This window comes from Thiovibrio sp. Mzg5, assembly GCF_055379285.1.
The window spans coordinates 1,427,809-1,543,151 of the sequence record NZ_AP022872.1 but is presented as its reverse complement, the minus strand read 5'-3'; the positions used below and the strand labels follow the sequence as shown (position 1 = coordinate 1,543,151).

The following is a 115,343-nucleotide window of genomic DNA, read 5'->3' as shown; positions in this document are numbered from 1 at the left end:
CGGCAAGACCTCCATCGCCATGTATGCGGCTTTGTTGAAGAACTGTCAGTTTTTTATAGGGGTCGACAGCGCTGGGCTTCATATTGCCGCAGCGGTGGGAACCCCCACGATCGGGATATTTGGCCCGTCGTCTCCGGTGTCCTGGGCGCCGGTGGGCAGGCAACACCTTGTCGTTCAGAAAAAAATGTCGTGTGTTCCATGCCGAGAAAAGGGATGCAAAAATGGCGAAAAGAGTAGCTGCTTGGATGAATTGACCCTTGAAGAGGTTCGGGCACAGATTGAGACCCATCTGTGGAGTAACTCTGCGATAACGTTAAGTTGATGGGCGCCGGTCATTTGCTGGGATTGGTCATAAACTCAAGATCTGGGATGTGTTAGAAGGGGATAATGTGAATGGAGCTGAATGTGACAACGAAAGATAATCGCAGTACATTTTTTTCTTTCCTGGCTGCAAGTATTCCGGTAGTCCTCGGGATTTTTGTTTTTCTGATTCCTTTTCCACACACAACCACGCTCAAGGAGATTTGTTATTATTTGTCGGTGTCCTTGGTTGTTGGTTTATTTCTGTTCAGGAAGATGAAATTTTCTTTTCAGACCCCCCTGGCATTGTCAGGAATTCTTTTTGTGGCCTGGTGCTTTGTGGGCCTTTTTTATGCGTTGAACACAGGAAATAGTATTCATGATTTCTATACGCATTTGTTGAAATATATTCTTTTGTATTTCATTCTGGTTAATGTTTTTGACTCAACGAAAAAATTATTTGTTCTCTCCTGGATAATAATCTGTTCAGCCTCAAGTCTTTTTCTTTGGCGGTTGTACTATGACTATGTGGTGATTGGAACCCCCCTTACCCAGAGATTTGGTGCATGTTTCACCGAGGTGACAACCAATTTGATAGGAATCATCGCCGTAATTTCAATTATCTTCAGTATCCTCAATATTTCCCAGGCCAAAGGGTGGCCTTGGAAGATATTTTTCTCTGGCTGCGCTCTGTCGGCTTTTACTGTAATTTTGCTGACCCAAACCAGGGGTGCATTCCTGGCTTTGTTTGTTTCGTTGGTAATTCTTCTTTCCGCGCGGAAGATGATTTTGGTCGGACTCGTATTGTTGCTTGGCGGAATCCTGCTTGTAAGTCCTGCCGGAGGGAGATTTACAAATAATATGACCGATAACGTAAGAATTAAACAGGCACTGCTTGTTTGGGAAGTGGTGAAGGACCACCCCATAACCGGGATAGGGTTTGGCATGCAAACCTTTGGTGGCAATCTGGATTTACAAAGCTACAATGCCAAGTTGTCGGAAAAATTCCAGACGCAAGAAATTTTATTAAATCCCCACAATATGTACACCGATATTGCAGTGCGGACAGGCATTCCCGGTATTCTCTTATTTTTTGGGGTCATGTTTTCGTTTTTTCGCATGCTGTGGCTACTCAAGCAAAATGGCGAAAACGATTCGATAAGGTCGTGGGCCGCCGCTGTTTTCGCCGCAGGGCTGCCATTCTTCGTAATTGGATTTTTTGACCCTGTTTTCAGTCATTATCCCGAGTCGGTTCTGTGCGTGATTTTTGCCATGGGAACAATATTGTGGCGAGTCAACGAAGACAGCAAAGCATCCATGGCGGCATAGGGTTGTGATGGGACAGGCTGGATTGAAGAAAAAGATAGCGGTTGTCATCCCGAAATATGGTCTGGTTGGCGGAGGAGAGCAATTTGCCTTGCAATTGACGGAAAAAATTGCCCAAAATCCCCGCTATGATATCCACGTTTTTGCCAACAAATGGAAGGCTGTTTCAGGCAATATCTCTTTTCATTTTGTTCCCATGCTCCGATTTCCACGATTCCTGACTACGGTAAGTTTTGCTTATTTTGCCAATGCCGCCATTGCCCGCCAGGATTTCGATCTCATCCACACCCATGACCGGATATTTCACGCAGATATCTTTACCATGCATGGGGTACCGCACCGTTTTTGGGTCCGGGAGGTTCGAAAAAAAAGGATGAGCCTTTTTGATCGTGTAACCGCATGGGTGGAGCAGCGGTTGATCGCCGATCATCGATGCAAGTTTCTGTTGCCGGTTTCCAGTCTGGCCTTGGAGAAATTCAGCCGTGAATTTACCGTTGCACCAAGCCGGGTGAAGGTGATCCATCCCGGGATCGAGTTTGCGCGATTTAACCTGCCGGATCGGGCGGAAAAACGAAAGCAGATACGAAAAAATTTTGGGGTAGGTGCCGATGATTTCCTGGTGTTGTTTGTGGGCATGAACTTTGAGCTCAAGGGCTTACAGGCCGTGATTTCCGCGCTCGCCAAGGCAAAGATTAAGCTGCCGGGTAAGGGCATGAAATTACTTGTTGTGGGCAAGGGCAATCAGGGCAAATATCTAAAGATCGCGGCTGACCTCGGTGTTAGCGGGGATATTGTTTTTGCCGGAGTGCAGACCAAAGGCATTGAGGAAATATATGCGGCCTCGGATGTGTGTGCGTTGCTGTCCGGGTTTGACACCTTTGGCATGACCGTTCTGGAGGCCATGGCTGCCTCGCTCCCCGTCATCATCAGCACACAAGTAGGAGCCAGAGATATAGTAACTAATGGCGAGCATGGTTTTATCGTTGCCAAGGATGATACAGAAACGGTGAGTGTCCACCTGGTGTCGTTGTGCGATGAGCAACGGAGGGCGAGGATGGGCAGGGCTGCCATGCAGCGGGCGGCACAGTATTCCTGGGATGAGGTTGCAGGAAAGGTTATCACGATTTACGAGAAGATACTGTCCGCAGGCCTCTGAGGCAATAATCCCACAAAGTTCCTGAAGTTTCCGGCACCAGGTGGATTTTGGTGCGTTTTCCCCTACCGTACCCTTGCCGACCCAACCTTTCAAGGTGCGAGGTGATCATTGGGAAGAGATTGTACCGGTTCAACACGGCGTCTCGGGCTTCCTGGATTTATTGCTGGGACTGCTCGTAGCGCTTGTGTGCGAGACAGTCTTCGATGATGGAGATCGCCTTTTCCGGATGCTGGAGATCGATCCTGGTGAGGGCATTTTTGGGAAAATATTTTTCGATGTTGGGGCAACCGGCGTAGATGGGATAGCAGCCGGCCAGAAATGGATCGGAGATCTTTTCCGTCCAATAATCGTCGACCGCGCAATTTTCAATGGCGATGTGATATTTGTACGGGGCAAGGGCGTCCCATTTGTCCTCTATCTCTCTTATTCCCCGACCGAAGACGTCAATCCTGTCGCCAAAGTGATTTTGTAGGGTGTTGACAAAGGCAAGGCGAAGCCGATGCCCGTCGCTGAAGGCTTTGGTGGAAGAGATAACAGACAGTTCATTTGTCTTATCGTAATGGGTAATTGCCGACAACTCGTCGTAATCCTTTGACCAAGACAGATTCATATGGTTTTTTTGTCGTCTGCCGACGTGCCAAGGTAGCCCTGGTTGGTCGATGATTGTCTGGGGATGCTTGAGGTCAGTCCGGCAGGTGATAACAATGGCGAATTGCTTGAGGAATTCCGGACGGTATTGTTTCAGGGTAGGCGGTTCGGCTGTGATGAGTATTGTATTTTCACGCGGACAATAGGCAGATTCGCCTTTCGGAAGTCCCTCGAAAACCACCCAATAGTCGCATTCTTTTTTATTCTGGTCAAAAAGGAAGGTGTAATCGCCCCAAACTCCTTGCTGGAGCGGAGTTTGTCGTGCTATTGGCCAGTCAGGGCATGTAAGTTTTACTGTGATCATGGTTTTGTAATCCAAAATGTTATGTTTCTAGTCATTTTTTCCCAGGCTGTCCCCGTCAAATTCGTAGTGCCAGGGTTTACGCCTTCTGCCGTTGTGCTGGGGGAGAGGGTGCGCACTGCATTTTTTATCGGGTCCGTCGGATGTGTGTTTTCAGAGAGTGGTTCAGATACGGTTCCATGCTTCAGGAAGAAGATCTTTCGTATTAAACGAGGGAGAATTGAACCAGCGTTTCGGCGCGTAGACACTCGTATTCGGATGCTGACCTAGCCAAGCTCCCCACCAGGAAAAACTGCTGTTAGCAATGATATGGTGCCTGCACTGACTCATCAGGCGCAAATCTTCGTAATTTTTTTCAGGGCCGTTATGGGCGACGAAGGTAGCTGGGTGTGTGATTTTTAAATTTTTCTCCGCCCACTCAGGATCATCACTGAAGATGAAAAAACAAGGGTGATGAACTTGTTGGCTAAGGCGCTCAATGCACTGTGCATAATAGTCAAGATTGCATGTTCCATGGATCGTATTGGTCTTCGCATCTGTCACATAATCCCCGCGGCGAACATGTAAGCTCACTGATTCACAGGAGGTTATTTGTTGTGCTAACTGCCTGTTCTTGTCTGCCTGGGGCAATTTTACCGTAAATTCATTCCTGATAATATCCGCTATGTTGAGAAAATATTTTTCACTCTGCCAATATCCGTCCAAATATACGGAATCAGGCAAAGTGAGTATTTCCGGGTCGAAGTGATATTGCTTTTCGCGGATATGGGTTGTTTTTACTCTGCTTGGGCACCGCAGAAGTTTTTTAATTTTTTTCTTGAAAGAGCCTGATTCTGGCTCTTTCAAGAGTTGTATCTCTTCCGGAGTTGCAAGGAGTTCTTTTATATTAAAAACGGATAAACCATAGTCGTGCAGACTGTAATCTTGGAAGTCCGATATATCCAGTTTCAAAACAGTATGATGTGTTGCCGCAAGTTGCCTACCTGCCGCATACTGAAACATCTGGTTCCCAAGTCCACCCATTATTCTGACGAGGATCATTTTGAAAGAGCAACCATTGGTTTGAGTTTTTTTGCTACAGTTCTGCAGAATCTGTCCAGGAGACGAGGCCCGGCACGATAGAAATCCCTTTCAGCCCGACAGAGATCTGCATAGTGTTTTTTCTCTGGAGCGGCAAGAGGACTGGGAGAGTCAGGCGGACCTTGCAGGGCAGCGGAATAGATGTCTGCTCTGAGTTGGTACTTTGTTTTGCGGTCCATTTTTTTCGCATAGTAAGTGGGAGCAGTTTCTCGATAGATCAACAAAGGATTCGCCAACATCCAGGTTTCGCCCAGGGCTCCAAGGCGAAGCCATAATTCGTAATCCTCCCCTACCGGGGGAGTAAGGCTTTCATTGAATGGTCCCGCCTGGATGAGACTTTCCCGTCTGGCTAGAACCGAGGAGATAATGAACACATTCTCCTGCACAAGCTTCTCATAGGGGATCAGGCCAAAGGAGATTTTCTGATGGTATGCGGGAGCGTCGTCTTTGGCGCCGATTCCATCCCAACGGAAGGCGTTGGTGCCGAGGAGAACGCACGCCTTGTTGCGCACAAGAAATTCCACTTGTCTTTCCAGCTTTTCAGGAAGCCAGAGGTCATCATCATCGAGAAAGGCGACAAACTGGGCAGAGCCTTGGCGAATTGCGCGATTTCTGGGGGCAGCAGGGTAGCCGATGTGCCTGCCCGGTAAATAAATAAAACGTTTGTCTGTCAAAAAAGGCCTGACAGCATCTCTGATTTCAAGGCTGTCTCCATCTTCCGCAATCCAACAGAGCCAGTCTTCATAGGTCTGGGATTGGACACTTTTCAGTGCTTCAGACAGGAGAGAGGCTCGATTATAGGTGGGGAGGATAATATCGACGGTCATTGTTCAACAAACTGCATGGTGTACAGCATGTGGTACACGCCATTTTTTGCCAGCAACGCATCGTGGGTGCCTTCTTCCGCGATTAGGCCATCCTTGATGACAATGATTCGGTCCGCATTTTTAATGGTGGAGAGTCGATGCGCTATTATGAAGGTGGTTCTTCCTTTCATAAGATTTTCTAAGGCGTTTTGTACCTCGCGTTCAGATTCTGTATCAAGGGCTGAGGTCGCTTCATCCAAGATGAGGATGGGAGCATCCTTTGCCAGCGCCCTGGCGATGGAGATGCGTTGCTGCTGGCCCCCGGAAAGTCTTGCGCCGGACTCGCCGATTATCGTGTCAAATCCATCGGGCAGCTCGTTGATGAAATCGAGGGCATGTGCCGCTCTGGCAACGGCAACCAGTTCTTCTTCGGATTTTTCCAGATCTCCGTAAGCGATATTGTTGCGTATCGTGTCGTTAAAAAGAATGGTCTGCTGGGTGACTATGGCAATTTGGTTACGCAGGGATTTCATGGTCACATTGCGAAGGTCATGGCCATCAATGGAAATTTCTCCTTTGGTAACATCAAGGAAGCGGGGGATGAGATTGGCAAGGGTTGTCTTGCCTCCGCCACTTGTGCCAACCAGGGCAATGACCTCGCCAGGGGTTACGGTAAGGTTTATCCCTTTGAGTATTTCGGTGGTGCCGTCGTAGCTGAAATGGACATCTTTGAAAATAATTTCTTTTCGGATCGGCGGCAGGTCAATGGCTCCTGTTTTATCGGCGATGTCCGGTTTGATGTCGAGTATGTTGAACACGCGGCTGGCTGCGGCAAGACCATGCTGGATGGGATTGTTGACTTTGCTTATATTTTTGATCGGCTCATAGACCATGATCAGCGCCGTGAGAAACGAAAAAAAGGTGCCCGGCGTCGAGTGCCCGTTGAGAACTTGGTTGCCGCCATACCACATGATCAGGGCGATACCGATTCCGCCCAACAGTTCCATCAGCGGGTGATTGATGCTTTTTAACTGCACGTCTTTCATGGCGATGCGGAAGAGTTTCCCCGCCCTTTCTGAAAATCGTTTGTACTCATATGTTTCCATGCCGAAGGCTTTAACGATCCGGTTGCCCTGGATGGTTTCCTGGAGAATGTTGGCGATGGCGGCGGTGGTGCGTTGGCTGCTGAAGCTGAGTTCGCGGAATTTTTTACCGAATCGATAAATCGGCAGGCTGGCAAGAGGAAGAAAAACAAGGGACATCAGGGCAAGTTTCCAGTCCTGGTAAAAAAGAACGGTCAGCAACCCAAGAGCTTGGAAAAGATCCTTCAGGGTTCCGACAAGGGCTGAAGACACAGCGCCCTGCATGAGTGTAACATCCGAAATAATCCTTGAGATAAGCTCTCCGGTCGGGGTTTTGGAGAAGAAGGAGAGGGGAAGATTTTGGATATGGTCATATATTTTTTTGCGCAGATCAAGGATGACGCCCTGGCCAACTCGTTCCATGAAGTATGAATAGCAATAATAGAAAACCCCCTTGACCAGAAAGAGCAGCATAAGGGCAAGCGGCAGCAGGTTGAGCATTAAACGGTCTTTTTTGAAAAAGATTTCGTCGAGAAGAGGCTTGACCATGTAGGCCTGCAACGCGCTTAAGCTGGCAACGGCGACCATGCTGATCATGGCCAGGATAAGCCGGTTCCGATACGGTTTGATGATCGGGATGATCCGAAAAATAATAGATTTATCAGGCATAGGTGTGTCGTTCTATTGTTACTATTATGTTCAGTTTTTGTGGGGGTAATGCTTTTCCCAGAGAAAGGCGGTGGTGCAAATAGTCTCCAGGTCCTGGTAGGTCGGTTTCCATGGCAAGAGCTTCGTGATTTTTTCGGTGTTGGCGACCAGGGCGGGAGGATCTCCGTCCCTGCGTCCTGCGGAAACAATTTCGAAATCAATCTTGCTTACCCGGCGCACGGTTTCAAGAACTTCTCTGACGCTGAAGCCGTATCCGTATCCACAGTTCAGCGTCTCGGAGAAGCCCCCCTCAAGGAGATACGCCAGGGCAAGGAGGTGGGCGGTGGCCAAATCCTCGACGTGGATATAATCGCGGACGCAGGTGCCGTCCTGGGTTGGGTAATCGGTTCCGTAGATGGCGACTTTTTCTCTTTTCCCGCAGGCAGCCTGACAGGCCACATGGATGAGATGCGTTGCTTCAGGGGTGGCTTCTCCCAACGCCCCATCCAGACTTGCTCCGGCGACATTAAAATAGCGTAGAGCGACATAACGGAAGGCGTCTTGAGGAGAGGATGCAGCCGAGCTGTTCGCCGCATCCTCCAGCATCCATTCGGTCATCAATTTTGATCGGCCATAAGGATTTATGGGCGAGACGCGGGTTGTTTCCCGAATTTGGGCATCCTCAGGCACGCCATATACCGCGGCGGATGAGGAAAAGACGAAATGTTTTACCCCTGTCCGCAGGCAGGCGGCGATAAGGCTTCTTGAGCCGCTGGTGTTGTTGCCATAATATTTCAAGGGGTCGGCCACTGATTCTGAAACAACTATATGCCCGGCAAAATGGATGACGGCATCAATTTTGTGTTCGAGCATCACCCTAGACATTAGCTCGAAATCCCCGGCATCGCCTTCCACCAGATGTGCCTGCGCGGGGACAGCCCAACGGTTTCCAGAGTAAAAATTGTCGACGATAACCACATTGCAGCCGGCATTGACAAGTTGTCGGCTCGTATGGGAACCGATATAACCGGCTCCTCCGGTGACGAGGACATTCCGGCAGGTTAAGAGATTCAGGGTGTTCATGGAGATTTTTTCACTGGGGGGAGGCGGCCTTCCTGCTCGTTGTCTCAGGGAAGATATTGGCTTATCGGCCATCTCCTGGGCATTGTGGGGAGGAGTAGAACAGTATTAAAAATAATCGCAATTACTATATGATCCTCTGCGGTTTGTCAAACAAATGTTGGTAAATGTCGGCAGGCTGGGAGATCAAAGAGTTTTTATCAGCTCTGTGCTCAAATATCTCTCCCCCGTGTCGCAAAGCGGAAAGACGATCTGTTTGCCCCGGTTTTCCGGGCGAGAAGCGATATGCATGGCGGCCCAGGCGTTGGCGCCCGAGGAGATCCCGCAGAGAATCCCTTCTTCTTTGGCAATCCTGCGGGCGGTTTCCATGGCCTGCTCGTTGGTCACCGTGATGATTTCATCGATGATCTCCCGGTTGAGAATCTTAGGGACAAAGCCTGCGCCGATGCCCTGAATTTTGTGGGGGCCTGGTTTTCCTCCGGATAAAACCGGAGAGTCGGCTGGTTCCACCGCCACCACGTACAGCGATGGTTTTTTCTCCTTGATCATCTCGCCAACCCCGGTGATGGTGCCGCCGGTGCCCACTCCGGCCACAAAAATATCGATGGTGCCGTCCGTGTCCTCCCATATTTCTCGGGCCGTGGTCCGGCGATGAATCTCCGGATTTGCCGGGTTGGTGAACTGATTGGGCATGAAGCTGTTCGGGGTTTTGGCGAGAAGCTCTTCCGCTCTGGCTATAGAGCCTTTCATTCCTTCGCTGCCCGGGGTAAGCACCAGTTCGGCGCCCAGGTGTTTGAGGAGGGTTCGTCGTTCCAAGCTCATGGTTTCCGGCATGGTTAGGACCAGCCGGTATTTTCTGGCCGCGCAGACAAAAGCCAGGGCGATACCGGTATTACCGCTGGTGGGTTCGATGATGGTGGTTGTCTGCTTAAGAAGTCCCTGCTCCTCGGCGGCATTGATCATGGCCAGGCCGATACGGTCCTTGACGCTTCCCAGCGGATTTTGGAATTCCAGCTTGGCAAGTAGCTGAGCCTCTAGCCCCGTCCCGAGCCGAGATAGTCTGAGTATGGGAGTGTTGCCTATGATTGCGGTGATGTCAGGGGAAATGCGTGGCATGGTGGAGTTCTCCTGCGATGAATGGGCAAAGAGCGTTTACTTTGACTTGGTTGGTGAAAAAGTCGGGAGAGGCGTTTTCCCGTCCTGATAGGGGGGAATCAGAGAAATGGGGTGAGCACTTCACAATCCCGGCAGATATTCATTTTCCCCTTCCAGTTTTTTTGGGCCTTGCACTCGCAAATGGTACCGTTGATGAACCAGCATAATTCTCCGGCCTGAAATTCCCAGGCCGGGCATTGCTCCCGCCTCTCCGGTGGGCATTTTTTAACCTCCCAGCAGGGAGAAGGTCCGCATTTGTCTTTTTGTTGTTGGCGGGAAAGCAGGAAGAAAACTTGCCGTTCTACGTGGGGGGGGACGGAGCGCCAGCCTTGTTCGTAGCCTTGGATGGCCTTTATCGACGAACCGAGGAGTTCGGCAAGTTGTTTCTGGGTTTTGCCAAGTTTCTTGCGCGCCAACAAAAAATTCAGTTTGTCCATTGACTGCTCCTGGCAGAAGAAACAATAAGGGTGTGTTTGCTATTATGGTATTAGTACCACAGGGTGGCAGTGGATTGTCAAGGGGAGAATGCTCAGTTCGTTGCAGATGCGGACGTTGGGATTGTCCCGTATCTGCGGCAATAACCGCTCTGCGGAGAGGATTCTGTGGGTGGGAGAGGGCGTGCTTTCAACTCAGCCGGACCCAACGCCCGGAAGGGTCTTTGGATACGGTGATTTGGCTGGAGCGGCCTTTCTGGATTTTTTCCAGTCCGTCGCGCATGGCTTTTGAGTAGTTTTCACAGACGCAGATGCTTCTGTCCACGAGGGAAAGTGCCTCCTCCTGGCCGATTCCGAGGATGCCGCCAAATTTGTAGATGAGGTCGGTAAGCTCAAGTTTGGTTCCGTTGAAAAAAGTGGAGGTCAGCTCGTTGCTGAAAACAACAAGGTTCTGGAGAAAAAGAAAAGAGTCTCGGTTTTTGTCGGGCTTTGGAGGCTCTGTATCCATGCAATCGATAATTTTTTTGGAGAAATTCCAGAAGGTCGAAATCTCCCGGCCAATTTGGCTGTAGGTCAGACCTTTCAGCACGAGGCGGCTCGAATGCTCCTCTGAGTAGCCCTTTTGCATGTGCAGCTCAATGGCCTGATATTGGGCAGGCAGATAGACCAGGACCACAAGTTTTCCCAGTTTATGCAGCAGGCTGCAAACGTATGCCTCTTCCGCAGAGATGCGGGTCTTGTTGAGTTCACAGTAGATTCTGCTCTGGGTGGCGCTGATGAGGGACAGGGTAAAGGCTCCGGCGATTTCATCCTTTTCGGTGCCGGTCCGCATGAATTCTTCAAACAGCGCCATGGTGGCGGCCAGCTGGCGCAGGGTGTCAAACCCAACCACGGTTATGGCCCGCGAGATGGTGCTGACCGGGGTTCCCCGCGAATAGTAGGCGGAGTTAACCACCTGCAGAATCCTGGTGGTGAGGGAGTAATCCTTGAGAATGGTGTTGGCCACTTCCTGAGCAGTGGCGCGGTTGCTGCCCAGCAACGAGATGAGTTCCGTTACATGTCCGGACATGGCTGGCAGGAAGTCCATGTTGACCATGGCAAAGATTTCCAGCAGCCGTTGGCGGATCTGATTGTCTTGTGTCTCTGTCATCTGAATTCAGTGCTGGATTGAAGAATGTGTATTTTTTTCATCCTAAATCTATCCTGCCCACCCTAAAATGTTTTCTTGGCTTTCGCAAGTTTATAGAAGGTTATCCCTTGCGGCACGGCGAGGCTGTCCGTGTGGTTGCCTTGGGATTACTGGTTTGGCAAGCGTCGGTATTGGATGGCCTCGGCAAGGTGGCTTGACAGGATGCTCGGGCTTTCTTCCAGGTCGGCAATGGTTCTGGCGATCTTCAGGATGCGGTGATACGCCCTTGCGGAAAGGCCAAGCCGGGTGGTGGCTTGAACCAGGAGCGTCTGTCCCTGGGTGTCAAGGGAGCAATGACGTTTGAGATCTCTTGGGCCCATCTGGCTGTTGAAGTACACTGCGGGTCTCTCGACAAACCGCGCCTGTTGAAGCCCTTGGGCCTTGCTTACCCTGGCCTTGATTGCCGCCGAGGTTTCACCGGCCTGTGAGTCTGTGAGTTCATGCACCTTCACGGCAGGCACCTCAAGATGGATATCAATTCGGTCCAGCAGGGGGCCGGAGAGTTTGCTGCGGTATCGCTGGATTTGTTGGGGTGTGCAGAGGCAGTCCTTGTCCGAACCCAGGAAGCTGCAGGGGCAGGGGTTCATCGCCGAAACCAGCATGAAATCAGCGGGGAAGCGGAGTGATTGCGAGGCCCTGGCAATGGTGACCTGGCCGTCTTCCAGGGGCTGCCGCAGAACCTCCAGAACATTGCGTTTGAATTCCGGCAGTTCATCCAGAAAGAGCACGCCGTTGTGGGCCAGAGAGACCTCTCCGGGCCGGGGAATTTGCCCGCTGTGACTTCCAGCAATATTTGCGATATATAAGGATGGGAGTGAATTGCGATACAGGGGCTTTTTCATAACGAAATAACGCCTCATTGAGAGGTCGAAGTGGCAGGTAATATGTAACACATTGTTTTTTGCAACTATGCTATATTAAAAACAAAATGTTATGGTTGACATCGAGAGGCTCAGGATATGAAAGCCATTATAGAAAAGACTAGCTGTCTGACAGGCAAAGCGCAAGACGAAACTGAAATTCCAATAATTAATGCGCCTAAAATAACAGGAATAGCTGCGACGGTGTCAGGATTTAACAGGAATAGCTGCGACAAGGTTCAAGGGCCGTGCCAAACACGAAAAATCCGGCCGACCCGGAGAAGCGTCTCCGGCGTCTTTTCTTTCCGCGGCGAGGAAAGCATTCCCTTCGAGTCAACCCTTGAGAGGGATTTTTTGATCAGAAAGGAATTCAGCCCGGTCGTGCTGAAGGTCATTCCCCAACCGGTAAGGATCCCATTCAAGGCGTTAACCGGTGGAACCTACACTTATACTCCGGATTTTCTCGTCTATTACCGGTCCGGTGATTACCCGTGGGGGGAAGGACTGAATCCCTTGCTGGTGGAGGTGAAGCCGCGCTCCGAGGTGCGATCGCACTGGCCTGAGATGAAGCCGAAATATCGCGCAGCGCTGCATTACGCACGCGAACAGGGTTGGGATTTTAGGATTCATGACGAGTCGCGGATCCGGGACCAGGTATTCCAGAACATCATGTTCCTTCAGCGATATAGGCGTATGTGTTTTGCACCGGAAGAAACGAAATGGATTCTTGATAATCTAGGGGAAATGAAGCAGGCCCCGTTTCATTATCTGGTCGGCCGGCATTTTTGCGGACGGGCCGACACGGCCGTGGGCATTTCACATGTCTGGCACATGTTGGCCACCGGCCTGCTGGATTGCGACATGACCAGTCTCCTTACCAACAACACTGTTCTATGGATACGCCAAAATGACTGACAATGATGAAAGTCGGGAACCCGGCATCGGGTTGGATCGTCTGAAGCTCGATCTGACTCCAGGGGCGTTCGTGTCTCGGGATGGGGTGGTTCATCGCATCGCACAGATATTGGATTTCGACACCCTCATTGGAATTGAGGCTGAGACCGGTAGATATTGCCCCCTACGTATAAGGGAACTGAAACCGGTTAAAGAAATCAGCCAAGACATCCGCGCAAGGGCTTCCCTGGATTTGGAGGATATCAACGATGCAGATTGGAAAATCGCTGAGCAACGCTATATGGCGATCAAGCCTCTGCTCTCCGCCGTGGGAGGAGGCAGGAAAGCTATCGAAGAAAGGGCGAAAGAGGTTGGTGTGGACACGGCTACCTTGTACCGGTGGTTGCGGCTCTACCAAGGCCTCGGAGTTGTTTCTGCTCTAATTCCCAAAAAGCGAGGGGCGAAGGCTGGTGGGGTGCGGATATCCAAGCATACCGAAAATATTATCCAGGAGGTCATTAAGGACACCTATTTGACCGGTCAACGGTCTTACTCGCAAAAGATTGTCCTGGAAATCCATCGCCGGTGTCATCAGCGCGGGGTGGCTCCGCCTCACGGCAACACCGTGCGGTCCCGTTTGAATGCTCTCAGCGAAAAGCAGGTTCTTCGCGGCCGCGGCTTCAAGGAAAAGGCGAAAAATAAGTTTCTTCCGACAGCCGGGAGATTCCCCAATGCCGATTACCCCTTGGCCGTCATCCAGATAGACCATACGCCTGTGGATATCATTTTGGTGGATGACATCCATCGGAAACCAATCGGACGCCCATGGATTACCTTGGCGATCGATGTGTTCAGCCGTATGGTCGCCGGCTACTATTTGTCGTTCGATCCGCCGAGCGAAACATCCGTCGCCATGTGCGTCGCCCACGCCATTCTTCCCAAAGAGGAATGGTTGGCCCTGCACGGTGTTGATGCGCGCTGGGATGTTTGGGGGATAATGAATACCATCCACACCGATAACGGCGCCGAGTTTCGTTCGGATAATTTCAGGCAGTCCTGCCTTATGCACGGCATAAACCTGGAGTTTCGGCCGGTCAAGCAGCCCAGATATGGAGGGCATATCGAAAGGATGTTGGGAACACTGCTGAAAGAGATTCACGACTTGCCTGGCACTACATTCTCATCCATCAAGGAAAGAGAAGGGTACGACTCGGAAAAGAATGCGGCGATGACCAAGTCGGAGTTCGAGTCCTGGCTGGTTACTCTGATCTGCAAGGTCTATCATCAACGCATGCATTCAACCATTGGCATGTCCCCGGCTAAAAAATGGGAGATAGGGATGTTCGGGAATGCCGAGGTCGCGGGAAGAGGGCTGCCGCCCCGTCCTACGGAAAGGCAAGCCCTACTTTTTGACTTCCTGCCGTCATTTCATCGCACCATTCAAACCTACGGTGTCTCCATTGACGGGCTGGACTACTATGCCGATGTCTTGCGGTCATGGATCAACGCCTCTGATCCAAAAAAACAGGGCAAGAAACGAAATTTTATTTTTCGTCGTGACCCACGCGATATCAGCGCCGTTTGGTTCTATGATCCGGATAGCAAGGAATACTTCAAGATTCCTTTTGCCAACCAGGCACTGCCCACCATGAGTGTCTGGGAGTATCAGCAGGCCCGCAGTGCGGCGCGTCGGGAGGGGATGAAGTCGGTCAACGAACCACAGATCCTGCAGGCGCTTACCGACCTCAGGAGTCGAGTGGAAGAATCCAAGGAAAAAAGCAAGAAAGCCAGGCGCATGAGCCAGCGGAGACGCGAGCATGAGAAGAACATCAGCCCAGGCAACTTGGCGGGGGTGATGCCGCCATCATCACAAGAGAAACAAGTTCCTCCATCCTTCAGCGAATTGCTGGATGATGATGTGGAAGCTTTCAACGATATCGCATGAGGCGCCGGATGTCAGAATACACCCATCTTCATCCAGACTTTGTCGCTGTAATGGTACTTTCCTCCGAGGATCGGATCGCCTCTATGGATCATCCCCGTTGGATAGGCTACACCCGTGCCACCGAAATCCTTGATGTCCTGCAGGGACTCCTGACCAAGCCGCAGCGGCCGAGAATGCCGAACTTGTTGGTGGTGGGAGACTCAAACAACGGGAAAACAACGCTGGTAAGGCGTTTCGGCGAGCTTTGTGGTCAATCTTACGTTGATGAAAACGGAGATCCGGTCCGGCCGATCATCATCGCTGAGGCTCCCACGAGCGCCGATGAAAAAGCACTCTATATCTCCATCCTTGAACGGTTCTGGACTCCCTATCGTGCGACGGATCCGGTTTCCAAGCTTCGCTACCAACTGATCCACCTAATGCGCGCTTGCCATGTGCGCATGCTGATTATCGACGAACTGCACTCGCTGCTCACCGGGACCGCGGCGAAGCAGCGGGAGATAATGAACGCCCTCAAGCTGCTTTGTAATGAGCTTTGCATCCCAATTGTCGGCGTGGGCACCCGGGAGGCCGTGCGTGTTCTCCACACCGACCCGCAGCATGCCAGCCGGTTCGATGTCGCGTCCATGCCGGCCTGGTCGCTGAATAAAGATTTCCAGCGACTGCTTGCGAGTTTTGAGAAAGTGTTGCCACTCAAAAAACCGTCACGGTTGCATGTCCCGGAACTGGCCAGTCGGTTGCATGCCATATCAGAAGGCAATATCGGCAATCTTCACCGACTGTTGGCCGAATGTGCGAAAGAAGCCATAATTTCCGGGAAAGAGCAGATAGACGAGAAAATCATTGAGAGCAAGCAGTGGATTCGGCCTACTCGTGGCATCCGGGAACTGTTCGGGTAGCCTCTCGTTGGGCTGTCCCGGTGGGTCTGCTGCCGGATGAGATTTTTTCATCCTGGCTGGTCCGGGCGGCGTTGGCTAACGGCTGTGATCCCATGGTCCTGACCGGCGTCATCTGGCCACGCTGGCGTGTCTGGATTGGTGACCTCGATCGGAACATTCCAGATGAACGCCTGGCTGTTCTGGCGAAGGAAAGTGGTATCCGGCCGGAGGCTTTCAAGGGGGCGTTGTTGCGGCCAGTTTTCCTGGCCGTAATGGATGAGGAACCGCCCCTTAAAAGCGGTTGGCCATGGCTGATTCCGACCGGCTCTCGCAACCGAAAGCGCTCAGACGGTCTGCAATACTGCCCCCGGTGTCTGGCCGAGGACCGCACTCCTTATTACCGGCTGCAGTGGAGGTTCTCTTGGCACACGGTTTGTGCCAAGCACGGATGCGGGCTGCTCGATCGCTGCCCTCATTGCGGCGCGGTTCTCGAACCGCACCGACTGGTTCTGGGAACGCCGTATATCGGGGTTTGCTTCACCTGCCGAGGAGCATTGGCCGACGCCTCCACCGAGATCCCGAAAGAGCGTTACGCCCTCCGGATCCAGGAGGCTACCGACAATGCGATAAGGAATGGCGGCGGAGAGAGGTGCGGCGAGAAGGTCACGGTTCGAGGCTGGTTCACTACGCTTTGGTTTTGGAACGAGCTTATCAGGATGAGCATGCGGTCCGAAACGGTGGCCATGAGCGCTTTGGCGCAACAATGGCCCTCTGGGGTGGACAGGGTGGTTGGCAAGGTTTGTTTCGGCGGGCAGAGCGTCTCCCAAAGGAGGGCTGCTCTCGACAATATCGGTTGGCTCATGTCGATGTCCTACGGAGAATTGTTGTCGCTGACAAGCTCCGTCGGACTGAGCCGGCAGAACCTGTTGCTCGCCGGGAAACCACCTTTGCTGGCCATAGCCCGGTTGGCGGACGAGCTTCCGTCCCGGAGGGGAATTGTCGGAGTATACGATGAAAGGTGTAAGGACAGGTGTAGTGGGCCTCCTCCTCCCAAATCGCGGAGACAGGTGGAATGGCAAATGACATTGCTGCGACGAAAGATGGTCGGCGAATGAAGTCGGCCGGCGGCAAAGTCCGCGAGGGCCGTGAGCCTTGTGTTCGCTGCCGCCGAACGACTTACGCCATCGGGAAAGTCACCCCCTACGGCCCGGTGTGCAACGCCTGCTCACCCTATTTTCGCAAGGCCGGAATATGCCCCCGTTGCGGCAAGGAGTCCCGGTGGCTCAGCAAAGTTCTTCGCCTCGGCATCGATCAACCGATCTGCCCAGCCTGTCAGCGGCTTGATCATGGCAACTGCGCTCTTTGCCGCAGGAATCGTTTGCTGTATGACGACGGCGCCGGCCAGCTTCTCTGTAAACCCTGCTTGAAAAATGGGACGGTAGCATGCCGAACTTGCGGCAAGCCGTCGCCGGCGGGCAAGGGAGGAGAATGCGACGACTGCTACTGGAACCGGCTTCTTTCCAAACGCATCGATATTGCAGCCGTGGTGTTCGGCAGGAAAGATAACTCAGAGATATTTCGCGCTTTCGGCGAATGGCTACGAGAGGATGCCGGAGCCCATCTGGCCGCGGTCAAGATCAATCGGTATTTCGAGTTTTTCTTGGAAATGTGGTCCCTGGACGAGAACATTCCGGATGCGATCACACTTCTGGAACACTTTTCGCCCGGCGTAATGCGTAGGAATTTTCAGCCGCTGCGCTTTCTTGAGGAAAAGGGCATGGTCAAGATCATGACCGAGGATAGGGAAGAAGTGACTGAGCGTAAGCGCATTAAGGAGATAATGGCCAAAAGCGCCGAAACCGGCAGAGCCCACATATTCATGATCAGGTATCACGACCGCCTTACGCAGCGGATGCGGGAAGGGGTCACCGGGCTGTCATCCGTCAGGTTGGCCTTGAGCCCGGCCTTGGCGTTGCTCAAGACGGCGATCGAGAACGGCCGGGAGTTGCCATGCCAAGAGGATCTGCTAGAATATCTCGGGAAGGCGCCCGGGCAGCGGGCGGCAGTAAGCGGGTTTGTTTGCATGCTGCGCGATGAATTCGGGGCGGAACTGGCGTTGCCGTCCGCAAAGTTGCTACGATACAAAAATGTGAGGCGACGGCCCGAGAATCGTTTGGCGCTTGAGCGGGAACTGATTGAGTTGCTGCGCTCTGAGAAGAAGAGCGAAGGTATCAGCCGTAAGCTGGTCGAGTTGTCTCTGCGGTACTTTCATCGGGTTCCGGCTAGTATGGCGAGGAAGATGTCCATTGGAGATCAGTTGGTGAAAATCGATGGTGGCGATATGGCTATTTTAAGTAGGAAGAAACATTATTGGCTGCCGAAGGAATTGGGTGTGAATGTGAAATGTTAGTCCGTCCTCCAACAGAGGAGCTTCTTTTTATCTCAGGACTATATCCTGCAAGAAGTTTAAAATTGTCGGTCTACTGCACGAGTTGAGCGGAGTTAGACCGGTCCGCGCACTCACCGGAACGCAAGCATGTGTGTCGTTCGACAGGGTTGTTGTTAGGAATATAAGTGATTGTGGCACATACCGACTAAACTCAACTATCATGATTTGGGTCGTTCGGCAAACATTTTCAATACTTTGGCGGAAGGATATGTTGAGAGAGATGCAACACCGTTAGCCATCTCGACAGGCATTAGTGCACCTTCGTAACGATTGCTCAGGATGGTTGGGAGTGTCGCGAGGATGCGGTCAAAGCCGATGAGGTCTGCGGCTGTGGGGTTTGGATGATGAAAGCCGGTTGGAACATTGATCACCATTGAATGGTATTGGTTTAATTTAACAAAAACTTTGGCCCCATAATTGGTGTCAAGTCCGTAGGGGGCGCCCTGGTTAGGGCGATTTTGTACGCGTTGCTTAATATACAAATCGTCCGGGATGAAACATGAAGGGTGGGGGGCGTGATTGCGGATTAACGTGAGGTGATCATAGAAAGTTCCACTTTTTTCTTGTCCAATGATGTGGACTGGACATCCTGATTGAACCGAGTGTTCCATGAAAGTTCTGATTGGAGCGACAAGTTTCGAGTATTGTGCACGAATAGAGAGAGGCCCATCCTTGATGAATAGGCAATCTTTCAAAGTTTCCCTCTTCCCTTCCCAAAAGTAACGGATGCCTGTAAAGAGCATGAGAGTTTCGTGAATCGCCATATATGACGATGCGATTGTGTCAGGTGCGGAATCTTCCGACATTTCCTGATGGAATCCCAACATGTCGGTAATAAGTATGGTCTTGCGGCATTTGTGGCAGGGGCCAGTGTCAGCATCGTATGGAAGTGTCGCCTTCGTTTGGCGGCAGTGCGGACATTCAAACTCGGGCAGGCTGCGTTGGGCCGCTGGGTTCCATTTGTGATAGACAAGCCATTTAAGAGTTTCGTATGGCTCTGAGTCAAGGACTGCGTCTTCCGTGAAGGATGTATAAATAATTTCACGTACAGCATCGTAGAGGGTTTTGCCAGCTACTTCAACGTGGCGTAATGGAAAAACGGTCGCGTGATGCATGGCACTGTCTTTTAAAATGTCACGAAGCGCGAAGGGGTGGGGTGTATCTTTGTCTATACGGTTAAGAGCATACTGGTCGAGGCGAAGTAAGGCTGTCTTGATGAAAGCTCGGGCGCAATACGGCGGTGTTTCCTTGGTGATAATCTGATAAGAACCGTCGGCGCTGAAGACGATGGAAAGTGGTTCTTTTTTATGTGTAATCGGTGACCACAGGCCATTTGCTTCCTCTGTGTTAGGCGCTACGTCTGTCAATTGCTGGCATAGTTTCTGGACCAAAGGATTGTCCAGGACTTCAAGGTGCCCGAGTTTACTTGCCCGTTCTGCGGGTAATCGCCTACCACCCTGGAATGGCATTACACAGGTCCTCCTGTAGCGAGTGCAGATGTTGAAGTTGTTGTCGTTGCCGGAGGGGGCGTAAATAGTCGAACCTGGACCGGCACAACAAAACGATGCGAGCGAGTTAGCATTCGGATGTACCCTGGTGTTTTGGCCGACAAAATATCATTTTGGAGGCTGTCGTAGGCAACGTTCAATTTGCCGAGGGCGGAAACTTCATCCCGCGATGAAAGGTGTGCGATAAAGAAGTTCTCAGTCTGGGCAAGAAGATCCCGGTTGATTGTGGTTGGTGATTGCGTGGAGTAAACCATTCCAATGTGATATTTGGCGCCTTCCTTTGCGAATCGGCTGTAGATTGTAGTGACATCTTCCGTTCGCGGAAACAGATTGTGCGCCTCTTCGAAGTATATCTGGACGAAGTGATCACCGAGATTGTTGTTGCTGAATTTGTCGACCTGGTGGTTAAAAACGGCTTTCGAGAGTTCCATTGAGAAATATTCCATAATCTGTGGGTTTGCATTTCCCAAGTCGAGAATAACGGTTTTCCCATCATCGATCAGTTTCAATATCTCTGTGATAAAATGACCTGCATTTGCGTCGTGGTATGTGCGAAAAGGTAAGAGAAGAGAGATGCCGGACCTTCCAGGGGGGGGTTCAAGAAATTCAAGAAGAGCTGTTTCGGTTGCCCCAAACAGAGGACCGCTCTTAGATTGGAGTTCCGGGTCATTAGGGGAAGAACGACGGTATAAGTTTACTTTCTCAAGCTCACTGACAAGATCGGCAAGGGAATTTGGTGGTCCTGGTGTCTTATTTTTGAAAATCGCATCGCGTAATCCTTTGGAGAAACCGGGATTGAAATGCTGAGCAATACTGGATGTCAATCCTAGTTGTCGTAGTCCCTTTTCGTCTGAGGTGAAACCCGCTTTATGTAATATTGCCCAGTAAATCTGGATTTGGCGGATTACTCGGACTTTATCGCCATTCATTTGCATGGCTATTACGTCAGCGATAGCTGGTAATTCAATACTGGCAAATGCTTTGATGTAGTCCGAGTCGCGGTTTGCTTGACGAAGCAGGCTGGCAAGCACAGGAAGAGAACTGTCTGGATTATTAAAGAAATTTAGTTTTAGGGGGCGCGAGGTAGTCCCAGTTTTTGGAGTCAAAGCGTAGACTGTGCATTTAGATGAATTACCGCTAGCCAGAGAACGATTGTTGTCCTGCGGGTTGTCGTTTGCATACTCCCCGTTGATGTCAAAGATAAGTTGACCTACGTTGGGTTGCGTTTCGATTAAACTTTGGGCGATGAGTTTTACCACGTTACTTTTTCCCAAACGGGTCTTTCCGAACATGGCGGTCCGGCCTCCCATGAAGTCGGTTGTGGAAACGTTCACGTCAACATTTGGGGCGGGTTTCCCGGGCAGCGGAAGTCTGCACTCAGTCATTCGCAGTTTGCCCATAGTGAAGCGGCCATCAGGTCGTACCAATGTGTTGATGATTAGATCCAGAAGGTCATCGCATGGTGCATAAACCCGATATTTGTGAGCGCTTACAAAGTTGTTGATGTCGCCGGAAAATTCTACTTCGTTGGATTTTTCCGGATGGGGATAGAACATGCCGAGGACGCTTGTTTTGAGGGCGCCCCACTGCAATTCGCTTTGAGTAAAGACATCCAATTCTGGCATGGACTTCTTCTGGAGTTCAAAATAAGTCTGTTGTACATCTTTCGACAATGGCGTTGGGGCCGATTCTAAAACCCGGAGTAATGTGAAGTGTGGAGGCAGGGAATTAAGGTTGTTTGGGGCCATTATAAGAAGAGAATTACGCGGAACGCCGCCAACGGCGATTTTGAAGGGGTCTGAGGTAATTATCGTGAGGGTGTCATAGCCAATGTCGAGGATGTATCCGACAAAACGCATGTCGTTGTATCTCTTGGCTTTCTCATTTGCTTCTTCGCGTTCCATAAACTGCTGCAAGACACGCAGTTTATGGTTTTGTATTGCCGCATCTTCGAAGAATTCCTTCATGTTGCCTCCTCAATGGTTCAATACGAGAATTTCTCCCGCCTCTTTGGTGACGAGTCCTGGCGAGAGTCCAACTCCAGCCTTGAACTGAATCAGCGAACACTTTGGGTATAGCGCCCTAATGTCGTCATGTGATGATGTTGTCATTGCCCATCGTACACCACGTTCTGTTGCTCGATCAAGGGATGCAGCGAGACGCACATGAGAGGAAAATGTGAATTGGGCAAACATATAATGTTCGACTCGTGATTCTCTGCGCCCTGGGTGGTATGGAGGATCTAAAAAGAGAAAATCGTTTTTTTGCGCGGCATCAACAATAGATTCAAAATCAGAACAGATTAGTTTCGTCCCCCTAAGGGCCTTGGCCACATGGACGAGGTCTTCTTCGGTTATGGCCCAGCGACGGTCCTGTCCTCCGTATCCGACGTTGAACCGGCCTCGTGAATTCTGGCGCCACATGCCTTTGAAGCAGGTTCGATTCAGATAAAGCGTGCGGGCAGCTTTTGAGATAACGTCCCATCCGGTGGTATCTTGGCTGCGAACCCTATAGTATTCGTGTTTTCCCTCTTTGTAAGCAAGATATTTTCCCCAAACAACATGTGGTGCTCGACGGATTCCTTTGTATAAATCAATAAGTTCTGGGTTTTTATCGCTTAGGATTGCCGGTTTCGCCTGAATAGCAAGGAATACAGCCCCTCCGCCAAGAAATGGCTCTACAAAGTGCCCTTTAATTTCATTAATACGGGGCAGATGCGTGACAATTTGACCGAGAAATCGTTGTTTGCCACCAGGGTATCGAATTGGAGTTTTAGCGTGCAGGCCTGCCATAAGTTTCCTTCTGTTTGGTTGAGTAGATTCTATATATGCGGGGCAAAAATAATAGTCCTCTTCCTCTATTTTCTTTCGAACTTATATGCGACAAAGATGTTCCCGAAAATTTGGTATAAGCGGGTACCCGAGAATATTTTTGATCGTCCTGGTCGGCTCGCCATGTTTGGAGCGCAGGCCTCGCCCGGAGCTTTGTCCAATTAGTATCCAGTTGGCGGCTCGGTATGCTGTCCCGGTGAAACGTGAAGTGTCCACCATAGTCTCAGCCCAATGAACTGGGTGCCGGTAGAGGGCGAACCAGTCTGCTGGTAAGCGACGACATATCGCTCCGAGAAGGTGCGAAGCCAAATGTGGCACACGTACCCAAGTCGGGATCAAAAAACGGGTGTTGTATGCCAACAGTGGAAGATTCTTCTTTCTCGCTTCATCGCTCCAGCCGATGTAAGCGTCACGAGGAGCTAAACGGTAAGCTACCGACGAGAAGGCTAAACAGGCGATGGGCCTGTTGCGGGAGATGGCAAGATATTTGAGGTGTTCGCCTACCGGCTGGCGGTAGCCTAGATAGTGTTGATGTTCGATGAGGCCGTTGAAGATGGCTTCTTGGGGGGTGCGGCGTACTTGCCGTAACTCAATGGGGCCGAGGTCGGCCAGCGAGCAAACGAGTGGCGATTCATCCACGCAAGGTGGCGGTGGCAATTGTTGGTGTCTGTTTTGTGGGGTATGTTTCGATCGTGGCGGAGGTAGGGCGACAAGCCCCTGCTCATGGAGACGGAGAAGAAGTCCGCGGCAGATCATTTCTTTAGGTTTGCCATTGGGTTGTGCCCAGTTCCACGCTTCACACAGTCGGCGGGAAAGCTCCTGTCGGCTTGTCTTAGGGTTGGCGGTGATGATCTTGTGGATAAAGTCAATGTCGGCCGGGTAAACATCTCGACCCCGGTGGGTCATAATTGGTGCCATGGAATATGTTTATCAAAAGGCACGAAAGAACGCACGGAAAAAAATCATTTATATAATAATTTGTACGAAGAGGTGTCCGAGGATAGGTAGGGCGGGCACGAAAACCTCATATTCGCTTATAATGTGGCGCGTTTGTTTTCTTAATACTATATATTGTGCTATTTATAATGATGGGTTAATTTGTCGGATAGGAAGAGCAAGGTGAGGGAATTATTTCATGGATGATGAAGAGATAGGATACATGTCAGAACGTTTACCTCAGGTCCGATTTAGCGTGAACTCACGATGCGGGCGTGCCTGTTTTTTCTGCCGACAATCTGGTGAATCGTTATCCACGCAAGCTTCGGCGGCCATGAGTCTTGACGATATTTTCATCCTTGGGACGGCGTTTAAGGCTGTTGGTCTTACATCGATCAAGTTGACTGGCGGTGATCCCGCGCTGTGGGATCCGCTTGTAGATGCAGTCCGTATATTGAAAAAAACGTTAGGGATGAAACCTGTTGAAGTCATCTCTCGTCACCCCTCAATAGGGAATCGAGCGGAGGCATTGTCATCAGTTGACACCGACGTCCTAAATATAAGCCTTGATACCTTACGTCCAGAATGCCACAAGGGCATCACCGGTAGGGATGATCATTCCGAGATACTCAGCGCCATTGACTGTTGCGTGCAGGCCGGGTTGGACGTTAAGCTCAATATGGTGGTTATGCGCGATGTCAATGTCCACGAAGTTATGGATATAGTGCGATACTCAGAACGTACCGGCGTGCGCACACTGAAACTTTTAGATGTCATTCAAGACCTTGACGACGATGATGAGTCCTTCGTGGGTAGAATTAGCGAAACGGCTCGTCTTGCCGATCTGTATACCCCTTTACATATTATCTCTGATATGCTCGCGAAGTATGTCGGAAACGACGGTGAGTTAGCCTTGCAGGGTGGCCTCGGCCATCCAATGCGCAAGTTTCAGTTACCATCTGGCCTTTGTGTCTTAGTTAAGGATCATAAAGCGGGTGCTTGGTATGGTTCTATCTGTCAGAGCTGTCCGAGTTTTCCCTGTCACGATGCTCTCATGGCTTTGCGGGTGACCGCAGACCTCCGGCTTCAATATTGCTTGCTTCGAGAAGATGTCGCTATCGACCTTCGCCCCTTATTCCAAGATGCAGAGGCACTAAATACAGCTCTTCGAAACGCTATCAGTGTCTTTAGCGAGGCCACGTTTATGGAAAATCGTGAGGTGACGCTTTGATGAGACCGGTCGTTCTCCTTGCATATCCAAAAATCGACCACGAAAAAAACTATGTTTATTTTTGGATGCCGACTCCTCTGCTGATAATCGCGAAATCTTTATTGGAACAAGGGCTGGCCGAGCCAATAATCTTCGATGGTAACAATCGGTCAATTGCCGACTGGAGAGCTTTGCTATCGGAGTACGCCAGTAGAACCATTTGCATTGCGGTTAGCGTGATGACCGGTGGAGGGCAGATCGGGCATGCCATTGAGTTGCTTCGGGTCGCCAAGGAGCTCCCGGACTGTCCTCTTATTGTTTTGGGCGGGCCGCACGTAAATGTCTTGCCTGAGCAGACGCTAGCCCATGAAGTTGTGGATGTTGTGCTTCAAGGCCCAGGAAATGTCTCAATGCCAGTTCTCGTAAAAGCACTCCTCGGTGACGGTGTTTTGAAAGACGTTCCTGGTTTGCTCGCCAAGGTAGGTTGTTCTTTAATATGCGGCCCTAAAAACCAACTCCAGTCTCAGCTTCTTACCGGATACCCGTGGCAGCTCCTTAATCTTGTTGAGTACTTTCGTGATGATCCAACAGTGGCGCAAAAAACACTAAACTATGTGTCTTCAATCGGTTGTGTCTATAAATGTAGATTTTGCTACGAAACCACATACAAATATCGATGGAGTCATATCGAGGCCATCGATTTGCTCAATGACATCGAAAACCTTGTCCTCACCTATGGAATTAATGGGATCAAGTTCTACGATGCGGATTGGTTCATTAGTCTCCGTCGCGCCAAGGCATTTGTCGATGGTTTGTCGGAACGGGCGATTAACATTCGATGGGCAGCCTCTATCAACCCGAACGACGTGCTCCGTGCGCGACGGCAAGTTCCTAAATTGCTCGACGGATTGGCTGCAAGTGGATGCTCACGTCTCCTGATGGGGGTTGAGTCTGGTTCAGACCGCGTACTTGCTGATATCGTGAAGAAGGAGGTCACACGTAACCAAATTGTTGATGTTGCTCGGGAAATTGCAGCAGCAGGAATTCTTGGATCATATACATTTATCGTTGGATTTCCCGGGGAGACGACACAGGAGCAAGATGCTACATACTCCCTAATTGACGAATTGGACAATTTAAGTCCGCGTCCAGAGAGCAGGGTACATCTGTTCGCGCCATATCCGGGGACACCACTTTTTGATGTTTCACTTGAGCACGGCTTCCGACCGCCAAATTCTTTTGAAGAATGGTCTAACTTTGACTACTACGCATCGCAGACGCCATGGACGGATGACACGTTCGTTGAACGGGCACGAAGAGCCACTCGTATGACGTTGATGCCCACTCCCATTACAGGAGGTATGGAATCGTGAAGGCAAGAGGGATTTTCATTCGCGAAAGTTTGATCGATTGCCGGCTTCCAGCAGGTCTTGAAGAGATGGTTATCGATCAACACTCTCACATGCTAGGGGCGATTGAACCCGTTCAAATTATTGTGACCTCGTCTCCATTGGATCGCTTGCCAGAAATGGCAATGGCGGTATCCTTCTCGCTTATCCCCAAACGGTTCTATGCTCACTTTATTGATGGGAAGCTCCTGTGGGTCGTTTTCCCTAAGATGATATGTTTTGTTCCGCAGGGGGACTCTGTGGCGGCAGATCGAGTTCGTACGGTGGGCAGGATGTTCGCTATTCAAGATAAACAAATGCCCTTTGAAGAACTGTTTGAACATGACCATCCAAATATTATGCGTGAAGAAGTTAGGTGAGACTAGACTTGATGATGGAGAACGAGATTAATGGTCGGGAATGTTCTTTGGTCGATGAGCTTACATTCGATGTTTGTCCGCCTTTCTCCTGGAAGCTCACACTTTGGAAACCTTCACATTTTCCAACTCAGTTGGAGATGCACTCGCGGAACGTATCCTGGCGTACCTTCCGTGTGCAGGGGCTCCCGTGCGGTGTGCGGTTCACCGCCATAAAGGACCAGCTTTTCGCTCAGGTGTTCTCGATTCCTGCTTGGACGCGCAAGCACTCGTCGTCTCTTGAATCTCGGATTCGGCGCTCCTATGGCCTCAATGATGACTTGTCTGTATTTTATACGATGGCCTCGCAAGACCCTGTGCTGGCACCGGCTGTCCGGCGTTTATTTGGTATGAGAAGTAGTTGCCCGGAAAGTGTTTTCGAGATGGCAATTTTGTGTGTTGTGCTCCAAAATACGACCTTACAACGAAGCCGTCAGATGTTATCCGCTCTTCTGCGCTTATATGGAGAAAGTATTGTTTTTGACGATGTAACACTGCTGGTATTTTTTGGCGCTAAAAGACTTTCAGCAGTTCCTCCGGCCGAATTGAGAGAGCGGGCGAGAGTCGGGTATCGGGACAAAATACTTTCGGCTATCGCAGAATGGTTTTCACGAATGGAGATTGAAGACGAAATTACTGGTTCGACTCTGTCCGAGGTGGTTTCAGCCCTTTGCCAAATACGAGGAGTGGGCCCCTATACGGCTAAGACCATTGCCGCTTCGGCTCTCCGTGACCCTTCCGCTTTTGGCCTCGACGTTTGGAATCGAAAAATCCTAGGTCGTCTCCTCCTTGGCGACGAGGGGGCCACCGCCGAGGCTGTAGATGCAGAGTGTCGTAGTCGTTTCGGTGATCTTGCTGGACGTGCCGTTGAGTACCTGATCGAGTCCGAGCAGCTCGCGGACTCAGTTTGTCCCATTTATGCCACGGACGAGGAGGCGAGAGATGCAACTCGAATCTGGCCCCGTCCACCACATTTGAATACTGTAAATTTGGAGGAATACAACCAATGAAAAACTACAAATGGCCTACGCCTGTCGGTTCCGGCGCTACAGTAGGCATTGTGAGTCTCGGCGCTCCAGATGCTGGGGACAATCCCCTGTTTTTTGAGAGAGGACTTGAGTGGCTCAAATCAAGAGGGATCCAGGCTAAGGTCGGGTCAAGCACACTCGGCAACAATGGATTCTTAGCCGCTACACCTGCAAATCTCGTGAGTGACCTCAACGATTTTCTGCGCGACCCGGAGGTCTCACTTATTATGGCAGCCGGGGGCGGAGCGAATTGTAACCAGTTATTGCGTCTTCTCGACTTAGATCTCTTCGCGAAAGAGGGAAAGGGATTGATCGGGCTAAGCAACCCGACTGTGCTTTTGAATGCGCTGACAGCGCATTCAGGTGTTATCTCCTTTCATGGCCCGGCAGTCGTGTGGAATTTGGGGGGCGAGGAGCCCCTTGATGACTATTCTGAGCGGCACATGTGGAAGGCTCTTCGGCAGGATAGGCCGATGACAATTGACTCCGAGGAGACTTGGTCCTGGCTGCGCCCGGGAATATGTGATGGAGTACTGTTTGGCGGTAACCTTTGGTCGCTTCAGCAATTAATCGGAACGCCATGGGAACCTGACTGGACAAATGCCATTCTTTTCATCGAAGACTGCTTCACACAGCTCCATCAGATTGATGCTATACTGACGCACTTCGATGACGCTGGGGTATTCAATCAGATCGCGGGGTTAGTGGTAGGCGTGTTCGAGAGCTGTTCAGAAGAGGATTATTCTCCTGCGCCGACAACAGAGCAGATAGTAATGAGAATTGTGGACCGTTACAACTTTCCGGTGTTGGCGGGAGTACACTTGGGACACACTTCAAGAAAAATCACGGTTCCGATTGGCGCATCGGCACGACTCGACAGTACTCAAAATTCTTTTGTTGTTCGATAGCCTATAACTGATGAGCCGAATTAACGCACAAATTGCACAAAAGCGCGATAACCTTTGTCGTCGCCTGCGGGCGTTCCTGCACGAACGGGATTTTGTTGAAGTCCATTCGCCTATTCTTTTGCGATCAATGCCAGGCACTGAAGGGGTTTTTATGGACATTCGGGGTGAGGCTTACAACCTACGCCGCTGCATGGAATTGAAATTGAGATCGGCGCTTGCCGAAGGGCTTCGGTCGGTATTTGAGCTAGGTCCCTGCTTTCGTCCAGAAGATTCTCCTGATAACGTCCATCATCCTGAGTTTCACATGCTTGAACTGTTTGAATGTGAACTCGAATATGAAGGCCTTTTGGATCTAACACGTAAGTTGTTATGTGTTGCGGCCGAAAATCCTGCTCTCGAGTTCGAAGTTGTTGATGTCTCAGATTGGCTAGCGCGTAACTACGACATCGATGTTGAGCAAGGGGGCGATTCGATTAGAATGCAACTGGTCGAGCGAGGTGCCGTTCCTTTTAAATTTGCAGACAAACCAGCGTTCGAAGCGATTAATTATGTGGTCGGAGAGTATTTGGAGAAAGGGTGTGGGACTAAAATGCGCCCAGCTCTTCTGCATCGTTATCCGGCATGCACGGTGTGTTTGGCCCGGCGAGACGCGGATCGACCTTCAATTATCGAGCGATTCGAGGTCTTCGTTGAAGGCTTGGAGGTGGCCAACGGATTTGTCGACGAAATATGCGCAGATAATGTATCTGTTAGGATGATTGAGAACGGGCCGTGCTTTACGGATGAACCATTCATTAAACTCCTTCGGTCTGGTGGCCTCCCCCCAAGTGCTGGGGTAGGATTCGGAATCGAACGATTATTGATGGCCTTTGGTGGAGTAGGGCCGATGTCACATCTGTTTCACGAAAACCAATTCGGGAGGCTATAGGTTTGCGGTTTGGAGTTGTTGGAATCGGCAGAGCGGGTGAAGTGTTCCTTCATGCAGTAGCGAGGTTACGTGATGCGACTGTAGTTGCGGTTGCATCACGTAATGCCGAGAATGCATCGGCATTCGCTAAGCACTGGAGAGTGCCTTATAGTTACGGGGAATTAAGCGCATTCATGCTGCAGAAGGATATGGATGCCGTTTACATCGCCACTCCGCCAGACTCACATGAAATGATTGCCCTTGCGGCAGCCACTCAGGGTAAACATGTTTTGGTTGAAAAGCCGATGGCGCGGACACTAGAGGAGGCCGACTCCATTATCAATGCTTGTAGGCGAGCGGGGGTGGTGCTCGCGAGTGTCTACCCCCATCGATTCCTCCCCGCGGTTGCAAAAGTGAGAGAGGCCGTTGTTCGTGGTTCGTTGGGAAGCCTTACGGCCGTTGCATGCGAGGGACGTTTTTGGCGAAACCCTTCTTATTATCAAAGTCCCGACTGGCGTGCAACCTGGGCCAATGAAGGTGGAGGAGCGCTGACCAGTCAACTCATTCATACTCTTGATCTTCTGCTTTGGATAGGTGGTGATATCAGCTCTGTTGTTGGCTACTGCGATACCCGTGTTCACAAGATAGAAACCGAAGATACGGTCGCCACAGCATTGCGATTTAAAAACGGTGCTCTTGGATCTTTCATAGGAGGCACTAGCTTTTTTCCTGGATACGCGAGGCGTGTTGACTTCCATTGCCAAAAGGGTACTGTGGGCTTGCTCGACGATGAAGTGGGGCGATGGGATGTAGAGGGGCATCTGTCAAGCGAACATGTTTCAGATCTTCACGACGACTCTGGCAATGCTACAGGTATCCGGCCCCATGGAATCGATCCGTCTCTGCATGTTGCAGTTATCCATGATTTTATTGCTGCTTGCTGCGGCAAGAAAAGAGTTATGGTCGATGGCATGGCCGCTCGAAAGTCGTTGGAGTTGGTTTGTGCGATACATCGCACGAACTCCGAACGAAGGGAGGTCCAGCTTCCACTATAATAACAAACAGGACGACCTTCTCCTTTTTATTGCCACAATGCCGACTCCTTGGTTGACTCGAAAGAGTCCTGGGTCTCTTTGCTGAGAACGGTAAAGAAGTCCAACCCCGTTTCTTTCTCCACCTCTTTTACGCTCACGATATATTGGGACATATTTTCCGTGTTGAGACTTCTGTTCGGCATGATGAAAGCGATGGCTTTCTGGTTCTCCGGGGAGAAGACGATCTTGAAAAGAGCGGAAGGGACTGCGACTTTGTTTTTTCCAATAACTTTCAGTTCTTCTTTCCCATCATATACCGGTCCGGTGTAGATATAAATTTCTCCTCGGGATATGGCCCAATCCCTGACCTTATCCTCTAGTATCCTCCATATCCCTCGATTCATTCCTTTGCCGACCTGCGGAACCATGTTTGATAGGTAGAAGCACTCGGCCATGGCCTGCGCGTCCCATTTCATGTCAGCAGCTGGCGCCATGTGCCCCCTGTCATAAGGGGAGCCTTTATAATCGTTGAGTTCCGCGCGCCGGCCTTTAGCCAGATCAGGATCTGGCTTGAAAGCGTCCTTGCGGGCAAGGGTCCCAACAGCCTTTTCTTTGGTGAGATGCTCAATTACCCAGATCGGGGTTTTCCGTTCTGAATCATGGGCAAGGAGGAAACCTTTATGGCAAAGAACCTCGCCATTGTTCCCTGGAATGCCATAGGTGGTGAGTTCTTGGCAGTCATCCAGAGGGCCAGCGGCAACTTGAGAGGCGGAGAGGCTGAAAAGGACAAATGAAAATATCAGAAAACGAAATCGCAGGTCGAATAGCCGAGATAACCTCAAGGGAATTGCCTCAATATATGTTTTTCGTTCTGTTTGAGTAATTTTGTTTGTGGCTTTAGCACCCACATGACGGGCTTAATGTCCCATCGCAACATTCTACTCTGCCAGTGCTGCTGCATCCGCAGACCCCGCCATGATGAGAGCAGCATCCGCGTTGATTCATTTCGGTTTTATCATTTGGTTCATTTAAGCAGGGAGAGTCGGTCACAGTGTCAATGGATACCTTTATGTCTTCCTGGTCGAAATTGGAAGCGGCATAATTGGTTCCAGGGAAGGCAAACATGACCATCATTGCCGCCGTCACAATTAATATCTTCTTCATTTTCAGACTCCTTTTTGAATGGAATTCTACGGTTCAAGACCGAAAAAACAAAGAGCCAATTCCTATTGTGATCAGGAAGAATGGGACAAGTATAATCATGCACCCTGTGGTTGTTCTGTTGTATACACGGTTGTAGGCGGCTTTTTTGGGGTTTGTGAGCCAGCCGAGCCCTCGAGGCGCTTTTATACCGAGACTGTGCCGCACGACCCTTTTCAGTGAAGTTCTAGCCGCGAGTCGCTTGCTGAAAGAAGGCTTTCTGATTCCGAATTTCATTTTTTGTATTGCACCGATGGTAGCGGTCAGCGGTCATTGGCTGAATTCACAAACTCATTTTATGCATTTGTAATGTTAGGCCTATTGGCTCCAGAATTCAATACGGGGAAAATACTGATATGGGGCTATTGGGCATAGGCTTTTTTCGGATTGATCTGTAGCCGCTCAGCATCTTTCTCTTTCCTTCTTTCGCAAGCGATTTTAAAAGCCTTTTCCTTCCCGTGTTTCAAGATGGAGACCGTAGTTTTCCCGTGTTTGCCTTGAAGGGTAACCCAGCTCACCTCATATCTGTTCAATTTTTCGTTGAGCCGCACCCCTACAACCCCTTCGTTCGTCTTGCTTATGGTGACGATGTTTCTGTCTGTTCTGGGTTTGCCAATCTCCTTTTCCGTGGAGTCTCGCCAGGCGATGGCTGCAAGCAGGCTGGCGGCTCGACCGCCATGCTTTAGATCGGAAAAAAGTTTTGAATGAGTTTTCCCGTTGAATCGCACTCGCACATACCAGCCATAGGTATGCTTGGAAGATTGGTCAATTCTGGCAATATCCTTGTGTTTTTCTTCCGGATTTTTCACACAGCACTCCCTATCTTTTTCATATACCAATAGCCTGTTAGCCTAACAATATCACGCGATATTTGTGCGGGGAGCACTCACCACCGGCAGTTCCTTCCAAGAGGTCGTGTAGGATGGCGACCTCCTTCCTTGTTTATTTTTCCAAGGCCGCAGGAGTCCTGCTGCAGCACTATGCAGGGTATCTCTGCCCCATCTTCGGTTAATCTTGTCTACGGCGCTCATGAGCGATTCCTGCCCCTTTGGCGGGGCATAGAAAAGATGGCCCTGCGCGTGGCTGGCTGAAACCAGATCCATAAATACCACCCCGACCTTCTGGTAGGCGTAGCCGGGACGGAAGAGCTGCTGCAGCACCTCTGCAGCATAGTGGATCAGCTCCAGCGTTGAGGAGGTGTGGATTGGTAGGGTAACGGTCTTGCTGTTAGCATACTGCGGCTCACCTTCCCGGAATCGGTTGGTGGTGAGGTAGACCTGGACACAACCGGTCTTCATCTTCTCTGCCCGCAGCTTTTCGGCGGCAATGGCGATATAGGAGGAAAGCGCCTCCTTTAGCCAGGCAAGGTCGGTGACAGGCTGGCCAAATGATCGGGAGCTGGTGATGGACTTCCTGGGCGGGGGTATATCCTCCAGCGGCAGACAGGAAATCCCGCGCAGTTCCATGGCGGTGCGCAGGCCTGTCACGGTCAGGTGTTTGCGCAACCAGGTGTCATTGCCGTTCTTCAGGTCAAGAGCGGTGCGGATACCGCAGGCAAAGAGCTTCTGGCTCTGGCGTGGGCCAATGCCCCAAACATCCCCCACCTCAATGGTGGCCAACAGGGCATCGAGCCCCTGATCAGGTAGAACAAACACTCCGCCATGCTCCGGACGCTTCTTGGCGATCCGGTTGGCGATCTTGGCCAGAGTCTTGGTGGGGCCAAAGCCGATGGACACCGGGATGCCGACCTGTTTCTTAACCGTGGCCCGGAGATGGCGGCCGTTCTCAAGCAGCGCCACTTCGTTGGCCTGCGGAAGGCGGATAAAGGCCTCGTCGATGGAATAGACCTCCACCTCGGGCTCAAGCTGGCAGAGCACATCCATGACCCGTTGGGAAAGATCTCCATACAGGGGATAGTTGGAGGAAAAAACTTGGACCTGGTGGGCCGCGATCAGACCGCGGCATTTGAAGAAGGGTTCGCCCATCTTGATGCCCAGGGTCTTGGCCTCGTTGGACCGGGCGATGATGCAGCCGTCGTTGTTGGAAAGCACCACCACCGGCCGACCTTCGAGCCTGGGATTGAACAACCGTTCGCAGGAGACGTAGAAATTGTTACAGTCGAGCAGGGCAAAGATAGATGGCATGGGCAAGCCTACAGGGCGTGGATCACGAAGGCGACCACACCCCAGATTTCGCAGGCGGTCTCCTCCGTGAGTTCTATGGGCTGATAATCCGGATTCTCGGGCAGCAACCGCACGACGTCATTCTGCTTGAAGAGTCTCTTCACCGTGAGATCGCCGTTGACCACTGCGATGACCACCTTGTCGCTAGCTGGCTCCAGGGAGCGGTCCACTACCAGAATGTCGTCATGGTGGATGCCGGCGCCGATCATGGAGTCCCCTGCCACCCGCACAAAGAAGGTAGCGGCCGGGTGCTGGATCATGAGTTCGTTGAGATCGAGACGGCCCTGGATATAATCGTCGGCCGGAGACGGAAAGCCTGCGGACACCCCGCAGGCAAACAGGGGCCGCTTGAGGTCGATCTTCCGGTCAAAGCCGTAGATGGCAGAAATGGTGGGGGCTGTTTTCATGGCGATATGTTCTTTTTTTGACCGGTTTGATTTCATGTCCATTCCCTCACTGAGGTTCTAGACCGAAATCACTCGCTTCGCAATAGTTCAGTTTTTAGGAAGAAGATCAGGAGGCATTCGAAGAATTGGGCTCATTTTTATTATGCTTACGAGCATAATAAATTCACGATTTGAAGCGTTACGCTTCGAGGCGTAACGATAAGCCAGAAAATGACATTTTTTGTGCCTTTTCCTCGTATTTTTTCTGTATTGTGATCGGAGATCAGGTTTGATAGGGTGACCTGAACCGTTTTCGGCCAAGTGATGCAGGAAGGAATGGTAGAGCTGCGCTGGAATCGGTTCCTCGGTCAAGCGGGCGTCGAAGCGCAAACGTATCTCGCGAGAATATCGATCAAGGTGAAATCCGGTTATAAGATTTCTTGATAACACGTATTTTGTGGTGTTATCAGGTTAGCAAACAGCCTGCCTGAACGGGTTATTGTGCCAATATTTATTTAAGCCCCGGAGTTATCGGGAAAACCATATAATTACTTGTTAGAATTGAAATCTGATGAAACTTTGGCAAATAAGTAGCAGGCTCATTAAGTAAATTTATCGGGGTCCTCAAAATGCTGTTACAACATCTCTCCGTAGATCGTATTATCATCCATCAAATTTATAGACGCGATAGTGAGGGGAATAAAGTCCCTCCCTTACAAAGTCACGAGTATACAATTTTTGCTGAAGACGCCATGTTAACCTTCAAGAGTCGCGTCACAAGTGCACTTGGTCATGACTCAAAAGCGGTCCAACTGGAAATAGTGAACCAAGACCCCAACTATCTTCCAAGCCTGATTGATGGCATGGTTACTCAAGACAAACAGGCTTTTGCTGTATCCTCGTTTGACATTGCTAAAAAATTAACTGATTCACAGCACAACAGATCCATGCCAGGCGGAATAATTGTTGTCTTTAGTGGTACACAAGGACTTCAGTCAAAAAAATTCCTTGGTATTATTAAAGCAGAAGTTCATAGTGGTTATGAAAAAGAAATAAATCCAGAAACAAATGAAATTTCATTGAAATTTGTTGAAGAAATTTTACTAACTCCTGGCTCCCGTCTTTATAAGACTGCAGGCTTTTTTGAAAATAGTAATTATCAGGAGTCCACCTCTGATCTCAATAAAAAGTGGACTGTAATGGTTTCTGATTACCAAATAAACAAAACCGATGGAAAGGCAGCGGCAAAATATTTTTATTCTGACTTTCTTGGTTGCGGGTATCCACAAACCAGTGCTAGAACTACAAAACAATTTTACGAAGCTGCGAAATCTTTCATAACTAACCTGGATGTTACTCCGGCAAAAAAGAGTGATCTTTTAAATGCATTAACAACTTATTTGAAAGTCGATGCATCTTCCACGGTCAGTGCGTCAGATTTCGCTACAAGATATTTTGAGGATGTAGATATCCAAGATTTATTTTCAGAGCACATAGAAGGTGCCGGTTTACCTACTACCGCATTCACCAAGGATATTGAGCATATTAAGAGCAAACTTAAATTCAGGAGAGTAAGCTTTAAAAGTAATGTTCGCATAACAGCACCTTCAGATGTTTTCAAAAAATTAATCACCATTGAAACAATAGAAGGTGAGGTGGATGAATCTGGAAATCCTACTGAGTGGACACAAGTTCTAATAAAAGACAGGATAACCCAACAAGAATGAATGAGTCTGAATTTAGGGAAAAGTGGGAATCAGAGAAGTCTATCTACGGTGCTTGGGGGGAGTACGTCGTAAATACAATTACTCAATCACTTATTGAAAAAGGTAAAGATCTTGATATTTTCTTTAAAACACCAGCAAAATATCGCCTTAAAGATGACAAATCTCTTGTAGATAAAGCATTCTATCGCCCTGACAAGAATTACACTGATCCTTATAATCAAATTGAGGATAAAGTTGGTGCCAGATTTATTGTCCTTCTCTTAAATGATATAAAAGAAATTTGTGATGTCATAGAAGGAAACAAAGAATGGTGTTGTACAAACTGCAGGCATTTTGAGCAGGACAGAGAGAAAGATCCTCTTCTCTTCACCTACCAATCAGTCCATTATATAATTCACCCTAATAAAGAAATAGATTTAGGTGGAATTATTATCCCAATAACAACACCATGTGAAGTTCAAATAAGAACACTATTGCAACATGCACACGCAGAATTGACGCATGATGCAATATATAAAAGCAAAAGAACTGTTAAGCCAAAAGTTCATCGAACAGTTGCCAAAAGCATGGCATTGATTGAAACAACTGATGACTTCTTCTCAGAAGTAACTCAATTGCTGAATTATGGACCACTTGAAGAGTACAATGTACTAGATAAACTAGATGGCATATATTTTAGTAATACAGGAATTAAATCTCATACTCAAAAATCTTCTATTATCCTTTGGGATGTATTTGAAACTTTCATAAACGACAATCTAGTTGATAATATTCAAGAATTTCTAGTCCAAAACGACTTCCTGTCAGATCTCATTAAAAAGAAATATAGCGACAACTCTCTCTATCAACAAAGTACAATCTTGTTTGTTTACTGGATGCTACGAAAAAAGAAGAGAAGGTTGCTCCAGGATTGGCCCTTTTCAAGGGAAATACTTGAAGCATTAGCTGTTGATTTAGGGGTTAGTATTTGTGACTATTAACCTCAAACTCATTACTAGGTGGTCATCTTGCCTCATGTAAAATGAATAAAAAAAAGGCTGAACCGCTGTTTCAGGATTTCAGGTAATAGCCATCCTTTGGGCAGGATGATCTGCGGATCTGCTGCAAGGAGTAGAGCTTGATCAGGACTGGCAGAATTTGAGAAGTCAGATCACTTTTGTGAATCGACTATTTTGGAATCCTCGCTATTGAGACAAACCTCAGTTCCATTTACGTTTTGACCTAAGAGCTTAATTTTTGACAATGCATTCAGAACGGCACTCTTGAGGCTTCCTTGTTTGTCATGAACATGTTTATAGGCGTATGCGATTTTGGGCCGAAATTCCAGAGCATTGTCAAAAATACCTTTGGCTCTTGCCAGCGAATCCAAAAAGGATGGTAGCCAAACCGTCAAGTCGCAATCGTTTTCCAAGCGAAATGCAAATCCTTTGAATTTATCTGTATCTTCAAGCAGTCCTTCCGTGGAAATTTTTGCCCGTCTTTGGATTTCCAAGAGATAGCCAATTCCAAGTTCTGTTTCGACACGAGCAAGTAGCATACAACGAGATTTTCGCTTTTCTATGGGCCGGGTCGGATCTAGAAAAAGCCATTTTCGTTTTCTGAGATTCAGCCCTTTCTCTATGTTAAAATCGGAAAAAGTGAATGTGATTGGCTCAGAAGAATTACTAATGCTGCAATCACATGAGACAGACGCCACGGATTTAATCCCGTAGTTGGAATCCGTCGCCAAATTAACCAAGGCATTCCATGCATCTTTCAATGTGCCTTGGGATTCAACTTTTTCTGGAGCATGGATCGTAGCCTGATCCACATCTTCTTTTTTTCCGTGCGCTTCCCCGCCGGAACATTGATCCGCAAGATCCCGTAGAAGTGTGGAGCCCTTTTCGCGGTCACCCTGCTGATTGCGTACTATTTTGGTCACTTTTCGTCTTTTGCCCAGCCCCCCGTAAGGTGCGTCCAAGATTTCCCTGGCGTTCAACCCAGTGCCTGGCTCCTCGGAATATCTCAGAAATAGCTCTTTTTGCTCTTTGGGACGCCTTTTGACGACGCGAGGCCATGTGGTTTTGTCTCTCAATTTTTTCAGTGGGCCGGTCACCAAATTGGTATTTTGGCGGTCCAGGTATATTTCGACTCCTCCTGGATCACTCCATCTCAATATTTGCAAAGCGAGAAACCGAGTTTTGTCCTTGTCGAGCCACAGCCCCTTTACATGCAGTTGAACGGCGCCGTCATGCCATGGGCCTATTTCGGGAAATATCTGTGTGGTTCCTCTTGTATCCTGAGCACCTTCGAGTTGTCCCCAAATCGATCGTACCCGTTTTTCGGTGACAGGGTCATGACGGATATGGGCTAGGAAAATGCCATCACCGTCATAACAATGCTTGTCCATAGTGACCTGCCAGGTATCAGGTGGTGCCTCCTCCACATCTGGAACGATCAACTTGTCTATCGCAACGTCAAAGGGATTTGTGAGTAAGACTCTTTTGACATATTGCGACCGTCCATAAAGGCGCGAGAACATCACAAGGCAAGGAATGATCAGTCCAAAAGGGGTTGAGGTAAGGTGAAATGATGCGATTTTGGTGGGTAAATGGCGACTCCTATCCGGCAAAGAATAGGAAAAAGGGGGGATGATCCAAGATTTTTCACTTATTTTCCCCCATGAGGTTGCAAATTCCCATGCGTTTTCATCGAAATCGAGTTGGAATATTTCTTCTACGATATTGTTCCTATCAATTTTGTCGAGTTGACCAATTTTATTGTGGCCGCGAAATATCGTCCCCAGTGGGACTTGACCGAGATTGGTGATTCCGGCGGGATAATAAAAAAATTCGTCACCAAGGTTATTGTCGTCATGAAATTTACGGCAACAGACTTTGACTTTGGGTTCGGACTGGGCGGATTCGTTTTTTTCTAGATCACAGTACCACCAAACGACGCGGCGAATGTTGTCATCGGGGAGGCCTTCAAGGATTACTTTGGGGGAAGAACTCATAATGGATATCTCCGCAAAAGGTTGCCGGAAACACGAACGCCCCGCTGAACCAGCAGGGCGTCGCATTTATTCCTAGAATGTCGCATTAATTGATGGAAGTCACACCCGCCGCCGATCAGGCCGGCATCGGAAATAGTATGGTGCGGGGCGCGAAATGGTCTGGTGGTAATCAGGCTTCTGTCCTGAGGGATGAGCCCCATGGTGGAATAGATTTTCGTGGTTTCCAGGGCCTCGGCAAAGGAAAGATCGGGCAGGATTGAGGGGAGTCTTCGGGCCAGCATGGTTTTCCCCGAACCGGGGGGGCCGGAAAGCAGGATGTTGTGCCGTCCTGCTGCGGCAACCTCCAGCGCTCGTTTCACATGGGCGTGTCCCTTGATCTCGGAAAAATCGTTTTCCGGGGTGTCTGTCTGGCGGAACAGGTCGGCGTGGCATATGGTTATCGGGGAGAGCGGAGTCTTTCCTGCCAGGAGTTCCACCGCCTCATGCAGGGCGGCCACACTCACCGTGTCGATCCCATCCACCACGGCCCCTTCCGCGCCGTTGGCCTCGGGGACCAGGTAATAGGTCAAGCCAGCGTTCCGGGCGGCCAGGGCAATGGGCAGGATGCCCGGAGTAGGGCGCAGGCCGCCATCCAGGGAAAGCTCCCCGGTGACGCAGGTCCGGGCGAGAATTTCCGTGTTGATCAGTCCTGCGGCGGCCAAGATGCCGAGGGCGATGGGCAGGTCAAAGCCGGTGCCTGATTTCTTGAGATCGGCTGGGGCGAGGTTTACGGTGATGCGCCGATTGGGGAAATCATAGCCGCTGTTCTTGATGGCCGCCTTGACTCGGTCCTTGCTTTCCCGCACCGCGCCTTCGGCAAGACCGACAATGGTGAAGGTCGGCAGACCCATGGCGATATCAACCTCCACGTCAACGAGATGTCCGTCAACGCCCAACACTGTTCCGCTGATAACCTTGGCAAGCATGGTTGGCTCCGGGCAGGCTTCTATGTGTGGGGGCATGTGCGCCCGGGTTTTCATTGCATACGCTGGCAGATTGCAAAAAAGAGCTTACAGATAAGAGTACACAATCGGTCAGGGTTTTCCAAGGCCATGTTTTTGCATGTCCTTGGCGGCTACCCTTCGTAAAAGATGTGGCTGGTGGTGCTGGATTTCTTGGCCTGATACATGGCTTTGTCTGCCTTCTGGAGCAGGGCGTCAATCTGCTTGTCATCGTCAGGATAGATGCTGATGCCCACGCTGGCCGTGACGGTAAACCGTGTATCGTGAAAGAGGATGGGTTGGGCCAGGGCGTCGGTGATTTTTTTTACTATAGTGTTCACTGCGGTTTTGCTGGAAATATCATGGAGAATCACTACGAATTCATCACCGCCCATGCGGGCGACCGTGTCGGAGTCGCGCAACAGACCGCGCAGCCTGGAGGAAACCTCTATGAGGACCGCGTCTCCGGCCAGGTGCCCGTGTGCATCATTGATCTGCTTGAATTTGTCCAGATCCACATAGAGGAGGGCGATTTTTTTGCGGTGCCGCTGGCTTAAAATCATGGCCTGGGCCAGGCGATCCGGGAAAATATGCCTGTTGATCAGGCCGGTGAGGGGGTCATGATGGGCCAGGTGGGCAATGTGATCCTGGGCTTGTCTTTTTTGTGCGGCCAGGGCGAACAGGGAGGCGAAGTGCTCAACGATGTCGAGATCCCGTTTTTCATAATTGCGGCGGCTGTCCGCCATGGTGATGAGGCCAAGGAGCTCGTTATTGAACATGGCCGGAACCGCCAAAAGACGGGTAAGCGAGGCCGGACCGTCAGAAATTCCTTTTGCCCGGTAGTCGGCGGGTGGCGAGTTTGACAGAATACCGGTCTTGTTTTCCAGGACCCAGTTGACCAGGCCTTGAGGGGTGTGCACCAAGGCGCCGTCTTCCTCGTGCATGGCGCATAGGGACTGAATCTCCGGGGAAAAAGCTACGGCTTGCAGGTTGTTTGTTTTTGGGTCTACCAAGTCGATAATTCCGTCTTTGCTGCCGGTCAGAGCCAGAATCTCTTCCAGTAGGGCGGCGGAAATGTCCTTCAGGGAATCGGAGGAGATAATCATTTTGGAAATTTTGGCCACGGCCTCGTTCATGGCCGATTCGATGGCCAGCTTGTCTTCCGCCTGTTTTCTGGCGGTGACATCCTGAAAGATGGCGACAACCTCGTCGGATGGCAGCTTGTACACATAGTTTTCTCGCCAGCCGACCTGGCGGTTGTCCTTATACAGTGAAATCGGGAGATGTTCCGGCCTGCCGGTTTGCCAGACCCGTTGCAGAACGGCAAGAAGGCCTAACTCCTTTGCCCCGGGGAAGACCTCGAGGAGTGATCTGCCGATTACCTGGTCTTTGCGTATTTTATTGATGCGTTCCGCGGCCCGGTTGAAATCGACAAAAATAAAATCACTGGCTCCGAGATTTTTTGCCTCGTAAACCGCGACCCCGGAACTCATGTTGTTGAACAGCTCCCGGAAGCGTGTTTCATTGGCCAGCAAGGCATGTTCCGCCTCGTACCGTTCGCTGATGTCCTTGGCAATCAGGATGATAGTGGGCTGGTCGTTCTGACGGAGTTCCAGGAAATGCAGGGCGACATGTTTGCCGCTTAACAGGGTGGGAGGATCGTCTTCGATGAGCTGGGGCAAACGTTCGGGGTGGGCCAGCAGGCTGGCAATCTTTTCCTGTTCATCCTCGGCGAAAAGCGAGGCAAGGTTTGCGGCCAGTAGTTTTTCCTCGGCAAGGTTGCACAGGGCCAGGGCGGCCAGATTGACGAAGATTATGGTGCCGTCCGGGGTCAGCTCGAAAACCGCCTCGGACATGTTGTTGATGATGGCTTCGAAATGGTTTTTTGAGGAAAGCAGTTCCTTGGTGATGGTCCGGTACTGGATGTCTTCCAGATTTGCCACAGGCTCAAGGCTTTCAGAGGAGTGATCCGCCAGATGGTGGATCACTTCAAGAACGTGTTTCTGGATGGATTTGATGGAGCCCTTGGCGATGCAGGTATTGGCGCCGAACTGTTTGTAGTCGACGTTATCCTCCGCGGCAATGGCGGAAAGGATGACGATGAAAAGTTCGGCAAACCGGGGGATGCTGCGGATAATCCGGCAGAGCTTGTCGCCGCCGATGTTGGGCATGACCAGATCGACAAAGATGACGTCCGGCGTGTAGACCTCCAGCACGCTGAGGGCCGCCAGGCCATCGCTGGCCGTCATCACCTCGTGGCCTTCCTTTTCCAGGAAATTGGCCAGGAGTTTGAGGATCATCGGGTGGTTGTCCACCAGGAGAATTTTTAAGGTCATGGCCCCCCAGCCTTGGAGTTATTGCGGCAACTCTCTATTGTGTATGTGTAAATGTTTTGCCTGTCAACGGATATCGTCCGTTGGTCAACCGATGATCCAGATCGCCACCTCTTCGGCCATGAGCAGTACTCGGTCCGAAACACCCCGGAAGATGCCTTTGCTGACCTCCTCTCCTCGGCGGCCCATGACGATGGTGCCGAAATCATCGATCAGCGCCTGGCGAAGAATCTGGCGGCTGGGGTCGATACCCATGAAGGTTTCCAGCCAGAAGATGCGCTCCGGTGGAAAGCCGCTGTCAATGAGGAGTTGTTTGGGCGCATGGAAAAGGCTGTCTTCCCTGCGCAGATGCTCTTCGCACCACGCTTCGCCCCAGATGGCGTAAAAATCCTTGGGCTCGATCTTGGGATGGCTGCCCAGCAGGGCTTTTGAGTAAAAGAGGGTTATTTCGGCGCAGGGGTTGCCGGCAAGGATAAAGCCGAGATGGTCAATGGCCTTCAGGGAATGGCAGGTGCCGTCCACCGGCACCAGGAATTTACAGGAGTTGACTTGGCCATCAATGATCCACAGGGGGACATCATGGCATTTTTCCAGGATGGTTGCGGAAACACTGCCCATGATCATCTCCTCCAGTTTGCCGATGCCCCGGCGGCCGATGAGCAGGGCGTCGTATTTCCCCTGGCGCGCCTCCTGGATGATGTCGAGGGCCACGCTTCGCTGGGAAAGCCGGACAGAGGTGTGCACCTGTTCTTCGGCAATGCCAAGCCGCTTGAGGGTGTCGGTGGCCTGGAGCATGTATTTTTTCTGGACGGCCAGCAGGTTGCGGGTGGCCGGGCTTACGGTATTGAGCAGCTCCGCTTCGGTGAGCCAGTCTTTGGCTGCGGAACCAGCGCCGCTTGCCGGGACAAGGGAAAGAAGGTGGAAATGGATGTCTGGGAGCTGCTGGAAAAGCTGGCCGAGGTAGCGGAGGGAATGGGTGCTGTATGGTGAGCCGTCAACGGCGATGAGGATTTTTTTCAACATGCGTGGCCTCCTTGTGCCTGGTCCTGAATAAAGGGTACCAAACCTGGCTGGTCGAGGCAATCGCTATGGAGAAAAAAACGGGATGGGGAAGGCCATCAATCAAGATCGTTGTGGTAGCTGCACGGCGCGCCGAGATAATTTGTCAAGGTGACACTCTTGCCAAGGCTGGTGAGGTAGCTGGGGGTAAGTGGAATCTTGCCCGCGCCGCCCGGTGCGTCAATGGCGAAGGTCGGCACGGCCAGGCCGGAGGTGTGGCCGATTAGGGATTGCATGATCCCCAGGCCCGTCTCCACTCGGGTCCTGAAGTGGTTGGTGCCCCGGGTCATGTCTGCCTGGAAAAGATAGTATGGCTTTACCCGGATCATGAGCAGTCCGTGCATGAGCTTGGTAATGGTCGCGGCGTTGTCGTTGACGCCCCTGAGCAGGACGGTCTGGTTGCCCAGAGGGATTCCGGCCCCGGCCAGACGGGCGCAGGCCTTGGCCGCCTCGGGCGTTATCTCGTCGGGGTGGTTGAAATGGGTATTGATGTAGAGCGGGTGATACCGCTTGAGGATACCGGCCAGTCGGGTGGTGATCCGCATGGGCAGGGTGCAGGGAACCCGGCTGCCGATGCGGATGATCTGGATCGAGGGGATGGCCCGCAGGTTGTCCAGCAGCCAGGCCAGGGTCTCGTCGCTCAAGAGCAGCGGATCGCCGCCGGAGATGAGGACATCGCGGATCTGTTTGTTTTTGCGGAGATAGGCAAAGGCGGCTTCCATGGTTTCCCGGTTGACGAGCATGCGGCTGGTGCCCACCTTTCTTTTTCTGGTACAGAACCGGCAGTACATGGCGCATTGACTGGCCACCAGAAAGAGAACGCGGTCCGGGTAGGTGTGGACCAGATTCGGCACCGGCGAGCGGTTTTCCTCGTCCAGGGGATCGGCAAGGCAGATTTCGTCTTCAAGTTCCAGCGGGTCGGGAACGGCCTGCCGCCAGAGGGGATCACCCGGACCCTTGATCAGCCCGAGGTAATAGGGGTTGATCCGCATGGGGAACTGTTCGGTCACGGTTTTCAGAACCGAACAATCGCAGTCGAAATGGCGGCCCAGCTGTTCGGGGGTGGTTATGCTGCGGGCCAGCAGGTTGTTCCAGTGTGTCATCGTTACAATCCGGTAAAAAAGGAGAAGAAAACAGCGGCACAAAGCTTACCCAAGATCGGGCGGCGGTGCAATGGGCCTTTACCGCAAAGACGGGGCCGCTTCAAGATATTTTGCGCATGCTTCCGGTTGTGTTTTAAAAAAACCGGCAGGAGAAAAAAACTGGTCAGGATGGAGGCGGAAGTGGTAAAAAATGAAGTTGGTCTTGCCGCCAGAAAACGATGGTCGTGTTTCTTGAATGCAACGCAGCCAAACCTCAGCCCAGGTAGCGTATCCATGCCGCAAAACAGCTTCCGCTTTCAGTATGATCCCTATGGCAACACCAAGGTGATTGAGGTCTTCAGTCGCTGGCTCGGGGTGTATGACAACCAGTTCACCAACAAGGGCACCGCCTTTACCAGGGAGGAGCGGGAGCAGCTCCAGCTGGAAGGCACCCTGCCTCCCAGCGTCCGCACCCTGGAGCAGCAGGTGGACAACTGTCTGGAAGTGTTGGCGGGTAAACCCAGCGACCTGGAGCAGTTTGTCTATCTGCGCTCCCTCTACGACCGGAATGTGACCCTGGCCCATGCCGTTATCGCCAGCGATATTGAGCGCTTCATGCGGATCATTTATACGCCCACGGTGGGCGAGGCGTGCCGACAGTATTCTTCCATGTTCCGCAAGGCAAACGGGCTGCATTTTTTCCCGGGCAACATTGACCGGGCCGAGGAGATTCTGGGCCGGTTCAAATCCAGACAGATTCGGGTGGCGGTGGTCACCGACAATCAGGGCATTCTCGGCATCGGCGATCAGGGAGTGGGCGGAATCTCCATCTGTCTTGGCAAGCTTATGCTCTACACCCAGGGAGCCGGGGTGGCGCCTTGGCATTGTCTGCCCATTTCCCTTGATGTGGGGACGGACAACGCCGCGCTCTTGAACGATCCGAACTATCTTGGCTGGTGGCATCCCCGTTTGGTCGGGGATGAGTATCTCGACTTTGTTCGGCGGTTTGCCAAGGCGTTCAAGGCGGTGTTTCCCCATGCCCTTTGCCAGTGGGAGGATTTTTCCAAGCAGAAGGCCTTTGCCATCCGCGATACCTATCTGCATGATCTTGTCTCTTTCAATGACGATATTCAGGGCACCGGGGCCGTGGTTCTGGCGGCGTTGCTCTCCGCCATGAAGATCAAGAAGGAATCACTTGCCAAACAGGTTTATCTGATTTATGGCGCCGGTGCGGGCGGGGTCGGCATTGCCGAACAGCTCGAGACCGCGCTTATTGAGGCCGGACTCGGCCCGGAAGAGGCGCGAGCCCGGATTTTCACCGTGGACAGTAAAGGGCTGGTGACCACCGAGCGCGAGCTTGCACCATACAAGCGGAAATTTGCCAAGGACCCGGCAGCCCTGGACTGGTACGCGGCGAAAACGGACGGCAGCCTGTTGAACGTGATCCAGAAGGCTCGGGTTACGGTGTTGATCGGTACCTCGGGTCAGCCCGGCGCTTTCAGCAGATATATTGTCCAAGCCATGCAGGGCAACAGCCGACGGCCTGTTATTCTGCCGCTCAGCAATCCCACGGCCCAGGCCGAGGCGGTGCCCGCCGATATCCATAAATGGACCTCCGGCAGCGCCCTGGTCGCCACGGGCAGCCCCTTTGAGCCGGTAGTTGTCGGAGGAATGCCGGTCAGGGTCGGGCAGTGCAATAATGTTTTTATCTTTCCGGGGGTGGGTCTGGGAGTCATGGCCTCAGGCGCGCAGGAGGTGCTGCCCCAGTTTTTTACCGCCGCGGCCCAGGCAGTGGCCGGGCAGGTGGAGGCGGCGGATCTCAAGAAAGGCATTCTTCTGCCCTCGGTGGCCCGGCTGCGCGAGGTAAGTCTGGCCGTGGCCTTGGCCGTGGGGGAAACGGCCATCGGCCGGGGGGTAGCCAAGCCCTGCGTGTACAGCACCTACCAGCATGATTACAAGCGGGAACGGTTGCAGCGCCTGGTGGAGATGATGGGCTGGCAGCCCAGGTATCTGCCGCTTGTGCCCCGGTGATTCCGGAGCACAAGCTCAGAGAAGGCCTTTTTCTTTCCAGAACTTGATGGCGCCGGGATGCATGGGAATGACAACCCCCCTGGCGCCGGAGCGCCGGGTCATATCTTTCAGGGCGGGAACTTTTCGCCCCATGTGGCGCAACCCTTTTTTGTCGTAGATGGTGGTAAGCAAGCGGTAGACCACCTCGTCCGGCACCTCGGCGCCGGCGACCAAGAGGGTGGAGTCCTGGAAGGAAGGGGTATTGTGGTTTACCCCCCGATAGGTCCCGGCAGGCAGGGTGCGGGGAGTGAAGTAGGGGTATTTCTTGTAGAAGCCGCTGGCCCTGGCTTCGGCATCGAGATTGAGAAGATCGATCTTGCCGATTCTGGCTGCCATGGTAATGGCGCTATTTGGGAAAGCGGTAAACAACCAGAAGGCATCGAGTTGTTTGTTGGTAAAGGCCAGGGCAACCTCGTTGTAGCCGATATGGACGGGGATGATGGCGTCCCAGACCCCCAGATGTCTGAAGAAAAGTTCGCAGTTGGCAAAGGCTCCTGAGCCGGGGCTGCCGACCCCCACCCTTTTTCCTTTGAGATCCTTGATACTCTTTATTCCCGAGCCCTTGCGCACCACGAGCTGGGCTGGGGCGCCGTAGAGGGAGGCCACGGCCAGGACCTTGTCATAGGTGTTGCTGTCGTCTTGCAGCAGCCCGTTACGGCCAAGGTAGGCATGGCCGGAGTAAACCAGGCTGAAATCGGCTTGGCCGGTATGGATTTCGCGCAGGTTTTCCAGGGAGCCTGCGGACGGCTGGGCTCTGACGCCCAAGGCAGAGAGGGCTTTGCTCCCTGGGTAGGTCTCGATGGCTTCGGCCACCTGCTGGAAGGTGCCCCCGGCCGGACCGCCCAGAAACACCATGTTTTTTTGAAGGGCAAGGACTGGCGGGGCAGAGGAAAGAACTAGGAGCAGTGCCACAGAGAAGATGAGCAGTGCGAGGCGGGTAGTTTTTTTTGCCATGGGAAGGTTCTCTGTTGAGAAGTTGAGCGTCTCGGTAACCTCGGCTCGGCCAGGGTGTGCTCGTCAAAGAGTTGCACCGATGCACGTCGGTCCTATTATCCTGTGAAAAGAGTACTGCTCTTTTTTGGCCGGCGCAATATAGATAGTCTGGTAAAAAAAGGAAAAAGCCCACAGGCCCGTAAGACAAGAACAAAAAAGGACAAAGTAATATCGGTGGCCAACACTCCGTGAGAAAACGATTGGGAGATATAAATGAGTGTTTTTGAAATTGCCATGCTGATCTGTTTCGGCGCGGCCTGGCCCTTTTCCCTGTGTCGATCCTACCGGTCTCGGACCAATGCCGGCAAGAGCCTCTTCTTTTTGGGCGTGGTTTTCCTGGGGTATGTTTCCGGAATCCTGCACAAGATATTTTTCAGCCCTGATCCGGTGATCGGGCTGTATATCCTGAACGGGATCATGGTGGCGGGGGATATTTTGCTGTACTTCCGGAACCGGAGGATTGACCGCGCCGGTGTATGAACGGCGGAGTCAGGAGCCAGAGGGAAAATCCGTCTTCCTCAGTTACAGCTCCAGCTGGACGCCAACCTCGATGACCTGGTCCGAGGGGATGTCGAAAAACGCCGCGGCATCCATGGCGTTGCGCGCCAGAAAGAGGAAGAGGTGCGAGCGCCAGCGCCACATCTCCGGGTGTTCGCTGATGGAGAGTTTTTCCCGGCCCAGGAAAAAACTGGCCTCTTTCATATCCAGATTCACCCCCTTGCTGCGGGACAGGGCGAAGATGGTGTCAATCTTCGGTTCTTCCATGAAGCCGTAGTGGGCAATGATGCGGTAGAGGCCCGCGCCCAGTTTTTCGGCCTCGATTTTCTCGAAATTCGGCACCCGGGGAATCTCCTCGGTACGGATGTTGAGAAAAACCACCTCGGAGTGCAGAATCTTGTTGTGCTTCAGATTGTGCATCAGCGCGGCGGGCACAATATCGTGGCCTCGGGTCAGGAACACGGCCTGGCCGTTGATCCGTTGCGGGGGATTGTTTGCCAGCATCTCCTTGAATTCTTCCAGTCTCGGGGTCAGGCTCCGCATTTTCTTGCCAAGGATTTCGCGGCCCTGTTCCCAGGTCAGCATGATGAGGAAAAAGAAGCCGCCAATGGCCAGGGCGAACCAGGCGCCGTGGAAGATCTTGCTCATGTTCGCCCCGAAGAAGGGGAGATCAACCACAAAGAAAAGGGCGGAGAGAAGCCCGGCTGCCAGCGGGTTCCATTTCCAGCGCTTGCTGGCGACCACAAAAAAGAGGGTGGTGGTGATCAGCATGGTCGCGCTCACGGCCACGCCATAGGCGGCGGCCAGCTTGCTTGACGATTGAAAGCCCAGGACCAGACCGATGGTGCAGAGCATCAGAGCCCAGTTCACTGGGCCCACATAAATCTGGCCGATGTGGGCGGACGAGGTGTGGGTGATCCGCATTCGGGGAAGGTATCCCAGTTGAATCGCCTGGCGGGTGAGGGAAAAAGAACCGGTGATTACGGCCTGGGAGGCGATGATGGTGGCACAAGTGGCCAGGAGCACCATGGGGATCATGGCCCAGTCCGGGACCAGGGCGTAGAACGGGTGATACGCTTCTTCCGGCCTGACAAGCAAGAGGGCGCCCTGGCCAAAATAGTTGAGAATCAGCGCCGGAAAGGCAACCAGGAACCAGACCAGCTGGATGGGCCGTTTGCCGAAGTGACCCATGTCGGCATAGATTGCCTCGGCCCCGGTGACCGCCAGGAAAACCGCGCCCAGCACGATGAAGCCGTGCATTCTGTTTTCGAGAAGAAAGTTGATGCCGTGCCAGGGAAAGACGGCGGCCAGAACCTGCGGGCAGCGTATGATCTGGGCAATGCCGAGAACTGCAAGCACGAAGAACCAGAGAAGCATGATCGGCCCGAACAGGCGGCCCACCTTGGCGGTGCCCCGCTTTTGCAGAAGAAACAGCCCGGCCAGAATGATAATGGTGGCCGGGATGACATAAGACTCCAGCAGCGGGGTGATGTTGTACACCCCTTCCACCGCGCTGAGCACCGAGATGGCCGGGGTGATCATGCCGTCGCCATACATCAGGCAGGCGGCAAAGAGCCCGATCCCTACCAGGGCCCATTGGGGGGTGCGCGACTTGACGTTTTTCGGTTTGATCAGGGCGGTAAGGGCCAGGACTCCGCCTTCGCCTTCGTTATCCGCTCGGAGGATGAAGCCGAGATATTTGACGCTGACAATGAGCAGCAGCGCCCAAAAGATGAGGGATAATACGCCAAGCACATTGTCGGCAGAGGCCGTGATGCCATACTCGCCATGGAAACATTCCCGCATGGCGTAGAGGGGGCTGGTGCCGATGTCGCCAAAAACAACGCCCAGGGCCGCAAGCGACAGAACAGTTAGTCTTTTGCCGTGTATTTCTTTGGAGGGGATGCTCATGCCGCACTCTTCCTTTGCTTATCAATAAACCGCCACTATTGGCGATTGTCCGCAAAAGAGCAACAAAAAAAACTCCGTTTTGCTCCCTTCTGCGCTTTGCCTCCGGGGCTTTCAGTGCTATGCTTGTGGCATCGTGTTTCAGCCCAAGGGAGAGCGCAACGATTTGTCTGACAATCGGCGCACGCTTTCCCCATTCCGAAGACCCGGAGCGGAACAAGAGGAGTCGCACGCATGCCCGATGGATATACAGCTATCTTTGCTCTCCTTGCCCTTGTGGCAATTGTCACCTTTTTCCTGGTCAGGGTGAGCAAATCCAGGGAATTGCTTGATGAAGAAGGGAATGACCACAAGATGGGGCTTTTCGGACGGTTCCATCGCCAGGACGATTTTTTTGTGGTCGATGCAACCGGTAAGACCATTCTCATGCAGGCGGCTGCCCAGGGTTTTGAGGAAGGGATCGATCATGTCCTGGTCAAGGCCACTGTCGAAGCGGTCAACTCTGCCACGGATGACGGCACCACCGCGCTCCACTGCGCCATCGCCCCAGGCAATCCGGCCATTGTTTCCAGATTGTTGGATTTTGGCGCTCAGCCGAATGTAGCCGACCATGACGGCAGGACGCCGCTCTGGCTTGCGGTTCACAAGGAGGATGCGCGGATCGCTGCTCTTCTTCTTGATTACAAGGCGGATCCGAATTGTCGGGTGGGGAAAAACCGGTTGACCCCGCTCATGGCGGCGGCCAAAAATGGGCGGATTGAGGTCGTCAATCTGCTTCTTGATCGGGGCGCGGACCTCAGGCTTGTTTCGGAAGATGGCCGAACCGCGGCCCAATTCGCCAGGGAAAATTTCAAGGTGAATATGGGTGATCAGGTCGCGCACAACCAGAAACTTGCCGCAATGGTATTGCGGCTTGAAGCCGGTCTAAAAACCCGGGCCTGAGTGGCTTCCTGCCGGTCAGATACTTCAGCGTTACAAGGACGGGCCTCTCTTTTCGTGAAGCTTCTGTATGGTTTATTCTTATTAGAGCAAAAAAACTTGCTCCTCTTCTTTGTTAATTTTTCTGGTAAGTTGCCAACTGGCTCTGGAGAGCCGAACGGGGCAATGTGCTGATTCGTATCGCATCATTATTGTTATTGTAACTTTTTTGTATTGTTAGCCTTGCGGGCAAGGTGTCAGGGCTATTTTCGCTTGACAAAGATTAAGCTTTTTCTTATTTAGGAAATGAACTTTTTAATTACATTCTTAATCTTACGCAGTTGGCATCGGCAGGGGGGCCTCCGGTGGGTACTATGATGAAAATTGCGATCCATGGTCCGAAGGGTAGTGAGGATGAAAGAAAACAAGAATCGGAAATATTGGCAGATTGCTCTTGCTCCTCTTGTGCCCCTTGTGGTGATCGGTGGATATTTCTGGCCGTATCTCGGCTACATAGCGATCGCCATGCTGCTGCTCATGCTGACTCTTGCCCTATTCCGTGGCCGGTATTATTGCGGGTGGTTCTGCGCCATGGGTTCTTTCCATGAGCGGGCTCTCTCCTTGGTCAGCCGAAAAAAAAAGATGCTGCCGGTTTTCAAGGCGCAATGGTTCAGGTGGATTGTCTTTGTGCTTATGATGGGCCTGCTGACCTCGCGGCTGATGCTGTCCGGTGGAGATCCGGAAAAGATTGGGGCGACCTTTGTCATGATGTGGAGCATCGCCACCGGGCTGGCTATCGGGATCGGTCTTGTTTGGAAACCGCGCTCCTGGTGCAGTATCTGTCCCATGGGTATGCTACAGGGACTTATCGGGCCGCGGGTTTACCGACTACAGATTGGAGACGGCTGTCGCGAGTGTGGTTTGTGCGAGAAGGTCTGCCCCATCGAGACCAATCCAAGTAGTATGCGGAGCATGGGAAGGGTAAAAAGTGCCGATTGCATGCGCTGCGGCAACTGTGTGGTGAATTGTCCCGGCAAGGCTCTTTTTTTTACGGGGCAACGTTAGGCGTCCTGCGTAAATAAACCGTCGAGCCCCGATCTAAAAATATTTTTGTTGTCTTCTTGAAAAATGCCGAATCGCCATACCAGGCGGTTCGGCATTTTTGTGTCTGATGCGGGGAAGGTTCGACCGTTTCCCTATTGAAAACAGGAGGTCTAGCCCTGCAACAGACTCAAGACGTTTTGTTTGTTCATGTTCTTGGCCTGGGCCAAGGCAAAGGATTTCGCTTCGGTCAGAACCTTCATGGCGGTGAAGTTGATGGTCTCTTCCGCCAGGTCCACATCGGCGGTGGTCGAGGCGGCGGAAAGCAGATTGCTGCCGGTGGTGGCCAAGTTGTTGATGGTGGAGGTAAGCTGTTGCTGGGTGGAGCCGATGTCGGCCCGGGAGGCATCGATCTGCCCCAGTGCCGCATCGGCAATCTTGATGGCGGTCTGGGCGCTTTCCTGGCTCAGGACATTGACCTCGGAGAGCATGCCCAGGTTTGGGCTGCCGAGTTTATCCGCTGCTGCCGAGGGGATGGACAGTTTGCTGGTTTCGCCGCTGTTTGCGCCCGTTTGCACCTCTTTGCCGACGAAGGTGCCGGAGAGCAGCTGTTGTCCGTTGTAGGTTGTCTCTTGGGCGATTTTGTCGAGTTGAGCCAGTGAGTTGTTGATGTCGCTCTGGAGAGCCTGACGAGTTTCCTGAGTTTGGCTGGCGTTTGCGGCTTGCATTGCTTTTTCGCGGATGTATTGCACCAGGGCCGTTGACTGTCCCAGGGCGCTGTCCGCCACCTGGGCCATGGATATGGCATCGTTGGCATTGCGCAACGCCTGCCCCGTTCCCCGCGCCTGACTGAGCAGGCTGTCGGCGATGGTCATTCCGGCGGCATCGTCTGCCGCCTTGTTGATGCGCCGCCCGGAAGCGATTTTTTCCAGGGATGAAGCGAGATTTTTTTGGCTGTTCCCCAGTTGGCTTAAGGCTAAAGAGCTGCTGTTATTATTGATCGTGATAGCCATGGCATGCCTCCTTGTATACCCTATACTATGCGGATGTGCCGCCGGAAGTCAAGAGGGCGGGAATATCCGTGAACTTGAGGAGATGCGCGTTGCCCGTCCTGTCAGCCGCGCCGAGAGGCTGGTGCCGGGTGAAAAAATAGGCTTTAGTCTCCCTCGACTTCCATTGGCTGATCTGTCTCGGATTCTGACGGGAGTTCCTTTTTTTCCTGCAGCATCTGCTTCTTTTCTTCTTTCTTCTTTTTCTTTGCCAGCTCTCGTTGCCGTTTTTCGTATTGATAGTTCGGCTTTGCCATGTTGTTACCTTTTTTGGTAGAGGGTTGATCTGCACTGATTATTTAAGGGTTTACCGCCCGGAGAAAGATTCGCAGGGGGGCGGGGTAGCCTTCCACGGTCAGGGCCGGGTTGCGTGGGTCGAGAAAATCCTCGTAGGATTCAAAGGTCATCCAGGCTGTTTTGTGTTGTTCCTCGCTGCTCATGGGGTGGCTGCAAAAGATCTCCACCTCGGCAAAGCCGGTGCGGATAAGCCAGTTGCGCAGGCAACTGGCCGTGGGCACGAAATAGGTGCCCGGCACCTTGGCGTAACGCTCCTCCGGGAAAAGGGCCACCGGCTCTTCGCCCGGGATGGCCTGGGATTCTATAATCAAAATCCCGCCGGGCTGCATGGCCGCCCGGATTTCCCGCAGCATCTCCACCGGCGAGATGCGATGGTAGATGATACCCATCAGAAACACCACGTCAAAACTGGATGGAAAGAGAGTAATATCTTCCACCCCCATCAACTCGATGAACAGCTCGTCGGCTCCGGCCAGGTGGCGGAGAGTCTTGAAACAGTAATAATGCTGGAGAAAGGGCTCCAAGCCGACAACGCAGCGCGGCTTCTGTGGCAGCATGCGAAACATGTAGTAGCCGTTGTTGCAGCCAATATCGGCCACGACCTTGTCGGTGAGGTCGGGCAGGGCGGGGAGCAACCGGTTCCACTTGCGCCAGCTCTGCCACTCCGCATCGATTTCAACCCCGAATACCTTGAAAGGTCCTTTACGCCAGGGCATGAAACCCCGCATGGCCTCATGCACCAGGCACCGGTCCGCTTCGCTTAATTCATCGGCTAAGCCGATGGTCACCGCATCTTGGCTGAAATCGGTGAACTGCGCCTGCAGATGGTGCAAGGCCTCATAGGGCTCGCGAAAGCGCAGGAAACCCTTCTTGGGCTGGGCCAGCCGGCTAGCCGTCTCTGCCCGGCGGGTGCGGATGGCATCCTTGTTAGCGGTTTTCAGCAGGTCAAGATAATCGCGCATATCCGAATCTACGGCGACCGCTATTTGCCGGAAGGCACTTTGATCTTCTTGTCCTCTTTCAGCTCTTTGTTCTCGCGGAAGAGCAGGAAGGTTTTGCCGATGATCTGGGCGATCCGGCTTTTGGATTTTTGGGCCAGCAGTTCGGCGGCCTCAACCCTGGCGTAGGGGCAGCCGTCCTGGAGCTTGACCTTGACCAGTTCGTGCGCAGCCAGCACTTCTTCCAGCGCGGCGGTGAGATTGTCGGTAACGCCATCCTTGCCGATCATGACCAGGGGGGAAAGGTGGTGCCCCAAGCCGCGCAGGTGGCGGGCCTCTTTGCCCGTAAGATACAATTTTTTGCTCATGTTTTTATCCTAAACCGTTGTAATTAAGATACTATCGTCGCCCTGAGATCAGGGGCGGCATAAGGAGCGGTAACGAACAGCTCAATAGTGGAGAGGTTGTTTCGTAACAGCTCCTAAAAAAGGTTGGAGATAATTTTGGAGCCGCCGACCCACATGCCGGCAACAGCCCCGATGCTCGGCAGCACAAAGGCCAGAAAAAGTCGCAACAGACGGTTGCGCCACCAGCCACGGACGCTTGCCATGTCCTGAAGGACGGTTTCAAATTCAATAACCAGCGGCGGCTGGACCATGACCTGAATAAAGGCCGTGACATGTCCCACGCCGAGCACGGGCAACAGGGTGGTGATGGGCGCTCCGACAAAGGCGCCGAGAATGGTGAAGGGATGGGCCAGCGCTAAAACGGCCCCCAGGGCGGCGGGAAGGCCGGTGGCCAGAATCCAGAAGAGCAGATTGTCGCCGGCCACTGTCGCGCCTTTGGTGAAGGCGATCGCGACCAGGGCGAGCACGATGACGGCGGGGATAGCCCAGCCAACCACCTTCCAGACCGGGGAAACGGGCGGGATTATGTTGATGGCTTCCATCTGGTCGCTGCGGTCCTCGCCAAGCGCTTCCTTGATTCCGGCCACATGGCCGGCCCCCACCACGGCCACCAGTTTTTTGCCCTTGGCTCCCTTGATTTTTTCCGCCAGATAGGTGTCCCGTTCGTCGATGAGTACCCGTTTGAGCTCGGGCATGGCCTGACCCAGTTCAGTCAGCAGTTCGGAAAGAACGTCGGTCTCTTTCAGCTCCCGCAGCTTGTCCTCGGTAATCTCGGTTTCTTCAAACATGCTGGTGAGAATGCTGGCCAGCAGATAGTTTTTGCGCCAGAACGAGGTGGATTGCCAGGCCCGGCGCAGGGTGACCCGCACATCCCGGTCGCAGAGCGCCACGGGAATGCCGTATTTTTCCGCTTCCTGCACGGCCTCCAGCAGTTCGGTGCCCGGCTTGACTCCCATCTGGTCGCCCAGCCTTTTCTGATAAGAGGCCAGGACCATGTTGATCAGCAAGGTAGAGAGCTGTTTTTTGCGGATGATCTCCCGCAGGTCAAGAAGCTCCCAGGTTTTGCGTTTGGCCAGGGCCTCGTAGCGCTTCTCGTCAAGCTCCACGCAGACGCAGTCCGGTTTTTCCTCGGCAATAACCTGGCGGACCAGGTCCACGGACTCCTTGGAGATATGGGCCGTGCCGATCAAAAAGATTTCCCGATTACCCATCTTAAGGCGATGGACATCCGGGGGATAATTGGGGGCGGAAGCCGCCGTGGGTTCAGTCATTTTTTTTGGTCACATTAGAAGCGGTATTGCAGCCCGGCGGTAACAAGATGGGCTGCGGAGTTGTCGAAAGTGCCACTTGGGTTCGGGGCCGCATTGGCAACAGTGCGGCTTTCCTTGTCGTCAAAGAGATAGGCTGCACCAATCTGAAGTTTCTCGTTGACTTGGTATCGCGCGCCGATGGAGTAGATTTTTGCATCGGAATCAGGTAGCTCAAAGCCCAGGGTCTGATCCGGAATCGGGGTCTTGTCGATGGCGAATCCGGCCATGACGGTCCATTGAGTGTTGAGTTTATGGGTTAGGCCGAAGCGGAAGGCATCGGAGTTGGACCAGTTTTTGGCCTTTGGGGTGTCAAATACGGCGGTTAAGATAGGATGTAGAGTGGTGTTATAATTAAAGTCCAGCTGATCGTACGCATTCCAAAAGGTCTTGTCATAGGCGAACTCGGCAGTGGTTTTGCCGCTGTTGCAGGTATAGGCGGCTGCCAAAGTTAGTACCGCAGGGGCGGGGACTGATACGGCTGCGAAGTTATCATATAATGGAGTTCCGTTCAGGGAAAGTTTGGCATTACCCTCAATGTCCAGATCAATTTTGGAACGATAGGTGGCGGCCAGGGAGAGGTTGTCCACAGGCCGGAAGGTGGCGGCCAGGTTGTAACCGTACTCGGTGGTGTCGCCGTCCATGTCTCGCGCAACGATGGCGCCGACGTTTCCGTTGCTCTTCACCACTCCTTCGGCATAGAGAACCCGCACCCCGCCGCCAATGGAGAGCCTGTCACTTATTTTATAAGAAACAGTGGGGTTGAGTTCGTAGGTTTTCAGGGTAAACTCCTCTGCGGTTGTCTTCGGAAAGGAGTTGTCCCAACGTTTTGAAAGCCCATACGGGGCCACCACGGAAAGACCAAAACGGAAGTTATTGTATTCCGGGGAAACGACATGCAGGTTGGGCATGGCGAAATCTTCCGTTTTGGAGCCGCTGCTGTAACCGGGGCGGGTATCCGTATATTCTATGCTGGAAAGATTGATCCAGGTGAGGCTCGCTTCGGTCTGCCACTTGTCTTCAAGCCAGCTCATGTTGGCCGGATTGTAATAGCTCGCATCCGCAGCCGGAGTGTTGGCGGCATACGCGCCACTCAGAGCTGTCGAATTGACGGATTGTTCCGGTATCCGATAGCCCGAGGCAAAGGCGGGGCCTGCGGCCAGTATCCCGCTCAGGGCGACAACAGCGATTTTCTTTTTCATCTCCTCTCCTTTTTTTATGGTCATCGGGTCAGGGGGTACTGGTGTAGAGATAGCGTTTTATTTTGTGGGTCGCGGTCTTGGTGAACGGTTCGCGGTGTTCGTTTGTTTGGGCAAGCTGCGCATACTGGGGCAGCTGCTGATTCACCTGCTTTTTGATCTCTGCGAGAATATCGGCAATATAGTCCAGCTGCCGGGATTGGTCCTTGCCCCGGGTTTCCGCGTCGATCAGCTCGTAATCGAGATAGATCAAAGCTTCCAGGCGATTGTTGCGTTCGCGCACCAACGATTCCACCACATGCTGGAAGGCGTTGATCTTCTCCTCGATGGTCTCGGGGTAGATGTTCTCGCCGTTGGAAAGGACAATCACGCTTTTGGAGCGGCCCTTGATAACAAGATTGCCCTGCGGGTCCAGAAAGCCGAGATCGCCGGTGGCCAGCCAGCCGTCCGGGTCGAGGACTTCCGCGGTTGCCTCGGGATTGCCTCGGTACCCCTGCATCACATTGGGGCCCCGGACCAGGATTTCGCCCCAACCCGTTTCAGGGGCCGGCTTGCTGATCCGGACTTCTACATCCCGTACTGGTTTGCCGGCCGAACCCAGGGCGATGGTCGGGTCGCCGCATGGCCCGGCACTGACCAAGGGCGAGGCTTCGGTCAGGCCGTAGCCGACTAGGTAGGGAAACCCGGATTCGGCCAGGAATCGTTCCACCTCGATGTTGAGGGGGGCGCCCCCGATGGCGAGCAGTTTCAACTTGCCCCCGAAAAATATCTGTAATTTTCGGCCGATTTTTTGCAGAATTTTTCGGCGGACCAGGGGCAGCTTCATGGCCGTCCGCATGAGAACATTGGCGGTGATGACAGGGAGAACCTTCTTTTTGTAGATCTTTTCCATGACCATGGGCACCATGCACATGATGGTGGGTTGTTCCTGCCGGCAGATTCGCTCAAGGACGGTGGGGGTTGGGGTTTTGCCTGCATAGATAATGTGGGAGCCCGTGGCCAGCGGCACCAGGAAGCTGGTACTGAACTCGTAGGCATGGGACATGGGCAGGACGGAAAGAAAGGTCCAGCCCTGCACCGGCTCATCGGGAAAGATGGACAGGGTGGCCCGGACATTGCTGATAAAGTTTTTATGACTCAGCATCACTGCCTTGGCGTGGCCCGAGGTGCCGGAGGTATAGATGATCGAGGCGGTGTCGTCCGGGTCGGCCAGATCCGCGGCCAGGGCTTTTTTCTTTTCCGGGAGATCCCTGGCAGTGATGAGAAATTTACTGAAAGGTGTGGTGGGCACGAGATTGTTCTGATCAGCCGTGTCATCCAGGGTGATTACGGTCTTGAGTCTGTTGCCGGGAAGCTCATAGAGTTTTTCCAGCTGGCGCTGGGTGGTGAAAATAATCTTTGCCCCGGCCTCGTTCAGGATGTGCTTGACGTCGGCCTCCGGAAAATCGGGGAGAATCGGCACGGCGATCGCCCCCAGGCGGACGATGCCGAAATAGGCCATGCCCCACTGCGGGGAGTTGTCGGCGAGAATCGCCACCCGGTCGCCTTTTTTTATACCGCGCTCCTTGAGCAGGGCCGCGACTTCCAGAGATTTTTGGTGGAACTCCCCATAGCGCATGGGCGGCTGAAAGGCGAAACCCACCGCGGGCCGGTCTCCGAAGGAGTGGGCGCTTTCCTCCAAGAGCAGGGGCAAGGTTGTGATGGTGGTTGAGATCATAATTGTTGCATAGCGATTAATTTTTGGTGTAAGCGCAAAAAAAAGCCGCGATTACAACGATTGGCAATCGGTAACTCTTTGGTTTCGGAGTCTCGCGGGCTCGCTTACCTGTGTCGCGGACCTGCGCCGATGGGTCCAGGCCCATCCGCTGACTGCTTTCCTTTTTTACGAGACCGTCAATTTTTCCAGAGCCTGGTACAGGCACTGAATTTCCACAGGCTTGGTCAGATACTCGTTCATGCCGGCTTCAAGGCATTTTTCCCGGTCGCCCTTGATGGCGTTAGCGGTGAGGGCGATAATGGGCAGGTCAAGCCGCAACGTCTGGCGGATGACCCTGGTTGCGGTCAGACCGTCCATTTCCGGCATCATGACATCCATTAATACTGCGTCATAGGTTTTGTCTTGCAAGGCGTTGAGCGCCTCCTGACCGTTGCCCGCTATATCAACCAGAATGCCAACTCTTGTCAAGAGTTGACTTGCCACCATCTGGTTTACCGGGTCGTCCTCGACCACAAGTACCCGTTTGCCGGCCAGGGTCTTGAACTGTTTTCTGTCGCTTTCCATCGCAGGCGAAAAAGGGGGGGCTGTTGTGGTTGTTGTCCCCAGGCAGGCGCCAATGGCTTCGTAGAGGTAGGATTGCTTGATCGGTTTGTTCAGGAGGATGACCCCCGGGCAGTTTTTCATGCCTTCAGCGGCGGTTTCTATGTCGAGCGGAGTGAGAATAATCACCGGAATTGCAGGGGTGTCCGGCTGGTTGGCGTGGCGCTCTTTCAGGAAAAGGGGCAGGTCGAGTCCGGCCAGGGAGCTGTCGAGAACAAGAAGTGCATGGTCCCCGATCATGGGGGCAATAGGCAGGGGCGAGCCGTCTTTTGCCGGAAGCGAAAGGGGCTCGGCCCTGCAACCGAAATCGGAGAGCATCTCCAGCAAGGTTTCCCGCAGGGCCGGATGATCTGTCGCCACCAGAACTCTGGCCCCGGCGACCGAGGCAGGAAGAGCGAGGGGCTGTTGTTTCTCCGGAGGTTGCAGTTGCACCCGGATGGTGAAACGGAAGGTGCTGCCCTTGCCCGGCTCGCTTTCGGCGCTGATTTCTCCGCCCATCAGGGTGACCAGCTGCCTGCTGATGGCAAGACCAAGGCCGGTTCCCCCGTAAAGCCTGGAGGTTGAGCTGTCTGCCTGGGTGTATTCGCTGAAGAGCTGCCTGATCTGGTCATGGTTGATCCCGTTGCCGGTATCCCGCACGGAAAAATGCAGCACAGCCTGGTCGTCGTTTTGCTTTTCACAGTGCGCCGTGATGGCGACCTCGCCTTTTTCCGTAAATTTGATGGCGTTGTTTACAAGGTTGATCAGAATCTGCCGCAGGCGGAGGGAGTCGCCCATCATGGCGCAGGGCGGGTTGCCCTCCACGTTGAGCAGTAATTCAAGACCTTTGTCCGTGGCTTGCTTGCCGAACAGGTCCGCAAGGCTCTCCACGGTTTCCCGCAGATCAAAATTGGCGCACTCGAGATCAAGGCGGCCGGCTTCGATCTTTGAGAAATCAAGGATGTCGTTGATCAGGGCCAGCAGCGCCTTGCCGGAGTCTTGGATAATGGTGAGGTACTGTTGCAGCTTTGTTGTTTCCGCCATTTTCACCGCCATGTTCGCCATGCCGAGAATGGCGTTCATCGGGGTACGAATCTCATGGCTCATGGAGGCGAGAAATTGGGATTTCGCCTTGCTGGCCGCTTCTGCCCGTGCTTCCGCTTTTTGCCGGTTTTTGGCTTCCCTGGCAAGGTTCTCATTGACCCGGCTTAGGTCTGCCGTGCGTTCTTCAACTAGGAGTTCCAGCGAATCTTTAAATTGTTCCAGGTCCCGGAATGATTTTTCCAACTTGCCGTGTGCCTCTTCGAGCTGTCGGGCATAGACGGTTTGCATCTGCTCCTTGTCCTGTTTCATGAGTTGGAACCGGTCAGCAAGTCCCATGGACAAGAGAATGACCTCCCAGGCTGAGCCGAGCTGGATGCCCCAGTGGGTAATGAAGATGTGGGGCAGGACGCCAAAGGTTTTCAGGGCATACACCGTTACTCCCAGCATGGAAACAGACCAGGCCAGGAAATAATAACGGGCAGGGCGGTAGCCTTTGATCATGCAGATAAAGCCTGCAACGATCAGGGCAACCACGGTCAGGCTCATCAGGGTCGCGAGGCGGATGCTCAGATGGTAGCCGACAAAAAAGGTCAGAACGGCGCCAATTACGGAGAGGGCGAGGCCTGCGCGGAGAATGGTGTCAATTCGGGGAACATTTTTTGCCGTATCGAGGATGTTTCGAGTGAATTGGGTAGCGAAGATGTAGGCGAGAAAAATAAACAAGGGTGTGCAGTTATTGGCCCACCAAATCTGGTTGGGCCAGAAGTACTGGAAAGCCATGCCATTGACGCTCAATTGGAACAGCATATAGGTGAAGACAAAAAGGACGTAGTAGAGATAGGTACTGTCCTTGAGGCCAAGATAGATGAAAAAGTTATAGATCATCATGACCAGCAGGATGCCGTAATAGATGCCCAGCAGCGTCTGCTCCCTGGTGATTTCCTCGGCCAGGCAGGCGGGCGAATGCAGTACGAGCGGTAGGTTCAGGGAGCTTGTCGTCTCACAGCGGAGGAACAGGGTTTTCTCTTCGCCCGCTGCAAGCCTGATCGGGAAAATGTTGTTCTTGTGCTGGATGGTTCTCTGTTTGAAAGGGAAGCTGTCGCCTGCCTTGAGAACGGTGAAGGTGCCTGTGTCGGTTGGGGTATATAAATCGAGGTGATCAAGAAGCGGGTATTTTATTTCAAGAAAGTATTCTACGGACCTGGGAAGGCTGTTGTTCACGGTAAAACGAGCCCAGACAGACGAAGTGGTAAAGCCGAAGCTGGGGGTGTCGGCGGTTGAGGGGGTAAACCGGGCCTCATTTTGCTTTGAAACGATGTCGGTGATCGTCAGGTTTCCGGTCGGATCTTCAAGAAGCTCAAGGTGTTTCGTCAGGGGATATGAGCCTTTTCCCGGGGTAATAACCACCGGGACAGGCATGGCCCGGGCAACTGTCGGGGCCGCCAGGAGACAAAAAAGCGCGAAGCATCGGAGGCAGCGTCCCATCATTGATCCGGTGCGCATGAACCCACCCAGCGTGTGCATGACAGCATGATTATTGACCTTGTGTTTTTTGGGTCCAAAAGCGAGAATAAAGAATATATTCAGTATAAACATGAAAAATAAGGCAAAAACAATACTTTTGTCGAGTTTTATCAGCTGGTTAATAAGGGCAGTTTTTCCCAGGTACCAGTAGGGAATGAGGAGGCGGCGGGAAAGATGTGGGGGCTGGTAAATAATTTTTAGCGGCTTGTGCCACATAGTGGTATATTTTGTATGTAAAAATGTGGGGTATAGTTCAAGATAGCCGGGCTTGGTGGGCAGGTTGATGTAACAATTGCATTGTCTGTCGTGTGGATTGTCTCAAACGTAATGCAGGAGGTCACAAGATGAAAGGAAAGATCGCGGTTATTGTTGTGATGGCGGCAATCCTGGTCTCGTTGTCTCAGGCCAGGGTGTTTGCCGATGATGAGGGCGGAGAGACGGCCTACCGTTTTGATCCGTTGACCCAGACCAGCCGTGCCTTGGAGTTTAAAAACACCTTTGATGGGTATAAGCTGTATAAAAATAATTGCAAAAGCTGCCATTTCAGGGGTAACGAACGGGGCGCTCGGTACATGAATGAGGATTCACGGACCATGATGGGCTGGAACGCCGTATTTTACAGAAAAAATGTGCGATGCGCCAAGGATGGTTCCTGGGCCAAGCTTTCCCCGGAAGAATTGATGTATATAAATGATTATCTTTACAGCAAGGCCTATGACACCTGGGATCCCAGGTCCAACAAAAGCTGCGGCTGATAAGCCCCGGCTGCTCCCGGTCCGGGGGCGATAACAATCAGAGTCTGGTGAAACTCCAACTCAGCGGCTGGCCGTTCTTGTAAGGAAGATGGCCATGGAAGATGCGGGGGTCGGAGTCAAAAACCAGAGGCAGAAAATAGCGGTCTCCTTCCCACATCGGCAGGAGATGCAGGTGAGTAATGGGGTGCCAGGCGAGCACCCCTTCTTCATTCTTAGGGAAGGGTGTGCCGTGGAAGCGGTCGATCCGGAAGATAAAGCCCAGCCAGTCTTCCCCCTGCGGACCGAAGCCGGGCCAGTTGATGGTTCCGCGCAGCAGGATTTCCTCGCAGTCGATCCCTGCCTCTTCCTTGATTTCCCTGGTGAGGCAGGTAAGAACATCCTCGTCCGGCCGCATTTTGCCGCCGAGCCCGTTGTATTTGCCGAGGTGGGCATCAGTCGGACGGGCATTACGATGGACAAGAAGGGTTTGGGTTCGGTCTGGAGACAGTATGTAGCCAAGGGTGCCGATGATGGGGGTGTAGGTCATATCCGTCCTGTTGCCGGGAATAGAGCGAAAAGGTTGAAAATATTTTTGTTGAAATCGCAAGAAGCCGCGATTACAACGGTTGTTGCTTTGTAACCCTTTGATTTTGTGTTACGGACATGTGTGCTTCCCCCTTTTTTCCGTGTCTGTCATATATGTCTCTTTTAAAATCCAGCATGATTCTATACCATGAATCCATGCTGGGGAAGAGGTGCGTTCGCTCTTGCCGCAAGCCGGTGCTAAAAAATAATGTGGGCATTTCGTATCACCAAAACGGCAGCAGCGTCAGGAGCCGTAAGGAAACGACCAGAATTGTACAGGTTATTTTTAAAACGGCTCCTAAAATATCGGAGTAAAAATGGCAATCCTTATTGTTGACGATATTCCTGTAAACCTGATGCTGCTCGAGGAGATGCTCCAGCAGGAGGGATATGCGGATTTGTATTGTGTGCGAAGCGGTCTGGACGCCCTGGAAATGTTGGCCTCAACCGAGGAGGCCGAGGCGGAGGAGAAAAGGGTCGATCTCATCCTCATGGATGTCATGATGCCGGGTATGGACGGCATAGAAACATGTCGACGGATAAAGGCGCAGGATGGGCTGCGGGATATTCCGGTGATCATGGTTACGGTCCGCGATGATGATGAAGCGCTTGCCCAGGCTTTCGCCGTGGGCGCGACAGACTATATCATCAAGCCGGTCAAGGAGATCGAGCTGATGGCCAGGGTTCGCGCCGCCCTGAAACTGAAGCGGGAAACCGATCGGCGCAAGGCCCGGGAGCAGGAGTTGGTCGAACTTACCCGCCAACTGGACATCATGAACCGCCGCCTGATGCACATGGTGCCACGCGACAGCCTGACCGAGGTGGGCAACCGTCGGTATTTTGATGAAATCCTGGGGCGGGAATGGAATCGAGCCCGGCGGGCGGCGGTGCCACTTTCCCTGCTCATGGTGGATCTTGATGATTTTAAAAAATTTAACGAAATCCATGGACGGGACAAGGGCGACGAATGCCTGCGGAAGGTGGCCGACGCCCTGCGCTGTGTCCTCAAGCGGGCCGGGGACACCGTAGTCCGCTATGGCGGGGAGGAGTTTGCCGCCATCCTGCCCAACACCCCCAATGGGGGTGCCATGGTCGTGGCCCATGAATTTCTCGAGCAGATGGCCGCGCTGGCTATCAGTTATGCCGGAGCGCAAACCGGGGAGATTTTGACGGTGAGCATTGGTTTGGCAACTGCCGAACCGTGTCGTGGCTCGGACATGCAGAGTTTGATAATTGCCGCGGACGGCGCGCGCTATCTGGCCAAAAGTGAAGGTGGTAATCGGATCAAGGTGGCCCTTGATTGCCGGTAATTTGTAACACCATTGGTGTGAGGAGGATGATGATGAAACAATGCAGCCTGAATGATTTTATGGAAGAACTGAAGCCCTGGCTCGACACGAATCACATCCGAAGCGCCGAGTGGAGTGGTGGGGACCAATTGATCATTCATTTCCTGGATGGGATGAAAAACGTCTATCTGATTGATGATTGTAACGAAAAACAGATTCGGACAGTTGTCAGCGCTCTGAAGAAAAAGGGGATAGTAGTAAAGGCATAATTTCAGGAGCCGAAAATAAATAGTCATCGCCGCTGACACTGCTATTTTTGAGCAACGGCTTAAGTATATCGTAGGTGCAGCATCGGACGAGTTTTTCATGATCCATGCGCTGGCGGAGGGGTATGGCTGAGGAAACGGCGGCAGAGACACAGAAGAAGTTTATCATCCTTAAGAACGCGGTTGAGAATACCAACGAGGCTTTTGTCACCATTGATGAAAGCTCCACGGTGATCTTTTTCAACAAGGCGGCGGAGAGGATGTTTGGATATGACCGGGAGGAGGTTCTTGGCCATGATCTGGGGAAAATTCTGACCACCATGTGCCGGGCGGGTCATGAGCTGGCGGTGGCACGCTACGTCCGAACCGGCGAGGCAACCTTGATCGGGCACGAAACGGAACTGGTGGTGGCCCGTAAAAACGGGGAGACCTTCCCTGCTTCCATCTCTTTTTCCGTGGCAGACATTGAGGGCCAGCTCTATTTTACCGGTCTGGTCAGAGATCTCTCCGATACCAGAAGTCTGGAGGACCGGCTTGCCCAGAACGAGCGGTTGGCCGCGTTGGGCCAGACCGTGGCCGAAATCAACCATGAGATAAAAAATCCGCTGATCATGATTGGCGGGTTTGCCCGGCAGCTCTTGAAAAAAGCAACGGCGGAGAAAGACCGGGCCAAGCTGACCATTATCGTCGATGAGGTCACACGCCTGGAACATCTGCTTGCCGGGTTGAAAGAGCTGTACAAGCCCCCGCAGCTTAATCTGGCGGGGATCTCCCTGAATGAACTTCTCGAAGAGGTTGTTGACCTGGCGCATTCCTATTCCGGTGGTAAGGGGATTGACATCCATTTTGTCCCCACCACCGATGTCGTGGTCGAGGTGGACCGGGAAAAGATAAAGCAGGTGTTGCTCAACCTAGTGAAGAATGGGATTGAAGCGACTCCGGCGGGAGGGAAGGTCGTGGTCAGCACCAGAGTGCAGGAAAAACTGGTGGAGGTTGACGTGACAGACACCGGGGAGGGGATTCCCGAGGAGATTAAAAAAAGGATCTTCCTGCCTTTCTTTACCACGAAAGAGCAGGGAACCGGCTTAGGTCTCTCCATCTCCAAAAGGATTATCGAGGATCACCCCGGTTGCTCGTTTCAGTTGGACAGCGAGGAAGGCAAGGGCACCGTCGCAACCATCGGGTTTCGTCGCGGCAAGGTGTAAAGTCTTCTCCGGGCGGCAGATCTTTAAGGCGCAGTTCCTGCCCGTGCTAATATGGCGGGTCGATTCATCCTCTTCCTCCGTTTGCTCCGGAAGGCCATCTCGTAACAAACAAAACCCAATCCATTCCGGTTCCGGGGTGTCAGGCCGCGATGCCGACGCGGTTGCGCCCGGCTTTTTTGGCTTCGAGCATGGCGGTGTCTGCCTGCTTGATAAGGTCGGCCAGATCAGGCGGGGTGGTTGTGGTCTCGGGGGAGTAGCACGTCACGCCGAAGGTGGCGGTGACCCGGATCTGGTGCTGGTCGGTGAGGCTGGTTTGGCTCTCGATGGCTTGCCGCAATCGCTCTGCCAGGGCGCCCGCCTGCTCCAAATAGGTTTCCGGTAAAATCATGAGAAATTCCTCCCCGCCGTAACGGCCGAGGATGTCGGGCTGGCGGCATTGCTCCTGGGCCGTGGCGCTGATCGTTTTCAGCACCGCATCGCCAGCCTCATGACCGTAAGTGTCATTAACCCGTTTGAAATGGTCCACATCAAAAAAGATACAGGAAAGGGGATGGCCATAGCGGGTGGCGCGATCGAGCTCCTCGCTGAGGCGGGTGAGTAGGAAACGGCGGTTCTTTAGTTTGGTCAGGTCATCGGTTATTGCCATTTCTCGGATGATCTCTTCAGCAGCCACCAGTTTTTTCTGGAGTGTGACAACCAGGCGGTAGACGATCCCCAGGAAAGAAGTCAGCGTCACCGTGAACAGCAGGCCAAGGAGCAGTTTGTGCAGCATCTGGGCCCGGACCATCTCATCGATATTGAAGCGGACGCTGATGCCGCCACGGACATCGCCAAGCTGATATCCCTGCGCGGCATGGCAGGCGAGGCAGGGCTTTTCAACGAAGAGCGGCGCCATGTAGCGGTAATAGGTAGCGCCATCGTTTTTTTCCTTGCTGATCGCCTCTTTTTTCCCCTGGGCGAAGCTCATGAGCGCCTGTTGTTCAAAGGAGTCCGGTTTATTGTTGGGGTTGAGCGGTTTGAGGCTGGTGATGTGGAATTGGAAAGCGCCTTCACGGGCGGCGATTTCCGAGATTTCCCTGGTCATCAGGGCGGGGTTTTTCTTGGTGTAGATCTTGCCGTTGCTGGCTGTGATGTCGGGGTTCAGGAGGTAGGGGTTGGACTCCATGCCCGGTGTTTTTTCGACAAAAACGCCGCCGTGCAGGGCATTCCATTTACGGGCAATGATGAGGCTGTTGAAAAGTGCCTGGCCCCGGTTTTTGAGTCCCTGTTCGATGGTATTCTGGTGGTTGAGGAAAATGCCGGTGAAGAGGGCGGAAATGAACAGCAGAATGACCATGCTGATATTAAGGGCAAATAGTTTCCAGGGTGACTTGTGAGCTGATTTCGGTGGCGGCATGATTTTCCTTCTATCTGAAATGTGGGGCGAGTTCCACCGAAATATTACCGGCCACCGGAGTTTTAGGGCCTCGTTTAGTCTTGTTCTGTAAACCGTGTTTGCCAGCAAGATGGGGGCTCTGGTCCCCCTTGGCAGGACTCTCCTGAATGAAGCTAAAGGGTTCAGGGGTGTTTTGTCGCGGTAAGCTCCGAGTAGGAAATTACCTTGTTGCGGCCTGTCTTTTTGGCCTGGTAAAGGGCGCGGTCGGCAAAAGCCAGGAGATCTTCAGGCCTTTGCGGGGAGTGAGCCCGGGTCGAGGCCAGACCGATACTGATGGTGACCCGCATGGCAACATCCTTATCCTGGTGGGTGTATTCCTGAGCCCGGGCGCGGATACGTTCGGCAATGCTTGTGGCGCCTTCCAGATCGGTATTGGGCAAGAGGATGGCAAACTCCTCACCGCCGTAGCGGGCCACGGTGTCCGTGGCCCGAGCCTCGCTCAGAATCTGTTCCGCGGTTCCTTTCAGCACCAGATCGCCAAAGGGATGGCCGCAGGTATCGTTAACCTCCTTGAAAAGATCAAGGTCGAGCATCATGCAGGACAACTCGGTCTGGTGGCGTTGGGCCAGGAGAAATTCATGGCGGAGCATTTCCTGGAAGTAGCGATGGTTGTAAAGGCCGGTCAGGCTGTCGCGGCTGGTCTGTTCGCGGAGCGTCTTGTTGAGGCGGCTTAATTCGTGGGCCACCGAGGTCATGCGGTTGGCATGGGAGATGAGCAGGCGGAGCAGGAGGGCGGTGATGCCTGCGGTTATTCCGCCGACCAATAGATGTTCCGGGTCAAAATAGGGAATGTTCGGATGCAGGAAATAATCGATGACCGGACTGATATTGGCCATGAGCAGCACAATGGCCAGATAGATCAGCAAACGGATCATCTGTTGGCGCATGGTTTCCCCTCTTTCCTGAATCCCTCTGTCCAGCTTGGATTTCGTATCTAAATTAGATAATAACCAGGAAAAGCAGGAATGTACAGCTGTCGCTGTTTTTAAAATTCTTGAGCGAGGCGATTGAGCAAGCGGCGGTGGGGGGCAGGAAAGGCGTAATTTTCAAGGTCATCCGGGATTGCCCAGCGGTATTCCTGGGCGGCGTGCAGAAACGGTTCTGTCCCGCTGCCCTGTAGGCGGCAGTGATAGCAGTGGAGCGTGATCCTGTATCTGGTGAAACTGTGCTTGATGGTGGCGATTTTTTTCAAATCGTGGATGGCAAAGCCGGTTTCCTCCCGATATTCCCGCACGAGTGCCTGTTCCGGGGTTTCGCCCTCTTCGATTCGCCCGCCGGGAAGTTCCCAGAGATTGGGCCAGACATCATCGGCCAGACGCTTCTGGATGTAGATCTTCCCATGGTGCCGCAATACCCCGCTTACCATGGTGATGGGGATGATCTCCCTTGGTTTGCCGGCAACCGGTCTCTCGCTCACCACTCCTTGGGCAAGGGCCTCGCAGTGGTCGCGAATCGGACAAATATCGCAACGGGGAGAACGGGGTAGACAGACCAGGGCGCCGAGCTCCATGAGTGCCTGGTTGAAAAACCGTGCCTTGCCTTGGGGAATAAGCTCGGCCGCCTTCTGCCAGATAAAAGCGTGGGTAGCCTTTTCCTTGACCGGCTCGGCCAGGTTGAAAAGCCGCGCGAACAACCGCTCCACATTGGCGTCCACGATGGGGTGGCTTTGGTTGAAGGCCAGGCTCATGATCGCCCCGGCGGTGTACCGGCCGATGCCCGGCAGCTGAAGCAGGGCACCATGGTCTTCCGGCAGGGCGGCGTCATGTCGGGAGCAGAGCAGCTCTGCGGTCTTGAGGAGGTTTTTGGCCCGGGAGTAATAGCCCAAGCCTTCCCACAACCGCAGGACTTCCTGCTCCGGTGCCGCAGCCAGGCTGGCAATATCGGGAAAACGGTCGAGCCAGCGGTTGAAGTAAACCACTACCCGATCCATCTGGGTCTGCTGCAGCATGATCTCTGAAACCCAGATGTGGTAGGGGAGATAGGTGCACCGCCAGGGGAGCAAGCGGCCATTTTTGGCAAACCAGTGGAGCAGGGCATCCTGGAGGGTAGGCGGCATGGGCGGATCTGCTCAGGTTTCTTTTAACAGGCGCAACAGATCGGCGGGATTCATGGCGTGGCTGACATCGGTGCCTTCCAGCAGGCTGTCCGCCAGGGCTCTCTTTTCATGGTGGAGATGGACGATTTTTTCCTCGATGGTGTTTTTTGCCACCAGACGATAAATAGTCACCGGGCGCTGCTGGCCGATGCGATGGGCCCGGTCCGAGGCCTGGTCTTCCACGGCGGGATTCCACCAGGGGTCCATGTGGATCACGTAGTCTGCGGCGGTGAGGTTGAGGCCCACCCCTCCGGCTTTGAGGCTGATGAGGAACAGGTCGCCGTGCCCCGCCTGGAACTCCTGGACCTGGCGCTGGCGTTCCTTGGACGGAGTGCTGCCGTCCAGGTACCTGTAAGGGATGCCCTCTCGGTCGAGATGTTCGCGGACCAGGCTTAAATGATCGACAAACTGGCTGAACACCAGGGCCTTGTGCCCGTTTTCCCGCAATTCTTCGACAAGCTTGGCAAAGAGGGTGAGCTTGGCGCTGGGGATGTCCGTCTCGGGCAGGACCAGGCGGGGGTTGCAGCAGGCCCGCCGCAGTTTCATGATCTCGGCCAGAATCTGCAGCGAGCGTTTCCCCGGCGGGCCGCCGGTCTGGCGCAGGTTTTCCAGAGCTCGCTGCCGCAGGGCCAGATAGAGGGCCGCCTCCTTTTCCTCCATCTCCACCTGGAGGAGAATCTCGGTGCGCTCGGGCAACTCCTCCAGAACCTGTGACTTGAGGCGGCGTAGGATGAAGGGGTTGATCAGTTTCTTGAGCTTTTTCCGCGCCTCCGGGTCGTTGCCGCGCTCGATGGGGATGGCAAACCGCTGGTTGAACTGGTTCAGGGAGCCGAGAAGCCCGGGATTGATGAACTGAAACAGGTTCCAGAGCTCGGTGAGGTGGTTTTCAATGGGGGTGCCGGTGGTGACCATCTTGAACTTCCCCTGCAAGAGCATGGCTGCCCGCGAGCGTTTGGTGATGAAGTTTTTGATGGCCTGGGCCTCGTCCAGAATGATGGTCTCCCAGTTTCGGGTGGCCAGAAGTGCTGATTCCTGCTGGAGCAGACCGTAGCTGCAGATGAGCAGGTCGAAAGGGCCAAGCTCGGAGAGCATTTTTTTTCGCTGGCGGCCGCCGAAGATAACGACCTTGAAGGTCGGGGCAAAACGGCTTGCCTCCTCCTGCCAGTTGGGGCAAACCGAGGTCGGGGCCACCACCAGGGTCGGTCCTTGGTCGGCGCGGTCAAGGGCCAGGGCCAGGGCCTGGATGGTCTTGCCGAGTCCCATGTCGTCCGCCAGGCAGGCCCCCACCCCCCAGTTGGCCAGGCGGGCCAGCCAGTTGAAGCCGGTCAGTTGATAATCCCGGAGCACGGCCTTGAAGGTGGACGGCAGCTTGGGCTCGTATTCTTGGGCCTCCTTGAGCCGTTTTTGCTGCTCTTGCCACCGCTCGTCCGTGTGCAGATCGCCCACCCCGTTGGTGAAATCCTCCAGGGCCAGGGCGGCAAGAGGGTGGAGGCGGATCGTGGTTTTTCTCAGTTCGGCAAAGGCGGCGATCTCGTCCAACCGCTTGCGCAGCTCCCGGGACAGGGCGAGGAAATGGCCATGCCCTAGGGGAATGAAGCGGCTGCTGTTGGTCTGGGCCAGCTCAAGCAGGGTGCGCATGTCGAGCACCAGGGATTCGTTGAGCTTCAAGGTCCCGCTCATTTCAAACCAGTTGTTGCGTTCCTTGACCGTGAGCAGAAACTGGTTGAGCTCGGCGGGCGGGCTTACTGTGAGCCGTTCCCCTTCGGGCCATTCGATGATGACATCATCCGGCAGACTTTGCAGCTCCAGGAGGAGTTGCAGGCATTCCTCCGGATCTTGGAGCAGCCATTCCCGCTCCAGGTCCGTGCCCTTGGCCAGCATGGGACAGGATTCTTCGACAAATCGGGCGTTTTTTTCTTCCAGCTCCAGGTCGCGTTTTGTCTGGATGCGGGTGCCGCCGCTGTGGGCGATGATGGTTTTCGGGCCTTCCCCAGGTCTCTGGTATGGTCCGTCGGGCTGGAGCGGTCGGACGAGCATGGCCAATCTGAACCCAGGCCCGTAAGGCAACAGTTGCATGTGGATGCGCGAATCCGCTGGTGCCTCGGCAATGCCCACGGATTTGCCCTCGATGGTCGAGTGCACGGTCATGAAAGAGGAGATGTTGCCCAGGGTGGCAAAAAGTTCGTCCTTGCCGTCAAGCGGGACACTCAAGCCATGGGGACCGATAACCTGGGCCACCCGGCGATGGTCCCCCGCGATGGGGAAAACTCGGAAACGGGCAGGGGTTTCCCGGACGACTATTGCCTCGGTGCTGTCGGGCCAGGGCGAAAACTGGATCAACAGGGATTCACCTTGCTGATCAACCCGTAGCTCCGGTTCGCCTTGCAGGATCTCCACCGGGGTTTTTGGCGAGCCGGCAAGAAAGGCATAGGGGTGGCCGATGAGCATGAGCAGGGCATTGGGCATGGCAAAGCGGAAGTAAACGCCCCGGCTGTCTTTTTGTTCGGTGATGGTTTCGCAGGCCAGGAGATCCTGGGGGCTTAAAAAGGAGGGCTTGTTTTTGCGAAACAGTTTTCTTAAGGCCACGGATCTGCCCTTGGTCCATTGGCCGCGGGCGGTGAGATTCTGAATCTTTGGCGTCAGGGAGATGACCCCATCCTGGCTGCGGTAATCAATCATCCAGGCCAGTCGTGAGGTGGTTTCCGGCTTGTTGGGCGGGTTCAGGGCAGGGGCCGAGCTGAAACTGAGGGCGCGCAGGGCGCGTTGCCATTGTTCCTCCGGGGTAATTGCGGTTGTCAGGGCGCAGGCTTCGTTCAGTTCGGGGGTGCTGGGTGGGGCGGACGATTTTTCTCCAGCCAGGCGTAACAGGGAGGTGTATTCACGGGCAAGCCAGAGATAGCCGTGGGCAGCGGCTTTTTTTTGAAAGGCCTTTATCTGCGGCAGGCAGACCGGGCTGGGTTTCCCTTCGATCCAGTAAGTGACCAGGGCCAGGAAAAGTGTGGAGATGCTGTGCGGCCTGGGCAAAAGGCTCACTGCCGTGAGCCGGTCGCGGGCCAGATCGAGCCGGTTTTCCCTCGCTTCCACCAGGGCAAGGAGGAGGGTGTAGGCGGGGAGAAAGAGGTTGTGGGGTTGAACATCCTCGATATCCTGGACAATATCCCTGACTTGCTGGTGGGTGGTGTAATCCCCGCTTTTGAGCAGGGCCATGAGGTAGAACAGCCCTTCTATCCCGGTGAAATAGGCCTGTTCGTTTTGGTTGGCCTTTCTGATTTTGGCGAGGTCTTCTTCGTAGCAGAGAATAGCGGAAGTTGTTTCCCCGGCAAGAAATTGCTGCCAGCCCAGCACCCCCAGCGGCGCCGCCTGTTGCTGGTTGGTGCTAAGCCAGGCGGTGGCTGCCCGGGTCTGTCCCCGGATGAGCAGATGGGAGGTGAGCAGATAGGAGAAGGGCTCGCGGTTTTTCGCGGGTAACCCTTTGAAAAAACGCTTGTTTTGCAGGTATTCCAGGGGCAGGGTTATTTCCGTAAGATGGAGCAGGCCGTCTAAAAATATCTGGTGCAGGGCGTAGAGCTGGACATGCAGGGGAAGACCGGCAAACCATGGCGGGTCAAAAGGGGTGTTACAGAGTGTGAGCAAGGGGTTTTCTGGAAAACGGTCGGGAAACTCTTCCTGGAGTTCGAGAAGGCGGAGGAGATTGTGATTGTATCCGGTTTCATCCGTGGTCAGGAGGCTCAGGCGAAGATCGCGCAGGCTGCGGTGCCACAGAAAGTCCGGCTCGGGATTCTCTTCCGGCGCCGGGGTCGGCCAGGCCTGTTTGATGGCTCCGGCCAGGGCGGGGAAATACGGCTGCTTCCGGGCATCGTGGGCCACGGGTTCAAGAATTTCCTTGCGGCTGGCGCAGCCATTTTCCAGAAGATTTTTTTCCCTCAGTTCGGTCAGGGCGGCCAGGAGATTTTTTTCCGTGGCCGTGGGCCAGATTCGGCTAACGGTGGGGGAAAACAGGCAGGCAACCAGGGCGGCTTCCCGGACCGGCTCTTCAACCAGAGCGCAGGCTTGCATGGCGAAGCGGGCTTTGGGCGACAAAGACTGGTAGGCAGCCCAGAGGTTCTGGTTTTTTTGTGAGGGGCTCATTGGCAAGGTGGCGATCCTAAGTACGGAGGAAACTGTTGAGCTTGGCGACAAGGGCGTCTTCGGGCAAGGCCCCGACCACCTGATCGACAACCTGGCCGTTTTTAAAAAAAATAAGGGTGGGAACGCCCCGGATTCCGTAGCGTCCGGCAATGAGATGATTCGTGCTGGTGTCGATCTTGGCGATGATCGCCCGGCCAAAAAACTGTCGCGCCAGTTTGTCGATGACCGGAGCCAGGGTTCGGCAGGGGCCGCAGTTTGGCGAATACAAGTCGAGCAGCAGCGGCAGATCTGCCTCGCGGATCACCTGCGCAGCGTCCTGGTCGGTAAGCTCAACCGGCGTGGCGTAACCGGCCATGGGCAGCGGGGTCTGGCATTTGCCGCAGCGCGGGCCACGGTGTTGTTTGCTGGCGGCCATTTTATTCTTGGTCTTACAGCTTGGACATGCAACAATCAGGGTGTTCATGGTATGATGCCGATCAAGAAAGATAAGGGATAATAAGGTCGCCGCGCATGCAAGTTCATTTTTTAGGGGTTGGCGAAGCCTGCGACCCGGAACGGTTCAACACCTCGCTTCTGGTTGTGAGCGGGAGCAAAAAGCATTATATCCTACTTGACTGCGGATTTACCACCCCCCATCGATATTTTGCTGATTGTTCCAAGCCAAACCAGCTTGATGCCCTCTGGATTTCGCATTTTCATGGAGACCATTTTTTTGGAATCCCCCTGCTGCTCCTGCGTTTCTGGGAGATGGGACGAAGCAAACCGTTGTTGTTGGTCGGGCCGCCCGGGTTGGAGGAGAAGGTGGAAAAAATCCTTGATCTGGCCTATCCTGCGTTTCGGGAGAAACTGCAGTATGCTTTGCAGTATCGCGAGATAGAGGATGGCGGCTCTTTTCAGGCAGCCGGGTTTTTCTGGCAGGTGGCTGCCACGGAGCACTCGCAGCCCTGCCTTGCCCTTAAGTTGAGTGCCTGCGGAAAATCGCTTTTTTACAGCGGGGATGGGCGGCCAACCCTGGGATCAGCCAGTCTGGCCAAGGGATGCACCTTGATGGTGCATGAGGCCTATCGGGTTGTCGGTGAGACCGCCAACCACGGCAGTCTTGCCGAGTGTCTCGCCTTGACGCACCAGGCAGGCTGTGAAAAGCTGGCAATCGTACATGTCGCCCATTATGAACGGGAACGGGAAAATACGAAGATCCAGCGGCTTTTGCAGGAAAGCGGTTTATCGGGGGTTTTTTTGCCGGAACCGGGAGAGCAGCTGAGTCTTTAATCGATATTCAACAATGGGGAGCCCATGATGGAGCAGGATGTAACCGTGGAGAAGTATGGGATTCAGGAGGTGGCTGCCTGGCTGGTGATCGTCGTGCTGATCACGCTTATCATCAAAACGCTTTCCTTCCTCTTTATTCCCCTGAGTGTGGCCCTGCTCATTTTTTTCGCCTTGGGGATGCCCCTGGAGTTTCTCCGGCGGCTCGGGGTTCCTGGCTGGCTCAGGATTCTCCTGGTGGTTTCGCTTGTTTTGGGGAGCATCTATCTGATCGGTTGGCTTGTGCAGGCAAATGTCCTGGAGTGTGTCGCCCAGATGCCGGTTATCGAGGAGCGGCTTTTGGGACATGCTGCAAGTGTCTTGCAGTATTTCGGTATGTCGGTGGAGCAGGGCAAGGAGATGATGGCGGCCTTTTTCGGCCGGATGGACGGCAGAAAGCTGGAGCCGTTGGCCCCGTTTCTTCAGGCCGCAGGGGGCTCTTTTTTTCATTTTCTGGGCAGCACAGTCTGGGTGGTGCTTTTTTTGATCTTTATGCTGGCCGAGTGCGAGGGTCTGCAAGGCAGGCTGCACAACGCTTTTGGTTCACGGCGGGCGGAAAGAATCATCAAGGTCGGCGGCCGGATCAGTATGGCGGTCGAGGAGTATTTGGGGCTCAAAACCCTGATCAGTCTGCTGGTCGGAGGGCTGACCGCCATCACCCTCTGGCTGTTCGGCGTCCAGTTTGCCCTGTTGTGGGGCTTGCTCACCTTTCTGCTCAATTTCATCCCGAACATCGGCGCTCTGATTGCCACAGTCCCTCCCGTGTTTGTGGCACTTTTTCAATTCGGCTCCTTGAGTCTGGCATTGTTCGTCACCGGGGTGTTGGTCTCCATTCATCTGGTGGTGGGAAATTATTTGGAACCAAAGATCATGGGCCGCGGTCTTGATCTCAGCCCCCTGGTGGTGTTGTTTTCCCTGGTCTTCTGGGGCTGGATGTGGGGCGGGGTCGGCATGCTGCTGGCCGTGCCTATTACCGCTGCGGTCAAGATTGCCATGGAGGAATATAAGCCAACCCAGGTTGTGGCGAAAATGATCAGCGAGGAATAGTGGTATTTTTTTGCGGAATGATTAATTTGTAAGGCATCTGTCTCGCAACTTCAAATTATTTAGGCAAGGAGAAAATATGTACAGCAGCAACAATGACAGAACAATGGTTATTGACCAGTCCCGCTCCCAGGCGGCAACCCTTTTCTTGGCCAAGGTCTTCAACTGGATGGCCATCGGCCTTGGTCTCACCGGGCTTACCGCCTTACTGGTCGCCAGCTCTCCGGCCATGCAGCAGGCCATCTTCGGCAACAAGATCTTGTTTTATGGCCTGATTTTTGGCGAACTTGGCATGGTGATCTATCTCTCCGCCAGGATCGAACAAATGTCTGCCCGCATGGCGACCAATCTTTTCCTGGGCTATTCCATCTTGAACGGGGCGACCATTTCCGCCATCCTTCTGCTCTATACAGGCGCCTCCGTCGCCACCACCTTTTTTGTCGCGGGCGGCATGTTCGTTTCCATGGCGATTTACGGCACGGTGACCAAAAAAGATCTCACCAGCATGGGCTCCTTTCTATTCATGGGTCTGGTGGGCATAATCATCGCCTCGGTGGTGAATATCTTCTTGGGCAGCTCCATGGTTTCCTGGGTTGTTTCCGCCATCGGCGTGATTGTTTTCACCGGCCTTACCGCCTATGACGTGCAGAAGATCACCCGGATTGGCTCAGGCGGAATCATGGAGAACGGCCAGGCTGCGATCCAGAAAGGCGCGATCATGGGGGCCTTGGCCTTGTATCTCGACTTTGTCAATCTGTTCCTCATGCTGCTCCGGTTCCTGGGGGACCGCCGTTAACCTTTCTTCCCCTGCGCTATCGGTGATAGGAAAAAGCGATTGTCCGAAGCGGCAATCGCTTTTTTTTTCGATTTGAATATGCTCCTGGGCTGCGTTACCGTGAGAGGCCGCTTGCGTGTGGCAGCGGCTTGCGCTAGGCAACAGGGAAGGAACTTTTACCCGAGAGGAAAAGATTCATGCGAAATGTGGAAAATCTATGGTTGCGCGGGAAGAAAATCGTCACCGTGCTGATGTGTGTGGCTGTATTGACGGGAGTCGGGGGGTGTGCGAGTCAGGCCGGGGATAGCCCCCAAAAATCCGGGGGCGGCTGCCTCAGTTTTTTACAGTTGTTTTCATAACCCCTGTTTTCTGGGGGCAGAAAGATGAAAAAATCCGGCCCGGATATTTCCGGGCCGGATTTTTTTGTAGGGATCAGGAGGTGAGCCCCCGATAGATCTCGGGAATGCGGTTGGGGAGTTTTTTGACCTCGTCGATGCAGATATAATTCACCTCCCCGTACATGTGGGGGAGGTAGGCGTGGGCCTGCTTGTCAATGGTGATGCAGAACGGATGCACCCCCTGGGCCTTGGCCTCAATCAGGGCATGGCGGGTATCTTCGATGGCATAATCCCCCTTGTAGTCGTCATAATCCTCGGGCTTGCCGTCGGACAGGGTGATGAGCAGCCTGATTCTGGCATCGCTTTCGGCCAGGAGTCGGGTCAGATGCCGGATGGGAGGCCCCATTCGCGTGTATTCCTGAGGGGCGATGGCGGCAATCCTCCCCTTCACCTCATCGTTGTAAGGTTCGCCAAGGTCCTTGATCTGAAACAGCTCGGAGCGCGTGCGGCGCATGCCGGAAAAGCCGTAGATGCCGTAGGTGTCGCCAAGAACCTCAAGGGCTTCACACAGGAGGATCAGGGATTCCTTGATGGCCGTGTTGATCCACCCCTCGGTGGAGGAGGACATGTCGACGAGAAAGAGGGCGCTGATGTTGCGTTTATCCCGGGCCAGCCGGATAAAGAGTTCCTCTGAGGGGGAAAGACCGGCCTTGATATCGGCTAGGGTTTCGATGAGGGCGTCGAGATCGATTTCGTCCCCATCTTTTTGCCGGCGGATAAAGCGTTCCTGATTGCGCATCATTTCGAACTGCCGTTTGAGCCGGGCCAGGTGGCCGCGGTATTTGGCCAAGGTGTTGCCGACAAAGGCGCCCGTGACCGGGATGATTTTCTTGATGGCAAGCGAGCACCAGTTTTTGCGGAAGCCCGAGCGTCGGTAGTCCCACTCGTCATAGATAAAGAGGTTGGTCCCGATAAGAGCCTCGCCCTCCTGGGGCGCTGGCGCGCTTCCCTGGGCCAGTGCCTTGCCCGCAGACTGCCTGGCGCTGGAGATATACTGGGATGGAACCTGGCCGAGATCCTCGACGATCTCCCGGGCCAGTTTTTTGAGTGTGTCCGGCAGGTCGATCCGGCTGTCGTCGATGGTGATGAATTCAAGGGTTTTTTCTTGTGTTTTTTCCGCATTCCGCTGCTCTTTCCCGGCCCCGTCGGGCGAGATAATCATCGCAGTCTGGCCATCAAGTTCAGGAAGATTCGCGCTTTGGGCTTCGTGGCTTTCTTTTTCGGGGGGGGCATCCGGGGCGGCATGCGCTTTGATGACGGCGGCGAGCGCTGCGATGAATTGTTCCTTGGCCGCCGCTCTTTTCTTCCGCTGGACCGCCAACACCTCGGCCGGACGCAACACTCCCTGGAAGATTATGGGCGGGCAAGGTTCTTCGGTCCGGTCACGGAACCAGTCATAGGCCTCCGCTACAAAACAGGCAGAGTCATGGTTGGTGGCGTCATCTTGAAATAAGGCGTTAAAAAGGCCGATTACGGGCGTGGTCGCGGGAGGCTCTTCTGTTGAGTTCTGTTCGGCATGGAGGAGGATGCTCCTTTGCAGGTCTCGGGTGGAGCCCTGTGCGTCCAGAGGGATGGTCCGGTAAAGGGCCTGGAAGAGCGGGATGCTTTCCCGCATGAGGCCCGGAAGCCTTTTTTTGAGAAAGGAGGTGGCCCGGGCTGTTTCGCCAAGGTGGAAAAGATCGGCCGCAAGGGAGGGTTTTGGGAAGAGGTTGAAGAAAACGCTGGGGCCTGTGAATTCTGGGGGCAAGATGGTGTGATACTGTTTTGTCGCGGCGGTAATCGCCGGGGAGTCCTCAGGGAGATGGAGCGAAAAAGTGCCGATGGCGGAAAAGGCCCATTGGAAGGAGATGATGAGTTTGTAGAGCAGGAAATTGTCTGCCCGTTTGGGAAAGATGGCAATTCTGGGGGGAAGATAGATTGCCGCGGTGTCCGTGTAGATCTCCTGGCCGGTGCTCAGCTCCAGCGGGTGTTCGGCAAGTCCGGTGGCATAGGGTTGCAATCTGGCGCTGATCTCGGCGAGGCTGATGCCTTTCTCGCCCCGGATCGGGCAGAGAAAGGTTTCCTCCACCCGCTCCAGGAGTTGCCTGGCCTGGTGGAGCCCCCCGGATTCATAGGCCGCCAGGATGGCCTTGACCCAATCACCAAGTTGGGAGTGGTGCAGGCAGGTAAGCCCCTTTGCAACCGCATGGAGGAAATTATTGCACAGGGCATGGCTCACCGGCCAGATTGCCGTAATCTGGCGGAAGATTTCGTTCAGCGCCGCATCGGGCAAGCCCTGCAACGGTTCGGTTATCTCTTCGATTTCCCAGTCGTTGAGAATGTCCGGCAGGACAGCCTGGGCAAACCTGGTTTTGAGTTCGCGTGGGTCCAGGGGGATCACCTGCGTTTTAAAAGAGGGAGCTGGTCATTTCCTCGAGGGCGGCCAGCATTTCATGGTCATCGGTCAGGGTCTCCGTGATCGCGGCTTTGCAGGCAGTGCGCGGGGGGATTCCGCTCTTGATGAGTTTGCCGGCATGGATCAGCAGCCGGGTGCTTGCCCCTTCCTGTAACCCTGAGTCTTTCAGGCTCCGGGTCATGGCGGCCAGCCGGACAAGTTTTTCCGCAATCGGTTGTTCGATGCCGGATTCCTCCCGGACAATGCTGGTCTCCAGTTCGGCCGGGGGGTAGTTGAATTCAAAGGAAACGAAACGCTGGCGGGTGGACTGCTTGAGATCCTTGAGAACACTCTGGTAGCCAGGATTGTAGGAGATGGCCAGCATGAATTCGGGCGGGGCGGTCAGGGTTTCCCCCAGTTTTTCAATGGGCAGCTCCCTGCGGTCATCGGCCAGGGGATGGATAACCACGGTGGTGTCCTTTCTGGCCTCAACGATTTCGTCAAGATAACAGATGGCTCCGGCCCGGACCGCCGTGGTGAGAGGGCCATCCATCCAGACCGCTTCGCCGCCTTTGATGAGAAAGCGGCCGATCAGGTCGCTGGTGGAAAGATCGTCATGGCAGGACACGGTGATGAGCGGGCGAGCGAGTTCCCAGGCCAACCGCTGCATGAACCGGGTCTTACCGCAGCCGGTTGGGCCTTTTAACAGGATCGGCAGCTGATTGTTATAAGCGGTTCTGGCAATGAGCAGTTCATCCGCCTGCTCCAGATAGAATGGTTTTTCTGTGAGAACGTCTTCGGTAATGGCGATGTTTTTCACCTGTTTTTTCCCTCCTTGATAGAAGAAGAGTAAGAACGGTTTGTGCTCGGGGCAAATGAAAATGTGACGGACTCGTAAAAAAGGAAAAAAGTTGCCGGTCCGCAACATAAAATCAAAGGGTTACATCGCAACAAGGATTGTCATCGCCGGTTGTCGCGGTTTTAATATAATGGAGGGCCAGGACAAAATAACTTGCCGGTGGTCGCCGGTGGGGGTAAGGAATGGGAAATACGGTCATGGTGGTTCATGGTCAATGAAACGGGAAGCTGGTTCTTTCGAGTGGGCGAAGGACGGGGAAGCACGGTCACAGGAGCAGGGGATGCGCAGTGGTGAAAAAACGGAAATGGTATGAAAAATACCTGCCATTTGTGGCGAGAAGTCCGGAAATGCAGCTACGCTGGCTTGAATCCGCTTTTCGGAAAGGGGCCCTGACCCCCCATGAAATCACGCCATATATCAAGCTGTTCATGGCTCCGGATGGGGAAGGAAATCCGGCGCGGGTTCGCGGGCTGCTCCATTCGTTGAGCGGTAGCGCCATCGAGAAAATGTTGGGCGCTGCTGATATCTATGATGTCCCCGATCTTTTCAGGTGCGTTACCGAGCCCACGGTGTCGCAGGCGGTCATTGCGATCACCAAGGCGGTCCCTCCCTATGAGAAGACGCCGGAGATGGTGGTCGATAAGGTTTTGCAAGCGGTGTATGACTTTTCGGAGGAGCTTCTGGCCCAGGCTGCCGCGATGGTGGCGGGGAGTGCGGAAAGGCCCGCCCATTTCCAGGAGGCCTACGAGAGATTCAAGGAGATCAAGGAGGACGAGAAGCTGTTGAGCGCCCTGTATCCCAAGGCGATTTTGTAATTGTCCCGTGCCTGCTCAAAAAAAAAGCCCTTCCGGATTCGGAAGGGCTTTTGATGTTCTACAAAGAAGGGAGGATTATTTTTTCTTGCCTTTGGTGGCGGCGCGTTTGGATGCCTTCAAGGGGTTGATCTTGAGGGTGGACACGCTGATCTCGGGCTTCACATGGGTTGCAAAATTGCAAATCCCCAGACGCCATTTGGCTTCGGGCATGGTGTAGGTGACGCAATATTTCACGGCCTCGACCTCAATCGTGCGCTCGCAACCCTCACATTTGTCGATGATCTGCTGAAACTGGCCGGTGGTATATTTGCTGGTCATATCCTTGGGAGCCGCTTTTGCCATTGTCATCCTCCGAATGAAACCCAGGTCGGGAGTTGCTTCATCCCCTGATCGGGTGCTGTTTGTTTGGGTACTCAGGAAGCCGCCGCAATTCGGCGCAACATCTCAATAAAGAATCAGCTTATTTAAATTATCCCGCCTGCCGTGTCAATAAAAAAAGAAGAAGGGCATGCGACCTGAAGAGGTTCTCTTTCGGTAAAAATTATGGTCGATGCGAGATTTTCAGGCATAAATAAACGCTATCTATCTATTGTTTTTGGGAAAATCTTAAGATATAAGATAGAAATGCCGGTTTAATTTCAGCAAGAGAGGAATGGGATATGCCGTTTTATGTCTGGAAGGGCGTCAACTCCTATGGGGAAAAGCGCAAGGGCAAGATAGAAATGCCCAACGAAGCCATGGCGCAAGCGCATCTGAAAAAGATGCGGATAACGGTGTCCGTGTTGAAAGAAGCCCCCAAGGACATGTTTGAAAATATTGAATTCTTAAAGCCGAAAATAACCGGCAAGGATGTGGTTATCTTTACCCGCCAGTTGTCCACCATGATCGATGCAGGGTTGCCGCTGGTGCAAAGCCTGGAGATTTTAGGGGAACAGGTGGAAAATCCGTCTTTCAAGAAGGTGTTGCGGACAATCAGAACGGATGTGGAGACCGGCACCACCTTTGCCGATGCCATGAAAAAACATCCCACCTGCTTTGACACTCTGTACTGTAACATGGTGGAGGCTGGCGAGATTGGCGGTATTTTGGATACCATTTTGAACCGACTGGCGGCCTTCATGGAAAAAAACATGGCGCTCAAGAAGAAGGTGAAAGGCGCCATGACCTATCCCATTATTTGTATCTGCATCTCTTTTGTGGTTATGGCGGTGATGCTTGTTTTTGTGGTGCCGGTCTTTGAGAGGATGTTCGCGGATTTTGGCGGCGCCCTGCCGGTTCCGACCCAGATGGTTGTTGATATGAGTGCGTTTGCGCAAAAGAATTTTCTTTTTATCATCGGGGCGATCTTCGGTGCGATTTTTTTGGTGAAAAAGATATACAAAACAGAGAAGGGCCGTATTCAGATGGACAGAATGATGCTGAATATGCCCATTGTTGGCACTCTTGTGCGGAGAGTGGCGGTGGCCAAGTTCACCCGGACTCTTGGCACCATGCTGCAAAGCGGGGTACCGATTCTGGAGGCCCTTAATGTTGTGGCAAGAACCGCAGGGAACAAGATCATTGAGATGGCGGTGTTCAGGGTGACGGACAGCATCAGCGAAGGGCGGGCCATTGCCGAACCCCTGGAAGAGACAGGGGTGTTTCCCGGCATGGTGGTGCAGATGATCAATGTCGGTGAAGCCACCGGCGCCCTTGACATCATGTTGACCAAGATTGCGGATTTTTATGATGAAGAGGTTGATCAGGCCGTGGAAAATCTGACCGCGGCGATCGAACCGTTGATGATGGTTTTTCTGGGCGGCATGATCGGGGGGTTGGTTATTGCCATGTACCTGCCCATCTTCAGTATGGCCGGAGCAATTGGTGGTTGATTTTCAGGACGCATCCTGTATTGGTTTTTTAATCTGATTCGGAGGAAGAGATGGGCGAGATTATCGGTGTGTTGGGAAGAGAGGTTTTGGATTCACGGGGTAACCCCACCGTTGAGGTTGAGGTGTTTCTCGATTCCGGCGTAGTCGGTCGGGCTCTGGTGCCATCCGGCGCCTCCACCGGCACCCGCGAGGCCTTGGAGCTTCGCGATACGAAGAAAAAACGGTATCTCGGCAAAGGGGTGCTCACTGCGGTGGCCAATGTGAACGAGAAGATCGGCCCGGGCATCATCGGCCTTGATTCCACCCAGCAGGTGATTGTCGATCAGGCCATGCTGTTGCTGGACGGCACCGAATACAAGAAGAATCTTGGCGCCAATGCTATCCTCGGGGTTTCCATGGCCGTGGCCAAGGCTTCCGCCGAGGAGGTCGGCCTGCCGCTCTATACCTATCTTGGCGGGGTGAATGGTAAGGTGCTGCCCGTACCGATGATGAATGTTTTAAACGGCGGGGCGCATGCCGACAACAATGTGGATATCCAGGAATTCATGGTCATGCCTGCCGGGGCCAGCTCCTTTTCCGAGGCCCTGCGCATGGGGGTGGAAACCTTCCACAGCCTCAAGGCGGTGCTGAAAAAGGCCGGACTCCAGACCGCCGTTGGTGACGAGGGCGGCTTTGCCCCCAATCTCCGCTCCAACGAGGAGGCCATGGAGTTCCTGCTGGAGGCGATTGTCAAGGCTGGTTACAAGCCGGGCAAGGATATTTTTATCGCTCTCGATGTGGCGGCAAGCGAGCTCTATGACCCGAAGAAAAAATGCTATGTGCTCGCCGCAGAGAAAAAGGCCAACAAAACGGCGGATGAGCTGATCGCCTTTTATGAGGGTTGGGTGAAAAAATATCCCCTGGTCTCCATTGAAGACGGATTGGCCGAGGCCGACTGGGCGGGTTGGGCCAAGCTGACCAAGAAGCTGGGGGGCAAGGTGCAGCTGGTCGGGGACGATATCTTTGTCACCAATACCAAGATTCTGGCCAAGGGCATTAAAGAGGAGGTGGCCAACTCCATCTTGATCAAGCTCAATCAGATCGGCACGGTCACGGAAACCCTCGATGCCGTGGAGATGGCCCATCGTGCTGGATATACCTCGATCATCTCCCATCGTTCCGGCGAAACCGAGGACACAACCATCGCCGATCTCAGCGTGGCTTTGAACACCGGCCAGATCAAGACCGGCGCCCCTTCCCGGACCGACCGGGTCGCCAAATACAACCAGTTGCTGCGGATTGAGGATGAGCTTGGTGCTGCGGGCAGGTATGCCGGCAAAGGTGCCTTGAAATATATTTCTTGACAATTATCAGTTGGTTGAACATGTTGTGAGTCAATAAAGGAGGGGGCTCCATGACCCTGACAAAAGCGGATCTTGTTCAAAAGGTATATCAAAATCACAATTTCACCAAGGCCCAGGCTGCCGAGGCCGTGGAGGCTTTTCTGCGCATTGCCAAAAAATGCCTGAATACCGGTGAGGATCTATTGATCAGTGGTTTTGGCAAGTTCAATGTGAAAAAGAAAAATGCCCGGCGCGGGAGAAATCCCCAGACCGGTGATGAACTGATTCTGGATGCCCGGAAGGTTGTGACCTTCAAACCGTCCGGACTTCTGCGTTCCAGGATTAACGGAGAATAGCGGCCTTTACGGGGTTGTGCATTTTCGACGCTGACACGTTTATCAAGACGGGTTGTGTTTCCCTTGGCAGCAAGGAGGCAACCCGTCTTTTTTTTTACTTTTTTTCTATGTCTCGGAATGCTTTGCTGCATTTAACCGGCAGAGAGAGGGAGAGGATATGGCTTGGGAGAAGAAACGTCTTGTGGAACTGGCCGCCCTGGTCCAGGGGGAGCTGGTTGGCGATCCCGAGGTGCTCATTGGCGGCGTTGCCGATTTTGATAACGCTGTTGAGGGCGAGATAACCTTTGTTGCCGATTTGAAACGCGGGGCCCGGCTTGACGAATGCAAGGCTTCGGCGATCATTGTGCCGGCCTCGGTCACCGAGATCAGTACTCCGGCGATTCGGGTCAAGAACCCCTATCTGGCCGTGGCCCGCATCCATTCCCTGTTTGTCGAGGAGCCGTTTGTTGCCACTGGCATTGATGCCCGGTCGGTTGTCGGCCGGGCTTGTCATATCCCTGCCGAGGTTGCCATCGGTCCGTTGGTCTCTCTTGGCAACCGGGTCCGGCTGGGGCAGCGGGTCACCCTGCATCCGGGGGTGGTGGTGTACGATGATGCCGTCATTGGCGACGATGTGGTGCTGTATGCCAATGTGACGATTGGGCACCACTGTCAGATCGGGAACAGGGTTATCATCCACAGCGGGGCGGTGATCGGCAGCGACGGCTTTGGCTACGCCACCGACGGAAACGGGCACCACGTCAAACGGCCGCAGGTTGGCATGGTTCAGATTGATGATGATGTGGAGATCGGCGCCAATACCTGTATTGATCGGGCCACCTTCGGTAAAACCTGGATCAAACGGGGAACGAAGATCGATAACCTCGTGCAGCTTGGCCATAATGTGGTCATCGGCGAGGACGCCTTGCTTGTCGCCCAGGTGGGCATGGCCGGCAGTGTTACCACCGGCAACAATGTGATTCTCGGCGGGCAGGTCGGTCTTGCCGGGCATATCCATCTCGGGGACCGGGCAATGATTGCGGCCAAGTCAGGGGTGCATAGCAACCTGGAGCCCGGCGCCATCGTGGCCGGTATTCCGGCCATTTCCCATAAAACCTGGCTGCGCGCCAGCGCCGCCTATGCCAAGCTTCCGGAAATGGTGCGGGAACTGCGGGAGCTGCGGCGGAAGGTGGCCGAGCTGTCCCGGGCCATGACCCCGGGCCAAGATGATAGCCCTGGCAACAATGAGTAACCCATCGGTCTGATTGCTGGAAATAAAATGGTCTGGCAGTGGTTGGCTTCGTAAAAAGAGAGGAGAGGTGGCATGAATTCTGATCTGCAACAGCTTGATATTCTGGAAATCCTGAAGATTTTACCGCACAGGTATCCCTTTCTCATGGTGGATCGCATTGTTGAGATGCATCTCGGCGAGTCCATCCGGGGATACAAGAACGTGACCATGAATGAGAATTTTTTTCAGGGCCATTTCCCCTCGCAGCCTGTCATGCCTGGGGTCTTGATCCTTGAGGGCATGGCCCAGGTCGGGGCGATTCTTGCCTATGTCACCGATCCCGAGGCGGTTGCCAACAAACTCGTCTATTTTGCCGGTCTTGAGGGCGTGAAATTTCGGCAAAAGGTTGTGCCCGGAGACCAGCTGTATTACGAGCTCTCGGTGACCAAACGCAAAGCCAGGTTCTGGAAGATGGAGGGCAAGGCCTTTGTCGACGGCAAGCTCGTGGCCGAAGCCGAACTCATGGCCACCTTTGCCTGAGCCGTCTGTGTACCCCTTTATCCCGTTGTTGATGCCCCACCTAACCAAATCCAAGCGAAGGTGCAATGAACATACATCCTACTGCAGTTATTGATCCCGAGGCCAAGGTTGATGCCTCCACCACTGTCGGCCCCTATGCCGTTATCGAGAAAGGGGTGGTGATCGGCCCTGATTGTGTGATCTGCCCCCATGCCGTGGTCACCGGTTTGACCACCATCGGCGCCCGCAACACCATCGGCTCCTTCGCTAATATCGGTGGGCCGCCCCAGGATTTGAAATACAATAACGAGCCCACCCGGTTGGTTATCGGCGATGATAATCAGATCCGGGAGTATGTTTCCATCCACCGCGGCACCCCGGGCGGCCATGGGGTGACCACGGTGGGCAGCGGCAACCTGCTGATGGCCTACACCCATATCGCCCATGACTGCGTGGTCGGGGATCACGTCATCATGGCCAACGCCGCCACCTTGGGCGGGCATGTCGAGGTCGCCGACCGGGTGATCATCGGTGGACTTACCGCCGTGCACCAGTTTGTTCGGATCGGCGAGTATGCCTATATTGGCGGCATGTCCGGACTCAGCAAGGATGTGCCTCCCTATGTGATCATGGCCGGGATTCGCAACCAGATGCGGGTGACCGGCATTAACCGGATTGGCCTGCGTCGGTCGGGCTTTACCGCGGATGAGATCAAGAAACTGGGGCAGGCCTACAAGATTATTTTTCGCAGTCCGGAATTGCTGCTCCAGGAGGCGCTCGCTAAGACCCTGGAGGAGATTCCCGACTGTGCGCCGGTTGCCAAGCTGGTGAATTTTTTTGCCACCTCGAAACGTGGGGCGGTGCGCATGGCCGGTGATGACGAAGAATAGCATCGGCATCATCGCCGGCGGCGGTCAATTCCCCAAACTCTTTGCCGAGGCTGCCAAGAAAGCAGGGCGCGAGGTGGTGATCGTCGCGCACCAGGGGGAGTCCTGGCCCGAACTCGAAAGCATTGCCGACCGGTTTTGCTGGGTAAAGCTCGGCCAGCTAGGGCGGATCATAAGTTTTTTCCGGGAGCATGGCGTTACGGAAACCGTTTTCCTGGGCGATATCACCAAAACCAGGATTTTCAAGGATGTCTGGCCGGACCTCAAGGGGCTGACCCTGTGGAATAAAATAGACATCCGGCAGGATGATGCGATCCTGCGGGCGGTGGCCGACGCCTTGGAAAAAGAGGGTATCCATGTTCTGGAATCCACCCTCTACCTCAAGGACCTGCTTTTTCCCAAAGGAGTGCTTACCAAGAAAAAGCCTACGGCCGAACAGATGGAGGACATCCGCTTCGGCTGGCAGACAGCCAGAGCCATCGGCGCCCTTGATATCGGGCAGTGCGTTGTGGTCCGGGACCGCACCGTGCTGGCGGTGGAGGCCATCGAAGGCACAGATGCCGCCATTACCCGGGGCGGCACCCTGGGTAAAGAGAAGGGCGTGGTGGTCAAGGTGAAAAAGCCCAAGCAGGATTTCCGTTTCGACCTGCCGGCCATCGGCGGAAAAACCATCGAGACCATGTCTGCGGTCAAGGCCGCTGTCCTGGCGGTGGAAACCGGCCAGGCCCTGCTCTTTGACCGGGAAGCCGTGATCGACATGGCGAACCGGGCCGGGATTGTCGTGGTCGGGGTGGAGGAGTTGGCGGACGGAACCCTGTCGTTGTAGTAACTGTTCAGCAGCGCCACATCTGCTTCGCAGTTTCGCGTGCTCGCTTAGCTGCCATCGGCCTGCTCATGTGCAACAGCACACTTTGCAGACCTCTGGAGTTTATGCCCCGCAGGGGTGCGCATCTGTGGCAGCAGCGAAGCGGCGCTGCTGAGCAGTTGCTTGCTGTAATTTTTTCGTTACCTGTACTCAGTCATCAGGAAGATACCACTCATGAAAGCCATGGTTCTGGCCGCCGGCCTCGGAACACGTCTGCGGCCCTATTCCCTGAAACGCCCCAAACCCCTGTTTCCGGTGCTTGACACCCCCCTCCTGACCCATACCCTGACCCAGCTCCGCCGGAGTGGGGCCGAGGGGATCGTGGTCAATGCCCACCATCTCCGGGAGCAGATCAGGGCCATGCTCCACGGGCAAGGGGATGTCCATGTCCAGATGGAAGAAATGGAATTGGGAACCGGGGGCGGCCTGCGTCTGGCGCAAAGTCATTTTGGCGAGCCCCCCTTTCTCGCGGTCAATGGCGATATCGTCCACGATCTTGACCTGGCCGCGATCTATCGGAGCCATTGCGCCTCCGGCGCGGATGTGACCATGGTGCTGCACGATTGCCCACGTTTCAACAATGTCCGGGTCAATGGCCAGGGTCGGATCCAAGGTTTTTCCGGCCCAGCGGGGAAGGGTGAGCGGCTTCTGGCCTTCACCGGGGTGCAGGTCATCAATCCGGCGGTTCTTTCGCTGATCCCAGAGGGCCTTTTTTATAACATCATCGATTGTTATACTGCCTTGCTCACAAACGGGGGCACGATCCAGGCCTTGGTGGTCGCGGACCATTTCTGGACCGATATGGGCACCCCGGCGGATTATCTGCAGCTCCACGCGGATATTTTGCTGCAGGGAAGGCTGCCTGGATTTTCCTCTGGGTGCGGGGCCAGCCCTTTTTATCTCGCAAAAGACGTGGCGCTCGGAGCAGGGGTCTCGTTTCAGGACTGGGTCGCCATCGGACATGGGGCGACCATCGGTGAGGGGGCGAGCCTTACCCGGGTTGTGGTCTGGGATGGAGCCAGGGTTGCCCCCGGCAGTGTCGTGACCGACAGGATCATCATGGAGGGGGATTAAGGTGTTTACGGACCAACACAGGCAGGCCCTGGCCAAGCTGTTGGCCGCGCAGGGGTTTCCCTCGGAGATTGAGGTGGCGGACAGGATGGCAGGGGATGGCTCTGACCGGCAGTTTTACCGGCTTGCCGTGGGTGGCCTTTCCCTGTTGGCGATCTTGCCCAGCGCCAGCCAACCCCAAGGCATGGCCGAGGCCCGAGCCGCTTATTTAATAGGGCAGCATTTTTTCAGATGTGGGGCAGCGGTGCCGCGGATCTACGGTTTTGCCGAGGACTGCGGTCTTATTCTCTGCGAGGATTTAGGCGACACCAAACTCCATGATCTGGTTCTTCAGCAGGGGGCGGAGGCGCCGGAGGTGGAGTCCTACTACCGTCAGGCCCTGGCCGTCCTGGCCCATTTGCAGACCGAAACGCGCCATGGCTTTCAGTCGGGCTGGTGCTGGGATACCCCCCGGTATGACCGCGAACTCATGCTGGCCAGGGAGTCCGGTTATTTTCAAAAGGCCCTGTGCGAGGATTTTTTTGGGATGAGCGATTTGCCCCAAGGGCTTGGTCAGGAGTTTATTTTTCTGGCGGAACGGGCCATGCAGGAACCCGCCGATTTCATTTTGCACCGGGATTTTCAGTCGCGCAACCTCATGGTATGTGAGGGAAAAATCAGAATTATTGATTTTCAGGGTGCCAGAATGGGGCCGTTGGGGTATGATCCCGCCTCCCTGCTCATCGATCCCTATGCCGGTTTGTCCTTAGATCGGCAGCAGGCCCTCCTTGGTTGTTATCTGGATGCCCTCGCCTCTCACATTCCCCTTGACCGGGGACGATTTATTGAGGGATATTACTACATGGCTCTGCAGCGCAACCTGCAGATTCTGGGAGCTTTTGCCTTTCTTTCGAAAAACCGGGGGAAACAATTTTTTCGGCAGTTCATCAAACCCGCCGCCACCAATCTTCACGAACATCTGGCTGCGCCGCAGGGGCGGGATTTCCCTTCTTTACGCTCTTTGGTGGAGCAGGTAAGAAATTTTCTGGAAGCCGTCGTTTGAAAAGCGCAGTGCCGCTTGTGCTGTGGTCAACGGTAGTAGCGTAAATGACGATGGTTTTTCCTTAATGGCTTTTTAACACAACACGGAACCCTGTAACTCCCATGCAAACCCGATACCCCATAGTTGCCCTGGTCGGCCGACCCAATGTCGGCAAATCGAGCCTTTTCAATAGATTCGCCAAGCACCGCAAAGCCATTGTCGACCCCACCCCCGGTGTAACCCGTGACCGGCACTATGAACAGGTGACCATTGAGGAGCGGACATTTATCCTGGTCGACACCGGAGGCATCGAGGGTGACGGGCGGGAAATGATGGCCGGCTTGATCCGTGAGCAGACCATGCAGGCCATGCGGGAGGCGGACGTGATCCTCTTCCTGCTTGACGGCAAGGAGGGGGTGCTGCCGGAAGATTACGAGGTGGCGGACTATCTGCGGCGGACTCAAAAGCCGGTGCATTTTCTGGTCAACAAGGTGGACAGCCCGGAGCTTGAGCAAAAGCTGCTCCCCCAATTTTACGAGCTGGGGGTGGATAAGCTCTGGCCGGTTTCCGCGGCGCACGGCTATGGGGTCAAGGCGTTTTTTGAGACCCTGCTCGAGACCCTGCCGGTTTTCCCCGAATCCGAAGACATCCCGCCGGATACCATCAGCCTGGCCTGCCTGGGGCGGCCCAATGTGGGCAAGTCTTCCCTGATCAACCGATTGCTGGGTGAAGAGCGCATGGTGGTCTCGGATATCCCGGGTACCACCAGGGATTCGGTGGACACCCTGCTCACCGTTGGCAATCAGCCGTATCTGCTCATCGATACGGCGGGGATCAGGCGCAAGGGTAAGGTCCAGGAAAAACTGGAGAAATTCAGCGTGCTCCAGGCCTTGGGCGCTCTGGAGCGCTGCGATGTGGTGCTGATTTTGATCGACGCCGGAGAAGGAATCACCGAGCAGGACACCAAGGTGCTGGGCTATGCCTTTGAACGGGGCCGGGCCTGTCTGATCCTGGTGAACAAGTGGGATTTGCTCCATGGGGATGCGAAGCGGCAGAAACAGCTGATGGAGGAGATCACCCGGGCAACGAGTTTTGTCGAATATGCCCCGGTGCTCAAGATTTCCGCCCTTACCGGCGCCGGGATCAAGCAGTTGCTGCCCATGGTTGCGAAGATGTATAAGCAGTATTGCGGCACCTTTTCAACCGGCAAGCTCAACCGAATCTTGCAGGCTGCGTTGGAGAGCCATAATCCGACCATGCACCAGGGCCGCCGCCTCAAGTTTTTCTACACGACCCAGGTTTCCTCCAAGCCGCCCACCTTTATCGTCTTTACCAATTATCCCAAAGGGGTGCATTTTTCCTATCTCCGTTACCTGCTGAACCAGTTTAGGGCCGGACTCAAGCTGGATGCCATCCCCATCAAGATTATCCTCAAGGAACGGCAACGCAAGGAATATGGCTAAAGGCAAGCTGCCGGGCAAGAATTTCGGGTTGTTGGGAGCCAATGGTAAAGGGCTGAGTGGTGCCTTTGCTTTGGCGGTCGAACATGCCGGATGCGCCAGACACCTTGCCCTGCAGGAAGATGCCTGGCGTTTTTTTGTTTCCCGCCTGGCGGAAGGCCTCGCCGAGTTTCTTGAGGCCGGTGCTGACCGCCAAGGCCTTGAGCTCGACAGCCCAGCGGCCACCCCCCCTCTTTCCCAGGATACCCCAGCCGCGCTTGGTCGGGAAGCAGTCCGACTCTTCAGGCAGGAGGCCTTGCCCTTTGCCGACTTCTTCTCTTTTCTCAAATGCCTCCGCCGGACCATACTCAACGATCCTCTCCTGCTGCCCCAGCTTCAGCCGAGCTGCGCTTTATTTTTTGACCGCTTGGAAACCGCGGCCGCCGGCCAGTGGCTCAAGGAAGAGACCAGTTCGGCCCAGCATCGGCTTCGCGAGGCAAGATATTTTATCCTCGATGAAAAAAGACGCTATGCGGCCATCTTCCACCGGATGGCCGAGCCTGCCTGCATTGTTGATCAGCAGGGATGCCTGCTCGATGTCAATGGCGCCTTTGCGAATTTTTTCAAGACGCAGGGCGAGATGCTGTTGGGCAAGCCGTGCTCTCTGTTGTTCGGGCCGTCTGCCTGCAAGGCCTGTGCGCTTGAAAAAAATCTGGCCAGACATGGATCCTTTGCCAATATCGAAGTTGCCCTCCCGGTTGACGGGGAGAGCCGGACGGTCTTGATAAGCGGCTCTTCATTGGGCAAGGTGCGCGGCGTTCCCGGCGGCATTGTCATCTTGCAGGATGTCACCGCGCAAAGGCGGACAGCCCAGGCCCTGAGCGAAAGCGAAGAGCAATTCCGCAGCCTGGTGGAAAATATGCCGGATGTTACCTGGCGGGCGGATGCAGAGGGGATGCTGGTCTATGTCAGCCCCAATGTTCGAAGAATATGTGGCTACGAGCCGAGCGAGCTGCTTGGCCAGAGCATATTCAGCCGCGTTCATCCCGAGAATCTTGCCGAGGTCCGGAAGCGATACGGGCTGCTCTTTGCCAAGAACCGGGAATTTTCCCTCCGTTACCGCCTGCGTCATAAAAACGGGAAATGGTTGTGGGTTCATGACCGGGCCAGGGCTATCGGCGCTTATGCCAATGGGGTCTTTGCCGATATCACCAAGCTTCAGAAAATGGAAAAGGAGCTTCAGGAATATCGGGACTGGCTTGAGGATTTGGTCGATGAACGGGCGCAGGAGGTAAAGACCGTCAATGCCCAGCTGTTGCTGGAAGTGGCCGAGCGTCAGCAGGCGCAGCAGGAGCTGGAGCGGCTGGCGGCAAGTCTCCGGCGTTCCAATGCCGAGTTGGAACAGTTTGCCCATGTGGCCTCCCACGATATGAAAGAGCCGCTCCTGCTGATCGTTGCCTTTGCCGAGCGTTTGTTGGCCAAATGGCCGGAAAAATTTGACGGCAAGGCGGGCGAATATCTTGGGCGGATTCTCAAGGCCGGTCGGCAGTTGCAGGAGCTGGTGGATGATATTCTGCAGCTTTCCAAGGTGCGCAGCTGCGAGCACCCGTTCGGAATGGTTGCCCTGGATGATCTCCTGCGGGAGGTGATGGACGATTTTGAAGAAAGGATCAGACAGGTGCAGGGAAATGTCGGGGTGGGGACCCTTGCGGCCATTGAGGGAGACAGAACCCAACTCCGTCAGCTTTTCCAGAACCTCATTGCCAACGCCCTGAAGTACCGGCAGGCAAACCTGCCTCCCGTGGTTGAGGTGAAGGGCAGAACGCTGCCGGGCAAGATCTATGAAATCACGGTGCAGGACAACGGCATCGGCTTTGAGGAAAAAAACGCGGAACGGATTTTTCAGCCCTTTGTCCGGTTGCATGGCCGCCAGGAATATGAAGGGACCGGCATCGGCTTGGCAACCTGCGAAAAAATAGTCGCCCGGCACGGCGGGAGGATCACCGCCAAAAGCAGGCCCGGAGAGGGCTCTATTTTTATCATCCAATTACCTCTTACCCAGCGCAAGCGATAGTAGGCCAAGGTGTTTTTGCTCTGTGGTGTCGAGCGAACCTGTGCCCATCCTGGGCCTCGTCTCGCCCCAACGCAAAGAAGCAGTTCGCTCTTTTTCTTTCCGGTTTTTTATCTGAAAAAATGCTTCCTTCCACGCCTCTCTTTGGGTATGCTGTACCACATATTGTGGTGGCATCTGTGGTTGGTGCGCCATATCGTGTTTTATTTCCATGATAATCAAGACATTACCCAAGGGGTGCCCGATGGAGTTACCAATCAGTTTTGATGAAGCGCTGAAGGAATGGGAGCGTTTTGAAGAGTATCTTGTCCAGGCCAGGTACGCTATCCGCAACAATAAAACCGGGGTTCCCATGGAAAAAGACATGACCCAGGTGCTGTTGCGCATCAGCAAGCAGTTCAAGCACCCGGCGGTGGCCAAGGCCCTGATCCACGGCACCATCATTACGGCCACCCCCTTTCTGATGAACGGCGGCAACCCCTATACCCGCCGGGCCGGTTATTATTCCTGCTATCCCCTGGGCGATGTGGAAGACTCCACCGATGCGATCTTTGACATGGAACGCGATCTGGTCAGCATCTTCCAGCATGCCGGTGGCGGCGGTATAGACGTGACCAAGATCAGGCCCAAGGGCACCATTGTTGACAACGGGCAGGGGCTTGCCTCCGGACCGGTTTCCTTTGCCAAGGGTTTTTCCCATCTCTCGGAGCGCATCAGCCAGGGCGGCAAGCGGCGGGGCGCCCTGATGATTCAGGCGGACTGGGATATCAAGGACGTCAAGGAGTTCATCTCCTTCAAGGGGGATAATCCCGGCCTGTACACCGGCTGCAATATCTCGCTCAATGTCACCGATGAGAAGTTCTGGGAGAATGAGGAACTCACCACCCTGGTGGCCGAGTACATCTGGAAATCCGGCGATCCTGGCCTGCTTTTCACCCAGAAGAGCCTGGCCAACACCCCGGTGCTGGCTAAGTACAATCCGGTCTATTCCAACCCCTGCGGGGAATACCTTTCCACCAAGGATACGGCCTGCAACCTGCTCACGGTTTGCCTGCCCAAGTGCCTTCAGGAGGACAAGGGAAAATTTTTCGACGGGGTTTTCGAGGCGGCCAGGCTCGCGGCCATTGCCGGCAACGAGATTCTCGACCTGGGCGGCTTTCCCCCCATTGAGCGGATCAAGGCCAACACCCTTAAGTTTAGGCCCATCGGCATCGGCTTTACCGGTCTGCACCATGCCATGAACCATTTTGGTGTTTCCTATGCCGATGAGCATGAGGCGCCGCTTTTTGCCAAGGCGACCCAGTTGGCTCTGATGCTGGGCTCCATGCAGGGCAGTATCGATTACGCCGAGTTTATCAAGAAAGAGGGCAAGCAGAAAAAGCTCACCCCCCAAGAATGGAACATGACCTATGTCGATAAGATCGACAGCGAGGCCCTGGCCTTCATTGAGTCGGATATGCCCAACAAACCCCAGTGGCGCAAGCGGACCTCCGATATCTTCGGCCTCTTGCGCAAGCTCGGCGGCCTGTATAACTCGGTGACCACCTCCCAGGCCCCCACCGGTTCCATCTCTCAGTTGATGCGGGTGGCCTGCACCGGGGTGGAGCCCTATTTCTCCATGATCCAGCGCCGCAAGGTCAAGGATGTGGATGATTCCTGGAAGGAGTTCATCCTCGTGCCCCTGGAGTTTTATCAGTACGAGGAGGAGAAGCTGGAATGGATTGCCGACCAGACCGCGCACAAGATCGAGCCGTACCAGCAGATTCGGATTCTGGAAGCGTGCCAGGCCTTCAATCATACCGCGGTTTCCAAGACCATCAACCTGCCCGCCGACACCACGGTGGCAGACATCAAGAAGATCCTTCAGTATGCCCGGAAGAGCAATCTCAAGGGCGTCACGATGTTCCGCGATTCCTCCATGGAAGGGGTGTTGAGCGATCATGGCTCCAAGCTGGAGGCGACCTGCGAATTCTGCGATATGGACGTGCGCAGCGGCAGCACCTATAAGTTCAGGGGGCCGGCGCCGCTCTATATTACGGCCAATAAGGGCGGACAGGGGCATGTGCGGGAGGTTTTCCTCAACACCACCAAGTCCGGCTCGACTCTGCACGGGATGAGCGAGGCCCTGGGTCGGGTCATCTCCGTGGCGCTTCAGCACGACTATCGGCTGGTGGGCAAGATCGCCCGGACTCTGGAGGATATCTCCTCCGACGGCGCCTGGACCAGCGCCTCGTTGGGCCGGTGCTATTCCATCCCCGCGGCCCTGGCCAAGGTTCTTGATAAGGGCGGAGAGGGCGAGGTGGAGCAGGATCCGGAGCCTTACGCCGAGCCTTCCTCCTATTCTTCCTGTCCGGCCTGCGGCAAGCTGAGCCTGCGGCGCAGCGGCGGCTGCAACCAGTGCATGAGCTGCGGCTACTCCTCCTGCTGAGCGACATGCAGTCAGCTCCGCAACAAGGCAGATACAACAAGGCGGTCATGGCGTTCATGGCCGTCTTGTTTTTTTTCATGGTGGTGGGCGACACCATTATTGGCCGCCATCAACAGGATTTTTTGTTTTCCCGGGCGGAGGATCAGGCCCGCCGCGATCTGCAGCTCATGGCGGCCAATTTTCTTGAGCCGCTTCTCAAATATGATTACGTCTGGATAAACGGCTTTGTTCAGCGCTGGGGCGAGGAACACCAAGAGGTGGTGCGTCTGGCCGCCGTGGATGCAGAGGGCCGGGAGCTGGTTGCCTTCAGCCGCCCCAGGGATGGGGCAAGGGCCTTTCTGGTGGAAGAAAAACTCCTTTTTCAGGGCAAGCACCTGTTGACCCTGCAGATGGAGTCTTCCTCCGGAGAGGTGGATAGCCTTCTGCGCAAGCTCCACTGGCAGCTGGGGGTTGCCTCTTTTCTTCTCACGGCCATCGCCGGGATTGTTCTGTGGTTCACCTTGCGTCGTATCGCCCTCGCCCCCCTGGAAAAGGAAATCGAGCTGCGTCTGGAAACGGAGCAGAAGCTGGCCACGGCCCACCATCAGCTCGAAGAGCGGGTCCGGGAGCGGACCATCGATCTGGAGGATGCCAATCTCCTGTTGCAGAAGGAGGTTCTGGAGCGTCATGCCGCGGAAGAGCAGTTCGCCCGGCTGCATCGGGAGTACGAGCTGATCTTAAACTCCGCCGGGGAAGGGATCTACGGCCTGGACACCGAGGGGCGCATAACCTTTGTCAATTCGGCGGGCTTGCAGATTCTTGGCTATGAGGAAACGGATTTGATCGGCAGCCATCTGCATGATTTCCGGCATCACGTGCGCTGGGATGGCGAACCGTATGACCGGGAGGATTGCCCGGTGTGCGCGGCCTATGCCGAGGGGAAGAAAAACCAGGGGGAAGAAAGCTACTTCGGCAGAAAGGACGGCGCGGTTTTTCCGGTGGAGTTTGTCGGCACCCCCCTGGTGGAAGGCGATAAGGTCATGGGTACGGTGGTGGTCTTTGAAGACATCACCGTGCGCAAGCAGACCGAACGCGATCTGTTGGGGCTGACCGAGACCCTGGAACGGCGGGTCTTGGAGCGCACCGTTCGCCTGGATGCCGCCAACCTGGAATTGCGGGAAACCCTGGGCCAGCTGGAGCAGACCCAGGCCCAGCTGGTGCAAGCCGGGAAGATGGCGGCTCTGGGCGATCTGGTGGCCGGAGTTGCCCATGAGATCAACACCCCGGTGGGTGTGGGTGTAACGGCGGCCTCGCATCTGGAAAGCGAGACCAGGGAGATCACAACGCTCTATGGGGAAGGGCGCATGAAACGGGGTGATCTTGACCGGTATCTTGCGCTCTGTCAGGATGCCGCCAAGCTGATTCTTTCCAATCTGAACCGGGCGGCGGAACTCATCCGCAGTTTCAAACAGGTGGCGGTGGATCAGTCTGGAGAGGGGCGCAGAACCTTTCGGGTCAAGGAGTATCTGGCCGAGGTCTGCCTGAGCCTCCGACCGGTTTTGAAGAATACCGGCCATCGTCTGGAGATCTCCTGCCCCGACGATCTGGAGTTGAACAGTTATCCCGGGGCCTTTTCCCAGATCGTTACCAATTTCATCACCAACTCGTTGACCCATGCCTACGACGAGGATGAAGTCGGCTCCCTGCTTTTTGATATCAGCTTGCAGGGCGGCAATGTCCTGTTCCGCTACACCGACGACGGCAAGGGGATGACCGAAGATCAGGTCAACCATGCCTTTGATCCTTTTTTTACGACCAATCGGAAAAAAGGAGGGAGCGGTTTGGGGTTGCATATCGTATATAATCTGGTGACCCAGAAATTGCTGGGGACAATCGCCTGTGAAAGCAAGCCAGGGAAGGGGACATCTTTTGTGCTTCTTTTTCCGGCCGTCATACCTGGGGGGGTATCGCATGGTTGAATCGGATGAGGCAGTTTTTTTTGCGGATGAACCGGACGGGGCTGTGCCTTTCCGGCAACGGGGTGGGGGCAATGGCACCTGGAAAGTGCTGGTGGTTGACGATGAGGAAGAGGTGCACGCCGTCACCAAGCTGGTTCTCGCTGATTTTTTTTACGAGAACAAAGGGTTGCTTTTTCTCCATGCCTATTCCGGTCGGGAGGCCAGGGAACTTATTGCCGAACACCCCGACACCGCCATCATTTTTCTTGACGTGGTCATGGAGAAAAACGATGCCGGACTCGAAGTGGTCCGCTACATCCGGGAGGAGTTGAAAAACGTCTTTGTCCGCATCATCCTGCGCACCGGCCAGCCCGGTCAGGCGCCGGCCGAGAAGGTAATTGTTGAGTATGACATCAACGATTACAAGGAAAAAACCGAACTCACCGCCCAGAAGCTTTTCACCACCATGGTCGCCTCCCTCCGCTCCTACCGGGATATCCTCACCATCGAGGCCAACCGCAAGGGGCTGGAAAAGATCATCGAGGCGGCCACCTATATCTGTCGGCTCCGCTCGATCAAAAATCTGGCCAGCGGGGTTTTGACCCAGCTGGTTTCCATCCTGCATCTCAGCGAAAACGCCCTCTATTGTCAGACCTCCGGGATCGCGGTGAACAAGGTGCAGGGCAGTTTCAATGTGCTGGCCGCCACCGGGACCTATGAGCCGTATATCGACGCCGAGGCCCGGGGAGATTTACCGGCCAGGGTTCTGGATGATGTCCTGCGGGTGACGGCGCTCAAGCAATCCATCTGCGAGGACAACCGGTATATCGGTTATTTCCGCAGTGAGCGCGGAGAAGAAACGGTTATCTATCTTGAGGGCTGGCGGGATCTCAGCGAGCTTGACCGGAGGATGATCGAGGTCTTTTGCGGCAACGTGCAGGTGGCCTACGAAAACGTGCTCTTGAATCAGGAAATCGAAGGAACCCAGAAAGAGATCATCTACACCCTGGGTGAGCTTGCCGAGATGCGTTCCCTGGAGACGGGCAACCATGTCCGGAGGGTGGCGGAATACAGCCGGGTGCTGGCGGAAAAACATGGTTTGAGCCAGCGGGAGGTGGAGGTGATCCGTCTTGCTTCCTCTATGCATGACGTGGGCAAGGTCGCCATCCCCGACGCCATTCTCAACAAGACCGGGCCGCTCTCCGCCGCGGAATTTGAGGTCATGAAGACCCATACCATCCGGGCCCAGGAGATAATGGGCCTTTCCGATCGGGAGATCATCAAGACCGCCATTATCATCGCCCTGCAGCACCATGAAAAGTTTGACGGCACCGGCTACCCCAAAGGCTTGAAGGGGGAGGCTATCCATATCAGCGCGAGAATCACCGCCCTTGCCGATGTGTTTGACGCCCTGGGAAATGATCGATCCTACCGTGAGGCTTGGGAGATGGAGGCCATCCTTGATCTTATCCGCAGGGAACGGGGCGCGCACTTCGACCCGGTTCTGGTGGATCTCTTTTTTGCCAATATCGACACGATCCTGGAGATCAGGAACAGGCTGGCCGGGTAGCGATTATCGGGCCTTCAAGGCCTCGCCGATGATCGGCCAGACCCGGTGCAGTTCTTCCCGATTGGCAAAGGGGATGGAGAGGTGCAGCTGATCCTGCTCAAAGGAGGGCGAGTGGCTGAGCGTCACCCCTTTGGGCAGCTTGAGTGTGGCGGCAAAGGTGCGGAATTCTTGTTCCGCCGCGGCGAGGCTCGGAAAGCGTTGATCGGTGAGCCACTGCATGAGCCGGGCTGTTTTCTGCGGGATGTTTGTTTCCTGGGGGTCAAGGATTTCCCGCACCTCTGGCTGGCAGAGCAGGGCCATGACCGAGGTGCTGTGTCTGGCCGCCAGCTCCCGGCAGGTGGCGGTGATTTTCTTCTGGTTGCTGACGCTGAGACTGAGGATTTCCATGACCTCGTAGAGGGAAAGGCGGTCGGTGAAATTCAGGGCCAGCAATTCCTTGGCCACTCCCTCGTGTAACCGTCCTTCATGGAGTGCGCCCAGCAGGTGTTCTTCAAGCCCGAGAAGCTGCAACAGGTTCTGCAGATGATGGCGGTGCGGCTCCAGTCCCAAGGCGGGAAGAAACCGGCGGGCTGCTTCGTTCTCATCCAGATGGACGAGGATTTTCTGGAAAAAGATGGCCTGCTCCACCACGGTGATGTCGCCACGGAGCAAGGTGTCTTCCAGATTGATGGCCAGGGCCTCCGCCGGCAGGGTTTCCGCCGGCAGAACCAAGCAGATGGCGGAAATGCTGTGTTGGGTCTGCTGGGCAGCCAACAACCGTCTGCGACCGGTGACGATCTCCAGCATGGCCCTCCCCTGTTCCCTGAGGATGGGGGGGTGGAGAATCCCGGTTCGGGCAACGGACGCCAGCAGCTCCGCGCTTGGTTCCCGTGCTTCTTCCGGAGTCAGGCTGTTGCTGAAATCCTGGAAATTGATGTGCTGGAGATTGACGAGGCTTGAGCGGAAGGTGGGCGGCATTGGCGTTCTCATGGGCTGTTGAAGTCTAGTGTTGCTTGACTCTATGGGAAAAAAGGCCCATCTTGTCAATGAAAAGTTCAGGGATTTTTTCGGAACCTTCCATCGGGCAGCAGCCTTTTGTCACTGGGACGGTTGGGCGAGGAGCGGCATGAAAGTAACCATTATTGCGGCCAGCACCATCTGCGGACGCATCGGCCCCGGCCTGACCGGCAGCCCGGTTGACCGTGGCTTTCTTGAAAAAATGCGGGCGGCAACCGATGCCAGTCTGCTGGGCGCGGAAACCCTGCGCCAGGGTGATCCGGAGATGCGGGGGCCAGGCGGGCATCTTCTGCCCCTGCGGATCAGGGGTTTCATCACCCAGTCCGGCGATATCCCGGTGGTGGGGAGAAAGATCTTCCAACAAGGTGTGCCGCCGCTTATCTTTACCGGTGAAGCAGCGGCGGCGGAATTGCGGCACAGGCTGGGCGGCTTGGGCCAGGTCGTAGTCCTGCCGACCGACTCAGCTGGGGAGCTTTCTCTGGCCGCGGCCCTGGCCCATCTGGCAAAACTCGGTACGGCCTCGCTGCTGATCGAAGGCGGAGGCAGGTTGAACCATGCCTGCCTGCGGCAAGGGGTTGTCGATGAGATTCTTCTTACCCTGACGCCGAAGATTTCCGGCGACCAGGGGGCACCCTCCCTGTGCGGTGGTCCTGGTCCGCTGGGCGAGCCGTTTTTGCCGCTGGCCCTGGTTTCGTGCGAGGCTGCGGAAACCGGGGAGGTGTTTTTGAAATACCGGGTCAACAAGGGGGAATGAGCATGCAACAGGAACTGGCGATCTTGTATTCCGGAGGGACCGATTCCCTCGCGCTCTATGCCCTGGCCAGCGCCGGGCATCATCCAGGTCTGGCCCGGCCGGTGCGCATCCATCTCCTCCACATGCTCAACGGCATGGGGCGTTTTGCCGACTTCCCCAGAAACCGTTTCCTGGCTGCGCAAAAGATCATGCTGGCCAATGCCGCCGATCCTGAGAAAATTCCCGGGGCGGAGATGGTGGAGCTCGACATGGGCAGACTGTTCCAGGGGCTGTGGCTTGACCGCTATGAGGAATACATGCCCCGCTACAACGGGAAAAATCTTGTCTGCGTGGCCTGCAAGCTAGGTATGCATGCGCGGGCCATTATCTATTGCCACGAGCATTTCGTCCCCCATTTCGTGGCCGGGTACACCAAAAAACAGGGCCATTACCCCGAGCAGACCCCGGTCTTCATGGAAAAGATCAAGCAGCTGTCGGCCCGGTTCGGGATCAGCACCACCTTTCCGGTCTACGAGGATTTTGACGACCAGATGATTACCCGGCATGTGCTGGAGGATTTCGGCCTGCCCTCCACGGGCGGGGGCGAGCGGAAATGCCTGTTCTGCCAGACCCTGACCACGGCAACGGAGAAGGAGATCGGCCAGTACCTCGATGACATGCTCCCCCGGGTTGGTGAGTATATTGAACACCGCTTGGCCGGCCGGGTTCGCGAGGCGGCTCTTTGTTTTCCTCCCGGGAACCGGAATGCATAGCTCTCAGACGGTAACGGGCGCAAGATATTTTGCGTGGTTGCGCCGGTTTTTTGTGAATTTCCCCTGCCATTTAAATAAGTTAATCTCTCTTTCTCCTGTTTCGTCAGAAAAAGATTGCTCCCCTTCGCCTCCGCTGTGTGCCCTTGCCCTGTGGGGGTTTGTCTCGAGAAATCATCCCCTTGTCTGTTCCCTCCTGCGCTGGCACCCAATTTGCTAATCATTAACCCAAGGTCAGCTGTGTGCTGGACATGATTTTTCTGCCTTCGCTCTGGGATCAGGAAAGGGGGAAGGATAACTGTTCATTTTTCCAAGGAGGAGAAGGAGTCTATGAAACGATACCGTGTATTCTCGGCGATGCTGGCGGTTTCCGCTGTGGTGGCGGGCGGAGCGGCTTTTGCCGGTGAGGCGCACAAGGCGATCACCGGTCCTTTTGCCACGCCCATGGACGTGACCAAGAAATGTCTGGAGTGCCATGCGGACGCGGCAACGGACATCATGAAAACCACCCACTGGACCTGGGCCAGCGAGCAGGAGATCTCGGGCAAGAAGGGCAAAGTCATGCTGGGCAAGAAGAACGCCATCAATAATTTCTGTATCTCCCTCGATTCCAACTGGCCGCGCTGCACCAGCTGTCATATCAGTTACGGCTGGAAGGATGCCAAGTTTGATTTCACCGATAAAACCAAGGTGGATTGCCTGATTTGCCATGACGGCTCAGGAACCTATAAAAAGGCGCCGCCGGCAGCGGGGATGCCCTTCGGGTTCACCGGCAATCCGGAGTTCGACGCCAAGCCCGTTGATCTGGTGGCTGTAGCCCAGAGCGTTGGTAAGCCGACCAAGAAGAACTGTGTGTCCTGCCATGGTTTTGGCGGCGGCGGCAACAACGTCAAGCACGGGGACATCGATTCCTCCATGGCCAATCCCACCAAGGCCATTGACGTGCATATGGGCTCCGACGGCCTGAACTTCCAGTGCACCGAGTGTCACACCACCCAGAAGCATGAGATTAAGGGCAATGCCCTGGTTGTAACGCCCGGAGGCAAGAATCATCTGGAGTGTACCCAGTGCCACGATGCCAAGCCCCACAAGAATGCCAAGCTGAACACGCATACCGCCACCGTGGCCTGTCAGACCTGCCATATTCCCACCTTTGCCAAGGCCATGCCCACCAAGATGAATTGGGATTGGTCCACCGCCGGTCAGGATATCAAGGTGGACGAGCAGGTGTTCGGCACGGAGAAACGCGACAGCTACGATAAAAAGAAAGGGAATTTCACCTGGGCCAAAGACGTTAAGCCCGCCTACAAGTGGTACAATGGCAACGCCACTGTCTACCTGCGCGGCGAGAAGATCGATCCTGCAAAGGTTACCGAGTTGAACGCACCGGTGGGCAGCATCAAGGATAAGACCGCCAAGATTTATCCGTTCAAGGTGCACACCGGCAAGCAGATCTACGACAAGGAGAACAAGTACTTCCTGACTCCCAAGGTCTGGCCGACCAACAAGGAGGACAAGGACGCTTACTGGAAGAACTTTGACTGGAACAAGGCGGTCAAGGCTGGTAGCGAGGCTTCCGGTCTGGCATACAGCGGCAGCTACGATTTTGCCCCCACCGTCATGTACTGGCGGATCAACCACATGGTTGCCCCGGCCAGTGAGGCCTTAAAGTGCAACGACTGTCATGCCGCCAATGGTCGTCTTGACTGGAAGGCCCTGGGTTACAAAGGCGATCCCATGAAAACAAAAGGCGCCGCCAGGATGAAGATGAAAAAGTAATATTCCTGGTTTTTGCACCATTTTTGAGCCCCCTTCCTCATGAGGAAGGGGGCTTTTTTTGTGCTTTATTCCCATTGGCACGCAGACGAGCACCGGAGAGGTTGCCTAAAAAAGAGTTTGCACTGTCTGAGGCGTAGCCGAGTTTGCAAACTCCCGCCCACGGCGGGACAAGGGACACAGGGGGGCCTTTTCTTCGCCGCTTCGCTGCTGGTTCATTTCTTTGGGCAAGCAAGGAAATGAACATACTGATTTCAAGGGGACTTCCAGGAATTGCAGGAAAGACTACCGATGATTTATGACAAGGTTTTCCGGCGGCGGTGCGCCAGAAAAATATACCCATAGATCATCAGGTTCACCACTATCAGGCCCAGGCCAAGCAGGTAACGCAACTCAATGGTGAGGTTCTCAGGATAGAGAAAGAGGGCAACGTAATGCTCGATGAAGCCTCCTGCATAACCTGCCTCGCCGCCCCGTTCCCGCAAAAAGTTCTCCAGCGGCGTAAGCGGACAAACCCAGTCTGCCCACTCGATCACCACCCCCCAGAGCATGGCAACAAGATGCACCCAGAGGAGGGAGGGGCGGCGCAGCACCAGCAAGCCCCCCAGCACGGTAAAAAGAGTGAAGGCGAGATGGAGCAGGAGGATACAGTCGGCGGTTATGCGGTAGATCATCTTTCGCGTTTTTGCGGACTCTGCTCGGCCAGCAATCTATGCCACTGCTGCGGGAGCGCGCCATTTAATCATTGCGACCTTCATGGCGTCGTTCACGACAAGGCATGCGACCATCGCATAGGCGAAAATCACGAGCGTCTGCCACCAAGGCAATGGCATGAGTCCCGGGAGACCCACGAAGGTCAGGGCGGTGCCCGTGAACGCATCCGCCATGAGTGCCCCCATGAGGGTTTTGCTGGGCATCGTCGTCCAGAACCAGTGGCGTTCCCGCGCAGACACGATGGAGAATACGGCAAAGTAGAGCAGCGTCAGGAAGCTGAAGGTGTAGAGCCCATTGTTGTTGGTCGCCAAGCCGAAACGCAGCCAGCCGACCCACAAGAGGAAAAGCGCCTCCGCGACCATCGCCACGCCCAGCACCACGGACACGGTGATGAAGCCCCCGATATTCCACGTCTCCGGTTTCTTGGACGGCTGAACATGGTCGGTGGCAAGGGCGATCTTCGCGAAGTCCGTCATAAAGACCAGCAGCAGCATGGCAAAGGCGGAGACGACGAACTTGCCGGTCACCACGAAGGCGATGGCCACGAAGGCCGCTTTTAGGATTGTCCGGCTGATTTTGTTGATGACCCACGTCAGGATGCGTTGGTAGATGGTCCGCCCTTGCTCGACCAGGGAGACGATGTTCGTCAGCCCTGGTTCGGTCAAAACGACGCTTGCGGCACCCTTGGCAATGTCGGTGGCGGTGCTGACGGCAATACCCACTTCGGCCTGGCGCAGCGCGGGCGCATCATTGACGCCGTCGCCCGTCATGCCGGTCACATGCCCCGCATCCTGCAGGTGTTGGACCACGATGTATTTGTCTTCGGGATATACTTCGGCGTAGCCATCGACACCGGCCAACAAGTCAACCGGCTCCTTGCCGGCCAGAGCGCTCGCCGCTTTCAGGTCCGCCACCCGCCGGATGTTCGGTAGCCCAACTCCGTGCGCGATTTCACTCGCAACGGCTAGGGCATCGCCGGAGAGCATCTTCACTGAAACGCCGAGGTCGTGCAGTGTCGCGATGAGCTGCTTTGCCTCCGGTCGCGGTGGATCATACAAGGTCACCAAGCCGACCAAGGCAAGGGGGCCTGTCTCGGGGCCCCGCGCCACCGCTAGGGTGCGATAGCCCTTCAGTGCCGATTCGCTTACCTGCGCCTCCAAGGCCTCGATCGCTGGGAGCTGAAGTCCGCAGGTCTGGGCAACGGTGCGCACGGCGCCTTTCATCACGCGCAGCAGTTGGCTGTTTTGTTCGACCACGGCTTCCGTCCGCCGGGTTTTTGCATCGAACGGCGTGAAGGAGACTGGTGTGACCTTGGGAAGGTCGGCGAAGATATGCCGCTCTTTCGCCGCAGCGAGGAACGCCAAGTCGATCGGGTCCTGGTTGGCTTCTTGAGACGCGAGGGCGCCGACAAAGAGCACGTCGGCTTCCGTTGCGTGCTCCAGCGGGATCACGCCGGTGACAGCCAGTTGGTTCATCGTGATAGTGCCCGTTTTGTCCACGCAGAGCACGTCCATCGTTGCGGCATCCTCAGCGGCACTGAGGCGCGTGACCAGCACGCCGCGCTTCGCCAGCTCCTTCGCCCCGAAGGCCATGCTGACCGTGAACATGACGGGGAGAGCGACCGGCACCGCACTCATCAACAGGACCAGCATGAGCGGGATCATCTCAAGAAGCGCCGCGCCGCGGATCAGCGACAGGACGATCACTACGCCGAGCAGCGCCCCGACGATGACGAAGAGCCAACGCACCACCTTGGCCACCACCGCTTCGATGTGCAACTTCGGTCGCGCCTCCTGCACGAGTTCCGTGGTGCGGCCAAAGTAGGTCTTCGCCCCGGTCAGTATTACCACGCCGTTGCCTTCGCCCCGGCGGACGACGGACCCCGACGAGAGCACTTCGCCGGAGGCCTTGTCGGCATCCTGCGACTCGCCGGTGAGGGCAGACTGATCAACACGCAATGTTCCGCTGAGAAGTTTCACGTCCGCCGGGATGATGTCGCCGGGACGCACGCGGACAATGTCGCCTGGGACCAGCGCCCGGGCGGGGATAACCTGCCAGCTCCCTTCGCGCAGCACCCGCGCACTCACCTGTAACCTGAGCCGCAGCGCATCGACGACTCCGGCGGCCCGGCGCTCCTGCATAAAGCTCAACACCGCATTGATAACCAGTAGCGCGCCCACCACGGCAAGATCCGAGTATTTTCGAAGGACGGCTGACAGGATCATGATCAGCTCAAGCATCCACGCCGACACCCCCCAGAATTTCCCGAGGAAGTTGAGAATCGGGTGCTCCTTTTGCTCGGCCACTTCGTTGTAGCCGTGCTCCTTCAGCCGGGCCTCCACCTCCATCCGCGTCAGGCCTGCCTCTGGGTTCACCTGAAGCATCGCAAGCGTTTCGGCAACCGGCGCGGAAGCGATGTCCGGGCCCTTCTTGTTTGATGGCCTTGAGCGCACGATCATGCCTCCCAGAATGAAGCAAAGCTGAGATCCCCGGCGGGCATCATCAGGAGAAAGAAGACGACTGACCCAAGGGACCTTGCAACCAGGGGGGGCACCTGCTTAATTCAATAAATCCCTGCATCCACTTGGTTGTTCTTGGGACAGGGCTGTCGAACTATGGCCAGCGTGGCGGCAATGTCCACCCCTGGGGCTATTCTGATTATAAATGATACTTGAAAGAAAGCGAAACCCGGGCTCGGTAGGCGGTCACCTTGCCGTCTTCGATCTTCATGTCCAGCTTGATGACCTCGGCGACACGGAGATCCTTCAGGCTCTTGCTCGCCGTGTCGATTGCTGTTTGGGCCGCCGCCTCCCAGGATTCGCTGCTGGTGCCCACCACTTCGATGATTTTGTAGACGCTTCCTGACATGGTTGTCTCCTCTGTTTGGGTTTAGGAAAACACTTCCTGCACATTTACCATTTCATGTCGACTTCTTTCGGGGTCTCCTGCATATCGGTGGTACAGCCTGGGGCAACGTGAGCGAACGCCTGAGAAAAAAGGGGCATCCCCAACTTTTTCGTTGCTATCCATAGATAGATTCTAGGTGGCAGGGCATGGAAAGGCAAGGGGAAAATAAGCTGCGATTCTGCCCGTATCCTGCACCGGGAAGGGCATGCGGAGAGCATGAAGTTGGCTAATTTACTCTTGTCTGTTTTTGTGATATGCAAAGAGAAGAAGCCGCCACAATAATCCGTCCAAAGGGAGGCCCTCATGCCGCGCGATATTCCGGTGGGAAACGGCCATCTTCTGGTCTGCTTTGACCAGGAGTATCGCATCCGCGACCTGTATTTCCCCCATGTCGGTCAGGAGAACCATGTTTCCGGGGACTTTTGCCGGTTCGGGATTTGGGTCGACGGCATCTTCCGCTGGGTCGGCCCGGACTGGCGCCGGGATCTCCTCTACGAGCCGGACACCATGGTGACCCAGGTCAACCTCTTTCACGACGAATTGGGCGTTCTGCTCACCTGTCGCGATGCGGTGGATTTCCACGAGAATATCTATCTTCGCCAGGTGGTGGTGGAAAATCTGCGGCCCGCGTCTCGGGATATCCGCCTCTTTTTTGCCCAGAGCTTCAATATCTCCGGCAACAGGGTCGGCGACACCGCTGCCTTTGACCCGGAAACCGGCGGCATTGTCCACTACAAGGGCAGCCGTTATTTTCTGGCAGGCGGCACGGTGGATGGCGCAACCGCTTTTTCCCAATTCGCCGTGGGGCAGAAAAAAGTGAACGGCAGGGAAGGCACCTATCGCGATGCCGAAGACGGCGTCCTCTCCGGCAATACCATTGCCCAGGGCTCAGTGGATTCGGTGGCGGCGCTTCATCTTACGGTCCCGGGCAATGGCCGTGTCACTGCCTATTACTGGCTGGCCGCCGGCGAATCTTGGCGCGACGTGCGTCGGCTCGACCGGGTGGTGAGACATAAAACCCCGCAAACTCTCATTCAGCGTACGGCAGACTACTGGCAGCTCTGGGTCCGCAAGGAGATGCCGCGCCTCGACATCCTCCCGGCCAAGGTGGCCGAGCTCTATCGCCGCAGCCTGCTGGTGGTGCAGACCCAGCTCGACTGGCAGGGCGGGGTGCTGGCCGGCAACGATTCGGATGTCATCCAGTTCAACCGCGACACCTATTCCTACATCTGGCCGCGGGACGGCGCGCTGGCGGCCAACGCCCTCGACATGGCAGGCTACGCGATTCCGGCCCAGCGTTTCTACGAATTTTGCGGGGCAGTCATCGAGCGGGAAGGCTACTTCCTGCACAAGTACAATCCGGACGGCACCTTGGCTTCTTCCTGGCATCCCTGGCTCAACAACGGCCTGAGTCAGTTGCCTATCCAGGAAGACGAAACTGCGCTGGTGGTGTGGGCCCTGTGGAACCATTTCGTGCTCTACCGCGACATCGAGTTCATCAAGCCCCTGTATCTGCCGCTGATCAAAAACGCGGCGGATTTCATGTGCCGCTTTCGGGATCAGGAAACCGGCCTGCCCTCACCCTCCTACGACCTCTGGGAAGAGCGGCGCGGCATGCTCAGCTTCACCACCGGCGCCGTGTTCGGCGGCCTTACCGCCGCCTCGCTTTTTTGCAGCGTCTTCGGCGAGGAAGAAAAGGCCGGGGAATACCAAAAGGCTGCCGCCGAGCTCCGCGATGCGGCGAGCAAATATCTGTGGCAGGAAGAGCTGGGCCGCTTCTGCCGCATGCTCTCCCGCGATGGGGATGGCAGCCTGCAGGTTGACGCGACCTGCGACAGCAGCCTGTGGGGCTTGTTCGCCTTCGGCCTCTATGCCCCGGATGATCCGCGCCTCGAGGCGACCATGGCGGCACTGCGGCAAAAAATATGGCTCAACACCGAGGTGGGCGGCATGGCCCGTTATGAAGGGGATGGCTACCATCGGACCGACAGCGCCTATCCGGGCAATCCCTGGTTTCTCTGCACTCTGTGGCTGGCGGATTACCTGGCGAGCAGGGCAAAAACCGAACAAGATATGGACGAGCCCCTCGCTCTGCTCGAATGGGTTGCGGATCATGCCCTTCCCTCGGGGGTGCTGGCCGAGCAGGTGCACCCGGAAACCGGCGAACCGCTTTCGGTCTCACCCCTCACCTGGAGCCATGCCACTTTCATCGCCAGCACCCAGCGCATTCTGAGGTGCCTGGCTGCCATGCACCCCTGCCCGACCTGCGGCCATGCCTCCTCGGTGCGGATGCATGAAGAGGATTGGCTTGCCTCCCTCTATGGCAAGGCCTGTGACACCATCCGCGGCATCTGCCGAGTCCGCTAGTCCATGTAACTTGTTTCATTTCGTATTCCCCCTCCCCCGCAAGGGGGGAGGGTACTAATTTGAGTGTCGATTTAAAAGTTACAGGTGCTGCTCGCCGCGGCGGTCCATTTTTCAAGCCTGGTGCCATCCCCCTTGGAGCAGTCCATTTTTATGTGTTATGCTGGAGTCTGGGCAGGGAGCCTTTCTGCCCGGATTGCGCAAGCAATTACCAGGCAGAGCAAAAGGAATCACCACGAGCCATGCGGATCAGCTGCGTAATCCCCACGAGAAACCGGCCGGAAATGACCTGCCGGGCCATTGCCAGCGTGGTCGGTCAGGATACGCCGGTCAGCGAGATCATTGTCGTGGACGATGGCTCGACGGACAACACCGTTGCCCTGGTGGCCGCCCGCTTTCCCGAGGTGCGGCTGCTGCAACGCTCCGGCCTTGGGCCGGGGCTGGCGAGAAATGCCGGGGTTGCCCAGGCCTGCGGCGAGGTGGTCATGTTTCTGGATTCCGACGATGTCTGGCTGGAGGGCCATGTGACAAGCCTGGTGCGGACCATGGCCCGTGGCTATTCGGTGGCCTATGGGGTGACCAGAAACAGCGACCAGGTTGGGGGCGGGGAGTTTTGCATCCCCGAGCCGGGTATGGCCGTGGAAGGTGAATGCCTCGCCGGGCTGGCCCGCTGGTGTTTTCTCGTCCCTTCGGCAATGGGTGTGGAGAGAGATGCCTTTGCCGCGGCGGGTGGTTTCGGGGGTGGGGAGTTGGGCGAGGATTGGTCTTTTTTTATTCGGCTTGCCCGCCGGTTTCCCTTTGGCTTTTGCGGGGAGGAGCCCATTACCCTGCGCTATCTCCACCCTGGCAGCCTGTGTAATTGCGCGAACAATGAGCGGCTCGGAACCTTGCTGGCCTCGGTCTCCCTTGCCCTGGCGGAAACCGGGGCTGCCTCCGAGGACCTCACCCGGTTTCAGGCCCTGGTCGACTGGACCAAGCAGCAAGGGGATTGGCAGACCATCCAGCAGTGGTATATTTCCTTGAAACAGGAGGAGTTCATTTGAAACCACCCATATCCCCCCAGGACCATGCGCGGGTGTTGGCGGAAGGGATTGATATCCCCCAGCAGCAGCCCTCTTTTGCCCTGCCCCTGCCGGAGGTCGGCATCTGCGGGAAAACCGTTTGGGTCCGGCTGCCCGAGGGGTTGATCCCCTTTACGGCCAGGCTGGAGGTGAATCTTGGGGCAGAGGTTCGGGGCATTCATATGTCCCGCATGGAAGAGGTAATCGCCGGTCTGTATGGCAAGGAGTTCAGCGATCTCCGCGACTACGGGCTACAGCTCGGCCGGGAGATGATGGCGCGTCAGGGTGCGAACCGCGGCAGGGTCCGGCTGGCCGGGCAGTTGCCGCTCATCCGAACGGCCAAGGTCAGCGGCAGGCAATCGGTGGATTCCATTGCCATCAGCCTTGATCTGAAGCTCACCGGGCAGGGGGAAGGGCTGGAAAGCGTGGCCGTGCTCGGAGTCGGCGTGGCCCACATCACCGCTTGCCCCTGCACCCAGGCGTATAATCAAACCCTGTTCCGCAAGGAGGGGGATAATTGCCCCTTGCCCACCCATTCGCAGCGCTCCCAGACCACTCTTTCTCTTCAGTCGGCAGGTCTTTCTCCGAGCATTGGTGAGCTATTGGCCTGCCTGGAAGAGGCCCTGCATGTGACCCAGGATCTGCTGAAAAGAACCGACGAGGCCCAGCTGGTCTACACCTCGCACAGCCAGCCGCAGTTTGCCGAGGACGCAGTGCGGGAAGTGGCCCGGCGGGCAGGGGAGCGGTTCGGCAAGGCGCTGCCGCCGGAAACACTGGTGTTGATCGAGTCGTTGAGCCTGGAGAGCATCCATATCCACGATGTCTGTTGTCGGCTGGAAACCACCCTGGCGGAAATCGTCAACCATTTAGGGGCTTCATGGCAACAGTGTTAGCGGCGACGGTATTGACCCAGGATTGGCTGCAAACGTACCCGGAGGAGCTGCGCCGGGCCCTGGGTAAAGTTGCGCTCCGTAGCGGGCAGCCCATGTATGTGGCGGGCGGCCCGGTGCGGGACTGGCTGCTGGGGGTGGCGGCCAAGGATCTCGATCTTACCGTGCCGGTTGGCGCCTTGGCCTGCGCCCGCGAGGTCAGCGCTCTGTTGGGCGGCACCTTTGTCCTGCTCGACGAGGGGGAAGACGTGGCCAGGGTTGTCTGGCAGGGTTTGACCCTTGATTTTTCCGGTTTTAGAAACCACTCCACCACCATTGAAGACGACCTCGGCCAGCGGGATTTCACCATCAACGCCATGGCGGTTCTTCTTGGCCCTGAAATCGGCACCCTGTCCTCGCTTACGGTTATTGATCCTCTCGGCGGCGTGGCTGATCTTGGGCAGAAGCTTGTCCGGACCCCGGCGGTGGCCAATCTGTTGGCCGATCCTCTGCGGCTGTTGCGGGCCCATCGCTTTTCGGCCACCCTGGGGTTTGCCATCGAAGCACAGACCGAGGCGGCCATTGCCGCCCATGGCGAGCTGCTGGTTGAGGCGGCCATGGAACGGGTGGCCTATGAGCTTGGCCTGATCATGGCCTCACCCCGTGCCTGGCAGACGATCAGCCGCATGGCGGAAAATAGTCTCCTCTGGGTTGTCTTTCCCGAGCTTGTCCCGGGTCGCGGCCTGGAGCAGCCTGCCAGCCATCATCTGGATGTGTTCGAACACTCTCTGGAGGCCTTGCGCCGGCTGGAAAAAATCCTGCTCGATCCGGAGGCATATTTCCCTGGGCAGGGCGAACTGTTCCGCGAGGTAGTCCAGGGAAAGCGGGGTGTATTGCTGAAATGGGCCGCCCTGTTTCATGACTTGGGCAAGCCGGAGACGCACCGGCTGGTTGAGGAAAAGATAACCTTTTATAATCACGATCAGGCCGGGGCTGCGATTTTTGCAGCCATCGCCGAAAGGCTGCACTGGCCTAAAGACGACCGCAATCGGGTGGCCCGGCTCATTGCCCTGCACATGTGGCCCTTTCATCTCAGTAACGCCCGGTTGCGCACCGGGATCACGCGCAAGGCCTGTCTGCGTCTGGTCAAGGCGGTCGGCGATGATCTGGCCCCCCTCTTTCTGCTGGCCATGGCGGACAGTCTTGCCGGGCAGGGCCCTGGCAAGCCGGAGGGTATGGAGGAAAATCTGGCCGCGCTTTTCCTTGAGGTGCATGGGGTATACGCGGAGTATATCCAGCCGGTCTTCGCCAGCCCACCGCTGGTTACCGGCCATGATCTTATCGAGGTTTTTGCCCTTGTGCCCGGCTCGGCCTTCAAGGAGATCCTCGATGGCTTGGTGGTGGCGCAGGTGGAAGGGCTGGTTTCGGACCGGGAACAGGCCCTGGCCTGGGTGAAGAAGTTTCTGGAGGCCGGGGCATCAGCAACCCCGTTATAATGGCAGAAGGGGCGGTAATTTAAGGTGCACAAACTACAGATTATTCCATAACGCTCCCTAAATAAGTTTGACTGTTTTTTAGGCCCCGTTGTACCCTGAACGGAGCAGGTGCTGTAGCAGAGGCTGGGGGGCGTTTTTTTAAGCAGATCAACCGCAAGGAAGCAGGCCGCAATTATGAACGATAAGATTCCCCAAGGCCCGTACTGTTCCGTTTTTAAAACGCTCACCAAAAAGGATTTCCTGAACACGATCAACCATCACACCCTGAGTTTTCTTGGCCGTGATCCCCAGCGGGCCGGGAGCAGGGATCTGTACAAGGCCCTGGCCTACACCATCCGTGATTTTTTGATCGAGCGCTGGATTGCCACGCAAAAGGGCTATTACGCAAAGGGTAAGAAACGGGTCTACTACCTCTCCTTGGAGTTTCTTATCGGTCGCTCATTGGGCAATAGCCTTATCAACCTCGGCTTTTATGACGAGATGGCCGGGGTTTTACAGGAGATGGGCTACGACCTCGAAGAGATCAGGGAGGAAGAGGAAGATGCCGCTCTTGGCAACGGCGGCCTTGGGCGCCTGGCCGCCTGTTTTCTCGATTCGCTGGCCACCCTGGGCGTTCCGGCTTACGGGTATGGCATCCGTTATGAATACGGCCTTTTTTATCAGCGCATCGTTGATGGCTTCCAGATGGAACATCCTGACAACTGGCTGCGCTACGGCACCCCCTGGGAGTATGAAAGGCCCCAGAATCTCTATCCGGTGAGGTATTATGGCCGGGTGCAGCGTTACAAAAACAATAAGGGCGAGCTTCAGACCGACTGGATCGAGACGGAAGAGATCATGGCCATGGCCTGTGATGTTCTGGTGCCCGGCTTTAACAATGACAATGTCATCAATATGCGCCTCTGGACAGCCAGGGCTTCCCGTGAGCTTGATCTCGGCTCGTTCAACCGGGGGGATTACATTTCGGCCGTGCAGGAAAAGGTACAGTCGGAAACGATTTCCAAGGTTCTCTATCCCTCGGACGATATCCGGCAGGGCCAGGAGCTGCGGTTGAAGCAGCAGTACTTTTTCGTGGCCGCCACCTTCCAGGATATCCTCCGGCGGCACAAGAAAAAGCACGATGATTTCGATTCCTTCGCCGATGAAATTGCCGTGCAGCTCAACGATACCCATCCCTCCATCGCCATTCCCGAATTTATGCGGCTTTTGGTGGATGAGGAGGCGGTTCCTTGGGAAAAGGCTTGGCAAATCTGCGTTGGCACCTTTGGCTACACCAATCACACCCTGATGCCGGAAGCGCTGGAAAGTTGGCCCGTGGAGCTGCTGGGCAAGGTGCTGCCCCGGCATCTTGAGATCATCTACGAGATCAACCGCCAGTTCCTCGCAGAGGTTGCGGCCCGGTATCCGGGCAGGGACGATCTCTTGCGCGCCATGTCCATCATCGAGGAGGGGCCGGTGAAAAGGGTGCGTATGGCGTATCTGGCCATTGTGGGCAGCCATTCGGTCAATGGGGTGGCCGAGCTCCACACCCATCTTTTGAAAACCAGGCTTTTTAAAGATTTTCACGAGTTTTACCCGGGCCGCTTCAATTGCAAAACCAACGGCATCACCCAGCGGCGCTGGCTGCTCAAATGCAACCCCGGCCTGGCCGGCCTGATCACCGACACCATCGGCGGGGAATGGGTGACCAACCTCGATTACCTGCGCAACCTTGAGGCGTATGCCGACCAGCCGAAGTTTCAGAAAAAATGGGCCAAGGTGAAAACGGAGAACAAAAAACGGCTGGCTGCCATCATCAAGCAGGATTGCGGCGTGACGGTCAACCCCAACACCATGTTCGATGTCCAGGTGAAACGGATCCACGAGTACAAGCGGCAACTGCTCAATATCCTGCATGTCATCACCCTGTACCACCGGATCGCCAACGGGGAGGATGCGGATTCTCCCGCGCG

The 115,343-nt window shown here is 54.6% G+C and carries 97 protein-coding genes (2 of these 97 only partly in view); 51 read left to right on the top strand and 46 right to left on the bottom strand.

Annotated features, from left to right (window positions below; genetic code table 11):
• From ACZ46D_RS06945 to ACZ46D_RS06935, 3 genes are all read left to right on the top strand, one after another.
• Positions 1 to 322, top strand: the final stretch of a protein-coding gene (locus tag ACZ46D_RS06945) for a glycosyltransferase family 9 protein (protein ID WP_464929263.1). 791 nt of this gene lie to the left of the window's left edge; the window shows 322 of its 1,113 coding nt (coding positions 792–1,113); the start codon falls outside the window, past its left edge; it ends in the stop codon at positions 320 to 322.
• A gap of 71 nt (positions 323 to 393) precedes the next feature.
• The gene (locus tag ACZ46D_RS06940; RefSeq protein WP_464926729.1) at positions 394 to 1,629 is read left to right on the top strand and encodes an O-antigen ligase family protein; all 1,236 of its coding nucleotides are present in this window, start codon (positions 394 to 396) and stop codon (positions 1,627 to 1,629) included.
• Between the two features lie 22 nt (positions 1,630 to 1,651).
• Entirely contained in the window at positions 1,652 to 2,782 is a 1,131-nt protein-coding gene (locus ACZ46D_RS06935; protein ID WP_464926728.1) for a glycosyltransferase family 4 protein, read from the top strand.
• Between the two features lie 157 nt (positions 2,783 to 2,939).
• Here the strand turns inward: ACZ46D_RS06935 and ACZ46D_RS06930 are convergent, their stop codons facing one another.
• The 9 genes from ACZ46D_RS06930 to ACZ46D_RS06890 form a co-directional block, all read right to left on the bottom strand.
• A complete protein-coding gene (locus tag ACZ46D_RS06930; protein WP_464926727.1) occupies positions 2,940 to 3,734 on the bottom strand; it encodes a glycosyltransferase family 10 domain-containing protein in 795 nt (264 codons plus the stop codon).
• Positions 3,735 to 3,896: 162 nt separating this feature from the next.
• Positions 3,897 to 4,733, bottom strand: a complete 837-nt coding sequence (locus tag ACZ46D_RS06925) for an alpha-1,2-fucosyltransferase (RefSeq protein ID WP_464926726.1) — start codon at positions 4,731 to 4,733, stop codon at positions 3,897 to 3,899.
• Between the two features lie 35 nt (positions 4,734 to 4,768).
• Positions 4,769 to 5,638 (bottom strand): glycosyltransferase family 2 protein, encoded by an 870-nt coding sequence (locus tag ACZ46D_RS06920; RefSeq protein WP_464926725.1) that lies wholly within the window; start codon positions 5,636 to 5,638, stop codon positions 4,769 to 4,771.
• A complete protein-coding gene (gene msbA / locus ACZ46D_RS06915; RefSeq protein WP_464926724.1) occupies positions 5,635 to 7,368 on the bottom strand; it encodes a lipid A export permease/ATP-binding protein MsbA in 1,734 nt (577 codons plus the stop codon). Before msbA ends, ACZ46D_RS06920 begins: the two co-directional genes overlap by 4 nt.
• A 30-nt stretch (positions 7,369 to 7,398) precedes the next feature.
• A complete protein-coding gene (gene galE / locus ACZ46D_RS06910) occupies positions 7,399 to 8,430 on the bottom strand; it encodes a UDP-glucose 4-epimerase GalE (protein ID WP_464926723.1) in 1,032 nt (343 codons plus the stop codon).
• 183 nt (positions 8,431 to 8,613) lie between these two features.
• The gene (gene cysK / locus ACZ46D_RS06905; protein ID WP_464926722.1) at positions 8,614 to 9,543 is read right to left on the bottom strand and encodes a cysteine synthase A; all 930 of its coding nucleotides are present in this window, start codon (positions 9,541 to 9,543) and stop codon (positions 8,614 to 8,616) included.
• Positions 9,544 to 9,641: 98 nt separating this feature from the next.
• On the bottom strand, positions 9,642 to 10,019 hold the full coding sequence (locus ACZ46D_RS06900) for a helix-turn-helix domain-containing protein (protein ID WP_464926721.1): 378 nt from the start codon (positions 10,017 to 10,019) through the stop codon (positions 9,642 to 9,644).
• A gap of 187 nt (positions 10,020 to 10,206) precedes the next feature.
• A complete protein-coding gene (locus tag ACZ46D_RS06895) occupies positions 10,207 to 11,166 on the bottom strand; it encodes an HDOD domain-containing protein (protein WP_464926720.1) in 960 nt (319 codons plus the stop codon).
• Positions 11,167 to 11,312: 146 nt separating this feature from the next.
• Positions 11,313 to 12,047 carry an ATP-binding protein gene (locus tag ACZ46D_RS06890; protein ID WP_464926719.1) on the bottom strand — a complete coding sequence of 245 codons (735 nt, stop codon included), beginning with the start codon at positions 12,045 to 12,047 and terminating at the stop codon, positions 11,313 to 11,315.
• 117 nt (positions 12,048 to 12,164) lie between these two features.
• Here ACZ46D_RS06890 and ACZ46D_RS06885 point away from each other — a divergent pair, with 117 nt between their 5' ends.
• The 5 genes from ACZ46D_RS06885 to ACZ46D_RS06865 are packed head-to-tail and all read left to right on the top strand — an operon-like array spanning position 12,165 to position 18,192.
• Entirely contained in the window at positions 12,165 to 12,980 is an 816-nt protein-coding gene (locus tag ACZ46D_RS06885; protein ID WP_464926718.1) for a TnsA endonuclease N-terminal domain-containing protein, read from the top strand.
• The gene (locus ACZ46D_RS06880; protein ID WP_464926717.1) at positions 12,973 to 14,904 is read left to right on the top strand and encodes a transposase; all 1,932 of its coding nucleotides are present in this window, start codon (positions 12,973 to 12,975) and stop codon (positions 14,902 to 14,904) included. The genes ACZ46D_RS06885 and ACZ46D_RS06880 overlap by 8 nt, the downstream gene beginning before the upstream one ends.
• An 8-nt stretch (positions 14,905 to 14,912) precedes the next feature.
• Positions 14,913 to 15,803, top strand: a complete 891-nt coding sequence (locus ACZ46D_RS06875; RefSeq protein ID WP_464926716.1) for a TniB family NTP-binding protein — start codon at positions 14,913 to 14,915, stop codon at positions 15,801 to 15,803.
• 20 nt (positions 15,804 to 15,823) lie between these two features.
• Entirely contained in the window at positions 15,824 to 16,897 is a 1,074-nt protein-coding gene (locus ACZ46D_RS06870; protein WP_464926715.1) for a TniQ family protein, read from the top strand.
• Positions 16,855 to 18,192, top strand: coding sequence for a hypothetical protein (locus ACZ46D_RS06865; protein ID WP_464926714.1), 1,338 nt, complete (start codon positions 16,855 to 16,857; stop codon positions 18,190 to 18,192). Before ACZ46D_RS06870 ends, ACZ46D_RS06865 begins: the two co-directional genes overlap by 43 nt.
• 197 nt (positions 18,193 to 18,389) lie before the next feature.
• Here the strand turns inward: ACZ46D_RS06865 and ACZ46D_RS06860 are convergent, their stop codons facing one another.
• The 4 genes from ACZ46D_RS06860 to ACZ46D_RS06845 all read right to left on the bottom strand — a co-directional run bounded on the left by ACZ46D_RS06860 (position 18,390) and on the right by ACZ46D_RS06845 (position 23,488).
• Positions 18,390 to 19,700 (bottom strand): hypothetical protein, encoded by a 1,311-nt coding sequence (locus tag ACZ46D_RS06860; RefSeq protein ID WP_464926713.1) that lies wholly within the window; start codon positions 19,698 to 19,700, stop codon positions 18,390 to 18,392.
• Positions 19,700 to 21,706, bottom strand: a complete 2,007-nt coding sequence (locus tag ACZ46D_RS06855; protein WP_464926712.1) for an ATP-binding protein — start codon at positions 21,704 to 21,706, stop codon at positions 19,700 to 19,702. The genes ACZ46D_RS06860 and ACZ46D_RS06855 overlap by 1 nt, the downstream gene beginning before the upstream one ends.
• A 9-nt stretch (positions 21,707 to 21,715) precedes the next feature.
• Positions 21,716 to 22,531 (bottom strand): DNA adenine methylase, encoded by an 816-nt coding sequence (locus ACZ46D_RS06850; protein WP_464926711.1) that lies wholly within the window; start codon positions 22,529 to 22,531, stop codon positions 21,716 to 21,718.
• 81 nt (positions 22,532 to 22,612) lie between these two features.
• The gene (locus tag ACZ46D_RS06845) at positions 22,613 to 23,488 is read right to left on the bottom strand and encodes a DUF4338 domain-containing protein (RefSeq protein ID WP_464926710.1); all 876 of its coding nucleotides are present in this window, start codon (positions 23,486 to 23,488) and stop codon (positions 22,613 to 22,615) included.
• A 217-nt stretch (positions 23,489 to 23,705) separates the two neighbouring features.
• On the opposite strand from ACZ46D_RS06845, the gene ACZ46D_RS06840 reads away from it, so the two are divergent.
• Genes ACZ46D_RS06840 through ACZ46D_RS06810 form a run of 7 tightly spaced genes read left to right on the top strand, consistent with a single transcriptional unit; the run spans position 23,706 to position 30,418 of the window.
• Positions 23,706 to 24,737, top strand: a complete 1,032-nt coding sequence (locus tag ACZ46D_RS06840; RefSeq protein WP_464926709.1) for a radical SAM protein — start codon at positions 23,706 to 23,708, stop codon at positions 24,735 to 24,737.
• Positions 24,737 to 26,089, top strand: coding sequence for a B12-binding domain-containing radical SAM protein (locus ACZ46D_RS06835; protein ID WP_464926708.1), 1,353 nt, complete (start codon positions 24,737 to 24,739; stop codon positions 26,087 to 26,089). Before ACZ46D_RS06840 ends, ACZ46D_RS06835 begins: the two co-directional genes overlap by 1 nt.
• Positions 26,086 to 26,484 carry a hypothetical protein gene (locus ACZ46D_RS06830; RefSeq protein ID WP_464926707.1) on the top strand — a complete coding sequence of 133 codons (399 nt, stop codon included), beginning with the start codon at positions 26,086 to 26,088 and terminating at the stop codon, positions 26,482 to 26,484. Before ACZ46D_RS06835 ends, ACZ46D_RS06830 begins: the two co-directional genes overlap by 4 nt.
• Before the next feature lie 11 nt (positions 26,485 to 26,495).
• The gene (locus ACZ46D_RS06825; RefSeq protein WP_464926706.1) at positions 26,496 to 27,530 is read left to right on the top strand and encodes a DNA-3-methyladenine glycosylase family protein; all 1,035 of its coding nucleotides are present in this window, start codon (positions 26,496 to 26,498) and stop codon (positions 27,528 to 27,530) included.
• Positions 27,527 to 28,456: a S66 peptidase family protein gene (locus ACZ46D_RS06820; protein ID WP_464926705.1), complete on the top strand. Its 930-nt coding sequence runs from the start codon at positions 27,527 to 27,529 to the stop codon at positions 28,454 to 28,456. Before ACZ46D_RS06825 ends, ACZ46D_RS06820 begins: the two co-directional genes overlap by 4 nt.
• Positions 28,457 to 28,466: 10 nt before the next feature.
• The gene (locus ACZ46D_RS06815; RefSeq protein WP_464926704.1) at positions 28,467 to 29,384 is read left to right on the top strand and encodes an amino acid--tRNA ligase-related protein; all 918 of its coding nucleotides are present in this window, start codon (positions 28,467 to 28,469) and stop codon (positions 29,382 to 29,384) included.
• A 2-nt stretch (positions 29,385 to 29,386) separates the two neighbouring features.
• A complete protein-coding gene (locus tag ACZ46D_RS06810; RefSeq protein WP_464926703.1) occupies positions 29,387 to 30,418 on the top strand; it encodes a Gfo/Idh/MocA family protein in 1,032 nt (343 codons plus the stop codon).
• Positions 30,419 to 30,444: 26 nt separating this feature from the next.
• Here the strand turns inward: ACZ46D_RS06810 and ACZ46D_RS06805 are convergent, their stop codons facing one another.
• The 5 genes from ACZ46D_RS06805 to ACZ46D_RS06785 form a co-directional block, all read right to left on the bottom strand.
• A complete protein-coding gene (locus tag ACZ46D_RS06805) occupies positions 30,445 to 31,305 on the bottom strand; it encodes a DNA/RNA non-specific endonuclease (protein ID WP_464926702.1) in 861 nt (286 codons plus the stop codon).
• Positions 31,306 to 31,594: 289 nt separating this feature from the next.
• Entirely contained in the window at positions 31,595 to 31,834 is a 240-nt protein-coding gene (locus tag ACZ46D_RS06800; RefSeq protein WP_464926701.1) for a hypothetical protein, read from the bottom strand.
• Positions 31,835 to 31,959: 125 nt separating this feature from the next.
• Entirely contained in the window at positions 31,960 to 32,436 is a 477-nt protein-coding gene (locus tag ACZ46D_RS06795) for an AP2/ERF family transcription factor (protein ID WP_464926700.1), read from the bottom strand.
• A gap of 21 nt (positions 32,437 to 32,457) precedes the next feature.
• Positions 32,458 to 33,741 carry a Y-family DNA polymerase gene (locus tag ACZ46D_RS06790; RefSeq protein ID WP_464926699.1) on the bottom strand — a complete coding sequence of 428 codons (1,284 nt, stop codon included), beginning with the start codon at positions 33,739 to 33,741 and terminating at the stop codon, positions 32,458 to 32,460.
• 8 nt (positions 33,742 to 33,749) lie between these two features.
• Complete coding sequence (locus ACZ46D_RS06785) at positions 33,750 to 34,187, bottom strand: LexA family protein (protein WP_464929262.1); 438 nt, start codon at positions 34,185 to 34,187, stop codon at positions 33,750 to 33,752.
• A 608-nt stretch (positions 34,188 to 34,795) separates the two neighbouring features.
• Between ACZ46D_RS06785 and ACZ46D_RS06780 the strand changes: the two genes are divergently transcribed.
• Positions 34,796 to 35,893 carry a nucleoid-associated protein gene (locus tag ACZ46D_RS06780; RefSeq protein WP_464926698.1) on the top strand — a complete coding sequence of 366 codons (1,098 nt, stop codon included), beginning with the start codon at positions 34,796 to 34,798 and terminating at the stop codon, positions 35,891 to 35,893.
• Positions 35,890 to 36,873 carry a GTP pyrophosphokinase gene (locus ACZ46D_RS06775; protein ID WP_464926697.1) on the top strand — a complete coding sequence of 328 codons (984 nt, stop codon included), beginning with the start codon at positions 35,890 to 35,892 and terminating at the stop codon, positions 36,871 to 36,873. The genes ACZ46D_RS06780 and ACZ46D_RS06775 overlap by 4 nt, the downstream gene beginning before the upstream one ends.
• 170 nt (positions 36,874 to 37,043) lie before the next feature.
• On the opposite strand, the gene ACZ46D_RS06770 is transcribed toward ACZ46D_RS06775, so the two are convergent.
• The 5 genes from ACZ46D_RS06770 to ACZ46D_RS06750 all read right to left on the bottom strand — a co-directional run bounded on the left by ACZ46D_RS06770 (position 37,044) and on the right by ACZ46D_RS06750 (position 44,363).
• Positions 37,044 to 38,888 (bottom strand): hypothetical protein, encoded by a 1,845-nt coding sequence (locus ACZ46D_RS06770; protein ID WP_464926696.1) that lies wholly within the window; start codon positions 38,886 to 38,888, stop codon positions 37,044 to 37,046.
• The gene (locus ACZ46D_RS06765) at positions 38,885 to 39,889 is read right to left on the bottom strand and encodes a YifB family Mg chelatase-like AAA ATPase (protein WP_464926695.1); all 1,005 of its coding nucleotides are present in this window, start codon (positions 39,887 to 39,889) and stop codon (positions 38,885 to 38,887) included. The genes ACZ46D_RS06770 and ACZ46D_RS06765 overlap by 4 nt, the downstream gene beginning before the upstream one ends.
• A gap of 113 nt (positions 39,890 to 40,002) precedes the next feature.
• A complete protein-coding gene (locus ACZ46D_RS06760) occupies positions 40,003 to 42,204 on the bottom strand; it encodes a diguanylate cyclase domain-containing protein (protein ID WP_464926694.1) in 2,202 nt (733 codons plus the stop codon).
• An 84-nt stretch (positions 42,205 to 42,288) separates the two neighbouring features.
• On the bottom strand, positions 42,289 to 43,224 hold the full coding sequence (locus tag ACZ46D_RS06755) for a universal stress protein (protein ID WP_464926693.1): 936 nt from the start codon (positions 43,222 to 43,224) through the stop codon (positions 42,289 to 42,291).
• Positions 43,225 to 43,319: 95 nt separating this feature from the next.
• Positions 43,320 to 44,363, bottom strand: coding sequence for a KamA family radical SAM protein (locus ACZ46D_RS06750; RefSeq protein ID WP_464926692.1), 1,044 nt, complete (start codon positions 44,361 to 44,363; stop codon positions 43,320 to 43,322).
• Positions 44,364 to 44,636: 273 nt separating this feature from the next.
• On the opposite strand from ACZ46D_RS06750, the gene ACZ46D_RS06745 reads away from it, so the two are divergent.
• The gene (locus ACZ46D_RS06745) at positions 44,637 to 46,373 is read left to right on the top strand and encodes an NAD-dependent malic enzyme (RefSeq protein ID WP_464926691.1); all 1,737 of its coding nucleotides are present in this window, start codon (positions 44,637 to 44,639) and stop codon (positions 46,371 to 46,373) included.
• 15 nt (positions 46,374 to 46,388) lie between these two features.
• Here ACZ46D_RS06745 and ACZ46D_RS06740 read toward each other — a convergent pair whose 3' ends face one another.
• The gene (locus ACZ46D_RS06740; protein WP_464926690.1) at positions 46,389 to 47,366 is read right to left on the bottom strand and encodes a TAXI family TRAP transporter solute-binding subunit; all 978 of its coding nucleotides are present in this window, start codon (positions 47,364 to 47,366) and stop codon (positions 46,389 to 46,391) included.
• A gap of 252 nt (positions 47,367 to 47,618) precedes the next feature.
• On the opposite strand from ACZ46D_RS06740, the gene ACZ46D_RS06735 reads away from it, so the two are divergent.
• Positions 47,619 to 47,885, top strand: a complete 267-nt coding sequence (locus ACZ46D_RS06735) for a hypothetical protein (RefSeq protein ID WP_464926689.1) — start codon at positions 47,619 to 47,621, stop codon at positions 47,883 to 47,885.
• Between the two features lie 42 nt (positions 47,886 to 47,927).
• Here the strand turns inward: ACZ46D_RS06735 and ACZ46D_RS06730 are convergent, their stop codons facing one another.
• Positions 47,928 to 49,814: a potassium transporter Kup gene (locus tag ACZ46D_RS06730; RefSeq protein WP_464926688.1), complete on the bottom strand. Its 1,887-nt coding sequence runs from the start codon at positions 49,812 to 49,814 to the stop codon at positions 47,928 to 47,930.
• A 231-nt stretch (positions 49,815 to 50,045) separates the two neighbouring features.
• Between ACZ46D_RS06730 and ACZ46D_RS06725 the strand changes: the two genes are divergently transcribed.
• Together ACZ46D_RS06725 and ACZ46D_RS06720 are read left to right on the top strand one after the other, a co-directional pair.
• Positions 50,046 to 50,753 (top strand): ankyrin repeat domain-containing protein, encoded by a 708-nt coding sequence (locus ACZ46D_RS06725; RefSeq protein ID WP_464926687.1) that lies wholly within the window; start codon positions 50,046 to 50,048, stop codon positions 50,751 to 50,753.
• A 390-nt stretch (positions 50,754 to 51,143) separates the two neighbouring features.
• Entirely contained in the window at positions 51,144 to 51,794 is a 651-nt protein-coding gene (locus ACZ46D_RS06720; protein ID WP_464926686.1) for a 4Fe-4S binding protein, read from the top strand.
• Between the two features lie 149 nt (positions 51,795 to 51,943).
• On the opposite strand, the gene ACZ46D_RS06715 is transcribed toward ACZ46D_RS06720, so the two are convergent.
• From ACZ46D_RS06715 to ACZ46D_RS06680, 8 genes are all read right to left on the bottom strand, one after another.
• A complete protein-coding gene (locus ACZ46D_RS06715; protein WP_464926685.1) occupies positions 51,944 to 52,783 on the bottom strand; it encodes a flagellin N-terminal helical domain-containing protein in 840 nt (279 codons plus the stop codon).
• Between the two features lie 143 nt (positions 52,784 to 52,926).
• Positions 52,927 to 53,076, bottom strand: a complete 150-nt coding sequence (locus tag ACZ46D_RS06710; RefSeq protein WP_464926684.1) for a hypothetical protein — start codon at positions 53,074 to 53,076, stop codon at positions 52,927 to 52,929.
• Between the two features lie 42 nt (positions 53,077 to 53,118).
• Positions 53,119 to 54,078 carry a tRNA 5-methoxyuridine(34)/uridine 5-oxyacetic acid(34) synthase CmoB gene (gene cmoB / locus ACZ46D_RS06705; protein ID WP_464926683.1) on the bottom strand — a complete coding sequence of 320 codons (960 nt, stop codon included), beginning with the start codon at positions 54,076 to 54,078 and terminating at the stop codon, positions 53,119 to 53,121.
• Positions 54,079 to 54,098: 20 nt separating this feature from the next.
• The gene (yhbY, locus tag ACZ46D_RS06700) at positions 54,099 to 54,422 is read right to left on the bottom strand and encodes a ribosome assembly RNA-binding protein YhbY (RefSeq protein WP_464926682.1); all 324 of its coding nucleotides are present in this window, start codon (positions 54,420 to 54,422) and stop codon (positions 54,099 to 54,101) included.
• 113 nt (positions 54,423 to 54,535) lie between these two features.
• Positions 54,536 to 55,732: a TraB/GumN family protein gene (locus ACZ46D_RS06695; RefSeq protein ID WP_464926681.1), complete on the bottom strand. Its 1,197-nt coding sequence runs from the start codon at positions 55,730 to 55,732 to the stop codon at positions 54,536 to 54,538.
• 14 nt (positions 55,733 to 55,746) lie between these two features.
• A complete protein-coding gene (locus tag ACZ46D_RS06690; RefSeq protein ID WP_464926680.1) occupies positions 55,747 to 56,970 on the bottom strand; it encodes an OmpP1/FadL family transporter in 1,224 nt (407 codons plus the stop codon).
• Positions 56,971 to 56,998: 28 nt separating this feature from the next.
• Positions 56,999 to 58,684 (bottom strand): AMP-binding protein, encoded by a 1,686-nt coding sequence (locus ACZ46D_RS06685; RefSeq protein ID WP_464926679.1) that lies wholly within the window; start codon positions 58,682 to 58,684, stop codon positions 56,999 to 57,001.
• Between the two features lie 165 nt (positions 58,685 to 58,849).
• A complete protein-coding gene (locus ACZ46D_RS06680) occupies positions 58,850 to 61,810 on the bottom strand; it encodes a 7TM diverse intracellular signaling domain-containing protein (RefSeq protein WP_464926678.1) in 2,961 nt (986 codons plus the stop codon).
• 365 nt (positions 61,811 to 62,175) lie between these two features.
• Here ACZ46D_RS06680 and ACZ46D_RS06675 point away from each other — a divergent pair, with 365 nt between their 5' ends.
• On the top strand, positions 62,176 to 62,586 hold the full coding sequence (locus ACZ46D_RS06675) for a hypothetical protein (RefSeq protein WP_464926677.1): 411 nt from the start codon (positions 62,176 to 62,178) through the stop codon (positions 62,584 to 62,586).
• Between the two features lie 37 nt (positions 62,587 to 62,623).
• On the opposite strand, the gene ACZ46D_RS06670 is transcribed toward ACZ46D_RS06675, so the two are convergent.
• Positions 62,624 to 63,112 carry an NUDIX hydrolase gene (locus ACZ46D_RS06670; RefSeq protein ID WP_464926676.1) on the bottom strand — a complete coding sequence of 163 codons (489 nt, stop codon included), beginning with the start codon at positions 63,110 to 63,112 and terminating at the stop codon, positions 62,624 to 62,626.
• Between the two features lie 355 nt (positions 63,113 to 63,467).
• Between ACZ46D_RS06670 and ACZ46D_RS06665 the strand changes: the two genes are divergently transcribed.
• From ACZ46D_RS06665 to ACZ46D_RS06655, 3 genes are all read left to right on the top strand, one after another.
• The gene (locus ACZ46D_RS06665) at positions 63,468 to 64,460 is read left to right on the top strand and encodes a GGDEF domain-containing response regulator (RefSeq protein WP_464926675.1); all 993 of its coding nucleotides are present in this window, start codon (positions 63,468 to 63,470) and stop codon (positions 64,458 to 64,460) included.
• A gap of 29 nt (positions 64,461 to 64,489) precedes the next feature.
• Positions 64,490 to 64,708, top strand: coding sequence for a hypothetical protein (locus ACZ46D_RS06660; RefSeq protein WP_464926674.1), 219 nt, complete (start codon positions 64,490 to 64,492; stop codon positions 64,706 to 64,708).
• Positions 64,709 to 64,830: 122 nt separating this feature from the next.
• Entirely contained in the window at positions 64,831 to 65,910 is a 1,080-nt protein-coding gene (locus tag ACZ46D_RS06655; protein WP_464926673.1) for a two-component system sensor histidine kinase NtrB, read from the top strand.
• 139 nt (positions 65,911 to 66,049) lie between these two features.
• On the opposite strand, the gene ACZ46D_RS06650 is transcribed toward ACZ46D_RS06655, so the two are convergent.
• The 5 genes from ACZ46D_RS06650 to ACZ46D_RS06630 all read right to left on the bottom strand — a co-directional run bounded on the left by ACZ46D_RS06650 (position 66,050) and on the right by ACZ46D_RS06630 (position 73,983).
• Positions 66,050 to 67,306: a diguanylate cyclase gene (locus ACZ46D_RS06650; RefSeq protein WP_464926672.1), complete on the bottom strand. Its 1,257-nt coding sequence runs from the start codon at positions 67,304 to 67,306 to the stop codon at positions 66,050 to 66,052.
• 161 nt (positions 67,307 to 67,467) lie between these two features.
• Positions 67,468 to 68,232, bottom strand: coding sequence for a GGDEF domain-containing protein (locus ACZ46D_RS06645; protein WP_464926671.1), 765 nt, complete (start codon positions 68,230 to 68,232; stop codon positions 67,468 to 67,470).
• Positions 68,233 to 68,330: 98 nt separating this feature from the next.
• Positions 68,331 to 69,401: an A/G-specific adenine glycosylase gene (mutY, locus tag ACZ46D_RS06640; protein ID WP_464926670.1), complete on the bottom strand. Its 1,071-nt coding sequence runs from the start codon at positions 69,399 to 69,401 to the stop codon at positions 68,331 to 68,333.
• Positions 69,402 to 69,413: 12 nt separating this feature from the next.
• On the bottom strand, positions 69,414 to 73,568 hold the full coding sequence (locus ACZ46D_RS06635) for a DEAD/DEAH box helicase (protein ID WP_464926669.1): 4,155 nt from the start codon (positions 73,566 to 73,568) through the stop codon (positions 69,414 to 69,416).
• A gap of 16 nt (positions 73,569 to 73,584) precedes the next feature.
• A complete protein-coding gene (locus tag ACZ46D_RS06630; protein WP_464926668.1) occupies positions 73,585 to 73,983 on the bottom strand; it encodes a thioredoxin family protein in 399 nt (132 codons plus the stop codon).
• A gap of 95 nt (positions 73,984 to 74,078) precedes the next feature.
• On the opposite strand from ACZ46D_RS06630, the gene ACZ46D_RS06625 reads away from it, so the two are divergent.
• The 3 genes from ACZ46D_RS06625 to ACZ46D_RS06615 all read left to right on the top strand — a co-directional run bounded on the left by ACZ46D_RS06625 (position 74,079) and on the right by ACZ46D_RS06615 (position 76,713).
• Positions 74,079 to 74,837: an MBL fold metallo-hydrolase gene (locus ACZ46D_RS06625; protein WP_464926667.1), complete on the top strand. Its 759-nt coding sequence runs from the start codon at positions 74,079 to 74,081 to the stop codon at positions 74,835 to 74,837.
• A 24-nt stretch (positions 74,838 to 74,861) separates the two neighbouring features.
• On the top strand, positions 74,862 to 75,920 hold the full coding sequence (locus ACZ46D_RS06620) for an AI-2E family transporter (protein WP_464926666.1): 1,059 nt from the start codon (positions 74,862 to 74,864) through the stop codon (positions 75,918 to 75,920).
• Positions 75,921 to 75,996: 76 nt separating this feature from the next.
• Positions 75,997 to 76,713: a Bax inhibitor-1/YccA family protein gene (locus tag ACZ46D_RS06615; RefSeq protein WP_464926665.1), complete on the top strand. Its 717-nt coding sequence runs from the start codon at positions 75,997 to 75,999 to the stop codon at positions 76,711 to 76,713.
• 411 nt (positions 76,714 to 77,124) lie between these two features.
• Here ACZ46D_RS06615 and ACZ46D_RS06610 read toward each other — a convergent pair whose 3' ends face one another.
• Positions 77,125 to 79,470, bottom strand: coding sequence for a nitric oxide reductase activation protein NorD (locus ACZ46D_RS06610; protein ID WP_464926664.1), 2,346 nt, complete (start codon positions 79,468 to 79,470; stop codon positions 77,125 to 77,127).
• Positions 79,471 to 79,477: 7 nt separating this feature from the next.
• On the bottom strand, positions 79,478 to 80,275 hold the full coding sequence (locus ACZ46D_RS06605) for an AAA family ATPase (RefSeq protein ID WP_464929261.1): 798 nt from the start codon (positions 80,273 to 80,275) through the stop codon (positions 79,478 to 79,480).
• 338 nt (positions 80,276 to 80,613) lie between these two features.
• Between ACZ46D_RS06605 and ACZ46D_RS06600 the strand changes: the two genes are divergently transcribed.
• Positions 80,614 to 81,138: a hypothetical protein gene (locus ACZ46D_RS06600; protein WP_464926663.1), complete on the top strand. Its 525-nt coding sequence runs from the start codon at positions 80,614 to 80,616 to the stop codon at positions 81,136 to 81,138.
• A gap of 75 nt (positions 81,139 to 81,213) precedes the next feature.
• Here the strand turns inward: ACZ46D_RS06600 and ACZ46D_RS06595 are convergent, their stop codons facing one another.
• On the bottom strand, positions 81,214 to 81,480 hold the full coding sequence (locus tag ACZ46D_RS06595) for a PxxKW family cysteine-rich protein (RefSeq protein ID WP_464926662.1): 267 nt from the start codon (positions 81,478 to 81,480) through the stop codon (positions 81,214 to 81,216).
• 317 nt (positions 81,481 to 81,797) lie between these two features.
• On the opposite strand from ACZ46D_RS06595, the gene ACZ46D_RS06590 reads away from it, so the two are divergent.
• The 14 genes from ACZ46D_RS06590 to ACZ46D_RS06525 all read left to right on the top strand — a co-directional run bounded on the left by ACZ46D_RS06590 (position 81,798) and on the right by ACZ46D_RS06525 (position 99,705).
• The gene (locus ACZ46D_RS06590; RefSeq protein WP_464929236.1) at positions 81,798 to 83,009 is read left to right on the top strand and encodes a type II secretion system F family protein; all 1,212 of its coding nucleotides are present in this window, start codon (positions 81,798 to 81,800) and stop codon (positions 83,007 to 83,009) included.
• Positions 83,010 to 83,059: 50 nt separating this feature from the next.
• On the top strand, positions 83,060 to 84,352 hold the full coding sequence (gene eno, locus ACZ46D_RS06585) for a phosphopyruvate hydratase (RefSeq protein ID WP_464929235.1): 1,293 nt from the start codon (positions 83,060 to 83,062) through the stop codon (positions 84,350 to 84,352).
• Between the two features lie 50 nt (positions 84,353 to 84,402).
• Positions 84,403 to 84,687: an integration host factor subunit alpha gene (locus tag ACZ46D_RS06580; protein ID WP_307633312.1), complete on the top strand. Its 285-nt coding sequence runs from the start codon at positions 84,403 to 84,405 to the stop codon at positions 84,685 to 84,687.
• Between the two features lie 157 nt (positions 84,688 to 84,844).
• Positions 84,845 to 85,918, top strand: a complete 1,074-nt coding sequence (lpxD, locus tag ACZ46D_RS06575; protein ID WP_464929234.1) for a UDP-3-O-(3-hydroxymyristoyl)glucosamine N-acyltransferase — start codon at positions 84,845 to 84,847, stop codon at positions 85,916 to 85,918.
• 72 nt (positions 85,919 to 85,990) lie between these two features.
• Positions 85,991 to 86,437 carry a 3-hydroxyacyl-ACP dehydratase FabZ gene (fabZ, locus tag ACZ46D_RS06570; RefSeq protein ID WP_464929233.1) on the top strand — a complete coding sequence of 149 codons (447 nt, stop codon included), beginning with the start codon at positions 85,991 to 85,993 and terminating at the stop codon, positions 86,435 to 86,437.
• A gap of 65 nt (positions 86,438 to 86,502) precedes the next feature.
• Positions 86,503 to 87,306, top strand: a complete 804-nt coding sequence (gene lpxA / locus ACZ46D_RS06565; protein WP_464929232.1) for an acyl-ACP--UDP-N-acetylglucosamine O-acyltransferase — start codon at positions 86,503 to 86,505, stop codon at positions 87,304 to 87,306.
• The gene (locus ACZ46D_RS06560; RefSeq protein ID WP_464929231.1) at positions 87,293 to 88,129 is read left to right on the top strand and encodes an LpxI family protein; all 837 of its coding nucleotides are present in this window, start codon (positions 87,293 to 87,295) and stop codon (positions 88,127 to 88,129) included. Before lpxA ends, ACZ46D_RS06560 begins: the two co-directional genes overlap by 14 nt.
• Positions 88,130 to 88,342: 213 nt before the next feature.
• Positions 88,343 to 89,242 carry a sugar phosphate nucleotidyltransferase gene (locus ACZ46D_RS06555; RefSeq protein WP_464929230.1) on the top strand — a complete coding sequence of 300 codons (900 nt, stop codon included), beginning with the start codon at positions 88,343 to 88,345 and terminating at the stop codon, positions 89,240 to 89,242.
• Position 89,243: 1 nt separating this feature from the next.
• Positions 89,244 to 90,281: an aminoglycoside phosphotransferase family protein gene (locus ACZ46D_RS06550; RefSeq protein WP_464929229.1), complete on the top strand. Its 1,038-nt coding sequence runs from the start codon at positions 89,244 to 89,246 to the stop codon at positions 90,279 to 90,281.
• A 101-nt stretch (positions 90,282 to 90,382) separates the two neighbouring features.
• The gene (gene der, locus ACZ46D_RS06545) at positions 90,383 to 91,723 is read left to right on the top strand and encodes a ribosome biogenesis GTPase Der (protein WP_464929228.1); all 1,341 of its coding nucleotides are present in this window, start codon (positions 90,383 to 90,385) and stop codon (positions 91,721 to 91,723) included.
• Entirely contained in the window at positions 91,716 to 93,773 is a 2,058-nt protein-coding gene (locus ACZ46D_RS06540; protein WP_464929227.1) for a PAS domain-containing sensor histidine kinase, read from the top strand. Before der ends, ACZ46D_RS06540 begins: the two co-directional genes overlap by 8 nt.
• Before the next feature lie 241 nt (positions 93,774 to 94,014).
• Positions 94,015 to 96,198, top strand: a complete 2,184-nt coding sequence (locus ACZ46D_RS06535) for a TSCPD domain-containing protein (RefSeq protein ID WP_464929226.1) — start codon at positions 94,015 to 94,017, stop codon at positions 96,196 to 96,198.
• Entirely contained in the window at positions 96,168 to 98,156 is a 1,989-nt protein-coding gene (locus tag ACZ46D_RS06530) for a PAS domain-containing sensor histidine kinase (protein WP_464929225.1), read from the top strand. Before ACZ46D_RS06535 ends, ACZ46D_RS06530 begins: the two co-directional genes overlap by 31 nt.
• Complete coding sequence (locus ACZ46D_RS06525; protein ID WP_464929224.1) at positions 98,149 to 99,705, top strand: DUF3369 domain-containing protein; 1,557 nt, start codon at positions 98,149 to 98,151, stop codon at positions 99,703 to 99,705. Before ACZ46D_RS06530 ends, ACZ46D_RS06525 begins: the two co-directional genes overlap by 8 nt.
• A gap of 3 nt (positions 99,706 to 99,708) precedes the next feature.
• Here ACZ46D_RS06525 and ACZ46D_RS06520 read toward each other — a convergent pair whose 3' ends face one another.
• Positions 99,709 to 100,662, bottom strand: coding sequence for a ParB N-terminal domain-containing protein (locus ACZ46D_RS06520; RefSeq protein WP_464929223.1), 954 nt, complete (start codon positions 100,660 to 100,662; stop codon positions 99,709 to 99,711).
• 148 nt (positions 100,663 to 100,810) lie between these two features.
• Between ACZ46D_RS06520 and ACZ46D_RS06515 the strand changes: the two genes are divergently transcribed.
• From ACZ46D_RS06515 to ACZ46D_RS06505, 3 genes are all read left to right on the top strand, one after another.
• A complete protein-coding gene (locus ACZ46D_RS06515) occupies positions 100,811 to 101,455 on the top strand; it encodes a RibD family protein (protein ID WP_464929222.1) in 645 nt (214 codons plus the stop codon).
• 2 nt (positions 101,456 to 101,457) lie between these two features.
• Positions 101,458 to 102,207, top strand: a complete 750-nt coding sequence (locus ACZ46D_RS06510) for a hypothetical protein (protein ID WP_464929221.1) — start codon at positions 101,458 to 101,460, stop codon at positions 102,205 to 102,207.
• Between the two features lie 354 nt (positions 102,208 to 102,561).
• Positions 102,562 to 103,983 (top strand): tetrathionate reductase family octaheme c-type cytochrome, encoded by a 1,422-nt coding sequence (locus tag ACZ46D_RS06505; protein ID WP_464929260.1) that lies wholly within the window; start codon positions 102,562 to 102,564, stop codon positions 103,981 to 103,983.
• A gap of 293 nt (positions 103,984 to 104,276) precedes the next feature.
• Here the strand turns inward: ACZ46D_RS06505 and ACZ46D_RS06500 are convergent, their stop codons facing one another.
• The 3 genes from ACZ46D_RS06500 to ACZ46D_RS06490 all read right to left on the bottom strand — a co-directional run bounded on the left by ACZ46D_RS06500 (position 104,277) and on the right by ACZ46D_RS06490 (position 107,562).
• Positions 104,277 to 104,654 (bottom strand): DUF2784 domain-containing protein, encoded by a 378-nt coding sequence (locus ACZ46D_RS06500; protein ID WP_464929220.1) that lies wholly within the window; start codon positions 104,652 to 104,654, stop codon positions 104,277 to 104,279.
• A 36-nt stretch (positions 104,655 to 104,690) separates the two neighbouring features.
• Positions 104,691 to 107,153 (bottom strand): plasma-membrane proton-efflux P-type ATPase, encoded by a 2,463-nt coding sequence (locus ACZ46D_RS06495; RefSeq protein ID WP_464929219.1) that lies wholly within the window; start codon positions 107,151 to 107,153, stop codon positions 104,691 to 104,693.
• A 199-nt stretch (positions 107,154 to 107,352) separates the two neighbouring features.
• The gene (locus ACZ46D_RS06490; RefSeq protein WP_464929218.1) at positions 107,353 to 107,562 is read right to left on the bottom strand and encodes a dodecin family protein; all 210 of its coding nucleotides are present in this window, start codon (positions 107,560 to 107,562) and stop codon (positions 107,353 to 107,355) included.
• A 342-nt stretch (positions 107,563 to 107,904) separates the two neighbouring features.
• Between ACZ46D_RS06490 and ACZ46D_RS06485 the strand changes: the two genes are divergently transcribed.
• The 5 genes from ACZ46D_RS06485 to ACZ46D_RS06465 form a co-directional block, all read left to right on the top strand.
• Positions 107,905 to 109,968, top strand: a complete 2,064-nt coding sequence (locus tag ACZ46D_RS06485) for a glycoside hydrolase family 15 protein (RefSeq protein WP_464929217.1) — start codon at positions 107,905 to 107,907, stop codon at positions 109,966 to 109,968.
• Between the two features lie 239 nt (positions 109,969 to 110,207).
• Positions 110,208 to 111,008, top strand: coding sequence for a glycosyltransferase family 2 protein (locus ACZ46D_RS06480; RefSeq protein ID WP_464929216.1), 801 nt, complete (start codon positions 110,208 to 110,210; stop codon positions 111,006 to 111,008).
• A complete protein-coding gene (locus ACZ46D_RS06475; RefSeq protein ID WP_464929215.1) occupies positions 111,005 to 111,919 on the top strand; it encodes a GTP cyclohydrolase, FolE2/MptA family in 915 nt (304 codons plus the stop codon). The genes ACZ46D_RS06480 and ACZ46D_RS06475 overlap by 4 nt, the downstream gene beginning before the upstream one ends.
• On the top strand, positions 111,904 to 113,391 hold the full coding sequence (locus tag ACZ46D_RS06470; protein WP_464929214.1) for an HDIG domain-containing metalloprotein: 1,488 nt from the start codon (positions 111,904 to 111,906) through the stop codon (positions 113,389 to 113,391). Before ACZ46D_RS06475 ends, ACZ46D_RS06470 begins: the two co-directional genes overlap by 16 nt.
• A gap of 174 nt (positions 113,392 to 113,565) precedes the next feature.
• Positions 113,566 to 115,343 carry the 5' portion of a glycogen/starch/alpha-glucan phosphorylase gene (locus ACZ46D_RS06465; protein WP_464929213.1) on the top strand. 697 nt of this gene lie beyond the right edge of the window, so 1,778 of the gene's 2,475 nt are visible here — the first part of the coding sequence; it begins with the start codon at positions 113,566 to 113,568; the stop codon falls past the right edge of the window.

Coding starts and splice junctions, on each gene's coding strand:
- ACZ46D_RS06940 (WP_464926729.1), top strand. CDS start 394: ATGGAGCTGAATGTGACAACGAAAGATAATCGCAGTACATTTTTTTCT.
- ACZ46D_RS06930 (WP_464926727.1), bottom strand. CDS start 3,734: ATGATCACAGTAAAACTTACATGCCCTGACTGGCCAATAGCACGACAA.
- ACZ46D_RS06925 (WP_464926726.1), bottom strand. CDS start 4,733: ATGTTTCAGTATGCGGCAGGTAGGCAACTTGCGGCAACACATCATACT.
- ACZ46D_RS06920 (WP_464926725.1), bottom strand. CDS start 5,638: ATGACCGTCGATATTATCCTCCCCACCTATAATCGAGCCTCTCTCCTG.
- msbA (WP_464926724.1), bottom strand. CDS start 7,368: ATGCCTGATAAATCTATTATTTTTCGGATCATCCCGATCATCAAACCG.
- galE (WP_464926723.1), bottom strand. CDS start 8,430: ATGAACACCCTGAATCTCTTAACCTGCCGGAATGTCCTCGTCACCGGA.
- cysK (WP_464926722.1), bottom strand. CDS start 9,543: ATGCCACGCATTTCCCCTGACATCACCGCAATCATAGGCAACACTCCC.
- ACZ46D_RS06900 (WP_464926721.1), bottom strand. CDS start 10,019: ATGGACAAACTGAATTTTTTGTTGGCGCGCAAGAAACTTGGCAAAACC.
- ACZ46D_RS06895 (WP_464926720.1), bottom strand. CDS start 11,166: ATGACAGAGACACAAGACAATCAGATCCGCCAACGGCTGCTGGAAATC.
- ACZ46D_RS06890 (WP_464926719.1), bottom strand. CDS start 12,047: ATGAAAAAGCCCCTGTATCGCAATTCACTCCCATCCTTATATATCGCA.
- ACZ46D_RS06885 (WP_464926718.1), top strand. CDS start 12,165: ATGAAAGCCATTATAGAAAAGACTAGCTGTCTGACAGGCAAAGCGCAA.
- ACZ46D_RS06880 (WP_464926717.1), top strand. CDS start 12,973: ATGACTGACAATGATGAAAGTCGGGAACCCGGCATCGGGTTGGATCGT.
- ACZ46D_RS06875 (WP_464926716.1), top strand. CDS start 14,913: ATGTCAGAATACACCCATCTTCATCCAGACTTTGTCGCTGTAATGGTA.
- ACZ46D_RS06865 (WP_464926714.1), top strand. CDS start 16,855: ATGGCAAATGACATTGCTGCGACGAAAGATGGTCGGCGAATGAAGTCG.
- ACZ46D_RS06860 (WP_464926713.1), bottom strand. CDS start 19,700: ATGCCATTCCAGGGTGGTAGGCGATTACCCGCAGAACGGGCAAGTAAA.
- ACZ46D_RS06855 (WP_464926712.1), bottom strand. CDS start 21,706: ATGAAGGAATTCTTCGAAGATGCGGCAATACAAAACCATAAACTGCGT.
- ACZ46D_RS06850 (WP_464926711.1), bottom strand. CDS start 22,531: ATGGCAGGCCTGCACGCTAAAACTCCAATTCGATACCCTGGTGGCAAA.
- ACZ46D_RS06845 (WP_464926710.1), bottom strand. CDS start 23,488: ATGGCACCAATTATGACCCACCGGGGTCGAGATGTTTACCCGGCCGAC.
- ACZ46D_RS06840 (WP_464926709.1), top strand. CDS start 23,706: ATGGATGATGAAGAGATAGGATACATGTCAGAACGTTTACCTCAGGTC.
- ACZ46D_RS06835 (WP_464926708.1), top strand. CDS start 24,737: ATGAGACCGGTCGTTCTCCTTGCATATCCAAAAATCGACCACGAAAAA.
- ACZ46D_RS06825 (WP_464926706.1), top strand. CDS start 26,496: ATGATGGAGAACGAGATTAATGGTCGGGAATGTTCTTTGGTCGATGAG.
- ACZ46D_RS06820 (WP_464926705.1), top strand. CDS start 27,527: ATGAAAAACTACAAATGGCCTACGCCTGTCGGTTCCGGCGCTACAGTA.
- ACZ46D_RS06815 (WP_464926704.1), top strand. CDS start 28,467: ATGAGCCGAATTAACGCACAAATTGCACAAAAGCGCGATAACCTTTGT.
- ACZ46D_RS06800 (WP_464926701.1), bottom strand. CDS start 31,834: ATGAAATTCGGAATCAGAAAGCCTTCTTTCAGCAAGCGACTCGCGGCT.
- ACZ46D_RS06790 (WP_464926699.1), bottom strand. CDS start 33,741: ATGCCATCTATCTTTGCCCTGCTCGACTGTAACAATTTCTACGTCTCC.
- ACZ46D_RS06785 (WP_464929262.1), bottom strand. CDS start 34,187: ATGAAAACAGCCCCCACCATTTCTGCCATCTACGGCTTTGACCGGAAG.
- ACZ46D_RS06780 (WP_464926698.1), top strand. CDS start 34,796: ATGCTGTTACAACATCTCTCCGTAGATCGTATTATCATCCATCAAATT.
- ACZ46D_RS06775 (WP_464926697.1), top strand. CDS start 35,890: ATGAATGAGTCTGAATTTAGGGAAAAGTGGGAATCAGAGAAGTCTATC.
- ACZ46D_RS06770 (WP_464926696.1), bottom strand. CDS start 38,888: ATGAGTTCTTCCCCCAAAGTAATCCTTGAAGGCCTCCCCGATGACAAC.
- ACZ46D_RS06765 (WP_464926695.1), bottom strand. CDS start 39,889: ATGCCCCCACACATAGAAGCCTGCCCGGAGCCAACCATGCTTGCCAAG.
- ACZ46D_RS06760 (WP_464926694.1), bottom strand. CDS start 42,204: ATGACCTTAAAAATTCTCCTGGTGGACAACCACCCGATGATCCTCAAA.
- ACZ46D_RS06755 (WP_464926693.1), bottom strand. CDS start 43,224: ATGTTGAAAAAAATCCTCATCGCCGTTGACGGCTCACCATACAGCACC.
- ACZ46D_RS06750 (WP_464926692.1), bottom strand. CDS start 44,363: ATGACACACTGGAACAACCTGCTGGCCCGCAGCATAACCACCCCCGAA.
- ACZ46D_RS06745 (WP_464926691.1), top strand. CDS start 44,637: ATGCCGCAAAACAGCTTCCGCTTTCAGTATGATCCCTATGGCAACACC.
- ACZ46D_RS06740 (WP_464926690.1), bottom strand. CDS start 47,366: ATGGCAAAAAAAACTACCCGCCTCGCACTGCTCATCTTCTCTGTGGCA.
- ACZ46D_RS06735 (WP_464926689.1), top strand. CDS start 47,619: ATGAGTGTTTTTGAAATTGCCATGCTGATCTGTTTCGGCGCGGCCTGG.
- ACZ46D_RS06730 (WP_464926688.1), bottom strand. CDS start 49,814: ATGAGCATCCCCTCCAAAGAAATACACGGCAAAAGACTAACTGTTCTG.
- ACZ46D_RS06725 (WP_464926687.1), top strand. CDS start 50,046: ATGCCCGATGGATATACAGCTATCTTTGCTCTCCTTGCCCTTGTGGCA.
- ACZ46D_RS06720 (WP_464926686.1), top strand. CDS start 51,144: ATGAAAGAAAACAAGAATCGGAAATATTGGCAGATTGCTCTTGCTCCT.
- ACZ46D_RS06715 (WP_464926685.1), bottom strand. CDS start 52,783: ATGGCTATCACGATCAATAATAACAGCAGCTCTTTAGCCTTAAGCCAA.
- ACZ46D_RS06710 (WP_464926684.1), bottom strand. CDS start 53,076: ATGGCAAAGCCGAACTATCAATACGAAAAACGGCAACGAGAGCTGGCA.
- cmoB (WP_464926683.1), bottom strand. CDS start 54,078: ATGCGCGATTATCTTGACCTGCTGAAAACCGCTAACAAGGATGCCATC.
- yhbY (WP_464926682.1), bottom strand. CDS start 54,422: ATGAGCAAAAAATTGTATCTTACGGGCAAAGAGGCCCGCCACCTGCGC.
- ACZ46D_RS06695 (WP_464926681.1), bottom strand. CDS start 55,732: ATGACTGAACCCACGGCGGCTTCCGCCCCCAATTATCCCCCGGATGTC.
- ACZ46D_RS06690 (WP_464926680.1), bottom strand. CDS start 56,970: ATGAAAAAGAAAATCGCTGTTGTCGCCCTGAGCGGGATACTGGCCGCA.
- ACZ46D_RS06685 (WP_464926679.1), bottom strand. CDS start 58,684: ATGATCTCAACCACCATCACAACCTTGCCCCTGCTCTTGGAGGAAAGC.
- ACZ46D_RS06680 (WP_464926678.1), bottom strand. CDS start 61,810: ATGCGCACCGGATCAATGATGGGACGCTGCCTCCGATGCTTCGCGCTT.
- ACZ46D_RS06675 (WP_464926677.1), top strand. CDS start 62,176: ATGAAAGGAAAGATCGCGGTTATTGTTGTGATGGCGGCAATCCTGGTC.
- ACZ46D_RS06670 (WP_464926676.1), bottom strand. CDS start 63,112: ATGACCTACACCCCCATCATCGGCACCCTTGGCTACATACTGTCTCCA.
- ACZ46D_RS06665 (WP_464926675.1), top strand. CDS start 63,468: ATGGCAATCCTTATTGTTGACGATATTCCTGTAAACCTGATGCTGCTC.
- ACZ46D_RS06660 (WP_464926674.1), top strand. CDS start 64,490: ATGATGAAACAATGCAGCCTGAATGATTTTATGGAAGAACTGAAGCCC.
- ACZ46D_RS06655 (WP_464926673.1), top strand. CDS start 64,831: ATGGCTGAGGAAACGGCGGCAGAGACACAGAAGAAGTTTATCATCCTT.
- ACZ46D_RS06650 (WP_464926672.1), bottom strand. CDS start 67,306: ATGCCGCCACCGAAATCAGCTCACAAGTCACCCTGGAAACTATTTGCC.
- ACZ46D_RS06645 (WP_464926671.1), bottom strand. CDS start 68,232: ATGCGCCAACAGATGATCCGTTTGCTGATCTATCTGGCCATTGTGCTG.
- mutY (WP_464926670.1), bottom strand. CDS start 69,401: ATGCCGCCTACCCTCCAGGATGCCCTGCTCCACTGGTTTGCCAAAAAT.
- ACZ46D_RS06635 (WP_464926669.1), bottom strand. CDS start 73,568: ATGAGCCCCTCACAAAAAAACCAGAACCTCTGGGCTGCCTACCAGTCT.
- ACZ46D_RS06630 (WP_464926668.1), bottom strand. CDS start 73,983: ATGGCCGCCAGCAAACAACACCGTGGCCCGCGCTGCGGCAAATGCCAG.
- ACZ46D_RS06625 (WP_464926667.1), top strand. CDS start 74,079: ATGCAAGTTCATTTTTTAGGGGTTGGCGAAGCCTGCGACCCGGAACGG.
- ACZ46D_RS06620 (WP_464926666.1), top strand. CDS start 74,862: ATGATGGAGCAGGATGTAACCGTGGAGAAGTATGGGATTCAGGAGGTG.
- ACZ46D_RS06615 (WP_464926665.1), top strand. CDS start 75,997: ATGTACAGCAGCAACAATGACAGAACAATGGTTATTGACCAGTCCCGC.
- ACZ46D_RS06595 (WP_464926662.1), bottom strand. CDS start 81,480: ATGGCAAAAGCGGCTCCCAAGGATATGACCAGCAAATATACCACCGGC.
- ACZ46D_RS06590 (WP_464929236.1), top strand. CDS start 81,798: ATGCCGTTTTATGTCTGGAAGGGCGTCAACTCCTATGGGGAAAAGCGC.
- eno (WP_464929235.1), top strand. CDS start 83,060: ATGGGCGAGATTATCGGTGTGTTGGGAAGAGAGGTTTTGGATTCACGG.
- ACZ46D_RS06580 (WP_307633312.1), top strand. CDS start 84,403: ATGACCCTGACAAAAGCGGATCTTGTTCAAAAGGTATATCAAAATCAC.
- lpxD (WP_464929234.1), top strand. CDS start 84,845: ATGGCTTGGGAGAAGAAACGTCTTGTGGAACTGGCCGCCCTGGTCCAG.
- fabZ (WP_464929233.1), top strand. CDS start 85,991: ATGAATTCTGATCTGCAACAGCTTGATATTCTGGAAATCCTGAAGATT.
- lpxA (WP_464929232.1), top strand. CDS start 86,503: ATGAACATACATCCTACTGCAGTTATTGATCCCGAGGCCAAGGTTGAT.
- ACZ46D_RS06560 (WP_464929231.1), top strand. CDS start 87,293: ATGACGAAGAATAGCATCGGCATCATCGCCGGCGGCGGTCAATTCCCC.
- ACZ46D_RS06555 (WP_464929230.1), top strand. CDS start 88,343: ATGAAAGCCATGGTTCTGGCCGCCGGCCTCGGAACACGTCTGCGGCCC.
- der (WP_464929228.1), top strand. CDS start 90,383: ATGCAAACCCGATACCCCATAGTTGCCCTGGTCGGCCGACCCAATGTC.
- ACZ46D_RS06540 (WP_464929227.1), top strand. CDS start 91,716: ATGGCTAAAGGCAAGCTGCCGGGCAAGAATTTCGGGTTGTTGGGAGCC.
- ACZ46D_RS06535 (WP_464929226.1), top strand. CDS start 94,015: ATGGAGTTACCAATCAGTTTTGATGAAGCGCTGAAGGAATGGGAGCGT.
- ACZ46D_RS06525 (WP_464929224.1), top strand. CDS start 98,149: ATGGTTGAATCGGATGAGGCAGTTTTTTTTGCGGATGAACCGGACGGG.
- ACZ46D_RS06520 (WP_464929223.1), bottom strand. CDS start 100,662: ATGCCGCCCACCTTCCGCTCAAGCCTCGTCAATCTCCAGCACATCAAT.
- ACZ46D_RS06515 (WP_464929222.1), top strand. CDS start 100,811: ATGAAAGTAACCATTATTGCGGCCAGCACCATCTGCGGACGCATCGGC.
- ACZ46D_RS06510 (WP_464929221.1), top strand. CDS start 101,458: ATGCAACAGGAACTGGCGATCTTGTATTCCGGAGGGACCGATTCCCTC.
- ACZ46D_RS06505 (WP_464929260.1), top strand. CDS start 102,562: ATGCTGGCGGTTTCCGCTGTGGTGGCGGGCGGAGCGGCTTTTGCCGGT.
- ACZ46D_RS06500 (WP_464929220.1), bottom strand. CDS start 104,654: ATGATCTACCGCATAACCGCCGACTGTATCCTCCTGCTCCATCTCGCC.
- ACZ46D_RS06495 (WP_464929219.1), bottom strand. CDS start 107,153: ATGATCGTGCGCTCAAGGCCATCAAACAAGAAGGGCCCGGACATCGCT.
- ACZ46D_RS06490 (WP_464929218.1), bottom strand. CDS start 107,562: ATGTCAGGAAGCGTCTACAAAATCATCGAAGTGGTGGGCACCAGCAGC.
- ACZ46D_RS06485 (WP_464929217.1), top strand. CDS start 107,905: ATGCCGCGCGATATTCCGGTGGGAAACGGCCATCTTCTGGTCTGCTTT.
- ACZ46D_RS06480 (WP_464929216.1), top strand. CDS start 110,208: ATGCGGATCAGCTGCGTAATCCCCACGAGAAACCGGCCGGAAATGACC.
- ACZ46D_RS06470 (WP_464929214.1), top strand. CDS start 111,904: ATGGCAACAGTGTTAGCGGCGACGGTATTGACCCAGGATTGGCTGCAA.